Raw genomic sequence first — 114,402 nt, forward strand, 5'->3', positions numbered from 1 at the left:
GCCGTCAGCGTGTTGGTGACGGTACGGTTGAGCGTCTTGTTCAAGGCATTGCTGTGGCGGGTCTGGAAGCCCGGCGTATCGACGTAGACGTATTGCGTATCGCCGATGGTCTGGATGCCGGTGATGCGGTGGCGCGTGGTCTGCGCCTTGCGCGAGGTAATGCTGACCTTGGCGCCCACCAGGACGTTCATCAAGGTCGATTTGCCGACGTTGGGACGGCCCACGATGGCGATATAGCCACAGCGGTAATCGCCCGGCGTCGATGCCGGCTCGCTGCCGGCCATTGGAGAATCTGTCATGCTGTCCTGGATTGCGTGGCAGCCGGGGCTGCCGATAGGGGTTCTGCCGGTGCCGCTTCGCTGCGGTCGCCTTTGTTGCCGGCCTGGTTGCGGACTTCCTTCGCGGCTTTTTCCTGCTTGTCAGTTTTGTCGGTCTTGTCGGCCTTTTCAACCGTCTTGTCGGCTTTTTCAGCCTTTTCCGCGCGGCCGCCCTTGGCGACTGCCGGTTCAGGGGCATCCGGCTGGATGGTGGCGATGCCGGCCAGTTTCAGTTGGGTCGTGCGCGTGCGCGGCTTGCGGGCGGCCGACGGCGTCTTGGCCAGCGCCAGCTGCACCGCTTCCAGCGCCAGCTTGGCCGCGGCCTGCTCGCCGGCACGACGGCTGCCGCCGGTGCCGAAGACCTGGATATCCAGCTTGGGCACCAGGCATTCGATTTCGAATTCCTGGTTGTGGGCGGCGCCGTGGGTGGCGATGACGTTGTATTGCGGCAGCGGGATTTTCTTCCCCTGCAGGAACTCCTGCAGCAGGGTCTTGGCGTCCTTGCCCAGCGTGCGCGGATCGACGTGGTCCAGTATCGGCAGGTACAGCGCGCGGATCACCGCGCGCGCCGCTTCGAAACCGGAATCGAGGAAGATCGCGCCGAACAGCGCTTCCAGCGTGTCGGCCAAGATCGACGGGCGGCGGAAACCACCCGACTTCAGTTCGCCCTCGCCCAGGCGCAGGAACTGCGACAGTTCGAGCCGCTGGGCGATTTCATAGAGGGATTGCTGCTTGACCAGGTTGGCGCGCAGGCGCGAGAGGTCGCCTTCATCGATCTTGTCGTAGCGGTCGAACAGCAGCGAAGCCACCACGCAGTTCAGCACCGAATCGCCAAGGAACTCCAGCCGCTCATTATGCAAGGCGCTATGGCTACGGTGCGTCAAGGCCTGCTGCAGCAAAGAAGCGTCCTTGAAGTTGTGGCCTAGCCGATGTTGCAAGAGTTGAGGATCCATTTTCTCATCCGTCATTCAGGCCGTCGACCGAGCGGCGCGCAAGGCGCTGCGCACATCGGCCCGGCCTGATCAGTCAGCGGGATCGGTTCAAAGCAAAGCTGAAACTGCTCCGGTCTGCCTCCACAATGCAAAAAATGCTCAATGGAAACTGCTTACCAGGATGCGGCCGCTGTTACTTGAAGCTGCCGATCCGCTTCAAATCGCCCAGGTTCATCCAGACGAAGAATGCTTTTCCGACAATGTTGCGGTCGGGGACAAAGCCCCAGTAACGGCTGTCCAGGCTGTTGTCGCGGTTGTCGCCCATCATGAAGTACTCGCCCTGCGGTACCGTGCAGGCAAAACCCTCGGCGTTATAGGTGCACAGCTCGTGATGCGGGAAGGCATCGGGGTTGGGCACGAAGTTGGGAGCGCGCTCATCCGTCAGGATCCTGTGCTCCACGCCGGTCAGTTTTTCCTGCCATTGCTTATAGTACGTCAGATTTTCCTCGTCCAGATAATCCGGCAGCGCTTTATAAGAAATTTCTTCACCATTGACGGTTAAGCGCTTGTTTTTATAGACTATTTTATCACCGGGCACGCCAACAACACGCTTGATGTAGTCGACCGTCATATCCTTCGGATACTTGAAGACCATGACATCGCCGCGTTGCGGATCGTTCACTTCGATGATCTTCTTGTTAATGATCGGCAGGCGGATGCCGTAGGTGTATTTGTTCACCAGGATCAGGTCGCCCACCAGCAGCGTCGGCACCATCGAGCTGGATGGAATCTTGAACGGTTCGAACAGGAAGGAACGCAGGAAGAACACCAGCGCGATCACCGGGAAGAAGCTGCCGGAATATTCGATCCATGCCGGCTGCTTGAGCAGCTTGGACTGCAGCTCGGCGCGGCTGCCGGCCACATTGCCTTCGCGCTTGATGCCTTCGGCGCTGTCGCGCGCCACGCGGGCATCGAACTCGGCCAGCGCGGCATCGGCGCGGGCGCGGCGCTGCTTGGCGAGGACGAACACATCGACAAACCAGACCACGCCGGTCACCACCATCAAGACGAACAGAATCAGTGCGAAGTTGCCCAACAATGCCTGCATGTTTATTTCTCTTCCACTTGTAAGATTGCCAGGAACGCTTCCTGCGGGATTTCCACCGATCCGACCTGCTTCATGCGCTTCTTGCCGGCCTTCTGCTTTTCCAGCAGCTTGCGTTTGCGCGAGATGTCGCCGCCGTAGCACTTGGCCAGCACGTTCTTGCGCATCGCCTTGACGTTCTCGCGCGAGATGATGGTGGCGCCGATGGCCGCCTGGATCGCCACGTCGAACATCTGGCGCGGAATCAGCTCGCGCATCTTGGCCGCCACCTGGCGGCCGCGGTGCTGGGCCGCGGCGCGGTGCACGATGATGGCCAGCGCGTCGACCTTCTCGCTGTTGATCAGCATGTCGACCTTGACCACGTCGGCGGCGCGGTATTCCTTGAACTCGTAGTCCATCGAGGCGTAGCCGCGCGAAGTCGATTTCAGGCGGTCGAAGAAGTCCAGCACGATCTCGGCCATCGGCATTTCATAGGTCAGCTGCACCTGCTTGCCGTGGTAGCTCATGTTCATCTGGATGCCGCGCTTTTGCGTGCACAGGGTGATGACAGAGCCGACGTATTCCTGCGGCATGTACAGGTTGACGGTGACGATGGGCTCGCGGATCTCGTCGATCTTGGAGACTTCCGGCATCTTCGACGGGTTGTCCACCATCAGCAGGGTGCCGTCGCGCTGCTGCACCTCGTACACCACGGTCGGCGCGGTGGTGATCAGGTCCATGTCGAACTCGCGCTCCAGGCGCTCCTGCACGATTTCCATGTGCAAGAGGCCGAGGAAGCCGCAGCGGAAGCCGAAGCCCAGCGCCTGCGAGACTTCCGGCTCGTACATCAGCGCGGCGTCGTTGAGCTTGAGCTTTTCCAGCGAGTCGCGCAGCGCGTCGTACTGGTTGGCCTCGACCGGGAACAGGCCGGCGAACACCTGCGGCTGCACTTCCTTGAAGCCGGGCAGCGGCGCCGGCGCGGGATTGCCCGCCAGGGTCACGGTATCGCCCACCTTGGCCGACTTCAGTTCCTTGATGCCGGCGATGACGAAGCCCACCTGGCCGGCGGTCAGCGCTTCGCGCGATTGCGACTTGGGCGTGAACACGCCGATGCTTTCGGTCAGGTGCTGGGCGCCGGTGGCCATGAACAGGATCTTTTCCTTGGGACGCAGGGTACCGTTGACGATACGCACCAGCATCACCACGCCGACGTAGTTGTCGAACCAGGAATCGATGATCAAGGCCTGCAGCGGCGCATCCGGATCGCCCTTCGGCGGCGGTACCTTGGCGACGATGGCTTCGAGCACATCCTCCACGCCCAGGCCGGTCTTGGCCGAGCATGGCGTGGCGTCGGAGGCGTCGATGCCGATGACTTCCTCGATCTCGCTCTTGGCGTTGTCCGGGTCGGCCGACGGCAGGTCGATCTTGTTGAGCACCGGCACCACTTCCACGCCGAGGTCCAGCGCGGTGTAGCAGTTGGCGACCGTCTGCGCTTCCACGCCCTGCGAGGCGTCCACCACCAGCAGCGCGCCTTCGCAGGCGGACAGCGAGCGGCTGACTTCATAGCTGAAGTCGACGTGGCCCGGGGTGTCGATCAGGTTGAGGTTGTAGACCTGGCCATCCTTCGCCTTGTATTGCAGGGCCGCGGTCTGCGCCTTGATGGTGATGCCGCGCTCGCGCTCGATGTCCATCGAGTCCAGCACCTGGGCTTCCATTTCGCGGTTGGAGAGGCCGCCGCACAACTGGATAATGCGATCGGCCAGCGTGGATTTGCCGTGGTCGATGTGGGCGATGATCGAGAAATTACGAATATTGTTCATTAACAGACGGGAAACGATGAAAAAAGGCGCTCAGTAGCGGGAGCAGTCCCGGCCGAGCGCCTTTGCAACAGCTTGTTCGACCCGGCATTTTACCGGATTTCAGAGGGAGAAGCCCGCTTTTCCGGCGTCGCGGTCTGCCTGCGGCCTTGCGCCATCCTCCTGAAAACTTTTCATTGCGACAATTTTTTGCCTGCGGCGAGCCTTGGACGGGTTTCAGGCGCGCCGCCCGCCGGCTCAGGCGCCGGAATCCCCGCCGGCAAGAAACGTCGCCAACCGCTGCGCATCGAGGTGATAGTGGCAAAGCCTGACCGCCGGCGCGCCGTTTCGGCTGGCGAGCAAGACCGGCACCAGCTCGTCGTATTGCTCGACCAGCGCCGCGTCGGCATCCACATCCACCATCTCTACCCCGGCCGGGATATCCCCCAGTGCCGCTATTAGGGCATCCCGCATGTCATCGCACAAATGGCAGTAGCTGCGGGAATAGATGACGAAATGCAGCGCATCGGCTTCCTTGGGCATGTCAGCATCCTTGGTACAGATCAATGTAAAAAGGCTGCGCCCCATGCGGAGCGCAGCCTTGCGCAGCCCCTACTCCAGGCCCACGGCGGTCAATTGCCGCCGTTGCCCGGGCGCAGCGGCACGAATTGCGAGGAGTCCCCGCGGCGGATCAATACCGCCGCGCGCTTCTTCGGATCGAGCTTGGCCACCAGCTGGTTGAATTGCTTGGCGTCCTTGATATCGACGTCGTTCAGGCGCTGCACCACATCGCCGGGGCGGATGCCGGCCGCCGCCGCGGCGCCGGTGGCGGACTCGACCAGCACGCCATTATCGGCCTTGAGCTCCTTCTTCTGCGCCTCGGAGAGGTTGCTGACGATCAGGCCCAGCGCGTTCGGGGTATTGTCCGGCTTGGCCTTCTTCTCGTCGGCCGGCTTGGCCTGCTTGTCGGCCTCCAGCTCGACGACGGTCACGGTGACGTCGCGCGCACTGCCCTTGCGCCAGATGTTCACGGTCGACCTGGCGCCCGGCTTGGTGGCGCCCACTAGGCGCGGCAGGTCGCTCGGGCGCTCAATGGCGGCGCCGTTGTACTTCAGGATGATGTCGCCCGCTTCCAGGCCGGCCTTGGCGGCCGGGCCGTCCGGCTCGACCCGCTGCACCAGCGCGCCTTGCGCACGCGCCAGGCCGAGCGACTCGGCCACGTCCTTGGTGACTTCGCCGATCTGCACGCCGATGCGTCCGCGCGTCACGCGGCCGCTGGCCTTCAGTTGGTCGGCCACGCGCAGCGCCTCATCGATAGGCACCGCGAACGAGATGCCCATGAAACCACCCGAGCGGCTGTAGATCTGGGAGTTGATGCCGATCACCTCGCCCTTGAGGTTGATCAGCGGGCCGCCCGAGTTGCCGGGGTTGACCGCCACGTCGGTCTGGATCAGCGGCAGGTAGTCGCCGGTGTCGCGCGCCTTGGCCGACACGATGCCGGCGGTCACGGTATTTTCCAGGCCGAACGGCGAACCGATCGCCAGCACCCATTCGCCGGCCCGGATCTTGTCGGAATCGCCCATGACCAGGCGCGGCAGGTTGCTGCCGTCGATCTTCAGCACGGCGACGTCGGTGCGGGTATCGGAACCGACGACCTTGGCCTTGAATTCACGCTTGTCGGTCAGCGTCACATAGACGTCGCTGGCGCCATCCACCACATGGGCATTGGTCAGGATGAAGCCGTCGGCGGAAATGATGAAGCCCGAACCCACGCCGCGCGGCACTTCTTCCGGCTGGTTCTGGCTGCCCTGCTTGCCGTTGCCGCGGGGCGTGCCCGGCTGCGGCTGCTGGCGCGGAATCGGAATGCCGAAGAAGCGGCGGAAAAACTCCTGCATCTCAGGGTCGTCTATGCCGCCCTGGGCCTGGCTGTTGTTGCGCACGCGCTCGGTGGTGCGGATGTTGACCACGCCGGGGCCGGTACGGTCGACAATATCGGCAAAATCGGGCAATGCCGCCACGCTGGGCGCGGCAACGGCGGGCGCCGCCGACACTGCCGTAACGGCTGCAAAAACGGATGCCGCCAGCAGCGAGCAGCCGGCGATGGTTTTCTTCAGTGAAGTCATTGCAACGTTCTCTCGTTTTCTTTTTACCTGGTTTTAAGCTCAATCGAATTCGAAACCTGGCGAATCGCGGCGGCTGGCACTTCCCCCACCACGGTCAGCCAGTAATCGCCCTGGCGCCGGCCGATGATATTCAACGCCCCTTGCTGGATTGCCCCCTCATTATGGTTCTGGCCGCCCGATTCGATGAATACGGAAATGGCAGCCAGCCCATCGGAAAACACGATCTGCGAAACCTCGCGCTCGGCCTGGTTCCGGGACGACGGCGCCCCCGCGCCTGCGGAATCGGAAATCAGCCTGCGCACTTCCTGGATCTTGCGAAACCCCGGCGGCGGCGCCACGCTCCAGGCGGACAGGTCGACCGGGCTCATCGCCGCCTTCTCGATCCGCCAGCCATGCGTATCGGGGTAGCTGGGGCGTATCCGGGCACGGTCGATCGGGCCGATCTCAATCTGGGTAAAGGAAATCTGCTCGACGACCTCGCCCTTGCCGTCCAGCGTCTGCGCCCGCAACAGCAGTCCGGAACCCTTGTCGGCCCAGAAACGGTAACCATACCGCAGCTTGTCCTTCGGCTCCAGCACAATCGCCTGGCAATCCCGGCCGGCCACCCGCTCCTCGCCGCCCATGCTCAGATTGTAATGGCCCGCGAGGTCTTCCGGATCGGCGCCCAGGATGGCGGGAAAAACGTCGCGCGTGACGCGCTTTTCGACCAATACCGTCTTGGCGTCCGGGATGTAGCAGGCGACATCGTCGTTGTTGCGGAGATATTCGCGCGGCTTGCCGTCCAGGACTTCGAGCTTTTCCAGCTCGTTCTTGCCGGCCAGGATGTGCGTGATGCGCGAAGAACGCATCTGGCTGCCCTGCTGGTAGACGAAAGTGCCCGAATAGCTGAGGCGCTGCGCCGCGGACTGGATTTTCTTCAGTTGCGCCTGGGCCGCTGCGGAAGACGCCGGCGGCACCTGCGCCGTGGCCGGTGGTGGTGGCGTACTATCCGCCGCCCGGGCGGATAGTACGAATAAAGCGGAGAGGAATGGGAGTAGCCTGAGCCAATGCCCTGTTTGCCGCATATTTGTTATTTGTCTGCGTTGACGGAGAAAGCGGCAGAACGCGCGTATTGCGCCGAGTTGTACGACGGCGAGAAGCGCTGGTGGGCGAACAGGTAATCGTCGATGCGCGGATCGCGCTTGACTTCCCCTTGCTGGGCCAGGGTACTCAACTGGGTAACGTTTTGGGCGCCATCCACCGCAGCACCGCTGGCCGACACCGTGGAAATGGCCGAGGGCACCACGATCGGCGCCGAGGCGACCTGCACCGGAGCGGCGCCCGAATCGGCGGTCACCACGGCTTGCTGCGGCATCGCCACGAATACCGCGGCCACCACCGCTGCGGCCGCGGCGGCGCCCGGCAGGAGAAAGCGGTGACGGCTGCGCGGACGGAGCGCCCGATGGTCGCCGTTGGCGGCAGGCTGCGCGGCAGTTTCAGCCGCGGGCGGCTCCGCCATGGCGACCTGGGGCGCCACGATCGCCGGTTCGGCGTCGAGCAAGGCGCTCATCCTGGCCGAAAAACCGGCGCTCAAGGAGATTCCCATGTCTTCGGAACGCAGGACATCCCCGATCTGGTGGTAAACCTCCCAGGCTTCACAGCCGTCTTGCGACGAACGCAAAGCCGCGAGGGCAATAGTCATCTCTTCGGAGCTCAGCTCGCCATCGGCAAGCGTAGAGATCCGTTCTCTGGTTGTTACTTTGGCATCCATAAGCAGTCACCCTGCAAAAATCTTAGTTCCATACCCGCTTTATTATTTTGCTTTTCATCAACAACATCGCCTGCCTTGTCACCAGCGCTTGTCCGCTGCCGTATCCAGCAACGGGCGCAACTTCTCGGCAATGGCCTCGCGCGCGCGGAAAATACGGCTGCGGACCGTGCCGATCGGACAATTCATCGCATCCGCGATCTCGTCGTAGCTCAACCCCTCGATCTCGCGCAACGTGATGGCGGTGCGTAATTCTTCCGGCAATGCCTCCATCGCCACGTTGACCGTCTGCGCAATCTGCTTGGTGGCCAACATCGACTCTGGAGTATTGATGTCCCTTAGGTGGTCCCCGTCGTCAAAAGTTTCCGCTTCTTCAGCGTCCGCTTCAGTAGAAGTTGGAGCTCGCCTTCCCAAAGTAACGAGGTAATTTTTTGCGGTATTGATGCCGATACGATAAAGCCAAGTATAGAAGGCCGAATCGCCGCGAAACTGCGGCAGCGCGCGGTAGGCCTTGATAAAGGCTTCCTGCACCACATCCTCGGCCTCGGCCTGGTCGCGCACAAGCCGCGACACCAGCCGCATCAGCTTGCGTTGATACTTGACCACCAATAGCTCGAACGCCTTCTTGTCGCCACGCTGGACGCGTTCAACAAGTAGCTGGTCTATTTCGCGTTCTGTCGTCAAACCGGATTCCTTGTTCTTTTATCGCCTTGTTTTTATGTGGCCATTGCCCACGATCAGATGATTCCGAATTGGCAATTTTCAAGCCCTGCAGCCCTATTTTTCCAGCATTTGCGCTTTGGCCGTATTGTGACTGATCAACCAGCGGCATGCCACGGACAGGGCCCTGAATGTGTCTTCGGAGACGGAGTCCGAAAGAATGGTGATGGTGCGGGTCTTGCCGTTTTCCAGGCGCAGGCGCAAAAACAGCATGCCGGGCCAGATGGTGGTGCCGGCCAGCAGTTGCGCCAGTCCGGCCTTCATCACCTGAGGCTTGGCCCGGGCGCTGCTACTGCTGATGAGATGTTCCACGACACGGATCTGGCCCGTGGCGGATATGTGCAGCCAGATGGTCTTGCGCGCGCGCAAGACGAGAAACAACGCGGTGGCGGCGGCGATGAAACAGGCTGCCGCCGAAGTGGCGCGCAGCGACCAGGAAAGCTGTCCCGGCATCGACAGGCAAACCGCGACCCCGGCCACAACCACGCACAGGCAGGCGCAAGCCATGACCAGCAGAAGCAGACGGGAAGGTTTGATATCCGCAGAGACCGCTATCGTCGACATAAGCACCTGTTCAAAGTCCCGCCGGGGCCGTCCCGATGTCCTTTCAGGCAGTCTGCGGCGTTGCAAAAGCCTGTCAGGCCATCGGCCCGGCTGCGTTTTACGCCTTGCATCCCACCGTCAATGACATTTGCCGGCTTCCGGCAACGCATCAAACAGGTTCAGACGCCATCAAAACGACAAACCCGGCTTTCGCCTGAAAGCCGGGCATAGCATTTTACATCTTGCCGATCACCAGGGTACCGTTGGTGCCGCCGAAACCGAAGGAGTTCTTCACGGCAACATCGATCTTCAGATCACGCGCCTGGTTCGCGCAGTAATCGAGATCGCATTCCGGATCCTGATTGAAGATGTTCATCGTCGGCGGGGAGACCTGGTGATGCACGGCCAGAACCGTCAGCACCGTTTCGAGACCGCCGGCGCCGCCCAGCAGGTGGCCGGTCATCGACTTGGTCGAGTTGACCACCATCTTGTAGGCGTGGTCGCCGAAAGCCGCCTTGATGGCGTCGGTCTCGTTCTTGTCGCCCAGCGGGGTCGAGGTGCCGTGCGCATTCAGGTACTGCACCTGATCCGGATTGACGCCGGCGTCGCGCAGTGCGTTGAGCACGCAGCGGCGCGGGCCGTCCAGGTTAGGCGCGGTCATGTGGTAGGCGTCGCCGCTCATGCCGAAGCCCAGCAACTCGGCATAGATCGTCGCGCCGCGGGCCTTGGCGTGCTCGTACTCTTCGAGCACCATCACGCCGGCGCCCTCGCCCAGCACGAAGCCGTCACGGTCCTTGTCCCACGGACGGGACGCGGTGGCCGGATCGTCGTTGCGGGTCGACAGCGCGCGCGCCGATGCGAAACCGCCGATGCCCAGCGGCGAAACGCTGGACTCGGCGCCGCCGGCGATCATCACGTCGGCGTCGCCGTACATGATCATGCGCGCGGATGCGCCGATGCAATGCAAACCGGTAGTGCAAGCCGTCACGATGGCCAGGTTGGGGCCCTTCATGCCGTACTTGATCGACAGGTTGCCGGAGATCATGTTGATGATCGAGGCCGGGATGAAGAACGGGCTGATGCGGCGCGGGCCGCGGTTGGTCAGCTCCGCATGGGTTTCTTCGATCAGCGGCAGGCCGCCGATGCCGGAGCCGATCATGACGCCGATGCGTTCGGCATTTTCATCCGTTACCTTCAGGCCACTATCTTCAATGGCCTGGATACCCGCGGCCATCCCGTAGTGGATGAAGGTATCCATGTGACGCGCTTCCTTGGCGGGGATGTAATCCTCGATATTGAAGCCCTTCACCTCACCGGCAAAATGCGTGGTGAATGGCGAAGCGTCAAACTTGGTGATGGTGGCGATGCCGGATTTGCCTTCCTTGATGGCAGCCCACGTGTCGGCAATATTGTTGCCGACAGGCGAGATGCATCCGAGGCCGGTAATGACTACACGACGTTCACGAGTGCGGCTCAAGCAATTCTCCTACAAACTGGGTACAAAGCCCGTATCAGGCCTTGACTTGCGACTTGGCGTAGTCGATCGCCTGTTGCACGGTGGTGATCTTCTCAGCCTGCTCGTCGGGGATTTCCATTTCGAACTCATCTTCCAGAGCCATGACCAGCTCGACGGTGTCGAGGGAGTCGGCGCCCAGGTCGTCAACGAACGACGATTCGTTCTTGATGTCGGCTTCGGCGACGCCCAGTTGCTCAGCGACGATCTTCTTAACGCGTTGTTCGATATCGGACATATTGTTCCTCCAGAGGGGTAGATAGGTTACAAAAGTGCGCGCATTTTAGCAGGTTTGCGCGGGGAAAATTTACTTTTAACTGTTCTTGGCAAGATTGCGCCAAGTCCGGCTTAACTTCAAACAAAATACGCCAAAAGGACTTAAATCAATCCCTTGACTAGGGTCAACCCATGTACATGCCGCCGTTGACGTTGAGCGTGCTGCCGGTGATGTAGCCGGCTTGCGGCGACGCCAGGAAGGCCACCGCCGCCGCCACTTCCTCCGCGGCGCCCAGGCGACCCAGCGGGATCTGCTGCAGGATCGCCGCAGCTTGCTGTTCATTCAACGCCTTGGTCATGTCGGTATCGATGAAACCGGGGGCCACGCAGTTGACGGTAATATTGCGGCTGCCGATCTCGCGCGCCAGCGCGCGGCTCATGCCCGCGACGCCGGCCTTGGCGGCGGCGTAGTTCATCTGGCCGGGATTGCCGGCCTCGCCCACCACCGAAGTGATGCTGATGATGCGGCCATGCTTGGCCTTCATCATACCGCGCAGCACCGCGCGCGACAGGCGGCCCACGGCGGTCAGGTTGGTGGCGATGACATTGTCCCACTCCTCGTCCTTCATGCGCATGGCCAGCTGGTCCTGCGTGATGCCGGCATTGTTGACCAGGATCGACAGCGAACCGTATTCCTTCTGCACCTGTTCGACAATGGCGGTGCAAGCCGCTGCATCGTTGACGTTGAGCACCAGCCCTTTACCGCACTCAGGCTGCAGGGCATTGAGATATTCGCTAATGGCCGCGGCGCCGGCCTCCGAAGTGGCGGTACCTACCACTTGGGCGCCCTGCTTCGCCAGTTCTACCGCGATGGCGCGGCCGATGCCGCGCGTTGCGCCGGTGACCAGCGCGACTTGTCCTTGCAGATTCTGTGCACTCACTTGAGCAGCTCCAATACTTTGTCCAGGGAAGCCTGGTCGACGATGGCTTCGCCGATCAGTTCGCCGTTGATACGCTTGGTCAGGCCGGTGAGCACCTTGCCCGGACCGCATTCGATGACATGGGTGACGCCTTCGGCGCCCATCTTCTGGACGGTCTCGACCCAGCGCACCGCGCTGGCCGCCTGGCGCACCAGCGCATCCTTGATGGCGGCGGGGTCGCTGACCAGCGCCACGTCGACGTTGTTGATGACCGGGATTTGCGGCGCCGCGAACGCCACGTTGGCCAGATAGGCCTGCAGGCGGTCGGAGGCCGGCTTGAGCAGCGACGAGTGGAACGGCGCCGACACCGGCAACGGCAGCGCGCGCTTGGCGCCACGCGCCTTGGCCGCTTCGCAGGCGCGTTCGACCGCCCCCTTGTGGCCGGCGATCACGACTTGCGCCGGGGCGTTGAAGTTGACGGCCTCGACCACTTCCGACTGCGCCGCTTCCGCGCAGGCGGCGCGCACGTCGTCGTCGGACAAGCCGAGGATGGCCGCCATGCCGCCCTGCCCGACCGGCACGGCTTCCTGCATGGCCTGGGCGCGGAAGCGCACCAGCGGCACCGCATCCTTGAACTGGATCACGCCGGCAGCCACCAGCGCCGAGTATTCGCCCAGGCTATGGCCGGCCACCAGCGCGGGAGCCTTGCCGCCAGCCGCCAGCCAGGCACGGTAGAACGCGACGGCGGCAGTCAGCATGACCGGCTGGGTGTTGGTGGTCAGGTCGAGGTCTTCCTTTGGGCCTTCGGCGATCAGCTTGCCCAGATCGAACTGCAGCGCGTCGGACGCTTCGGCGACGGTCTGGCGGACGACTTCATTGTCGGCGAAACCGTTGAGCATCCCGATCGCCTGCGAACCTTGGCCCGGGAAAACAAAAGCAAATTTTGTCATGCTTGGATTGGATTGAAATTGGATGAAACGGAAAACGAAACGCTGCCAATACGGCCGTCACTCGCATGACGGCCATCCCGGCAGCGCTCCAGCCTTACATGCGGGCCAGCACCGCGCCCCAGGTGAAACCGCCGCCCACGCCTTCCATCATGATGGTGTGGCCGGGCTTGATGCGGCCGTCGCGCACCGCCTGGTCCAGCGCCAGCGGAATCGACGCGGCGGAAGTATTGCCGTGGTCGCCCACGGTGACCACCATCTTTTCCAGCGGCAGGCCCAGCTTCTTGGCGGTACCCTGCATGATGCGGATATTGGCCTGGTGCGGAATCAGCCAGTCGATCTCGGAAGCGTCGACGGCCGCGGCCGCCAGCGCTTCGCGCGCAACCTTGTCCAGCACCGACACGGCCAGCTTGAACACCGCCGGGCCGTCCATATACAAGTATGCGCTGCCGGCCACCGCGCCGTTGTCGACGCTGCCCGGCACGCACAGGATATGGCCATGGCTGCCATCGGCGTGCAGCTTGGTCGCCAGCACGCCCGGCTCGTTCGAGGCGCTCATCACGATGGCGCCGGCGCCGTCGCCGAACAGGACACAGGTGGTGCGGTCCTTGAAATCGAGGATGCGCGAAAACACTTCCGCGCCGATCACCAGCACGTTCTTGTGCGCGCCGGTCTTGATGAAGCTGTCAGCCACCGACATCGCATAGACGAAGCCGCTGCACACCGCCTGCACATCCATCGCCGGCGCGCCGTTGGTGATGCCGAGCTTGCGCTGCACCACGCAGGCCGTGCTGGGGAAGCCGCCCAGGTGGTCCGGCGTCGATGTCGCCAGGATGATCAGGTCGATGTCGTTGGCCTGCATGCCGGCCGCTTCCAGCGCGCGCTGCGCGGCTGCCAGCGCGAGGTCGCTGGAGAGCTGCTCCGGTTCCGCGTAGTGGCGCGCGGAAATGCCGCTGCGCGTAACGATCCATTCGTCCGAAGTCTCGATGCCCTGCTCCGCCAGTTGCGCCGCCAGTTCGTTGTTGGTCACGCGCTTGGCGGGCAGGTAACTGCCGGTGCCGACGATTTTGCTATAAGTGGTCATACCGTTTTTGCTCTATTAGTTCGGTTGTTGCTGCGCGGCTTGCGCCAACGCAGGTTCCTCGGCCGCCCGCCCCTGTCCCTGGGGCATCAATTCCGCCATGCTCGCGCCGATGCGCGAGAGCACGTCGTACTTGGCGGCATCATACGCGCGGCGGATGGCCCATTCAAAGGCATACACATCGGCGCCGCCGTGGCTCTTGAATACCAGCCCCTTCAATCCCAGCAGGCTGGCGCCATTGTAACGGGAAGGATTGAGGCGGCGCGACAGCGCCTTGATCGCGCCATACGCGATGAGCGCGCCGAGCTTGTTGACCAGGCCCTTCTTGAATTCGGAAGTCAGCACGGTCTTGACGAAACGCCCCAGGCCTTCCGAGGCTTTCAAGGTCACATTGCCGACGAAGCCGTCGCAGACGACGAGGTCGGTGGTGCCTTCGAAAATGTCATTGCCTTCCACGTTGCCGTAGAAGTTGAGGATACCCTTCTCGTGGTCGGCCCGCAGCAATCCGGCGGTTTGCTTGACCAGCTCGTTGCCCTTGATGTCTTCCTCGCCGACATTGAGCAAGCCGACCGTCGGCCTGGACTTGCCCTCCATCACCGAGACCAGGGCCGAACCCATCAATGCAAATTGATGTAAATGCTGTGGCTCGCAATCGACGTTGGCGCCCAGGTCAAGCATATAAGTGGGGCCGTCCTTCTGGTTCGGCAGGATGGTGCAGATGGCCGGGCGATCCACGCCCGGCAGGGTCTTGAGCACATAACGGGAAACCGCCATCAGCGCCCCGGTATTGCCGGCCGACACCGCGGCCTGCACCTGGCCTTCCTTGACCAGGTTGACCGCCACGCGCATGGAAGAATCTTTCTTGCGGCGCAACGCCACCTCGATCGGGTCTTCCATCGTGACCACTTCGGAAGCATTGTGGATTTGCACGCGCGGCTCGCCGGCCAGCTTGTATTTCTTCAGCAGCGGCTGCAGCACGGCTTCCTGGCCGACCAGGACCAGTTCCGCATCGGATTGGCGGCGGAGAAAGGAGGCAGCGGCTGGGAGAGTGACTGACGGGCCGTGGTCGCCACCCATGCAGTCGATTGAAATTTTGATGGTCATCGATTTGATTCTGAGCCTTGCCAGCCCACATTATGCGGCAGATTGGGCACCATTCAAAATGACGCGCCCAGGCAGGGGCGCGATTGACGCGCCGACAAGCAGGCAGGCGTACCCGCAAATACGAATATCGCGGGCATAAAAAAGCGGCGCAAAATGAACCTCCGGGAAGGGAAGCTCATTGCGCCGCTTTTCTCCAAAAACAGCAAGCTCAATAAGAGATTACTCGTCGTTCTTGGTCTTCAGCACTTTGCGACCACGGTAGAAACCGTTGGGGCTGATGTGGTGACGCAGGTGGGTTTCACCAGTCGTCGGCTCGACAGCCAGCGGGGGTGCAGTCAGAAAGTCGTGTGCACGATGCATACCGCGCTTCGACGGGGTCTTTTTGTTCTGTTGAACGGCCATGATTACTCCTAAACCTTAAGATTGAAAATTTTAACACACCGGGTTCAGGTTTCCATCAACCCGGATGCTGCTGCCCGGCACCTGCCAGACATCCCCAAACAATTACTGCTTCAACTTCTTCAGCACCGCAAACGGGGAGGCCCGCTCAGTACCTTTGGCTTCAGCCGCCACGCCATTCCCGGGACAGGTTTCGTGCTTGGGCGCCACCGGCAGGGCCAGCAACGCTTCGTCCTCGATCAGGTTGGTCACGTCGAAAGCTGCCGAACCGACGATGACATCGATCTCGTCATCATCGAGCAGTTCCTCGATCGCATCGGCCTGCGCCTCATCTTTTGCCAGTACCAGCAGCGACTTCGAATCAATCTCGAAATGCAATGCCGTCAGGCAACGCTGACAGATCAGATTAACCGCACCCGACACTGCCAGACTAAGTTGAGCATGCCCCAGCTTGTCGATATCGCCGGCCAGAGCCCACTTTATCGTGCCGGAACGGTCAACCGTCTCTTGCGCCAGACGACCTAATTCAGCAACCGGAATCTCGCCCTGGGCCTGCTGTTTAAGCCGGCAAAACTCGAACGCGTCGATCACAAGTGCATTCATATCCAAAGCTGCCATCCGGAAAACCTGCGATAATAACAGAAAATTTCCTTACCAGTCAAAGCGTTAGCGCGCTTTCTGCGAATTTGTCGCCAAGCTGTCGCCGCGCAACGTCTTTTCCGCCGGATTTGGGCCGCAATCTTGCCGTTTCGGCCACACCGATACCCGCACAAACACATCGCCGCCATGCCGCAAGACAACACGACCACCCTGCCCACTCGCCTGATCCTCGGCTCCAGCTCAGCCTACCGCAAGGAATTGCTCGGCCGCCTCGGCCTGCCTTTCGAGACCATGGTGCCGGATATCGACGAAACCCCGCATCCCGGGGAAACGCCCGACGCCACCGCCCTGCGCCTGGCGCGCAAAAAGGCCGCGGCGGTCGCCGCCAGGGCCGGCGCGGCGCTGGTGATCGGCTCGGACCAGGTCGCCACGCTGGACGGTGAACAGATCGGCAAGCCCGGCAACCACGCCAATGCATTGAAACAATTGCAGAAAATGCGCGGCCGCCAGGTGATCTTCCATACCGCGCTGTGCCTGTGGGACGGCCGCAGGCCCGACGCCGCCTCCGCGGCCCAAGTCCGCAACGTGCAGACCCTGGTAACCTTCCGCGACCTGCCGGACGCCGAACTCGACGCCTACCTGCGCATCGAGCAGCCCTACGACTGCGCCGGCAGCGCCAAAAACGAGGGCCTGGGCATTGCCATCCTGCAAAGCATACAAAGCGACGACCCGACCGCCCTCACCGGGCTGCCGCTGATCGTGCTGTGCGATATGCTGCGCCAGGCCGGCGTCGGCTTTTTCGGCCGGCCCGCGGCGCAGCCGCGCTGAAAAACTGCCGTCTCAGTAGTTGCGGCGCGGATATCCCTGCGCCAGGATGCGCTGCCACACCACTTCACGCTCCGCCGGGTTCATGAAAACCCACTGCGCCACCTCATCGACCGTGCGGCCGCAACCGCGGCATACGTCGTCGAACGTGGTGGAGCAGACGGCCACGCAAGGCGTATCGGGCCGTTCGGGGAGGGGCGAAGGTGTCTGGGACATTGGCTGCGAGTCTGAAACGGAAAACAAAGGGCGCCGCCTGCCGGCGAGCAACCGCCATCTTACCAAGAAGCTCCTCCACCCCGCTGGCATCGCGCGATCGCTCACCGGTGCGCAAGGCAAAAAAAAAGCCCGCGAACCTGTCGGCTGCGGGCTGAATCCAATTTCTTAAGGAGGAGATTGGAGGAGACAGGTGCAACTATAGCGATCCGGCGCAACGGAGTCTGCTTTATTGTGGCAATAGCAGATATTCACCTTTCCAATAACTCGTGCCGGGCAAGCATTTCCAGCCACCCCCTCCCTAACGCAGCGCGAACGCGACCTGTCCCGATGTCATCGGCCTGGGAGGATTGCCGCCCTTGCGTTCGCAGGCGGACAGCAACAGCATCATGGCGATAGCGACAGCCAAAGCACTCGTCCTCATCTCAGCTCCTTTACCCCCGTTCCGCTCCCGTTCCCCTCTGAAAATATCGCGCCGGCAACAGCACGCCGCAGAAAATACCTGCGGGCAGAATCGCCCTCCCCGACCGCCCTGTCAAGCTGCGCCGCGCAAGCCGCCGGCGGGCGCGCCACGCGCGGCCGCCAGGTTCTTCTCATACAGCGCGGCGATCATGTCCGACTGGGTCAGCATGCCGGCCAGCTTGCCCTCGGCATCGAGCACGGGGATCTGGTGCAGCCCCTCCGCCATGCGCGGCACCAGCTCCAGCAGCGGCGTGTCGACGCCGGCGGAAATGACGGGCGCGCTCATGATCTGGCCGACCACCTCGGGCTTGTCCGAATGCATGAACGGCACCCGGTGCAGCAGCTTGCGCAATTGCCCGGCCAGGCCGGTATGCACTTCCGCGCCGGCATGCTCGAGAAAATCGCTGCGGCTGACGATGCCGATCACATGGCGCGCCCGGCTCACCACCGGCAAGGCGCGCAGGCGATGCCGCTGCAACAGCCCCCAGGCCTCGTCCAGGCTGGTGGCGAATTCCACCGCCACCACATCGCGCGACATCACCGTCTCGCAGCGCGTTTCGCCGAAACGGCGGTGGTAGGCGCGCATTTCGGTCTGGAGAAAAATTTCTTCCAGGTCGTCGCGGCCGATGTCGATCACCTGGTTATAGCTTTTCAACACCTCGTCCAGGTCTTCATGCGAAAAACCCAGCCGCGTGATCGGCAATTCGTCCCTGGTCTGGTGCGGATGCGGCGCAGCGCTCTGCTGGGCATGCGGATAGCGACGCCCGCTGGCGTTATTGAAAAACAAGGCCGCCAGCAACAGCAACACCGAGTTGAGGCCGACCGGCGACAGCACGAACCGATAGCCCATCTCATGCACGACCGGCCCGCCCAGCACCGCGGTCAAGGCCACCGCGCCGCTGGGCGGATGCAGGCAGCGCAGGAAAAACATCGCGCCGATCGCCAGCGAAATGGCCAGCGCCGCCGCCAATGCCGGCTCCTCGACCAGCCTGGCGCAGGTAATGCCGATCAGCGCGGCGCTGAGGTTGCCGCCGATGATGGACCACGGCTGCGCCAGCGGGCTGGACGGCACCGCGAACAGCAGCACCGCCGAAGCTCCCATGGGAGCGATCAGCCAAATCGTCTTGGCTTCATGCGGCAGGATGGCATAGCTGACCAGCCCTACCAGCAGGATGCCGAACAGGCTTCCGGCGCAGGAGCGCATGCGCTCGAAGCGGTCGACGTTGTTTTTTGGAGGGATGAAACTTTTAAACCACTGCGAGATAGAATCGGGCATATCTGTTTTTGACGTCTTTTTATTACATTGGGCCGCCACGCCGGCAAAGCGTGCGGCCAAACCGTAATTACATCATAAGATGATATTCATGTCCGATTCCACCCACTGCGCAGCAGACTGCATGCCCAGCCGTCATGGGCGCGGCCGATGAAAAACGCATCCCGCCTGCAAAAGGAAGACTTCGAAGCGCTCTCCGACTTCCGCTACCAGTTGCGCCGCTTCCTGCGCTTTTCCGAAGACGCCGCCCAAAGCGAAGGCCTGACGCCGCTGCAATACCTGCTGCTGCTGCACATCAAGGGCTTTCCCGGCCGCGAATGGGCCAGCATCAGCGAACTGGCGGAGCGGCTGCAGGCCCAGCACCACGGGGTTGTCGCGCTGGTGACCCGCTGCGTGAAAGCCGGCCTGGTCACGCGCACGCCCGACGACCGCGACAAGCGCCTGGTGCAGGTGCGCCTGACCGACCTGGGCGAGCAATACCTGCACCGGCTGGCACAGCTGCACCGCAATGAACTGCAATCCCTGTCGGGCGTATTCCAGGTGTCGCACATCTCGGCCTTCAACGACCGCGACTGAAACCGGCGGCAACCTGCGGTTTTCCGCAACTGCCACCGGCAAGCCGTACTGGTATGCTTGGCGTCCGGGCCAGCCATCGAATCCAGCCAATGAAAAGAAAACCGAATACCGAGACCGCAGCCGCCGCTCCGGCGCGCGCCGTCACCAAGGAAGACGTCGCCCGCGCCGCCGGCGTGTCGCACATCACGGTGTCGCGCGTGATCAATACGCCGGAAAAGGTATCCCCGGAAACCCGCGCCAGGGTGGAATCCTTCATCGCCAGCATGGGCTACATCCCCAACATGCTGGCCGGCGGCCTGGCCTCGCGCCGCACCCGCATCGTCGCCGCCATCGTCCCCACCATCAGCCATTCGATCTTCGCCGAAACCGTGCGCGGGCTGTCGGAGAAGCTCAGCGAACAGGGCTACCAGTTGCTGCTGGGCCAAACCAATTATTCCGAAATGGAGGAAACGGCGCTGGTGGAAGCCTTCATCGGCCGCCGCGTCGACGGCCTGGTGCTGACCGGCGTGCAGCATACGGCGCGCACGCGCCAGCGCCTGAAGGCGGCCGGCATTCCGGTCGTGGAAACCTGGGACCTGACCGACACCCCCATCGACATGCTGGTCGGCTTCGACAACCACGCCGCCGGGCGCGCCATGGGCGACTACCTCATCGGCAAGGGATACCGCCGCCTGGCCTTCATCGGCGGCGAAGATCCGCGCGGCATCGCGCGCTTCACCGGGATGCGCGACGCCGTGCTGGCGCATGGCGCGCGGGAGCCGGTACACATCAAGATCCCGCTGGGCTCCTTCCTCCGCTCGGGGCGCGACGCGATCGGCTCGCTGCTGCGGGACCACCCCGAGGTCGACGCCGTCTTCTTCAGCAACGACGTCATTGCCGCCGGCGCCGCGCTGGAATGCATCCGGCGCGAGATCCGGGTGCCCGAGCAGATCGCGCTGGCCGGCTTCGCCAACCTCGAGCTGGCCCCCGAAGTCACGCCGGCGCTGACCACGGTGCAGATCAGCGGCCACCAGATCGGGCTGAACACGGCGGAAATGCTGCTGGCGCGCTTCAACGGCCAGCATGTGGCGCAACCGGTATGCGACCTGGGCTACTCGATCATCGAACGCGAAAGCACCTGAGTCCGCCGCACTCCCCAAACGAAAACGGCCGGTGTCTTCAACACCGGCCGTTTTCGTTCATGCCGCTAGCCCGCATCCGCATCCCGGATTCACCGTTCCGCGCTCACCTCGACCCGGTTGCGGCCATGCTCCTTGGCCGCATACAGCGCGGTATCGGCCAGCTTGATCAGTTGCTCCAGGTTATGCCCGTCGCGCAATACTGCCACGCCAAAACTGGCGCTGACCCTGATGCGCCGGCCGTCATCGGCGTCGAACTCCTTCTGCTCCAATGCCATGCGCAGCTTCTGCGCCACCGCTTCGGCCTTGCCGAGGTCGGACTCTTGCAGCAGCACGATGAACTCTTCGCCGCCATAGCGCCCCAGCACATCCTCCTTGCGCAGCAATTGCGATGCGGTCTGGGCTACGCCGCGCAGGATGGCGTCGCCGGACAAATGGCCGTAGCTGTCGTTGATGCGCTTGAAATGATCGATGTCGAACAGCACCACCGACAGGTCGCGCCGATAGCGCTGGGCCGCGCTCACCTGCTGCTCGGCATGGGCGAAAAAGGCGCGCCGGTTCAAGATGCCGGTCAGGAAGTCGGTATTGGAAGATGTCTGCAATTGGCCGATCAGGGCCTCGCGTTCGCGCGCCAGGCTGTTGCGCTCGAGAATCCGCGCCTTGAGCACGCACAAGGCCCGCATCATGCCGCCGACCTCGTCGTCGTACCTGGCAGCGGGAATCTCCCTGTCGAGCTTGCCGTCTGCCAGCCCCACCACCAGGTCGGTGGCATTGACCAGCGGACGCACCACACGTTTGCGGATCATGTACATCAGCAATTGGAAGAACAGGCAGGCGACGATGGTCAGGCCGATGACCAGGACCAGGACATTGCGCGCCTGCTGGTTGCGGCGCTCGACGCGCTCCATCAGGTCGTCGAGGATAATGTCGCGCAAATCGAGGATAACCTTCATCCGCGGCACGTAGCGCGCCCGCAGCTCGGCCGGCGTCATGCCGTAATCGCCGGACTTCAGGCCGGTCTGCAGCAGATAGTCGATGAACTCGAAACCGTCTTCGAAATATTGCTTGTCCAGTTCGGCCAGACCCTGCGCGAACTCCGGCTGCGACACATAAGAAGCAAGCTGACCCTTCAACAGCGAACGCAACAGTTCAATACGGCCGTAGAGTTTGCCGATTTCGATGACTTCATTCTGGTCGAGCCTGCGGTGCATGATCAATGGCGCCGTGAAACGCGAGCCGACCTGCCCGGCATATTCGCGCAAGCTGGCCGCGGCCCGCGCTCCGGACAGGCCCTCGCGCAAATCCGGATCGGCCAGGTCAATGGAAGCCATCAGCTCGCCCGTCACCCGCACCAGCATCGGAATCACATCGATCATGCCGTCGACTGCGGAAACGATATAGAGATGGTTGCGCTGGTCCTGAGCCTGCCAGCCGATGCGGTCAACCGCCGCGCGGGCGGGCCCCATGGCCTGCTGCACGATCCGGATCCGCTCGAGAATGCCGGCATTGCGCTGCGACGGGTCTTTTTCCACCTCGGCGTACAGATCGGCCAACGCCGCGTCACTGACGGCCCTGGCCTCTTGCAGGTGCTGGTAAAAGGCGTCGCGCTCGTCGTCCCGCGCGCCCATGAAAGCATTGGCCGGCCCGCGCTCGATGGACACCAGTTCCATTGCGACCAACCCCTGGCGAAATGTCTTCAGGGCCGGAACGGTGCTGGTGCTGCTCCGGTAGATGTTCCACTCAATCCATACCAGCGATACCGCCAATGCCAGGAACAGCATCAGCAATGCGCTGGAAATCAGCCGGAACAGTCGATTCAGGGACATTTCTTTGGGCCGCCTCTAATGCTTGCTATTTTCAGGAATACGACAAGGCCGATCCAACCGACAAATGAACAGATGATCGCAAGGGGGATGCCAATAAAAACCGCGCATGAAGTTCCAATGCATGGAACCCGATTTGAGACGTCTCCAGGCCGGAGATGATTCTGTGACAGCCTGCACCGCCGCCCCTTCCCCTCATAGAGCCGCGATACCGACGCATTTGATGCCTTCGCGCCGGCCATCCATGAAGAAACCGGCGAACATAAAAATAAAGCCCTGAGGATATCAGGGCCTTACTTTTGCTTTCTAACCTACAAGCCAACTGGCGGAGAGGGTGGGATTCGAACCCACGGTACGCTCACACGTACGCCTGATTTCGAGTCAGGTACATTCGACCACTCTGCCACCTCTCCGGTCAACTTCGGTCGATTTGCTGCGTGGAGCAGCAAAGTCCGAAACTATAGCAGAAGTTTTTTAATAAAGGAACATCCTTCCGAAATTATTTCCTTTTTTCCTGAATCATCAGTTTGGGGCTGCCTGCTCCCGGCATGCAGGACCGGGAAGCGCCACAAAAACCGGTATCTGTTTGTTTCATGCAAAAACGTCCATCTTGCGCCGCCATATCATCGTCTTGTCATAAATCGCTTCTAGCATCCGTAAATTATTTTCCGTTCTTGGCAACAATTTCATACCTGGACCTGCCAAATGGCGCCCCTTTCCAATGCCCCGCTCCTGTTCGACGCAGAAGCTGCCGACCTGATCGCCCGCGCCGCCGGCGGCGCGCCGCCAGACGCCGACGGCCAGATGTTGTCGCTGCTGCATGAAATCATCGCCCAGCGCAAACTGACGGCCTTGTTCCAGCCTATCGTGCGCATGCGCAACGGCGAGATCCTCGGCTACGAAGGCCTCATCCGGGGGCCCTCCAATACCCCGCTGCATTCCCCGCTGGCCCTGTTCAAGGTGGCGCGCGCGCACAACCTTTCGGTGCAGATGGAATACCTGTGCCGGCACATCGTGCTGGCCCGCTTCGCGCAATCCGGCCTGCCCGGCAACCTGTTCCTCAACGTCACGCCGGGGGCGCTGATGCAGCCCGAGGCGATCCAGGGCGAAACCCTGCGCTACCTGGAGAACCTGGGCGTCAACCCGCAGCGCATCATCATCGAACTGACCGAGAACGAGCCGACCTACGACTACGCCCTGCTGCGCAATGCCGCCATGCATTACCGCGACATGGGCTTCCAGATCGCCATCGACGACCTCGGCGAAGGCTTCTCCAGCCTGCGCCTGTGGTCCGAGCTGCAGCCGGAATACGTCAAGATCGACATGCACTTCGTGCAGGGCATCAACCATGACCCGATGAAGCTGCAGTTCGTGCGCTCGATCCAGGAGATCGCCGAGAAATCCGGCTCCATCGTGATCGCCGAAGGCATCGAGTCGCAGGCCGAACTGCTGGCCATCCGCGACCTCGGGATCGCCTGCGGCCAGGGCTACCATATCGCCCGGCCGATGGCCGAACCGCCGGTACGGATCTCGGAAGATGTCACCAAGACCCTGCGCCGCGACAAGGTGCCGCTGGCCGCCAACAAGTACGGCCCCGGCAAGCGCAACGCCACCGTCTTCAAGCTGCTGCGCGAAACGCAGTACGTGGCGCCGGAAGTCACCAACGACCATGTCTACGACATGTTCGTCAACGATCCGCAGTTGCAGGCGCTGCCGGTGGTCAGCAACGGCTTGCCGATCGGCCTGATCAACCGCTACAGCATGGTCGAGCGCTTCGCCCGCCTGTACGGGCGCGAGCTCTATGGCAAGAAGTCCTGCGCCTTCTTCATGGATCCCAATCCCATCCTGACCGAACAGGACACCAGCCTGCAGGACCTCTCCAACCTGCTGGTGCAGGCCGAGTCGCACCACCTCTCCAACGGTTTCATCATCACCGACCGCGGCCAGTACGTGGGCCTGGGCACCGGCCACGACCTGCTGCGCGAAATCACCCAGATGCAGATCGATGCCGCGCGCCACGCCAACCCGCTGACCCAGCTGCCGGGCAACGTACCGATCAACGACCACATCGAATACCTGCTGCAAAGCGGGGTCGAGTTCTGCATCTGCTATTGCGACCTGGACCACTTCAAGCCCTTCAACGACGTCTACGGCTATCGCAAGGGCGACGACATGATCCAGCTCACCGGCCGCATCCTGCAGCAAGGCTGCGACCCGCAGCACGACTTCATCGGCCATATCGGCGGCGACGATTTCCTGATCATGTTCCAGAGCGAGGACTGGGAAAAGCGCTGCCGCACCATGCTGGACAACTTCACCGCCGAATCGGCGGCCTTCTATTACGACGAAGACCGCGAACGCGGCGGCTATTTCAGCGAAGACCGCCAGGGCAACCGCGTCCAGCATCCGCTGGTCAGCATTTCCCTGGGGGCGGTGAAGATCGAGCCATCGCAATATTCCTCCCCGCACCAGATCGCCTCGGCGGCGACCAAGGCCAAGAAGCAGGCCAAGAAGACGCCGGGCAACAGCCTGTTCATCGAACGCCGCGTGCCGACGGCGTTCTCCTGGGCACTCAAGGACGGCTGACAGTTGCGACGCTTGTAAAAACGTTTTCACCCATGCCGCGCCTGCCATGGCGGCCATGCCAAAACAAAAACGGCCGACCCATCGCGGGCCGGCCGTTTCTCATTGGAGCCTTGCGCTTGCCGCTCAGGCGCCAGGAACCAGCTTGGTGATGCCGCCCATGTAAGGCTGCAGCACTTCGGGGATATCCACGCTGCCGTCGGCCTGCTGGTAGTTCTCCAGCACCGCCACCAGGGTGCGGCCGACCGCCAGGCCGGAACCGTTCAGGGTGTGCAGCAGCTCGGGCTTGCCCTGGGCATTGCGGAAGCGCGCCTGCATGCGGCGCGCCTGGAAGGCTTCGCAGTTCGACACCGACGAGATCTCGCGGTAGGTGTTCTGCGCCGGCAGCCAGACTTCGATGTCATAGGTCTTGGCCGCGCCGAAGCCCATGTCGCCGGTGCACAGCGTGATCACGCGGTACGGCAGGCCGAGCTTCTTGAGGATGGCTTCGGCGTGGCCGAGCATCTCTTCCAGTGCCTCGTACGACTTCTCCGGATGCACGACCTGCACCATTTCCACCTTGTCGAACTGGTGCTGGCGGATCATGCCGCGGGTGTCGCGGCCGTAGGAGCCGGCTTCCGAGCGGAAGCATGGCGAATGCGCGGTGAACTTCAGCGGCAGCGCGTCGCCGGCGACGATCTCGTCGCGCACGAAGTTGGTCAGCGGCACTTCAGCGGTCGGGATCAGGTACAGCGCGGCGTTCTCGGCCTCGCCTTCCTGGCCGCCCTTCTTGGCGGCGAACAGGTCGGCCTCGAACTTGGGCAACTGGCCGGTGCCGCGCAGCGAATCGGCGTTGACGATATAGGGCGTATAGCACTCGGTATAGCCGTGCTCGCCGGTATGGGTGTTCAGCATGAACTGCGCCAGCGCGCGGTGCAGGCGGGCGATGCCGCCCTTCATCACCGAGAAGCGCGAACCGGTCAGCTTGGTGGCGGTATCGAAATCCAGGCCTAGCGGGGCGCCGACGTCGACGTGGTCCTTGACCTCGAAATCGAAGGCGCGCGGGGCACCGACCTTGCGCACTTCCACGTTGCCGGATTCGTCGTTGCCCACCGGCACCGACTCGTGCGGCAGGTTGGGCACGGCCTGCAGGAAGGCGTTCATCTGCTGCTGCACTTCTTCCAGGCGCGCCGCCGATGCCTTCAGCTCATCGCCGATGCCGTTGACTTCCGCCATCACCGCCGAGGCGTCTTCGCCCTTGCCCTTCAACATGCCGATCTGCTTGGACAGGCTGTTGCGCTTGCCCTGCAGTTCTTCGGTGCGGGTCTGGATCTGCTTGCGCTCAGCCTCCAGCGCGTTGAAGCCGGCGACATCGAGGACGAACTTGCGGGCGGCCAGGCGCGCCGCCACGTTGTCGATGTCTTTGCGGAGAAGTTGGATGTCGATCATGGGAACAAATAAACGGAGAAAGGTTGATACTCAAAAGTGGGATTGTACCAAGCCGGACGGCCTTACCGGGACTTGCGGGGCGTTTCCGGCAATAAATACGCATGTTCCACATGGCGCGCGGCGGCCGGGACGGGTTACCATTCGGCCCACTTCCCGCATATTCCCAGCCACTTTTGCCGATGCCGCCCATGCCCGACGCCGACGACGCCCCGAAAACCACGCCCCTGCCGCTGTCCCTGCTCGGCCTGGTGGCCGCCTTCGCCCTGGCCCTGTGGGCCGGCATCCATTACATGACGCATGACGCCAGCCTGTTCTATGGCCTGGTGGCCGGCCTGTCGTTCGGCGCCGCCTTCGCTTTCGGCCAGCAGATCAAGAACCGCTTCGTGCCGCCGAAACAGCGCAAGACCGACTGGAAGGTGCAGGCGCCGGGCGCGGCCGAACTGAGCCCGGCCAAACAGGCCGCCCGCCAGGCGCGCAAGATCGCCGTGGAATTCGACGACGAGGAAATCCGCACCACCGTCAACGGCCTCAAGCGCGAAGGCGTGGCCTGGAACGCGGTCAACCGGGTCGATATCGTCATCAGCGATGAATTCCTGCCGCTGCCGCAATGGATGATCGGCGGCGACGGCGCGCAAGGCGCCAAAGGCATCATCGTCCCCAACGACGCCGACGGGCTGGATGCCTTGATGGACGCCATGAAGGAGCGCCTGCCCGGCTACGACAACGACGCCACCTACCAGGCCGTCATTTCTGCCATGGCGGCGATGGAAGGCCATTTCCCGGTTTGGCAGCGCAACCCGGCTTGAATCCTCGATACTGAACAGAAATGGGGTTCAATTGAATCGAACCGGCGATGAGCTGGTGAACGCGAAGCATTGGGATTAGCATTGGCCATCACCCAGCACGGAGCGAAACCGATCCATGATGACTCCCAGACCTTTCCTGATGTTCCAGGGCGGCGTTGCCCAGGCGGCGATGGAGTTGTACGTCGCCACCTTCCCCGACTCCCGCATCGTGCGCGCCGAGCGTTACGTCGAAGGCGAATCCGGGCCGGCCGGCGCCATCAAGGTGGCGACCTTTAGCCTTTGCGGCCGCGAATTCATGTGTTCCGACAGCCCGATCCCGCACCATTTCACGTTCACGCCATCGAGTTCGACTTTCGTGGAATGCGACTCCGCGGAAGAGCTGGAGCGAGTGTTCGGCGTTCTCGCCGAAGGCGGGAAAGTCCATATGCCGCTGGGTGACTATGGCTTCAGCCGGCGCTTCGGTTGGGTCGATGACCGGTTCGGGGTCTCGTGGCAGTTGAATCTTGCGCACTGACGGGACGGGACCTGATCGGGCGCTATCCGCTCAGCTTTCGCCGGCTTCCTCGTCCCACTTCCTCAGCAGCGCCAGTTTCTCGGCGATCTTGATCTCCAGGCCCTGCGGCACCGGCTGGTACCAGCGGGGTTCCCGTATGCCCTCAGGGAGATAGGTTTCGCCGGCCGCATAGGCGTTGGGCTCATCGTGGGCATAACGGTACTCATGCCCATAGCCGAGTTCCTTCACAGGCAACCGCGAGAAAGAGAAACTAGCAAATTCCACCTCTTCCAGGATCCAGAAATAGAAAAGCATCCTACGGGGTGCTTTCTTCTTTGCGCTAGTCAAATTCATATGAATTTAACTGACTTAAGGAGTTGCTACCCGGCCACCATGCCAACCTAGATTTCCTGTATGGCAATGAGACTGGATGGGATAGACTGAGCAACAGTCTGTTGCATGTCCTATCACATATCGGGGGTTATGTATGAGGGGAGCGAACTAATGATCAATCAGATCGACATTGCCAGCTTTGGCAGCTTCAATGGCCTGAACTGGAAGAAGAGCATTCGTGACGGCGGCAACAATGTTCAGGACTTCAAACGCCTGAACATCCTTTATGGGCGCAACTATTCTGGGAAAACTACTCTTTCCCGAATCTTCCGTGCGCTGGAGACGGGGCGCATCCCGCTGAACTACGTGGGATCAACCTTCACCGTTCATGGCGACAAAGGGGATGTGACCCAAGCTGCCATTGCTGGTCATGGCTATGACGTCCGGGTCTACAACCGCGATTTCGTCAGTGAAAATCTCAGCTTCCTGATCAATCAGGCAATTGGTGGGGAAATCAAAACCTTTGCCATCGTCGGGGAGAAGAACAAGGAGATCGAGGATGAAATTGCTGCCACCCAAGCGAAGCTCGGCAGCATTGAATCCAAGGCCGGTCTTCGGCACGATCTAGATACCAAGAAGAAGGAAAGAGATCGGACCAAGAACAATCATAAGAATGCCTTTGATGGTCTAGAGGGCAAGCTTCGCTCTCATGCCAACGACAAGATCAAACAAAATCGCACCTACGGCCCTGCGGTGTACAACATAGAAAGCATCAAGAAGGACATCAACGCAGTTAAGAAAGCGGGCTTCACGCCCTTGACGACTGAAGAACAAGCGACCAAGGTCAACCTCCTGAAGCAAGAGGCGCTTCCTGACATCACCGATACCGTCTCGATCAGCCTGAAGATTGATTCGATCAAGACGACGGCCCAGGAACTTCTTTCCAGATCAATCAAGCCGACACAGGCTATTCAAGAGCTATTGAACGAGACTGCCCTTCAAGCGTGGGTGAAGCAAGGCATTCCACTGCACAAGGACAAACGCGATACATGCGCCTTCTGCCGTCAGAATCTGCCCCATGACATATGGCAGGTTCTGGACTCTCACTTCAGCAAAGAGTCTTCAGATCTGGAGTCATCCATCGATTCATGTCTGACATCGGTCAACAGCGAAATTCAGGCCATTGCTGGCTTCCTGACTTTGACCGGCGATAAGTTCTATGCCGAAGAAAAAGTCTCATTTGAAGCGAACAAGAAGTCTCTTGCCGACTGCCTGAAGGTCTACAAACAGGACTTGGAGGCACTGAAGACTGCACTGGATTCAAGGAAGAGATCTCTATTTCAGCCCGTTGCAATGCCGGCCCCCAAGCACGATGCAGCGGCAATACAGAAGTGCGCGGACGACATCAACGATCTGATCACCAAGAGCAATGGCCGCACCAGCTCATTGGAGAAGGACAAGGACTCCGCACGTGAAGCACTGCGACTCACCGATGTGGCCTCCTTCATCGGTGACATCACCTACGATACCGAATTGACCCGCATAGCTGGCCTTAAGACGGACGCCGACACTGCCAACACGACCTATACCGACGCCGAAGCCGAGATCGTCAAGCTGGAAGCTGATGTCACCCGCCTGCAAGGCCAACAGAAGGATGAACGCAAAGGCGCGGAGCGAGTCAATTCCTTGCTCAACCACTTCTTCGGTCACGATGGCATCAAGCTTGAAGCCAAGGACAACGCGGAGAAAAGCGCCGTCAAGTTTGAAATCACGCGGGATGGCAAATCGGCCTACAACTTGAGTGAAGGCGAATGCAGCCTTATTGCCTTCTGCTACTTCATAGCCAAGCTTGAAGAGCCTGACAGCAAGGGCAAGGATCTGATCATCTACATCGACGATCCAATCTCCAGCCTGGATGGAAACCACATCTTCTTCATGTTCAGCCTGATCGAGAGCCTGATCGCCAAGCCGTTCAAAAACCTGGATGGCTCCAACGGCTATCGCTACAGTCAACTTTTCATCTCCACCCACAACCTGGACTTCTTGAAGTATCTGAAGCGGTTGTCCATCCCCAAGAAGAAGGTGCCAGCCGGGGAAGGCAAGACCAAGAGCGTGGATGACAACGAGCACTTCATGGTGGAGCGGAACGGCCCCACAAGCAACATCATGCTAATGCCGTCCTACCTGAAGGACTACATCACTGAGTTCAACTACCTCTTCCACCAGATCTACAAGTGCAGGAACCAGGACGCCGCGCAGGGCGCACATGAGCCGTTCTATGGCTTCGGGAACAACCTTCGCAAGTTCCTAGAAGCCTTCTTGTTCTTCAAGTTCCCGTACCACGACGACAAGAACGATGCCTTTGAACGGATCAAGAAGTTCTTTGGCGATGAAGATGCAACGGCAATCGCACTGGTGAACCGGCTCAACAATGAATTTTCTCACCTTGAGTCAATCCCAGATCGCGGATTCAAGCCTGTAGAAATTCCAGAGATCGCCAAGGTGGCGAACTTCGTCTTGGACAAGATCTATGCGTCAGACCCTCATCAATACAACGCCTTGTTAAAGAGCATTGGAGAGCCCGCGAGGACACAATAGAAAAAGGGGCGCAAAGCCCCTTTCTTCATTTGGCACCCCTGTTGTTCACGAGCGGCCACTTCGGCGGCCATTTCGAACCAGATGCTCTAGAAACGGAGAAATTTTCTCCATCATGAACCCGGTGAACTCAGCCGCCTTCTCCTTGGGAATGACCTCGTTTTCTTTTATGCCAAGCTGCTTGGCAGCATGGTCAAAGCCTTCTTTAACGGATCGCTCCAAGGATCGGCTAGTGCTTCGATTCAGAATGATCGGAAGTGCATAATCCGCTGCTGCCTTGTGCTTTTCCTGATCAAACCCTTCTCCATTCATCAGCGATGAAAACTCGTCTTCGCTGATCTGTGAGTTCACCTTGACGGTAACCCGCTCACCGTCTACCGGATCGATGGTGTAGATCTCATTTCTGAATGGGCCAGCATACCGCTCACTCAAGAGAACAACGATCCTGAAGAGCCCGAAGTATTCAATGTAAGACCAAAGCCGCTTCCTCTTCGGGTCACCATGCAAGGACACGCAATGAAAGATTCGGTCCTTGGGTCTGACTTCAACAAGATCGGAAAGATATGCGAAGCCAAACGGAATGGCTTCAGCTTCAGGATTCAGCAGGTATTCAAGAGCCTTCTCGCACTGGGCATGCGGCACACCACATTCCGATGCAAATGCAAAGGCGGTCTTGACTAGAGATCGCCCAGCATTGGGGCCACCCAAGGAAAGGCTGACATGAAGCGGCGATTCCAGGTAGTTGGTTGTTACCTCCAACTCGCTGAGAGCCTTTTCAACATCAAACTTCGGATACTTTCTGGCGATACCTTTCAACCGCTGCTTGGCTTCTTCAATGGTCTTGGCCGTCAGGTTGATCTTGATCTTCCCACCAAGATCTTCTTCTGAATAAGACGATTTCTCTGGCGTGAAGGACCCATCATTGAGCAGCCAATACTTATCACCCTCGATTGTCTGCACAATCTGCTTAGGAGACTCACCCCGTTCTCTGCTGATTCCGACAGCCAAAGAGAACCAGTTCAGTTGCTTCGCAAGATCGGCGTCCCAGTCCTCGCCCAACTTGTTGTTGCAATCGTTGCAGATGAACCCCGTGGTCTTCTTTCTGCCACCAATCGCATTGGGGATGATGTGCTCTTTTGTCTTGTTCTTGGCCGACAACGTATCAGGGCACAGCGCACATTTTCTAGAAGCAGTCATCTTCCTCTCGCTGGGTCAGATTGACGTCACATGAAGTTGAGCATGAGACGACCAATGGAGTTGGTCAGGTCACGAGCAAAAAGAGCAAGCCACCTTTGAGAGTCGCCACCGAAGTGCGACTCACTGAAACCGTTCCTTGAGTTCGCAATCGCCTTGGTCAAGGTCGGCATGGCATTGACGATCTCAACAGGAAACGGCCCTTGGGCTTGAAGCTTCTTGCTGATGTCGTCCTTCACCACTTTGCACAGCGGCATGAGGTCTGTCAGCCCAGCCTGGTCGGGAACATGCTTGCGGACATATGCCTTGTAGAGCCCTTCAAGGCACGTGTAGCTCAGTGTCGTTGCCCGGTTGTAGTGGTGGGCATCGATGGCTTGGTCAATGTCCTTGAGGCTCTTGTTCAACTTCTCCGAGTTCCAAAGATCAACAGGAACGACCGTGACAGGTACGGCCCGCCCACCGCCAAACACGAGGGCGCGAATAGCATCCACCTCATCCTTGGCATGGGGCTCAAGTTCATCGATGAACAGTCTGAACAACTGGAACCGCTGTTGCTCAGGCAGGGCAAGAATCGTGTCCCAGTAGAAGGATTTGCGAGAAGTGCTTTTGCCTTGCTGATTCCGCAGCGGTATCAACTGCTCATAGCTGGGCGAGCCAGGATCAACCTGCTGCACCATGCGCAAGAAGCTCGGTCCACTGTAGTAAGTAGGTGTCCCGTTCCTGTCTAACAGAACGAAGAGCCGGTTGTAAGCGGCTATCCAATTCACGGTTGAATTCATACTTCCCCAGATCCTGATTAGGTTGAGCAGCGAGTATTTTCAGACTTCAAGATGCCGTGATAAAGCAGGAAGTCCCACTGGAGGTAGATGAACTCAGTCCCGTTCGGAAGGGTCTTGATGCCGAATTTATCTTGGTGGTAGCTGTTCTTGAAAATCCCCTTGTTATCCATGTCTTGTGCAACCGCGAACAGAGCCTCAGTCTCGATGACGGCGCACGAGAGCAGGTTGCCACCAGCTTGATCAAGGTAGGCTTGCACCGTGAAGTGCGGGAACAGATGCCCCTTGTCCTTGTTCTGGATGGAGGTCAACCGCTTGGCAAACTCTGTTGGCTGACCTGAAGGCAGCCGGTAGCGAATGCTGAAGGTGTCATACCTGCCACCCCACTGAACACGACTGGCAAGGCCACGCATCATTGGGATGCCTCTATCAACCTGCCATGCATCGATGCCAGCGAGTAGGTCAAGATCGTCCTTGAAGTCGGCTGTCGCCACCGCTTCAACTGGTCGCAGCATCCCACCGCCAACCAAGGGGAACTGGCTTACGACAGGCCATACAACGTTTTGAAAGTCGGCGGCACTCTGGGACAAGACCTGAAGCAACGGGTTGTTCATCGCACGTTCTTTTTCTATTTGAAGTCCGAGAAGTCCAAGCTGACTATGACCTTCTCCAGACCGACCTTCTTTTGCTTCAGAAAGTCCATGAACTCCCAGGTGAATTCATAGCTCTTGGCCTTGAGGACAGTGGCAATGCGCCAGGTAGCACTTTCACTATGCTCATCTGGCTCTTGGAACCAACACAAGTCAGCCCCCATCAACAGCCGTAGTTCGCCGTCCATGTCTGGGAAGCTACAGACTCGCGTCAAGTAGTCGGCATTGATGAATTTGCTTGTCTCATGCCACTCCCCACGATCAAGAAGGAAGGCATAGAACTGCCGTGAAATCCTCGGAAGCCCTTTCAGCTTCTTAATGAATTTCTTGAAGTCTTTTTCAACATCCTCTTCGCTGACATCGTACGATGTTCAGGATATCTTTGACAAAATCCTCAAGGTAGCGATTCAGATCAAAGAGCTGAAGCCCTGCCCGGCTCTTGACCTGTTGGGAAACCGCCGTCAGTTCATCGATGATCTGACCAATGAAATAGCCTCTTGTAATCATTCTTTTCCAGCTTCCTCATCCCATTTTTTTAACATGGCGAGCTTCTCGCCTATCTTGATCTCCAAGCCCCTTGGCACTGGCTGATACCAGCTAGGTTCTGCAATGCCTTCAGGCAGGTAGGTTTCACCAGCAGCGTAAGCATTGGGTTCGTCATGGGCATATCGGTATTCATGCCCGTAGCCGAGTTCCTTCATGAGCTTGGTTGGAGCATTGCGGAGATGGACAGGAACCTCACGGCTCTTGTCCTCCTTCACGAAGGCGCGAGCAGAGTTGTAGGCGTTGTAACCCGCATTGCTCTTGGCGGCGACAGCCAGATAGATCACCGCCTGGCCAAGTGCCAGTTCACCTTCAGGACTGCCGAGCCGTTCAAAGGTCAGAGCCGCGTCATTGGCGATCTGCATGGCCCTGGGGTCGGCAAGACCGATGTCCTCCCAAGCCATGCGAACAATGCGCCGTGCCAGATACCGGGGATCGGCACCGCCGTCCAACATGCGGGTCAACCAGTAGAGGGCCGCATCGGGATGCGAGCCACGAACCGACTTGTGCAAGGCTGAAATCTGGTCATAGAAGTTGTCTCCTCCCTTGTCAAAACGCCTGCTGTTCAAGGTCAGGGCGTTCTGCACAAAGTCAGCATCGATGCGAGGGACGCCAGCAGCGCCGGCAGCCGTTTGACACTGCTCCAGCAGGTTCAGGAACCGTCGTGCATCACCGTCTGCATAGCCAATGATGGTGTCCCGCGCCAGGTCATCAAACTCCAGCCCGCCGAGCGCCTTCTCTTGGGCCCGTTGCAGCAATTGCTTCAGTTCTTCGTCCGTCAGCGACTTCAGCACATAGACCTGGGCCCGCGACAGCAACGCCGAATTCACTTCGAAGGACGGGTTCTCGGTGGTGGCGCCGATGAACGTGACCAGGCCGCTTTCCGCGTAGGGAAGCAACGCATCCTGCTGGGACTTGTTGAACCTGTGGATTTCGTCGACAAACAGGATGGTGTGCTTGCCCATGGACAGGTTCTGCTGCGCCTGCTCCATCGCGGCCCGGATATCCTTGACGCCGGAGAACACCGCCGACAAAGCGATGAACTCGCACTTGAAGGCCGACGCCGTCAGCCGCGCCAAAGTGGTCTTGCCAACGCCGGGCGGCCCCCAGAAGATCATCGAATGCGGCTTGCCCGACTGGAAGGCCAGCCGCAACGGCTTGCCCTCGCCCAGCAAGTGCGACTGCCCGATGACCTCGTCCAGGGTCTTGGGGCGCAGGGCTTCGGCCAGCGGCGCGGCTGGCTCCTGTGCGAACAGGTCAGACATGGCTAGCTCCCGGCAAGGCCGCATGCCGCGGGCACATCATGTCGTCGAAGGATTGCGGCCGCATGCGCTCGGCCAGGGGTATCAGGTTCATCTTGGAATCAGTCGGTGCCGGTGGCAGATGCGCCTGCCGCCAAAGGCAGTAGTCTAACGCACAGCAGGGCTTGCACGGGATGCGGCATGCACTACACTGTCGCAGCGACCTGCTGCTACTTTTACCGGCCATATGAGGAGACGACCATGCAATATCAAGGCAGTTGCCACTGCGGCGACATCAGTTTCACCGCGGAAGGCGAAATCGGGCAAGTGATGGAATGCAATTGCAGCTACTGCAGCCGCAAGGGCCACCTGATGTGGTTCGTCCCGCAGGACAAGCTCAACTATACGGTCAAGGGCACAATGTCGACTTACCGTTTCAACAAGCACGTCATCGACCACCAGTTCTGCGCGCGCTGCGGCATCGGCGTCTTCGGCATGGCTACCGGCCCCGACGGCAAGCCGATGGCCGCGATCAATGCGCGTTGCCTGGAAGGCGTCGATCTCGATGCATTCAAACGCGTCCATTACGACGGCCGCAGCGTCTGAGTCCCGGCAGCGGTTAAAATACCGGCTCGCCGCGCGGCCTGCCCGTGCCAATTGCCCCTATTCGCTCCAGCATCCCATGCCATTTGTCGTCACAGATTCCTGTATCCAGTGCAAATACACCGACTGCGTCAGCGTCTGTCCGATGGATTGTTTCGTCGAGGGGCCGAACTTCCTGGCCATCGATCCTGATGGTTGCATCGACTGCTCGATGTGCGTGCCGGAATGCCCGGTCGATGCCATCTACAACGCCACCGACCTGCCGGCGGCGCTGGCGCATTTCGAAGACCTCAATGCCAGGCTGGCCAAGCATCCCGGCTGGAAACCGATCACCAAGGCGCAGCCGCCGATGGCCGACCATGCGCAGTGGAAGGATGTGAAGGACAAGCTGCCGATGCTGAAAATGAGCGCCGGCGAATAAATTCCGGCCCGGCCGGAAACGACAAAGCCCCGCAAGTGCAAACTTGCGGGGCTTTGTCATTGGCGCTCAGCGAGGGCTCAATTGTTGAATACGTCCGCGCCCTTGGGAACCGTGAAGCTGAAGCTGTTGCTCTTCAACTGGGGGTTCTTCTCGAAGCTGTCGAAGCTCAGCACCGAGACCTGGCCGAAGGAGTCATGCAGCTCCATCGCCACCGGCATGCCGTTCTTCAAACCGATGCCGATACGGTCGAACGTCGTGTCGCGGCTCTTGGGCACCGCTTCCAGCCATTCCACGCCCTCCTTGACGCCCGATTCCTTGAGGGTGAAATTCTTTTCCAGGTCGTTGCTGCCGAACAGGATCGCCGCCGGCGAAGAGCCCAGCGCATTGCCCAGCTTCTTGGTGGTGACCTGGTTCAGGTCCTTGTCATAGATGAACAGCTTTTCGCCGTCGGCCTGGATCACCTGCTCATACGGCTTCTGGTAGGTCCAGATGAATTTGCCGGGACGCGAGAACACGAAAATGCCGCTGGACGTATTCACCACTTTGGCCGTGCCATTGTCGTTGCGCACCAGGCGCTGGGTGAAATTACCCTTGGCCGACTGGGTGCCGGCGACGAATTGCTTGAACTGTTCCAGCGCCGCCGCCGAGGCGCGGCTTGGTGTCAGTGCGGTGAAGACGATGGTGCCGGCCACCGCCAGCGGCGCCGTGATGAAGATGCGGCGCAGGTTGAGGGCGCGCGATTTTGCCTGGCCGCGGCGTTCGATGCCGCCAAACAGGGGATGCCTGGGTTGATTCATGTCGTTTCCGTTTTTACAGTTGGGCAACAGGGCCGAGTCCGTCTTTGCCCTGTTTTATTCGGCATCGCCGCCGGCCGGCACCAGGATTTCGCGGTTGCCGTTCGACTGCATCGTCGACACCACGCCGCTCTGCTCCATCTGCTCCAGCAGGCGCGCGGCGCGGTTGTACCCGATGCGCAGGTGGCGCTGCACCAGGGAGATCGAGGCGCGGCGATTCTTCAGCACCACGGCCACCGCCTGGTCGTACAGTTCGTCGCTCTCGCCGCCACCGGCGCCCGCTCCTGCGCCGCTGCCGCCCTCGGCGTCTTCCAGCACGCCGCCTTCTAGGATGCCTTCGATGTAATTCGGTTCCCCCTGGGACTTGAGGTGTTCCACCACGCGATGGACTTCATCGTCGGAGACGAACGCCCCGTGCACGCGCACCGGCAAACCGGTGCCGGGCGGCATGTACAGCATGTCGCCCATGCCCAGCAGGGTCTCCGCGCCCATCTGGTCGAGGATGGTGCGCGAGTCGATCTTGGACGACACCTGGAAGGCGATGCGGGTCGGCACGTTGGCCTTGATCAGGCCGGTGATCACGTCCACCGACGGGCGCTGGGTGGCGAGGATCAGGTGGATGCCGGCCGCGCGCGCCTTCTGCGCGATACGGGCGATCAGTTCTTCCACCTTCTTGCCCACCACCATCATCAGGTCGGCCAGTTCGTCGATGATGATGACGATGGTTTCCAGCTGCTCCAGCGGTTCCGGCGCGTCCGGCGTCAGGCTGAACGGATTGGGGATCTTCTCGCCGCGCTTGTCGGCGTCGATGATCTTCTGGTTGTAGCCGGCCAGGTTGCGCACGCCCAGCTTGGACATCTTCTTGTAGCGGCGCTCCATCTCTTCCACCGCCCAGTTCAGCGCGTGGCCGGCCTGGCGCATGTCGGTCACCACCGGCGCCAGCAGGTGCGGAATGCCTTCGTAGATCGACAGTTCCAGCATCTTCGGATCGATCAGGATCAGGCGCACCTGCTTGGGCGTGGACTTGTACAGCAGCGACAGGATGGTGGCGTTGATGCCCACCGACTTGCCCGAACCGGTGGTGCCGGCCACCAGCAGGTGCGGCATCTTGGCGAGGTCGGCCACCACCGGGTTGCCGGCGATGTCCTTGCCCAGCGCCACGGTCAGGCTGGAATGGCTGTCGTTGTAGACCTTGGAGCCGAGGATTTCGGTCAGGCGCACGATCTGGCGCTTGGGATTGGGCAGCTCCAGGCCCATGAAATTCTTGCCCTGGATGACTTCCACCACGCGAATCGAGGTCAACGACAGCGAACGCGCCAGGTCGCGCGCCAGGTTGACGATCTGGCTGCCCTTGACGCCGGTGGCCGGTTCGATCTCGTAACGGGTGATCACGGGGCCGGGATAGGCGGCCACCACCTTGACCTCGACGCCGAAGTCGGACAGCTTCTTCTCGATCAGGCGGCTGGTGAATTCCAGCGTCTCGACCGACACCGTCTGCTGCGCCGGCGGCGCTTCATCCAGCAGCGACAGCGGCGGCAGGTCGGTATTGCTGTCGTCGAACAGGCTGGTCTGCTTTTCCTTCTGCACGCGGTCGGATTTCTGGACTTCGACGATCTGCGGTTCGATACGGATCGGCGGCGCCTCGACGATCTTGGCGCGCTCCTGCACCACCACTTCCTCGCGCTTGACCGCGGCTTCGGCGCCGGCCTTGCGGTCGGCGCGCGCGGCGAAGAAATTGCGCACCCACAGCAAGCCGTCCTCGATGGCGCCGCCGATGCGCTCCACCGCCGCCAGCCACGACACATGGAAGAACAGGGAGAAGCCCAGTCCAAACAGCAACAGCAGCAGCAAGGTAGCGCCGGTGAAGCCGAAGGTAGGCTGCACCGCCGTGCCGATCATCTCGCCCAGCACGCCGCCGGAAGAATGCGGCAGCTTGGGCGCCAGGCGGTGCATGCGGGTGAATTCAATGCCGAGACTGCCGGTCAGCATAAAGACGAAGCCGACGGCGCGGATCAAGGGTTCCTGCCGGTGTTCCGGCTCGGTTTCCTTTTCCATCAGGAAGCGGGTGGACAGGCGGCGGTAGCCATTCCAGACCGAGCGCCCCAGCAGCACGCACCACCACCAGGCCGACATGCCGAAGATGTACAGCATCAGGTCCGCCATCCAGGCGCCGACGCGGCCGCCCCAGTTGGCGACGCGCGGCACCGAACTGGCCACCGACCAGCCCGGGTCGGTCTTGGAATAAGTCAGCAGGATCAAGACCAGGTAGACCAGCAGCGCGGTCAGCGCCAGCCAGCGCGCTTCGGAAATCAGCCGCACCAGGCGGCCGGGCATCGGCGGGGCCGGCGCTTTGGTGTTGCGGATATGGGCTTGACTCGTCTTCGACATAACTTCCGTGCAAAAAAAGCGTAATCGCCATTGTATAACGGCATTGGATTTGGCTTGCCCGGGATTTCCGGCGCGACATCATTGCCAGCTCGACAATTCCAGGCGCGGCATGCAGCCCATGCGGCCTATCGGATGGATAGCGTAATTCCATCAATTGGACAGTAGCCTTCGTCTATAATCTTACCCGTTTTGCAGCGCAATATTGGCTGCCCCCAGCCCCGAATTGAAATCCCGGGATTCGCCTCCAGCTAAGCTGGGCCGCGCAATTCCACCCAACAGACGAAGAGTAACTTTATGAGCACGCCCAAACATGCCAAGGTCCTGATCCTCGGTTCCGGCCCCGCCGGCTACAGCGCCGCCGTGTACGCCGCGCGCGCCAACCTCAACCCGGTACTGATCACCGGCGTCGAGCAAGGCGGCCAGCTGATGACCACCACCGATGTCGAAAACTGGCCGGGCGATCCGCTGGGCGTGCAAGGCCCGGAGCTGATGCAGCGCCTGCTGCAGCACGCGGAACGTTTCAATACGGAAATCATCTTCGACCATATCCACACCACCAAGCTGTCGGAACGGCCGTTCCGCCTGATCGGCGACTCCGGCGAATACACCTGCGACTCGCTCATCATCGCCACCGGCGCCTCGGCACAGTACCTGGGCTTGCCGACCGAACAGGCGTTCATGGGCAAGGGCGTTTCCGCCTGCGCCACCTGCGACGGTTTCTTCTACCGCGGCAAGGAAGTGGCCGTGGTCGGCGGCGGCAATACCGCGGTCGAGGAAGCGCTGTACCTGTCCAACATCGCCAGCAAGGTCACCATCATCCACCGCCGCGACAAGTTCCGCGCCGAGCCGATCCTGATCGACCGCCTGTTGCACAAGGTCACCGAAGGCAAGATCGCCATCCAGTGGCACCACACGCTCGATGAAGTGGTCGGCGACGACAGCGGCGTGACCGGCATCAAGATCAAGTCGACCCAGGACGGCGCCATCACCGACATCCCGGTGCACGGCCTGTTCATCGCCATCGGCCACAAACCCAACACCAGCATCTTCGAAGGCCAGTTGGAGATGCATAACGGCTACCTGAAGACCCGCACCGGCACCGAAGGTTTCGCCACCGCCACCAGCGTCGAAGGCGTATTCGCCGCCGGCGACGTGCAGGACCACATCTACCGCCAGGCGATCACCAGCGCCGGCACCGGCTGCATGGCAGCGCTCGATGCCCAGCGTTATCTCGAAGGCCTGGAATAAGCAGCATAAGCCAGCCGTTGCGCGCCGGATGAACTAGCGGCGCGGCTGCGCATCAAAAAGCCGGTGGAAGGCAAGCGCTTCCACCGGCTTTGTTTTTCATTTCTCCGGAGTTGCGCCATGACCACTTCCCGCCTCGCCCTGCTTCCGGCTCTTGCCGCGATCATCCTGCTGGCCGCCTGCAACACCTCCCAGGAAACGAAACCCCATGAAGCCGACAGCAGCGCCGGTTGCGACGCCAGCAAGGTCGACTACCTGATCGGCCAGAATGTCAGCGGCTATATCGAGCGCAAGGCCATGAAGGAATCGGGCTCCTCCGATGTCCGCACGCTGCTTCCGGACAGCGTGGCCACCATGGAATACAACCCCAGGCGCCTGAACATCCACACCGATGCCGGCAAGGTCATCATCCAGCTGACCTGCGGCTGAACTACGGCCGGGGTTCTGATAAAGTAGTCCGTTGGGATGTTTCACCGGGCCGCATCATGGCGACAATCAAGGATTTTTCCGCACTCAAGGGGCTGCGCAAGCAATTGCAGGCCGAAGAACAGGCGCGCGCCGAGGCGCAGGCCGAACGCCTGCGCAACGAGGCCAAACTCAGGGAAGAGACCGATATCTTCCGCAACAGCATCGGCCAGGTGGCGCCGCTGCGCACCAAGGCCACCGACAAGGCGCACCACTTGCCGGACTTGCCGCCGCCCATTCCGCGCCAGCATCTCGCCGACGAACAGGCGGCGCTGCTGGAATCGCTGTCCGACGAATTCACCGTCGACACCCTGATGGACAGCGACGAGAACCTCAGCTTCGCCCGCCCCGGCGTGGGCCCCGACGTGCTGAGCAAGCTGCGGCGCGGCAACTGGGTGATCCAGGCCCAGCTCGACCTGCACGGCTACCGGCGCGACCAGGCGCGCGAAGCGCTGGGCGAATTCCTGCGCCAGTCCAGGAGGCGCGGCCTGCGCTGCGTGCGCGTGATCCACGGCAAGGGCCTGGGTTCGGTCAACAAGGAGCCGGTGCTGAAGCACAAGGTGCGCAACTGGCTGGCGCAAAAGGATGAAGTGATGGCCTTCTGCCAGGCCCGCGCGGCCGATGGCGGCGCCGGAGCGCTGGTGGTGTTGCTTAAATCGAGCGAACGCGTTTCGGGCTGATCCCTTCCCTGATGCCGTCGAGCGTACGCTCGATATGATCGAAGCCCGGACGTGCTTCCGGCTCGGGCGACAGGCAGGCATCGCGCAGCGCAGCCAATTGCACCGCCCCCTCTCCCGGCGCGCAATGCGCCAGCAATTCTTCCAGCAAGCAACCGAAGGCGCGCACTTCCATCGCCTGCAACGCTGCGGCGTACGGCGCCTCCGGGCCATACATCGAAGCCGCGCCGAAATCCCCCAGCAAGGCCAATCCCGGTGCGCGATGCAGGATGTTGTGGGCGTACAGGTCGCCGTGCATGATGCCGCGACGGTGCAGATGGGCGGCAGCGGTGGCGATATCGTGGGCGATGCCCAGCGCGTGCGGCCACGTGAAGGCGGCATCGGCGGTGTAGACGTCGCGGGTGCAGGACTGCAGGCTGGGCGGTCCGGCCAGATTGGCGAAGGCCGGATCGATCAACGGCATCACCAGGCCGTGAATGTCATCTGGATGGCCGGCCAATCGTCCCAGCACCGGAATCAATCCTTCATGGCTGCCGGCAGCGATGCAAGCGGCCATCTCGCGTTCCGGCAAGCCGTCGCTGGTGACCGCACCCTTGAATAATTTGACCGCCACCGCGCGCTCCCCATCCGCGCCGCGCCAGCGCGCTTCGTGGATCACACCGGAAGCGCCCTCACCCAGCTTGCGCACCAAAGACAATTCATGCCATGCAATCACCGGAACCGCAACTTCGCGGTCGGCCTGTACTTCATGCGCATGGCAGAACGGGTTTCCCGCAAAGGCCAGCCAACTCAGCCGCGGCAATGCCACCAGCCATGCAGGGAATACTTCCAGCGCGTTGGCCGCCAGCCGCAACAGTTCCAGGTTGCGGCAATGCGCCAGCTCCGGCGGCAGTGAACGCAAGCGGTTCCCGGCCAGCATCAGCTTTTGCAGCGGCGCGCAGCGGCCTATCGATGCCGGCAGGTGTTCGATGCGGTTGTCGGTCAGCACCAGCCAGCGCAATGTGGCGGGCAAGGATTCTTCAGGCACGCGCGCGATGCGGTTGGCCTTGAACCCGATCATTTCCAGCTTCGCGCAACGGCCCAGCACGGCCGGCAATTCGGTGAAGGCATTGTCGGAGCAGAACACGATGCGCAGCCGCTGCAGTCGCGGCAGGTCGTCCGGCAACGCGCTCAGTTGATTGCCGCTCAAGTCGAGGATTTCCAGCGTGTCGGCCAGCGTGAAAATCTCGCGCGGGAATTCGCGCAGGCCGCAGGACAGCGATAGGCGGGTAACACCGGCCAGTTGGCCGCTGCGCAATTGTTCCAGGGTATGCATGCAAATGTCGGGAAACGCAAAGCGCGCAGTGTAACAGCAGCGCCTCCCGCATCCCCTGGCATTGCCTGCGCTTCAGAACAGGTCGAGCTGCCCGACATTGTTCCTGGCCTGCTGCCGTGCCGTCGGCGCCACCAGCGGCCGCCGGAACTGGCTGGCGTCGAGCGTGCCGAAGGCGCGGTTCCTGTGCGTAATGCCCAGTCGCCGGCTGGCCTTTTCGAAGCGCTGCCGCAGCAAGTCGGCCCAGGCGCCGGTGCCGCGCATGCGGGTGGCGAAATCGGCGTCGTAGTCCTTGCCGCCGCGCATGTCCTGGATGCGGTTCATCACGCGCGCGGCGCGATCCGGGAAGTGCGCCTGCAGCCATTGCCGGAACAGCGGGCTCACTTCCCACGGCAGGCGCAGCACGATGTAGCCGGCCTGCCCCGCCCCGGCCTCGATGGCGGCTTCCATCACACGCTCCAGGTCCGGTTCGGTGATGAACGGGATCACCGGCGCGATGGAGACGCTGACCGGAATCCCCGCCTCGGCCAGCGTCCTGATCACCCGCAGGCGCCGCATGGGACTGGCCGCCCGCGGCTCCAGCGTGCGCGCGATGGCCGGGTCCAGCGTGGTAATGGTGACGGCGGCGATCGCCTGGCGCCTGGCCGCCATCGCAGCCAGCAGGTCGATGTCGCGCTCGATCAGCGATGACTTGGTGATCAGCGCCACCGGATTGCCGCAGTCATGCAGCACCTGCAGCACGCGCCGCGTCAATTGCAGTTCCCGCTCGATCGGCTGGTAGGCGTCGGTATTGATGCCTACCGTGATGGTGTCGGGCACGTAGGAGGGGCGCGCCAGCTCGCGCAGCAGCAGTTCCGGCGCGTTGGTCTTGGCGAACAGGCGGCTTTCGAAATCCAGCCCCGGCGACAGGCCGAGATAGCTGTGCGACGGCCGCGCGAAACAATAGATGCAACCGTGTTCGCAACCGCGATAAGGATTGAGCGACAGGCTGAACGGCAGGTCGGGTGAACTGTTGCGGCTGAGGATGGACTTCGCCGTTTCTTCGGTGACGATGGTTTTCAGGGGAGGCGCTTCATCCTCGTCATCGTCCGGATCGACCGGCATCATCGCTTGCCAGCCGTCGTCGAACGCTTCCCGGCTGACCGACTCGTAGCGCCCGCGCAGGTTGGTCACCGCCCCGCGCCCCTTGCGGGCGACCTGGGCAGGATGGAGGTAGGACTCCGGCGTCAGGGTCGGGTCATCGTCGGCAGGCGGTTTGGGCTGCGCCGGGAACGGTGCGGCAATGCCTTCCGGAAATTTGGGGAATCTGGACATGGTAAGAACACAAAATACCGTCTATCTATCGATATTGATTCAGCTCGACCGATGCTATCGTGGGATTCCGTTTTCAAGGAAAAACGGGATGCCATCCGGCCCGGGAGGGGGGCCGATGCTCATTTCTCCCGCACAATCCGCCTCCTTTTTCTGGAGAGTTCTCATGCGCCTGTTACGCTCTGCCTCGCTGGCCGCCCTTGCGCTGGCCGCGACGACGACCGCCTATGCCAAGTCCGAGGTTTGCCATGCCGCTTCCGAGAAGCAGATCGCATCCCTGTTCGACCGCTGGAACGCATCGCTGCAAACGGGCGATCCGAAAAAGGTCGTCGCCAACTATGCGAAAAAATCGGTCCTGCTGCCCACGGTTTCCAACAAGCCGCGCCTGACCGCGGAAGCGAAGGAAGACTATTTCGAGCACTTCCTCGAGCGTAAGCCCGTGGGAAGCATCGACAGCCGCTCCATCGAAATCGACTGCAATAGCGCAATCGACGTCGGCCTGTACACGTTCAAGTTCGCGGACGGTTCGGAAGTGAAGGCACGCTACACCTTCACCTACAAATGGAATGGCAGGCAGTGGCTGATCTCCAGCCACCACTCATCGGCCATGCCGGAAAAGAACTGAGATCCAGGGCACATCCCTGATCTTTGCATCTCCCACGGCAAAATACTGTATTTATATACAGTATTTTGCCGTTTGCTTCGCCCTCATGCAAGCCTTGTTTCAATTTTCCTTGCAGCAAGCCGGCCATGGGCCGCAATGGCCGGAATTGACTCGTTGATATACAACGCGCCCTCCCCGCCCCTCCCTGATTTTCCCGCCTGCAAATCCTGTTTCAATTCTCCTTTTCCGGTACGGCAATATCGCCGCGCAAGAGCAAGACTGGCGCCGATTAATCGGTTATGCTCGGACCACCTTGCTTCTGAAATTACAAAAAAAATCAAACAAGGGGGGAAAGAAAAAACTTGCGCCCCAAAGGAGACAACGATGCAACACTTGGCAGGCCGGCCGGATGCCGGCATGGGCAATGCGCCTGCGCTTCAATCCGAAGCCGACAGCAGGCTGCTCGACCTGCAGGCCATCGAACGTTCGCACCAGCGCAGTTCTTCCTATGGCATCACCCGTCGGCAGCGCCCCGACCTGGATACGCTCTCGCACCCCGACCTGGCGCTGACGCTGGAGTCCAACCATGCGCTGTTCGGCCATGCGCGGCCGGTGATGGAAACGCTCTACGACCAGATCCGCAACACCCACAGCATGGTGATCCTGTCGGACGCCAGCGGCACCATCCTGCATACGCTGGGCGACAACGACTTCCTGGCCAAGGCCGACCGTGTGGCGCTGGGCGCCGGCGGCTGCTGGTCGGAACAGTTGCGCGGCACCAATGCCATCGGCACCGCCCTGTTCGAACAGAAGCCGACCACCGTGCATGCGCAGGAACACTATCTCGACGCCAATCGTTTCCTGACCTGCTCGGCCGCGCCCATCTTCGACCATCTGGGCAAGGTGCTGGGCGTGCTGGACGTTTCCGGCGAATGCGGCAGCTTCCACAAGCACACCATGGCGCTGGTGCGGATGTCGGCGCAGATGATAGAGAACCACCTGCAGGCCGGCAGCTTCCCCGATGGCATCACCCTGCACTTCCACAGCCGGCCGGAATTCGTCGGCACGCTGGTCGAGGGTATCGTCAACTTCACGCCGGGCGGGCGCTTCCTGGCCGCCAATCGCAGCGCACTGTTCCAGCTCGGCCTGCCGCTGGGCGCATTGCAATCGCATACCTTCAGTTCGCTGTTCGGCGTGCCGGTGTCGATGCTGTTCGACCACTACCGCAAGGCAGCGCCGGGGCTGATGGCCTTGTACCTGCACAGCGGCATCCAGATCCATGCGCGCGCCGAGTTGCGGCTGCGCGAACAGCACTTCCAAAACACGCGCGAGGCGGCCATCGATGCGCCCGCCTCCGTACCGGCAACACCTGCCGGCCGCGGCACGGCCCTCCCGGCCCTCCCCGACTTGCAGATGCTCGATACCGGGGACGAAAGGATGGCGGCCGTCATCGCCAAGCTGCGCAAGGTAATCGACCGCGACATCCCCATCCTGATCACCGGCGAGACCGGCACCGGCAAGGAATGGCTGGCACAGGCCATCCATCGGGAAAGCGTGCGCGGCGCGACGGCGCCCTTCGTCGCGCTGAACTGTTCCGCGATTCCGGAAAACCTGATCGAAGCCGAACTGTTCGGCTATGAAGACGGCGCCTTCACCGGCGCGCGGCGCAAGGGCGCGCTGGGCAAGATCGCCCAAGCGCATGGCGGCACGCTGTTCCTGGATGAAATCGGCGACATGCCGCTGGCATTGCAGGCGCGCCTGCTGCGCGTGCTGCAGGAACGCGCGGTCGCGCCGCTGGGCGGCAGCCGCGTGGTTCCGGTGAACTTCGCACTGGTATGCGCCACCCACCAGCCGCTGCGCGAGATGGTGGCGCGCCATGCGTTCCGCGAGGATCTCTACTACCGCATCAACGGCTTGCAGGTGAAGCTGCCGCCATTGCGCGAACGCAGCGACCTGGCGCAACTGGCGGAAATGATCCTGCGGCATGAAGGCGGCCCGCAGGCGCCCCGCTTCGACGAACAGGTGCGCAGCCGGCTGCTGTCCAATCGCTGGCCCGGCAACCTGCGCCAGTTGGCCAACCTGATCCGCACCGCGCTGGCCATGGCGGCCGGAGAAGAACGCATAGGCTTGCGCCATCTGCCGGATGATTTTCTGGATGAGGATGACGCCGCCGGCACGGCGTTGCCCTTGCCGGACAAGCCCTGCGCGTCGCTGTCGATGCAAGACAGCGAATGGGACGCCATCGAACGCGCGCTGCGCGCACATGGCGGCAATGTCAGCGCCGCCTCGAAGGCGCTGGGCATTTCACGCAATACCATCTACCGCCGTCTCAAGGCACACGGCGACTAGAAGGCATTTCAGCCTGGTTCGTTGCGGCCAGCCCGCTTCCCGGCATGGGAAGCGCTTGGCATGCGCTTTCTTCTTAATCGTTTCCCAATAAGAAATTCCTGCTGCCATCCAGCCCTTCGCTCTCGCCCACCGTCTCATCCTTCAGCGCCACCCCCGACAATCCGCGCCGATGCGCCTCTGCCATCAGGTAGTGCAGCTTGTAGGCCGCCTCGGCATACGACAAGCCTGCCGGGCGCACATTGGAGATGCAGTTGCGGCTGGCATCGGTCAATCCCCGCGCGGGCATCCAGGTCAGGTACAACCCCATGCTGTCAGGAGAGCTCAGGCCCGGCCGCTCGCCAATCAGGATCACCACCAGCTTCGCGCCCAGCAATTCGCCCACTTCATCGGCGACCGCCACCCGCCCCTGGTGCACGATGACCGGCGGCGCCAGCTTCCATCCTTCCGGCGCGATGCGGCGTTTCAATTCGGCCAGGAAAGGCGCCGCGTTCCTGGCGATGGCCAGCGACGACAGGCCGTCGGCGATCACCAGCGCCACGTCGTAAGCGCGCCCGGCTGCCGTATCGAAACGTTCCTGCAGATACTGCCGCGACTGCCCGGACAGCTGGCGCCCCAGGTCGGGACGTTGCAGATAGAGCAGCCGGTTCGAGGCGGCGCTGTGCACCTCCTGCACCTCGTCGGCCCGGCAGATGTCGCAAGCCTCCAGCTGCGTCCTGAGCTCCTGCGCATCAAGGGCTAGGTGCACTGCATCGCGCGCCTGCGCATGCGCCAGCTGAAAAGCCAGTTGAGGCTGCGTGGGCAGGCTGACGCCGGCGCGCCCCAGCGCGATGCGGGCCTCGGTGAAACGGCGCAGCGCATCCCAGGGATTGTTGGTGACCGGTTCGTCGTGCTTGTCGATCTCTTCCATGGATTAATGCAGGCGCAGCAAGGTGTCGTGAAAGCCGGGCGGCATGTCTCTATGCAGGCGAAATGCCACGTCGCCGCCGGGCTGGTTGAAAATCTGCATCCGATGCAGCCAATCCTCGAATTCCGGCGCCGGGCGCGAACCCAGCACACGGCGCGCATACAGCGCATCGTGGAAGGAGGTGGTCTGGTAGTTCAGCATGATGTCGTCGGAACCGGGGATACCCATCACGAAGGTGCAGCCGGCCACGCCCAGCAGCGTGAGCAGCACATCCATGTCGTTCTGGTCGGCCTCCGCATGGTTGGTATAGCAGACGTCGCAGCCCATGGGCAGGCCCAGCAGCTTGGCGCAAAAATGGTCTTCCAGTCCGGCCCGGATGATCTGCTTGCCATCGTAAAGATATTCCGGCCCGATGAAACCGACCACCGTATTCACCAGCAAGGGCTTGAACTGCCGCGCTACCGCGTAGGCGCGCACCTCGCAGGTTTGCTGGTCGATGCCGTGGTGGGCATTGGCCGAAAGCGCGCTGCCCTGGCCGGTTTCGAAGTACATGACATTGTCGCCCACCGTGCCGCGCTTGAGCGACAACGCCGCCTCGCGCGCCTCGCCCAGGATGGCCAGGTCGATGCCGAAGCCCCGGTTGGCGCTCTCGGTGCCGGCGATGGACTGGAACACCAGATCCACCGGTGCGCCGCGCTCGATCGCCGCAATCGTGTTGGTGACGTGCGTCAATACGCAGGACTGCGTGGGAATCTCGTAGCGGGCAATGACATCGGCCATCATGCCGACCAGCTTCATCACCTGCGGCACGTTGTCGGTGGCGGGGTTGATGCCGATCACGGCATCCCCGCTCCCATACAGCAGGCCGTCGAGCATGCTGGCGGCAATGCCGCTGGCATTGTCGGTCGGATGGTTGGGCTGCAGGCGCGTGGACAGGCGGCCGGGCAAGCCGATGGTGTTGCGAAACGCGCTGACCACGCGGCATTTCTTGCCGACAAGGATCAGATCCTGGTTGCGCATGATTTTCGACACCGCCGCTGCCATCTCCGGCGTAATGCCGGGCGCCGCGGCGGCTAGAACGGCACTATCGGTATCGTCGGCCAGCAGCCAGTTGCGGAAGTCGCCCACGGTCAGGTGCGAGATCGGCGCAAAGGCGGCGCGGTCGTGCGTGTCGATGATCAGGCGCGTGATCTCGTCCTCCTCGTACGGCACCAGCGCTTCTTCCAGGAAGATCTTCAGCGGCAGTTCGGCCAACGCCATCTGGGCCATCGCGCGCTCCTCGGCGCTGGTGGCCGCAACCCCGGCCAGCATGTCGCCGGAACGCGCCGGCGACGCCTTGGCCATCAGTTCCTTCAAGTCGCAAAAACTGTAGCTGACGCCGCCAACGCTATGCTTGAACCGGTATTGCGGCATGCTCGTCTCCTTCTCAACTGGTCAGCAGCTGCGGCGCGGTCTTGCCATACTTGATGCTGGTCTCGACCGGCAGCCAGTTGCCGGTCGACTCCTGGCGCCCTTGCAACAGAAAGCGCGGCTTGACCGACGCCATCTGGTCGGCCGCCAGTTTCGACAACTCGCCGATCTTGCCGTTCTTCATGCGATTGACGATCAGCCCATATTGCGTCTCCGAAAAATCGCGCAGCATGTCGTAATCGCCATCGCTGTCGCCGGCGACGAACAGCGGGCCGTAGCCTTTCTTCGTCACCAACTCTTTCTTGATCGCCACCGTCTTGCCGGGGCCCCAGGTCAGCGGCCAGTCCTTCAGGTAGGCATTGCGATAGCGCTCGCCGTTGCGTTCCAGGCGCAAGCCGATGATGTTCTCGCGCGGCACGTTGTAGCCGTACTTGGGATGCGTGGCAAACACCGCCACCACATCTTCCAGCGAAGCGGTGCAGACATAGACATCGATACCGTTGCTGCGCAAGGCATCCATCATCGTGCCGATCTCGGTACAGAGCCGGATACCGTGGAAGTGGCTGACGCTGACCACACCCGCCTTGCCCGGACGGTCGGCCGGACTGGTGTACTTGACCTTGGTCAGCGACGCGCCCAGGGCGGCGTCATTGGATGCCTCGGCCAGCGCGCTGACTTCGGCCACGCTCATGTTGGCGAAGAAATAGATCACCCAGGGATAACCGACGTTGACGCCATGGGTATCGTTGACCGCTTCATACAGGTAGTACAGCTTGGCGCGGAAGTCCTGGAACTCGGTCGTGGCCGTGATTTCCTCCAGCGGCTTGCTGCCGGCCATGCCTTTGTAGTTGGCATGCAGGAAAGCGTAGTCGGCATCCAGGTCGGCGCAGATCGAGTCGAGATCCACCACGTTGCCGGCGGCATTCTTGAAGTCCTTGCTGAAGGGGCCGGGCGGCACGTTCTGGCGGATGATCGCGGCGAACTCGGCCGGCGTGAGCTTGAAGGAAAGCGTGTTGATCTGGTACATCAGGAGCGCTTCCTCGCAGTCGTTCATGATGCTGGTGTTGTCCCAGTCGAACACCGCATAGGGGCGCTTGCCGGATTGGTAGCCGGGCGCCATGCTGCCGTGCTCGGCCAGCATCCGCGCCATCAGCGCATGGTTGCGCGGCGACCACTTGGCGCGGTCCAGGTTAACGCCGGCCTCCTTCGCAGCGGCATGGCCGGGTACGGCGACGCCGGCCAGGCCGGTGCCGGCAGCCGCCAGCAAGCCGCCCAGGAAACCGCGACGCGCGATCCCTCGCGTACCGGTAGCGGAAATGTCGTGCATTTGCGGCGCGTGCTTCATCTTGTCGTTCATGTTCATGATATTTTCGTCATCGAAGAGTTGGACAGTAACAACAGGAAAAACATAAAAACGTTTACGTTCAATGGCCGGGCGCTGTCTCTGCAGGCGTAACTGCGTTCCCGGCGCGCTGGCGCGCGGTTGCCATGAACCAGGCATAACCCAGCACCAGCAAGGCCACGAAAATGCCGAAGATCAGCGGGTTGTAGTAGATCATCGTGGCCATGCACACCAAGGCGCCGAACAGCGCGAACGCCGGGAAATACGGGTACATCGGCGCACGGAACGGGCGTGCCAGGCCGGCTTCGATACGGCGCAGTTTGAACAGGCTCAACATCGACAGGATGTACATCAGGATGGCGCCGAACACCGACATGGTGACGATGTTGGCCGTCAGCGTCTGGCCGCCGATGGTGATCAGCTCATCGCTATAGATGGCGGCGATGCCCACCACGCCGCCGGCGATAATGGCGCGGTGCGGCGTCTTGAAGCGCGGATGCACACGGGCGAAATAAGCCGGCAGGTAGTTTTCGCGGGCCAGTGCGAAGATCTGCCGCGAGTAGCCGAGGATGATCCCATGAAAGGAGGCCACCAGGCCGAACAGGCCCAGCCACACCAGCATATGCAGCCAGTTGCTGTTGTCGCCCACGATCAGCCTCATGGCCTGCGGCAGCGGGTCGTTGATGTTGGCCAGCTTGGTCCAGTCGCCCGCGCCGCCGGCGAACAGCATCACGCCGATGGCCAGCACCACCAGCGTCAGGATGCCGGTGATGTAGGCGATGGGAATGGAGCGCTTCGGGTCCTTGGCTTCTTCAGCCGCCATCGCCACGCCCTCGATGGCCAGGAAAAACCAGATCGCGAACGGGATCGCCGCGAACATGCCCGGTATCGCCGCCAGGCTGAAGGCGTCGCTGCCCGCCCATCCGCCCTTGGTGAAATTGGACAGTGAAAAGCCCGGCGAAACCACGCCCATGAACACCAGCAATTCGAAAATCGCCAGCAGCGTCACGCACAGCTCGAAGGTAGCGGCGATCTGCACGCCGACGATATTGAGCGCCATGAACACCAGGTAGGCGTACAACGCAGCCTGCTTGGGATCGAGGGAAGGAAACTGCACGTTGAGGTAGGCGCCGATGGCCAGGGCAATCGCCGGCGGCGCAAACACGAACTCGATCAGCGTGGCGGCGCCGGCGAGATAGCCGCCCACCGGGCCGAAGGCGCGCTTGCTGTAGGCGAACGGGCCGCCGGCATGGGGAATGGACGTGGTCAGTTCGGTAAAGCTGAAGATAAAGGTGGCATACATCGCCGCGATAAACAACGCAGTGATGGTGAAGCCCAATGTACCGGCGCTGGCCCAGCCATAGCTCCAGCCGAAGTATTCGCCCGAGATCACCAGACCGACGGCGATCCCCCACAATTGCAGGGTGCTTAAGACCGGCTTGAGGACATGGCCCTGGCCGGATGAGCTTGCATTCATCGATTTCTCCTATTGGCGCGCTATATGTTCTTGGTGCTGAAAACGACAAAAATTGGCGGGCATAAAATTTGCTCAAAAAAAGCTGTCCCGTTGCCTGAAAATATAGCAACGGCAATTTGGACGGCGTTATCGAAATTCGGCAAACTTGCTGCGGCCACGCCAGCCACCTCACATCACCGGGAGCCACAGGCATGCCAGAGAATCAATTTTCCCAGGCGGAAACTCATCCCATCGCCTTGGCGCCGCACGCAAAACAGGCGTTGCGCACCGTCCATGCGCGCGACGTCGACGAACATGCCGGCAACCTGACCAATTGGGAGCAGCGCTACGACCAGATCACTTGCGGCGCCTTCGAAGGCGTACTCAACGAATGGCACAGCACCGGCCTGCAGATCTTCCATGAAGGCGCCAGCCGCGCCATCCGCCAATCGTGCCGGGTATGGTCGGACGCATTCTGGTTCGGCCTGGAAACGCGCCCGGCAGGCATGCGCATCAATGGCCGCCAGGTCGGCGCCGACATCATGATGGTGCGTCCGGGTGGTTGCGAATTCGAGCTGGTCACCCCGGACCTGCACGATATCTACGGCATCGTCCTGCAGCGCGATGTACTGCAGACCATGGCCGCGCGCCTGGGATGCGAAACCGACTGGAACCGGATTGGCAATGCCGAGATGCTCAATGTCGAGCACGATGCGCTGGATAATTGCCGCAAGCAGATCGCTGCACTTCTGCGGCTGGCCGGCGACGCCCACGGAAGCACCGCAAACGCCGCGCTGCAGCTGCGCCAGGAGGCGGTACTGGTATCGCTGCTGGCCCTGCTGGACGTCAGCCAGGTCGAAGCCGAGGCCGGCGCCAGCTTCTTGCGCCGGCGCCGCATCGTCAACGACGCGCGCGCGTACGCGATGGCGCAGCAGGAAACCCCGGTCACCATCCCCATGCTGTGCGAAGCGGTGCATGTCAGCCGGCGCACGCTGCAATACTGTTTCGAGGATGTGTTGGGCATCAGCCCCATGGCCTATCTGCGCTCGCTGCGCCTGAACGGCGTACGGCGCGCACTCTGCGAAGGGAATGGGAAACAAGCTATCGGCGATATCGCGGCAGCCTGGGGCTTTGCCAACTTCAGCCAATTCTCGTGCGACTACAAGAAACTGTTCGGTACGACGCCATCGGCCTCGTTGCAAAGCAAGACCAGGCATTGAGATAGCCCGCCTGCTATCTGGAGATCAGTGCTGCTGCAAGGCCTGGTATTCGTCGTCGGTAAACAGCCGCGAACGTGTCAGGAAACGCTTTCCGCTGCCGTTCTCCAGCGAGAACATGCCGCCGTTGCCGTCGACCACGTCGATGATCAATTGCGTATGCTTCCAGTATTCATACTGTTCAGCGCCGATATAGAACGGCACGCCATCGAGTTCCCCCAGATGCACATCGGTATCGCCGAGCGTGAATTCGCCGGCCGGGTAGCACATCGGCGCACTGCCGTCGCAGCAGCCGCCGGACTGGAAAAAGATCAATTCGCCATGACGCGCTTTCAACTGCCGCAGCAGCGCCAGCGTCGCCTCGGTGGCAATCACCCGTTGCAGTGCCTTCATCGCTGTCTCCACTAGAGAAAAACGGCACCGTCCGCCCTGCGGCGAGCCGGTGCCGATAGTGCCTGAGGGACGATCAGAAGAAGCCGAGCGCCTTCGGGCTATAGCTCACCAGCAGGTTCTTGGTTTGCTGGTAATGGTCGAGCATCATCTTGTGGTTCTCGCGGCCGATGCCGGACTGCTTGTAGCCGCCGAACGCGGCATGCGCCGGATACAGGTGGTAGCAGTTGGTCCACACGCGGCCGGCCTGGATCTCGCGTCCCATGCGGAAAGCGCGGGTGCCGTCGCGCGTCCACAGGCCGGCGCCCAGGCCGTAGAGCGTGTCGTTGGCGATCGCCAGCGCCTCTTCTTCGTCCTTGAAGGTGGTCACCGAAACCACCGGGCCGAAGATCTCTTCCTGGAAGATGCGCATCTTGTTGTTGCCCTCGAACACGGTCGGCTTGACGTAATAGCCCGCGCCCAGATCGCCGCCCAGCGCTTCGCGCCCGCCGCCGGCCAGCACCTTGGCGCCCTCCTGCTTGCCGATGTCGATGTAGGACAGGATCTTTTCCAGCTGTTCCTGCGACGCCTGCGCGCCGATCATGGTGCTCTTGTCGAGCGGATTGCCCTGCTTGATGGCCGCCACCCGCTTCAGGGCCCGTTCGATGAAACGCTCATAGATCGATTCCTGCACCAGCACGCGCGAGGGGCAGGTGCAGACCTCACCCTGGTTCAGCGCGAACATGGCAAAGCCTTCCAGCGCCTTGTCGAAGAACTCGTCATCCTTGTCCAGCACATCGGCGAAGAAGATATTGGGCGACTTGCCGCCCAGCTCCAGGGTCACCGGGATCAGGTTTTGCGACGCGTATTGCATGATCAGGCGGCCGGTGGTGGTTTCGCCGGTGAAGGCGATCTTGGCGATGCGCTTGCTGGAGGCCAGCGGCTTGCCGGCTTCCAGGCCGAAGCCCTGCACCACGTTGAGCACGCCCGGGGGAATCAGGTCCTGTATCAGTTCCAGCAGCACCATGATCGAGGCCGGGGTCTGTTCGGCAGGCTTGAGCACCACGCAGTTGCCCGCCGCCAGCGCCGGCGCCAGCTTCCACACCGCCATCAGGATCGGGAAATTCCAGGGAATGATCTGCCCCACCACGCCCAGCGGCTCATGGAAGTGGTAGGCATAGGTGTCGTTGTCGATCGTCGAGATGCCGCCTTCCTGGGTGCGGACGGCGGCCGCGAAGTAGCGGAAATGGTCGATCGCCAGCGGGATGTCCGCGGCCATGGTTTCACGGATGGGCTTGCCGTTGTCGATCGTCTCGGCCGTGGCCAGCAATTCCAGGTTGGCCTCCATGCGGTCGGCGATCTTCAACAGCATGTTGGCGCGCTCGGCGGGCGATGTCTTGCCCCAGGCCTTCTTGGCCGCATGCGCGGCGTCCAGCGCCAGTTCGACGTCTTCCGCGCTGGAGCGCGCCACTTCGCAGAAGGCGCGTCCGATCACGGGGCTGATGTTCTCGAAGTATTCGCCCTTGATCGGCGGCACGAATTTGCCGCCGATGAAGTTGTCGTAACGTTGCTTGAAGGGGTCGCGTACGCCGAGCTTGCTGATGTCTGCCAGATTCATGTCGTCTCCATGGGTTTAGTCGGAATGGAAACCCGGATGGAATCGCTTGCAGCGTTTGGATCAGGTACATCGGGTATCGCCGGCAAGTGTCCCAACCTGGGGTTCAACCGGAGATGGGGCAAACCGCGTGCCAGCACACCGGGCCGGTGCCCACAGCAGGCTGCCGCCGGCAAAACCCGTTCGCATCGGGCCTGCCCGCTGCCGAGGTGCGGCATGACATGAACCGTGTGTCGCAAGCCTGTTCCACTCCTGTGTCAATCTGGGACATGTCGCTGCAACACCGGAGATGGAGCTCAAATCGACAGGCAAGAAAAAACCGGCCAGCGGCCGGTTTTTGTCAGACGGCGTCGGCGCCGGTTTCGCCAGTTCGGATCCGGATCACCTGCTCGACTTCCTGTACGAAAATCTTGCCGTCGCCGATCTTTCCGGTACGCGCCGCCTTGATGATGGCATCCACGGCCTGCTCGACCACGCCGTCGTCGACCACCACTTCGATCTTCACCTTGGGCAGGAAGTCCACCACGTACTCCGCGCCGCGGTACAGCTCGGTATGGCCCTTCTGGCGGCCGAAGCCCTTGACTTCGGTGACCGTCAATCCCGTGACGCCCACTTCAGCCAGGGACTCACGCACTTCGTCCAGCTTGAACGGTTTAATAACAGCGGTCACTTGCTTCATGGCAACTTCCTCTCTGGAGATGTCTAAAAAATCGATTGTGAACTTAAAAATTATAAATGTTGCACCGCATGGCCGCTACCGATGTCAGGCCTCGGCGTCCGGTATCTGCGCCAGGCCATCCATCCAGACCGTGGCCTCGGAATCGCTGGGGGCGCGCCAGTCGCCGCGCGGCGAGAGCGAGCCGCCGCTGCCGACCTTGGGCGCGTTGGGCACGCAGGAGCGCTTGAACTGGCTGGTCTTGAAGAAACGGAACAGGAAGATGCCAAGGTTCTTCTTGATCTGCGCCAGCGTGTATTCGTTGTGCGCGCCGTGCAGGCCGTCGGGCCAGTGCCCCGCCTCGCGGTCCTTCCAGGCAGTATGCGCCAGGAAGGCGACCTTGGCCGGAGTGAAGCCGTAACGCAGGATGTAGTAGAGGTTGAAGTCCTGCAGCTCATAGGGGCCGATGAAGTCCTGGGTGCGCTGGCCGGGTTCGCCGGCCGAGGCGCCGGGCACCAGTTCGGGACTGATCTCGGTCTCCAGGATCTGCATCAGCACTTCAGGATGCTTCAGGTCCAGCGCCGCCGACTCAGCCACCCAGCGCACCAGGTGGGTGATCAGGGTCTTGGGCACGCTGGCGTTGACGTTGTAGTGCGACATGTGGTCGCCCACGCCATAGGTGCACCAGCCCAGCGCCAGCTCGGACAAGTCACCGGTGCCGATCACGATGGCGCCGTTGTGGTTGGCCAGGCGGAACAGGTGGTTGGTGCGCTCCCCCGCCTGCACGTTTTCGAAGGTGATGTCGTACACCGGCTCGCCGCGCGAATACGGATGGTCCAGGTCCTTGAGCATCTGTTCGCAGCTGGGGCGGATATCGATTTCCTGCGCCGTGCAGCCGACCTGCTCCATCAGCTTGTGCGCCTGCACCAGCGTGCGGCTGCTGGTGGCGAAGCCGGGCATGGTATAGGCCAGGATATGGGTGCGCGGCAGGCCCAGCTTGTCCATCGCCTTGGCGCACACCAGCAGCGCGTGGGTCGAGTCGAGCCCGCCGGAAACGCCGATCACCACCTTCTTGATGTTGCTGGAAGACAGCCGCTGCACCAGCGCCTGCACCTGGATGCTGTAGACCTCGCGGCAGCGCTCGTCGCGCTGCGCATGGCTGGCCGGCACATAGGGGAAACGCGCCACGCGGCGCTTGAGCGGCAGCGATTTCTGCTGCGGCACTTGAATCTCGAAGCCGACCACCTCGAACTTGCGCACCTCGTCCGCATGGCGGCGCACCGACTGGCCAAAGGTGGTCTGGTGGAAGCGCTCGCGCGACAGGCGTTCCAGGTCGATGTCGGCGTAGATCACATGGGCCTGCTCGGAGAAACGCTCCGACTCGGCCTGCAGCTCGCCGTTCTCATAGATCAGCGCCTGGCCGTCCCAGGCCAGGTCGGTGGTCGATTCGCCGTTGCCGGCCGAGGAATACAGGTAGGCCGCCATGCAGCGCGCCGATTGCTGCGAGACCAGTTGGTAGCGATAGCCGGACTTACCGACGACGATGTTCGACGCCGACAGGTTCACCAGCACCGTCGCCCCTGCCAGCGCGGCGAAGGAAGACGGCGGGATCGGCACCCAGACGTCTTCGCAGATTTCGATATGGAAGCGGAAGTCGGGGATATTGCGAATGTCGAACAGCAACTGGCTGCCGAACGCGACGTCCTGCCCCAGCAGGTGCACGCGGCGGGTCACGGCGCAGTCGGCGCTGCTGAACTGGCGCGCTTCGTAGAATTCGCTGTAATTGGGCAGGTAGCTCTTGGGCACCACGCCCTGGATGCGGCCGGCGGCCAGCACCACGGCGCAGTTGTACAACTGGTGGTCGACCTTCAGCGGCATGCCGACAATCAGCACGGCCGGCACCCGCAGCGACGCTTCCAGCACCGTTTGCAGGGCCTGCAGCGAAGCGTCCAGCAAGGCGCGCTGCTGGAACAGGTCTTCGCAGCTATAGGCCGACAGCCCCAGTTCCGGGAAGGTGACCAGCACCGCCCCTTCGGCGGCGGCCTGCCCGGCCAGCTCGATGGTGCGCGCGGCGTTGTAGCCGGGATCGGCCACCTTGCACTGGGGCACCGCCACCGCGACGCGGGCGAAGCCGTGGCTGTACAGATTGAAGAATTCGCTTTGCATGTCGTTTTTTCCGCTACCGTGCGCTATCTTGCGGCATCCGATCGCCGCGCTTGCGACGCGTTTTGCCATTTTGCGTAGAATGCCTGTTCGTGTCTTGCCACGGCAAACGCCCATGGCAACCGAAGCAACAGGCAACGCTACCTGAATTGCAGTCAATGGATTATCGCACGCGAATCGTTTCTTCTCTGGCCGAGATCGGCCAGCCGGCATGGGATGGCCTGGTCGCCGTCCAGGATGAAGCCACTCCCTTCCTGTCCTACGCTTTCCTGCACGCGCTGCATGAGAGCGGCTCGGCCTGCGCCGAAACCGGCTGGCAGCCGCATTACCTGACCGTCTGGCAGGATGAACAACTGGCCGCCGCCCTGCCGCTGTACCTGAAATCGCATTCCTACGGCGAATACGTGTTCGACTGGGCCTGGGCCGAGGCCTACCAGCGCCATGGCGTGGCGTACTATCCCAAGCTGCTGGCGGCCATCCCGTTCACCCCGGTGCGCGGCAGCCGCCTGCTGGCGCGCGACGAGGCGGCGCGCTCGGCGCTACTGGCGGCGCTGCAAGCCTTGCAGCAGGACGAAGAACGCTCGTCCACCCACATCCTCTACCCGCCGCCGGAACAGGCCCAGGCACTGGCCGATGCCGGCTTCCTGCTGCGCAGCGGGGTGCAGTTCCACTGGCACAACGAAGGCTACGCCAACTTTGACGAGTTCGCCGCCACGCTGGACCGCAAGAAACGCAAGAACATCCTGGCCGAGCGGCGCAAGGTGGCCGAGCAAGGCGTGCGCTTTCTCACCCTGCGCGGCAAGGAAATCGAGGAAACCCACTGGCGCTTCTTCAACCGCTGCTACCGCCACACCTACGCCGCGCATTACTCCACGCCCTACCTCAACCTCGACTTCTTCCTGCGCATCGGTCAGGCCATGCCGGATAACCTGCTCCTGACCGTGGCCCAGCGGGACGGCCAGCCGATCGCCTCCTCGCTCACCGTGTACGACAGCACCACGCTGTACGGCCGCTACTGGGGCGCGCTGGAGCATGTGCCCTGCCTGCATTTCGAAACGGCCTATTACCAGCCGCTGGAGTTTTGCATCGAGCAAAAGATCGCCTGGTTCGAAGGCGGCGCCCAGGGCGAACACAAGATGGCGCGCGGCTTCCTGCCGCAAAAGACCTGGTCGGCGCACTGGCTGGCGCATCCCGGCTTCTACGATGCGGTGGAACACTTCCTGCAGCGCGAAAGCGGCGGCATCGACGACTACATGAACGAACTGAACGACCGCAATCCGTTCCGCGCCGCGTAACGCCAGCCCAAAAAAGAAGGCCGGCTAATGCCGGCCTTCCTCATGGTGTCAGATGTTGCTGGAGATTACTTGTAGCCGACGCGATCCAGCATCTGCAATACCTTCTGCTGGTTGGCGCCGACCGCGCCGACATTGATCACTTCCGCCTTGAACGTGCCCATCTTCAACAAAGCCGGATTCTCGGTCTTGACGCTCTTGACCGCCGGCCATTCGTTGTTGCCTTCGGCGAAATAGCGCTGCGCCTTGTCGCTGGACAGGTATTCCAGGAACTGCACCGCCTCGGCCTTGTGCGGCGCATGCTTGGCCACGCCGCCGCCGGCGATGTTCACATGGGCGCCATAGCTCTTCTGGTTGGGCCAGACGATGCCGACCTTCTCCATCAGCGCCACGTCTTCCGGCTTGGTCGAACGCAGCAGGCGCGCCACGTAATAGGAGTTGGAAATGGCCACGCCGCATTCGCCCGAGCCGACCGCCTTGATCTGGTCGGTATCGCCGCCCACCGGCTGGCGCGCCTGGTTGGCGACCATGCCCTTGAGGATTTCCTCGGTCTTGACGGCGCCGTTATGTTCCAGCAAGGCGCCGAACAACGAGACGTTGTACGGGTGCGAACCGCTGCGGGTGCACAGCTTGCCCTTGTTCTTCGGATCGGCCAGCGACTCGTAGGTGTCCACATCTTCCGGCTTGACGCCGGCCTTGTTATAGACGATCACACGGGCGCGGGTCGAGAAGCCGAACCACTGGGCGCCGTCGTTGCCTTCCTTGCTGTGCAGGTTGGCCGGGATGCGTTCGTCCAGCACCTTGGACTTGACCGGCTGGAACAGGCCGTCGCTTTGCGCCTTCCACAGGCGCGCCGCATCCACCAGCAAGATCACGTCGGCCGGGCTGGAAGCGCCTTCGCTCTTGAGGCGGGCGAGGATGCCGGCGTCGTCGCCGTCGATGCGGTTGATCTTGATGCCGGTCGCCTTGGTGAAGTCGGCGTAGAGCGCTTCGTCAGTCTGATAGTGGCGCGCCGAATAGAGGTTGAGCACCTTCTCCTGGGCGACGGAAGACAGCGCGGCGCTGGCCAGCAAGGCGCCGACCACGAGTTGACGAGAAAACATGGACCATCCTTTTGCAAAAAATTGATCGAATGCCGCGGCGTATCCGGGCTTCATTTTGGCGTGGGAGGCAATCCGCGAATGGCATCGTGCGATGCCTGGTTATTGGTATATGGGCTTTGATGCGGCGCTTGCGCCATCCCGCATCGGAAACCGAAGGCGACTATAACACAAATAAGAACCATTACTATTTAAATCAGGATGCTGGCGCAATGTTCTAAAACATTCAATCGCCCTTCCCCCAAAAAAATCCCCCTGCCGTCGTGAGCCGGCAGGGGGATTTTGTTCAAGGCGGAATGCCGCTCTCTCGGCTCAGGCCAATACCTTCAGCGAGAAATCGACGCCGATGCCGGCCCACCACTCCTGTTCCTTCTGGATCCAGAAGGAGATGTTGGGATGATCCTTGACATAGTCGCGCCGGATTTCCAGGTCGATCCGGTTCTTGAACTTGACCTTCACCTTGTCCAGGTCGAGCGTGATATGCGAATGCCGGAACATCACCGCCAGCCGCAGCGCCAGCACCGATTTGGCGAAATCGACATCGGACAGCATCTCGCTGATCTTCTTCAGGTTGCCCTTCTGCCCCAGGATCAGCGCGCTCATCAGCCGCTGCTCGCGCGTGGTGAAGCCCGGCAGGTCGGCGTTGGCGATCAGGTAGGACGAATGCTTGTGGTAACCGGTAGGCGACACCACCAGGCCGGCCTCGTGCAGCAAGGCGCTCCAGTACAGGTAGCGCGCATAGGAGTCGGTGGCCGGCTTGAGCAACTGGAAAAAGCCCAGCGCGGTATCGGCCACGCCGTGGGCGCGCGCCGCGTCGACATGGAAACGGCGCGAGAAATCGTCCACCGACATGTCACGCCGGTCGGCCTTGGTGGCGCGCAACTGCAGGTCCCACATCACGCCCATGCGCAACCCGGCTTCCACCGGCGTGACGACTTCGATGCCGAACTCCTGCATGAAGCCGATCAGCACCGCCAGCCCGCCCATGATGACGCCGGCGCGGTCGGGTTTCATGCCGTCGAGTTCGATGCGGCTCACATGGCCGAAATCGATCAGGCGCTGCATCAGGTCTTCCAGGCCATCCAGAGTGACGCGGCCGTCGCCCATGCCGTTGCGCGCGATGGTGTCGGCGATCGCCCGCATGGTGCCCGACGAGCCGTAGACATTGACGCCGCCATCGAAATCGAACAGGTGCACCGCGTCCTCGACATGGGAACGCGCGGAGATGATGGCGCGCTCGAAGGCCGCCGCGGTGATCGCACCGTCGGGGAAGAAGGCCAGGCTCTGGTTGACGGTGCCGATGCCGAACGATTCGACATGGCGGATATGCCCGCCCAGGCCGCGGATGACTTCGGTCGAGCCGCCGCCGATATCGATCACCATGCGTTCTTCTTCGGGCTCGGCCAGCACGCCGGTCACGCCCATGTAGATCAGGCGCCCCTCTTCCTCGCCGGAAATGATTTCGACCGGATAGCCGATGGCGCGCTCCAGCTCGGGCAGCAGCGCATGCGCATTTTTGGCGATGCGCAGGGTATTGGTCGCCACCACGCGCACCGCATCCAGCGGATAGTCGCGCAGGATGGCTCGGAAACGGGTCAGCGAATCGATCGCCGTTCTACAGGCCTGTTCGGTCAGGTTGCCGTTCTTGTCGATGCCGGCCGCCAGGCGGATAGGATCGCGCGCGCTCTTGATGACGCGGATGCCGCCGTCTTCATATTTGCCGATATGCAGACGAAAGCTGTTGGAACCGAGATCTACCGCTGCAAACATTCATTCCCTTCCAGACAGACCCATATAGGTCAAAAAATACTTAAAACGATTTCACGCTTTCATGCAGCCCGACCGGACAAGATAATCGGCTTGCGTGACAGTTTGATGACACCCTGGCGCAACCGAAGCGCCGCACGACGCGACGTCCTGGCCATCTTTCCCGGACGGTCGCCCGAAAAGCCGCATGCAGCCTGTAGAATGTCGTCCTGCGCGCCGCATCGCGGCGCTCGTATTATTTTATACAATTTATTCAATTTCCTCCGATGCCGGGCATTCTTTATCTGATTCCCAACACTCTCGGCCCGACCGAAGCACCCGCCGAAGACGGCGCGCCGCACCCGCTGGATGCCATCATCCCGCGCGAGGTGCAGGCTGTCGCCGCGCGCCTGGATTACTTCGTCGCCGAAAACGCCAAGACCACGCGCGCCTTCCTGAAACTGCTGGGCAGCAGCCGGCCTTTGTCCAAACCGATCCAGGAAATCGGCATCGCCGAGCTCAACGTCAACACCGACGCCGCCGCCCTGCCCGCGCTGCTGGCGCCGTTGCTGGAGGGGCGCGACGGCGGCCTGATCTCCGAAGCCGGCGTGCCGGCGGTGGCCGACCCCGGCGCCAACCTGGTGCGCCTGGCCCACCAGCGCGGCATCCAGGTGCGCCCGCTGGTCGGTCCTTCTTCGCTCTTGCTGGCGGTGATGGCCAGCGGCCTGAACGGCCAGAGCTTCGCCTTCAACGGCTACCTGCCCACCGATGCCGATGCCCGCGGCAAGCGTATCCGCCAGCTGGAAGACCGCTCGCGCAAGGAGAAGCAGACGCAACTGCTGATCGAAACGCCCTACCGCAATGCCGCCATGCTGGAAGCGCTGTCCACCCATTGCCAGGGCAATACCCTGGTGTGCGTGGCGACCGATCTGAGCTTGCCGACGGAATCGGTGCGCACGCAAACGGCCGGGCAATGGAAGGCTGCGCTGGCGGCCGGCAAGGGGCCGGATTTCCATAAGAAGCCGACGGTGTTTTTGCTCTTGGCGGAATGAAATAACCGAGTGAGTTAAACAAAAAGGCCGGCTGCATAACAGCCGGCCTTCTTTTTTCCGCTTGTCGCGTTCAGCGCAACGAAGGCAGCGAGGAAGACATCAGCGTCTTGGCGACACCGGCGCCGAACGCCACGCCGAACTTCTTCAGCACGCGCTCGGAGAGGTTCTCGGTCTGGGTGTAGTCCACCACATCCTCGGCCTTGATCACGTCGCGCGCCACACTGTCGACCGTGCCGTAGCCATCGGCCAGGCCCAGTTCAACCGCCTTGGAGCCGGTCCAGACCAGCCCCGAGAAGGTCTCGGGCGTTTCCTTCAGGCGCGTGCCGCGGCCCTGGCGCACCACTTCGATGAACTGCTGGTGGATCTCGTTCAGCATGGCCTGCGCATATTCACGCTGCTTGGCGCTTTGCGGGCTGAACGGATCGAGGAAGCTCTTGTTCTCGCCGGCGGTCAGCAGGCGACGCTCGACGCCCAGCTTGTCCATCAGGCCGGTAAAACCGAACCCGTCCATCAGCACGCCGACCGAACCGATCAGGCTGGCCTTGTTGACGTAAATGCTGTCGGCCGCGGCGGCGATGTAATAGCCGCCCGAGGCGCACATTTCCTCGACCACCACGTAGATCGGCTTCTTCGGGTACTCCTTGCGCAGGCGGGTAATCTCGTCATTGATCATGCCGGCCTGCACCGGGCTGCCGCCGGGGCTGTTGATCTTGAGGATCACGCCGACCGAGTCGGTCGCGGCGAATGCCTTGTCCAGCGCCGGGATCACCACGCCGGCCGAGCCCTGGCCCTCGGAATCGATGGTGCCCTTGATTTCCACCAGCGCGGTATGCGTGCCCACCGGTTCGCTCTCGGTCTTGCCGTAGGTGAAGGCCATCCAGACGCCGAACACGATCGCCATCAGGATCACGATGCGGAAGAAGATACTCCAGCGGCGCCGCGCGCGCTGCTCCTTGACCGCGAACAGCGCCAGCTTCTCCAGCACATCGCGTTCCCAGCCGCCGTGTTTCTTGTCGTCGCGCGCCGCCTTGGGCGCGGCGCCCGGCGCCGGCTCGGCGGAGGACGGGGGGGTGGCGCCGGCCTGCGGCGGCGATTGGGGGGACTTCTCGAATTCGTTATCGCTCATATGCTCACTCAAAACGAAAGGCGCTTATGGCGCCCTCGTGGATTCGCCAAGGCTCATGCCTCGGCAGCCTTGACCAGCTCGTCCGGGCGCCAGTAAATCCGGCCATCCCGTTCCACCGTCATGATCTTACGCAAATGCGCGCCGGTACAAGGGCCGCCTTCGCATTTTCCGGTATCGGGCGCGTAAACCGCGCCATGTGTTGCGCACATGAGATACAAACCGCTGGATTCAAAGAATTCGCCTTCGAACCAGTCCAGTTCCACCGGCACATGCGCGCAACGGTTGAGGTAGCCGTACACCTGCCCGCCGTAGCGCACCACGAAGCCGCTGGTGTCGTCGCCATGCACCATGACCGGAAAGCGCTTCCCCTTGCCGCCCTCCTCGATTTCGGAAGAGGCGCAAATGTCGATTTCGGTCTGGCTGCTCATGGCGTTGGCAATGTCCTTGCGCTGAAAAAGCCGGCGGCACTATGCCGCCAGGATGGGAAGGTCGGGCCTCAGGCGTTGTCGGTGAGCCATTGGTGCAGCTCACGGATGGACTTGGCAGAGAACAGCGGATTGAGCTCTTGCAGCTGCGCCACCGGATGCGCGCCGAATTCTACCGCAACGCCTTTGGCGCCGGCATTGATGGCCATCTGCAGGTCGTGGGTGGTGTCGCCGATCATCAGCGTGCGGCCCATGTCCTGGCCCAGCTCGCGCGTCAGCTCCTGCAGCATGGCCGGATGCGGCTTGGAAAAGGTCTCGTCGGCGCAGCGGGTGGCGTCGAACACCGACAGCAGGCCGGTGGTATTCATCGCCCGGTTCAGCCCGACCCGGCTCTTGCCGGTGGCCACCGCCAGGAAATACCCCTGTTGCGACAGGTCGGCCAGCATCTCGGGCACGCCGTCGAACAGCGTCAGGTCCTTGTCCTGCCCCAGGTAATGGTGGCGGTAGCGCTCGACGATGCGCGGATAGTATTTGGGATCGACATCGGGAATGGCCGCCTGCATGGCATCCTGCAGACCCAGCCCGATCACGTAGGAAGCCGCGCTCTTGTCCGGAATCGGCAGCCCCAGGTCGCGCGCGGCCGCCTGGATGCAGCGCACGATGGTCGAGGTGCTGTCCATCAGGGTACCGTCCCAGTCGAAGACGATCAGGTCGAATTGCTTTCTTGCCATGTCTTGTATTCACTCTCTGCCGTCCATCGGCATCGTTGCCGGATGGACATGCAACATTGTTAATTCCGGCCAGAAAGTATCACATCCGGCACTACGCGGCATCCTCGCCCGACGCGCCCGGCCATTTTGCCTCCTCCCCCGCCGCCTGCAGGCTGCGCAGGAAATTCTCGCATTCGGCCGGCAACGCGGCTTTCAGGGTCACGGTCTCGCCGCTGTCCGGATGGGTGAAGCTGATCTGCCAGGCGTGCAGGAACATGCGCTTCAAGGCGATGCGTTTACCGTCGGCCTTCTGCAACGCCTTGTTCAGCGCGAAATCGCCGTACTTGTCGTCGCCCACGATCGGAAAACCGCTGGACGACAGGTGCACCCGGATCTGGTGCGTGCGGCCGGTCTTGAGTTCCGCCTCCAGCAAGGCGAAGTCGCCGAAACGTTGCAGCAGGGAAAACACCGTGTGCGAAGGCTGGCCATCGGCCTGCACCCGCACCCGTCGCTCGCCGTCCGGCGTGCTGTATTTAAATAACGGCAACTTGATGTGCTGGCGGGCGTTCTTCCAGTCGCCCTGTACCAAGGTCAGGTAGCGCTTGTCGGTCACGCCGTCGCGCATCTGGTCGTGCAGGTTGGTCAGGGCCGAACGCTTCTTGGCGATCAGCAGCACGCCCGAGGTGTCGCGGTCGAGCCGGTGCACCAGTTCCAGGAACTTGGCTTGCGGACGCGCCGCCCGCAACTGCTCGATCACGCCGTAGCTCACGCCCGAACCGCCATGCACGGCCACGCCGGCGGGCTTGTCGATCACCAGCATGTGGCTGTCTTCCAGCAGGATGCGGAATTCGGCGCCGGGCACCACCGATTCTTGCTTTTCTGCAACTCGTATTGGCGGCACGCGCACCACGTCGCCCTCGGCCAGGCGGTAGGTCTGGTCGATGCGGCCCTTGTTGACGCGCACCTCGCCCGAACGCAGGACACGGTAGATATGGCTCTTGGGAACGCCTTTGCAGACCCGCAGCAGGAAATTGTCGATCCGCTGCCCCGCCTCTTCCTCGGAAATGGTCAGCAACTGCACTTGAGGGACGCTGTGCGAGGCTGTTGCGCTCCGGGGAGCCGCCGCTGTTTTGGCGGTTTCAGAAGCCCCCCTAGAAAATCTCGCTAAGTCCTTCATTTTGAATATATAATCGATCGACGCTGGTCAAAAAACCGCGTCAGTAGAATAAAAAGGAACATTCTACACAAGAGGAGACTTCGTCAGCCTCGCGAATAGCAAAATTGACGAAGGGGGCCCCGAAAATGACGACGTGCGGCACTGCAGATGCCCAAAACGGCGCTGCGATGGCTGAAAAACAGCCTGAAAATGCCGCCCGACTGATTCCAAGGCTCCGAAACGAGTACGCACCTTCCCTGCGCGAGTCCAGTTTGCACCGCAGTTGCAATCGGATAACGCACTTGGAAGTGGAACAGAATTGTTTGGATCATCAGGATAAAAGTCTGGCAAGACTCGCATCCGGCGAACCGGCCTCTGGACCGCAGCGCACAGCCCGCTGGCAACAAGCCGCGCAGACTGGCCTTCATGGCCGGCCGCGGTTTGCAGCGCCCGGGCCGGGCCGCGAACCAGAACCGGATCACCGCGAAGCTTGCCGGTTGATGTGTTGAACCCGATCGCCGTCGCCAACCCTATATACATGAATCGTTTGGCTTCACAGACCAGCTTACCGTCCGCAGCAGCCTGCGCGACCGCCTATGGCGGAGCGCGCGGCGCGGATACGGCGCTGCCCGGCGTTCCCGTCCAGCGCATCCGCGCCCCGTTGTGCTTGAGTGCTTTATAAACTGCACTCCACACAGTAAGGCAATTCCCTCCCCCGATCACTTCCGTTCTCGCGTACATCCCCTGTACTTTTGGCGCCGCTTCCGCATCGGACGGCGCCATTTGAAGGATCTTCGGATCCCGGAGTGAAAACATGAAACGTATGTTGTTCAACGCTACGCAGCAGGAAGAACTGCGCGTAGCCATCGTTGACGGCCAGAAACTGATCGACATCGATATCGAAACGACCGGACGCGAACAGCGCAAGTCCAATATCTACAAGGGTGTCATCACCCGCATCGAACCCTCGCTGGAAGCCTGCTTCGTCAACTACGGCGAAGAGCGCCACGGCTTCCTGCCGTTCAAGGAAGTGGCCCGCACCTACTTCAAGGAAGGCATCGATGTGCGCAACGCCACCATCAAGGAAGCGCTGCGCGAAGGCCAGGAAATCATCGTCCAGGTCGAAAAGGAAGAACGCGGCAACAAGGGCGCCGCCCTGACCTCGTTCATCTCGCTGGCCGGCCGCTACCTGGTGCTGATGCCCAACAATCCGCGCGGCGGCGGCGTGTCGCGCCGGGTCGAAGGCGAAGACCGCCAGGAACTGCGCGAAACCATGGACAAGCTGGACCTGCCCAACGGCATGTCCGTCATCGCCCGCACCGCAGGCATCGGCCGCAACGTCGACGAACTGCAGTGGGACCTGAACTACCTGATGCAACTGTGGCGCGCCATCGAAGGCGCCGGCCAGTCGGCCTCGGGCGCCTTCCTGATCTACCAGGAATCCTCGCTGGTCATCCGCGCCATCCGCGACTACTTCCAGCCCGACATCGGCGAAATCCTGATCGACACCGACGACATCCACGACCAGGCCCAGCAGTTCATGGCCCACGTGATGCCGGACATGGTCCATCGCGTCAAGCGCTACCGCGACGACGTGCCGCTGTTCTCGCGCTTCCAGATCGAACACCAGATCGAGACCGCCTACTCGCGTACCGTGCCGCTGCCTTCCGGCGGCGCCATCGTGATCGACCACACCGAAGCGCTGGTCTCGGTCGACGTCAACTCGGCGCGCGCCACCCGCGGCAGCGACATCGAAACCACCGCGTTCCATACCAACCTTGAAGCGGCCGACGAAGTGGCCCGCCAGTTGCGCCTGCGCGACCTGGGCGGCCTGATCGTGATCGACTTCATCGACATGGAGAACAGCAAGAACCAGCGCGAAGTCGAAGGCCGCCTGAAAGACGCCCTGCACCATGACCGCGCCCGCGTCCAGATGGGCAAGATCTCGCGCTTCGGCCTGATGGAACTGTCGCGCCAGCGCCTGCGCCCGTCGCTGTCCGAAGGCAGCCACGTGACCTGCCCGCGCTGCAACGGCACCGGCCACATCCGCGATACCGAATCCTCCGCCCTGCAGGTGCTGCGCATCATCCAGGAAGAGGCGATGAAGGAAAACTCCGCCGCCATCCACGTGCAGGCGCCGGTCGATGTAGCCGCCTTCCTGTTGAACGAGAAGCGCGGCGAAATCCTGAAGATCGAAACGCGCCATCGCGTCACGGTCATCATGATCCCCAACAAGCACCTGGAAACCCCGCACTACAAGATGGAACGGATCAAGCACGACGATCCGCGCCTGGACGACGCCCAAGCCAGCTACGCCATGGCCGAGCAGGCCGATACCGACATCGGCTACAGCAAGCGCCAGAAGGAAGACGTGCGTCCGCGCCAGGAAGCCGTGGTCAAGGGCATCACCCCGGACCAGCCGGCCCCGATCGTCGAACGCAAGGCTCCCGAATCGGTGCCCGTGCCACCGCCGACCCTGGCGCCGGAATCGGGCCTGCTGGGCAAGATCTTCAGCTTCTTCCGCAAGAAGCCTGTCGCCCCCGTTGCCGCGCCGGCCCCGGTCGAAGCCAAGGCCCCGGCCAAGCGCGATGGCGACCGCAATGGCCGCGACCGCAACGGCCGTAACCGCAACCGCAACGAACGCGGCGGCGAGCGCGGCAACGACCGCAATGCGCGCAACCGCGACGGCAGCCAGGCCGCACCGGAACTGAAGGCCGGCGATACCGCCGAAGGCAAGCAGCAACGCGCGCCGCGCCAGCCGCGCGAAGGCCGTGAGGGCCGCGAACCGCGCGAAGCGCGTGATGTGCAAGCCCGCGAAGGCCAGGAAAACAAGGAAGGCCGCCGCAACGAGCCGCGTGAAAACCGTGAGCCGCGCGAAGCCCGCGAGGGCCGTGAACAGCGCGAACCGCGCCAGCCGCGTGAACCGCGCGCACCGCGCGGCGAACGCAGCAAGGAAGCCAAGCCAGAGGAAGGCCTGCCGCTGGAAGCCGCACTGGCAGCCGGCGCCGCAACCGCCGGCGTGGCTGTCGCCGCCGGTACGGCGGTGATCGCTGCCGATGAGCAGGCGGTTCAGGTGGAAGGCGCGCAAGTCGAAGCCGGCGAAGGCGCGGAAGCGTCCGAAGGCGGTACCGAACCGCGTCGCCGTCGCCGTCGCGGCGGCCGCAATCGTCATCGCCGCGAGCGCGACGAGAACGGCAACGTGATCGAAAACGCTGAAAACGCCGAAGGCGCGGAAGCTGCCGAGGGCGCCGAAAGCGCCGAGGGCATCGAAGCCGCTCCGGCCGAAGCTGCCCAGGCCGCCGTCGCACAGGCCTCCTTCGCCGCCTCCCCGGTGCCGCAGGAAAGCGCCCCGGCGCCGGCCGCTGTGGCGGTAGAGACCGCCGCCACCGTCGAAAGCGGTGTGAACGCGGTGGAAGCCGTGGCCGCCGCCGCGACCGAGACCGTGGCAAATGTGGAACCCGTGGCAGCATCGATCGATGCCGGCTTCGTCCCCGCTCCGGCCTTTGAGCCGGTGCAGGCTCCCGCAGAAGCGCCTGCTGCAGCATCGGCAGCGCCGCAGCAGATCAGCCTGCTGGATGCAGTCGCCGAAGCCGCTCCCGCGCCCCAGGTTGCCGCAGCCGCTCCCGCCCCGGCGCCGGCCGCGGGCAGCAACGTGCAGTGGGACTCGCTGAACCAGATGCTGTCGCAAGCCGGCCTGACCCTGGCCACGACCGATCCGGTCAAGCTGCAGGCCGCACAGGAAGCCGCCGCCAGCATCGTGACGCCGCCGCGCGTACCGCGTGAACGCAAGCCGCTGCCGCCGCAATCAACCGAACCGCTGGTTCAGGTTGAAACGCGCCGCTGATCCGCTTGAGCGGTCATGGAAAAGGGAGCTTCGGCTCCCTTTTTCTTTGCCCGAAAACGGGACAGTTGGGGCCCCGGACGATGGATACAGTACCCTCGCCCACGCTTGGCGCAGCCTGCCCCGGTTCCCCGCAACGTCCCTTGCAGTGCGGATTTACAGCCTGTCCATACAGGCAGACAATAGCGAATATGCACAACTGTGCATCTACCTCGTATTGCCAGCCGTGCTATCGTTACTACACATCTGTTTCCGCCAGCCCGTATGAACAAGCGCGTCATTCCCATCGTTGACTATCGGCAAGCCATGCCACCGGGTATGGATGCGGGCATGTTGCCGGCGCCTGCGGAGCCGACCGGTTTCCTGGGCGACGCCTTGGGACGCCCCCTGCACGACCTGCGCATCTCCGTCACGGACCGCTGCAACTTCCGTTGCGTGTATTGCATGCCCAAGGACGTGTTCGACAAGCAATACCAGTTCCTGCCGCATTCGGCCCTGCTCACCTTCGAGGAAATCACCCGCGTGGCGCGCCAGTTCGTGGCCCATGGCGTGCACAAGATCCGCCTGACCGGCGGCGAGCCGCTGCTGCGCAAGAACATCGAACGCCTGGTCGAGATGCTGGCCGCGCTGCGTACGCCCGACGGCCGCGAAGTCGACCTCACCCTGACCACCAACGGCACCCTGCTCAAGCAAAAGGCCCAGGCCTTGAAAGAAGCCGGCCTGAAGCGCGTGACCGTCTCGCTGGACTCGCTGGACGACCAGAATTTCCGCCGCATGAACGACGTCGACTTCCCGGTGGCGCGCGTGCTGGAAGGCATCGAGGCCGCGCATGCCGCCGGCCTCGGCCCGATCAAGATCAACATGGTGGTCAAGCAAGGCCTGAACGACCACGAGATCCTGCCGATGGCGCGCCGCTTCAAGGGCACGCCCTATATCCTGCGCTTCATCGAATACATGGACGTGGGCAGCTCCAACGGCTGGCGCATGGACCAGGTGGTGCCGTCGCGCGAGGTGGTGCGCCGCATCGCGGCTGAATTGCCGCTGGTCGAAGCCGATCCCAACTACACCGGCGAAACCGCCGAACGCTGGCGCTATGCCGACGGCAGCGGCGAGATCGGCGTGATCTCCAGCGTCACCCACGCCTTCTGCCAGGATTGCTCGCGCGCGCGCCTGTCCACCGAGGGTCGCGTCTACACCTGCCTGTTCGCCAGCGAAGGCCACGACCTGCGAGGCATCGTGCGCAACGGCGGCAGCGATGCCGAACTGGCCGGCGCCATTGCCCGGCTGTGGAACCAGCGCGGCGACCGCTATTCGGAATTGCGCAGCGAGCAGCAAAATGCGCGCGCGCTGCGCAAGGTCGAGATGTCCTACATCGGCGGCTAAGGCGCAGGCCCCTCCTCTTTCACCGCATCGCATCATGTCCGCCGTACTCGCCATCGCCGCCAGCCACATTACCGGCCTCGTGCTGGCCGGCGGACGCGGCACGCGCATGGGCGGCGTCGACAAGGGCCTGCAGGAACTGCACGGCAAGCCGCTCGCCCAGCACGTGCTGGAACGGCTGGCGCCGCAGGTCTGCACGCTGGCGGTCAACGCCAACCGCTCCCAACTGCGCTACGCCGCATTCGGCTACCCGATCTGGCACGACCTGTCCCCCGATTTCCCCGGCCCCCTGGCCGGCCTGCAATGCGGGCTTACGCATTGCGCCACGCCGTTCCTGGCGACCGCCCCCTGCGATACGCCGCTGATTCCCTTCGACCTGGTGGCCCGGCTGGCCGACGAACTGATCGCCAGCGGCGCCGACGCCGCCTTCGCCGTCACCGGCCAGGAAGACAACCGGCGGCGCCATCCGGTATGCTCGCTGCTGCGCAAATCGACACTGCCCTCGCTCAACAGCTTCCTCGCCGGCGGCGAGCGCAAGATGGAATTCTGGTTCGCCACGCTGCAATGCGTGGAAGTCGATTTCCCCGACGAGCGTGCCTTCTGCAATATCAACACCGGACTGGAGCTGCTCCAGTTCGAACAAGAACGATGACCCAGACTTCCCGGCAATCCCTCAACGACATCGTCAGTTGCATCAGCGGCTACGATCCCAACGCCATGACGGTGGCGCAAGCCCAGCGCGTCATCCATGACTTCATCCGCCCCATCGAGACGCGGGAAAAAGTCGCCATCCGCAGCGCGCTGGGCCGCGTCCTGGCGCAAGACATCGTTTCCCGCATCGACGTGCCGGCGCATGACAATTCGGCCATGGACGGCTACGCCCTGCGCGGCGAAGACATCGCCGCCGGCCATGAGGTGCGCCTGGCGATCGCCGGCTCGGTGCATGCCGGCGCCAGCTTCGCGGGCGAGGTGCAGCGCGACCAATGCGTACGCATCATGACCGGCGCCCCGATGCCGGCCGGTTGCGATACCGTGATCCCGCAGGAATTGACGGCCGATGCCGACCCGCATGGCGTCACCATCCCCGCCGGCCGCGTGCGCCCCGGCGACAACCGCCGCCTGCGCGGCGAAGATCTGGCGGCCGGCACCGTGGCGCTGCCGCGCGGCCGGCAATTGCGCCCTTCCGACATCGGCCTGCTGGCCTCGCTGGGCATTGCCGAAGTGCCGGTCCAGCGCCGCCTGCGCGTGGCCTTCTTCTCCACCGGCGATGAATTGCGCTCGGTGGGCGAACCGCTCGATCCGGGTTGCGTCTACGACTCCAACCGCTACACCCTGCATGGCATGCTCACCCGCCTGGGCTGCGACATCATCGACATGGGCGTGGTGGGCGACGACCCGGCCGCGCTGGAAGCCGCCTTCCGCGGCGCCTGCGAAGAGGCTGATGCCGTCATCACCTCCGGCGGCGTCTCGGTCGGCGCCGCCGACTACACCAAGCAGACCATGGCCAGCCTGGGCGAGATGCTGTTCTGGAAGATCGGCATGCGCCCCGGCCGCCCGCTGGCCTTCGGCCGCATCGCATCGAATGGCCGCGACGCCTACCTGTTCGGCCTGCCCGGCAATCCGGTGGCGGTGACGGTCAGTTTCTATTTCTTCGTGCGCGACGCCCTGTTGCGCCTGGCCGGCGCCGAAGCGTCGCCGCTGCCGCGCCTGCGCGTGAAAGCGGCCGGCGCCATCCGCAAGAAGGCCGGCCGCACCGAATACCAGCGCGGCATCCTGGCGCCGGATGGGCAAGGCGCGTGGTCGGTACGGCTCACCGGCATGCAGGGTTCGGGCATGTTGCGCTCGATGTCGGATGCCAACTGCATCATTGAGCTTGAACATGAACGCGGCGATGTGGCCGCAGGCGAGGATGTTTCCATCGTCGTGTTCGATGGCCTGGTATAAGCCTCTTTGCGCGCAAGAAAAAAGGGATGGCAAGCCATCCCTTTTCTTTTTCGATTGACACCGGCGCCTCAGGAATCCTCATCCGGTCCGGCCAGATCCAGCTCTCCCGTCCCCAGCAGCTTCTGCGCATTCTCCGACGGCAGCGCTTCCACCGACTTCAGCTTGCGCGTCATCTGGCGTGTGCGGGTCTCGGCCTGGTCGATGTTCTTGGCCACCCGCTCCAGCGCGCTCTTGGTCGACGCCAGCACCTCGCCGAACTTGCCGAACTCGGTCTTCACCGCGCCCAGCACTTGCCACACTTCCGACGAACGCTTTTCCAGCGCCAGCGTGCGGAAGCCCATCTGCAGGCTGTTGAGCAAGGCCAGCAAGGTCGACGGCCCGGCTATGGTGACACGGTGGGTGCGCTGCAAGTCGTCCGACAGGCCGGGACGGCGCATCACTTCCGCATACAGGCCTTCGGTCGGCAGGAACAGGATGGCGAAATCGGTGGTCAGCGGCGGCGACAGGTATTTCTCGGCGATGGTCTTGGCCTCGTCGCGCACCGCGCGTTCCAGAGCCTTGCCGGCGGCCGCGACGCCTTCGGCATCGGCGCGCTCGGCGGCATCCACCAGGCGTTCGTATTGTTCCTTGGGGAACTTGGCGTCGACCGGCATCCACACCGGCGTCGCGTCGTCCTTGGCGCCCGGCAGGCGGATGGCGAATTCGACGCGTTCGCCGCTGGCGGGCACGGTCTCGACGTTCTTGGCGTACTGTTCGGGCGTGAGCATCTGCTCCAGCAAGATGCCCAACTGCACTTCACCCCAGGTGCCGCGCGTCTTGACGTTGGTCAGCACACGCTTGAGGTCGCCCACGCCGGTAGCCAGTTGCTGCATCTCGCCCAGGCCCTGGTGCACCTTGTCCAGGCGGTCTGAGACCAGCTTGAACGATTCGCCCAGGCGCTGCTCCAGCGTCGCGTGCAGTTTTTCATCGACGGTCTTGCGCATCTCTTCCAGCTTTTGCGCATTGTCGTTTTGCAGGTCCTTGATCTTGGCCTCCAGCGTGGCGCGCACTTCGGCCATGCGCTGCGAGTTGGACTCTGTCAGCGCCGCCAGTTGCTGGTTCAGGGTATCGCCAAAGCGTTTCAGCGACACCGCCTGCTCCTCGCGGCTGGCCTGCGCCTGCAGCGTCATCGACTGGCGCATGCCGTCGAGCTGCAGGGCATTGGTTTCGTTGAGCTTGACCAGTTGCTGGGCGAAGCTGTCGATCTGGTTGTTCTGCAGCGTCGCCACGCTGGACATCTGGGTCGCCAGCGTCTGCTGCAGCTGGGCGAAATTGCCGCCCAGTTCCTGGCGCGTGCTTTGCGCGCTGGCCTGCACCTGGGTGCGCAGTTCGCGTTCGATGCGTTCGCCGGTGTCTTGCTGGTGGCGCTGCAGGTCCAGCTTCAATTGCTGCAGCGCGGCTTCGGCGCCGCCGTCGTCCTTGCGGCCTGAACGCAGCAGGATCACGATCTGCAGCACGATGCCGAGCACAACCAGGCCGGCGAGTATCAATTCAAAGGAGGTCATGGAGAGAAAAAAAGAGAGGCCTTATTCCGTTATTCCGGCTTGTTACGCATCCAGTCGGCGGTCTGGTAGAACGATGCCAGCAAACGTTTTTGCAGGTTTTCGGACAAACCCACATCCTGCATCGCCCACGCCATGCAGCGCAGCCACTGGTCGCGCTCGGAAATGCCGATCGGGAACGGCAGGTGGCGCGCGCGCAGGCGCGGATGGCCGAACTGTTCGATATACAGGTTGGGGCCGCCAGTCCAGCCGGAGAGGAACATGTAGGTCTTCTCGCGCGAACCGTCCAGAGATGCCGGGTGCAGCGCGCGGATGCCGGCGAACTCCGGCTCCAGGTCCATCAGGTCGTAGAAGCGGTCGACCATCTCGCGCAGCTTTTCCGCGCCGCCGATCAGTTCGAACGTGGTGGGTTGGTTAGGGTCTTCGATTTGCATAGCCAGCATGATACAAGATCACGCCTCCCTCAAGGTCTGCAACGGCGGGCGGCCCAGCACGTGGCGCAAGCCGGCCCAGCCGCCGATGGCCGAGCAGCCGGCGCCGATGGCCATGCCGGCCAGCCATACCAGCGGACTCAGCGCCCAGTCGAAATTGAAGACGTAATGCGCCAGCGCCCAGCCGATGGCGGCCGCGCCGCTGGCCGCCAGCAAGCCGGCCACCGCGCCCACCAGCAGCACCTCGATGCGTTGCGCCCGGGAAAGCTCGGCCCGCGTCGCGCCCAGCGCCCGCAACAGCCCTGCCTCGCGCACCCGCTCGTCCTGCGAACCGGCCAGCGCCGCGTACAGCACCAGCACGCCGGAACACAGCGTGAACAGGAACAGGAACTCGACAGCGGAAATCACCTGTCCCACGACGTCCTGGATCTGGCGCAGCACGCTGCCGATATCGACCACGGTCAGGTTGGGAAAGTCGCGCGTGAGCGTATTGCCCAGGCTTTCCTGCGCCGGCGTCAGGTGGAAGGCCGTGATCCAGCTCTGCGGCGTGTCGCGCATCGCCGTCGGGTTGATGATCACGAAGAAGTTGACCCGCAGCGAGCCCCACTCCAGCTTGCGCAGGCTGGTCACCGGCACTTCCATCAGTTGCCCGGCGATGTCGAACTGCAGCCTGTCGCCCAGCTTGATCCCCAGCGTCTGCGCCAGGCCGCGCTCGACCGAGGCCTCCGGCTTGCTGTCGTCGTACCAACGTCCGGCCACGATGCCGTTGCCGGGCGGGATATCCTTCATCGTCGACAGGTTGAACTCGCGGTCGACCAGGCGCTTGGCGCGATCTTCCTTGTAGTCGGCCGCGCTGATCTGGCGGCCGTTGACCTGCACCAGGCGGCCGCGGATCATCGGGTAAAGCTGCGGCCGGGCGACGCCGCCCTGCTCCAGCGCGCCGGTCACCGCCGCGCGCTGGTCGGGCTGGATGTTGATCACGAAACGGTTGGGCGCATCCGGTGGCGTCGATTGCCGCCAGGCGCCGACCAGGTCGCCGCGGATCACGGTCAGCAGCAGCAAGGCCATCAATCCCAAGCCCAATGCCACTACCTGCATCACTGCCGCCGCCGGGCGGCGCTGCAGGCCGTCGATGGCGAAGCGCCAGCTCTGGCTGTCAAACCAGCCGCGCAATGAGCGCAAGGCGCGCAGGCACAGCCACGCCACCAGCGCGAACAGGCCGAAGCCGCCGAGGAAACCGGCCACCGTCAGCAACCCCAGCTTGATATCCCCCGCCTGCCACAGCAGCAGGCCGGAAAACACTAGCATGCCCAGCACATAGGTCAGCAACGTCAGCGCCTGCGGCGCGCCCTGCTCGCGGCGGATCACGCGATTGTGCGGCACGTTGCGCAATTGCAGGATCGGCGGCAGCGCAAAGCCCACCAGCAACAGCAGGCCGGTCGCCACGCCCTGCAGCGCAGGCTGCCAGCCTGCCGTCGGCAATGCGGTCGGCATGAAACTGCCCAGCCATTGCAGCAGCGCCAGATGCGCCACATAGCCGAGCGCCACACCGATGGCGCTGGCGGCCAGGCCGACCAGCACGAATTCGATCAGGTACAGCGCCGTCACCTGGTTTTGCGTCATGCCGAAACAACGCAGCATGGCGCAGGCGTCCAGGTGGCGCATCATGAAGCGGCGCGCCGCCATCGCTACCGCCAAGGCCGCCAGCATGGCCGACAACAGCCCCACCAGCGACAGGAACTGCTCGGCGCGGTCCAGCGTGGCGCGCATTTCAGGGCGGCCGTTTTCCAGCGATTCGATGCGCACGGCGCGCAATTGCTGCGCCTCGATCTGGCGCTCCACTTCCTGCTGGAAGGCCTTGACCGGCTGCGGCGCGCCGGCCAGCAGCAAGCGGTAGGTCACGCGCGAACCCACCTGCACCAGCCTGGTGGCGGCCAGGTCGCTGTCGGCCAGCATCACGCGCGGCGCGAAATTGACGAACGCGCTGCCGCGGTCGGGCTCCATCGAGATCACATCGGCGATGCGAAAGGCCTTGTCGCCCAGCTTCAGCGCATCGCCCACGCGCACATCCAGCGCCGACAATATCTGCGGATCGACCCAGACCGCACCTGCTGGCGGAATGCCGCCGGCGGCACGGTCGGCGCCGTTTGCGCCTTGCAGCTTCAACTGCCCGCGCAGCGGATAACCCGGCGTGACCGCCTTGATCGACGCCAGCACCGAGCGCGCACGATCGCCCTCGCCGGTTTGCGCCATGCTGGGGAACACTGTGGTCTGCGCCTGCAGCAGGCCTTGCGCTTGCGCCTGCTGCAGCCACTGCGCCGGCAATGGCTGATCGGCGGCGATCAACAGGTCGGCGCCCAGAAGTTGGTGAGCGTCGCGCGTCATGCCCGCACGCATGCGGTCGACGAAGAAGCCGACGGAAGACAATGCCGCCACCGCGACGATCAATGCGATCAACAGGAAGCGCAACTCGCCGGTACGCCAGTCGCGCCGGGTCATGCGCAATGCTTGTTCAAACATCCGAAGCCGATTCCCAATCAAGGTTTGGATACACGATAACGAAACGGCCTGCCGCCGCAAGGCTGGCAGGCCGCTCCTACTTTGCTTGCCGCGCTCAGGCCGCCAGCGACGACATGTCGATCACGAAGCGGTACTTCACATCGCTCTTGAGCATGCGCTCGTAAGCCTGGTTGATGTCCTGGATCTTGATGATCTCGATGTCGGAATGGATGCCGTGCTCGGCGCAGAAGTCCAGCATCTCCTGCGTCTCCTGGATGCCGCCGATCAGCGAACCGGCCAGGTGGCGGCGCTTGAAGATGAAGTTGGCCACCGAGGGCGACGGATGCGGATGCTCCGGCAAACCGACCAGCGTCATGGTGCCTTCGCGCTTGAGCAACGCCATGAAGGGGTCCAGGTTGTGCTGGGCCGCCACGGTGTTCAGGATGAAGTCGAAGCTGTTGGCGTGCTCGGCCATCCGGTCCGCGTCCTTGGACACCACCACTTCATCGGCGCCCAGGCGCAATGCGTCTTCGCGCTTGTCCGGCGAAGTGGTGAACAGCACCACGTGCGCGCCCATCGCATGCGCCAGCTTGACGCCCATGTGGCCCAGCCCGCCCAGGCCGACGATGCCGACCTTCTGGCCGGGGCCGACCTTCCAGTGGCGCAGCGGCGACCAGGTGGTGATGCCGGCACACAGGAGCGGCGCGGCGCCGGCCGGGTCCAGCTTGTCGGACACCGTCAGCACGAACTTCTCGTTGACCACGATGTTGTTGGAATAGCCGCCGTAGGTATAGCCGCCGCTGACCTTGTCGGGCGAGCTGTAGGTGCCGGTGAAGCCGTTCTCGCAGTATTGCTCCAGCCCTTCGCCGCAGCTCGAGCAAGTCTGGCAGGAGTCCACCATGCAGCCGACGCCGGCGATCTGGCCGACCTTGAATTTGGTGACGTGCGCGCCGACCTTGGCGACGCGGCCGACAATCTCGTGGCCCGGCACCACCGGGAAGGCGGTTCCCTTCCACTCGTCGCGCGCCATGTGCAGGTCGGAGTGGCACACGCCGCAGAACAGGATGTCGATCTGCACGTCATGCGGACCGACCTCGCGCCGCTCGAAACTGAACGGCGCCAATGGGGATGCCGCATTTTGTGCAGCGTAACCTTGCGATTTGAGCATGGTAAGGTCCTTTCGAAAACGTAAGGGGAAGATGGCCGGCGCAGCCGGTCGAAAACCCGGCTATGGTAATCCTGCGCCGCCGATCCTGCTGGCGGCGCCAACGTTCAGCGCAGCCACAAGGCCGCCAATCCCGCCGCCAGCAGCACGCAAAACGCCATCAGCAGCCGCATGCGCCGGCGCTGCGCATCGAGGGCGGCCACCAGTTGGGCATTCTGCTCGGCCAGCGTATTGATCAGCTTGCTCGCCTCCAATTGTTCGGCTTCCAGTTGTTCGATGCGCGCGGCCAGTTGCGCCATGTCTCCCGGCGCCAGAACGGCGCCTTCATGCGTTTCGGCTTCCGACTTGGCGCGGCGTGTGCGCGACCACAGGTCGCGGGCGCCGCGCACGATGCCGGGCGTGGCTTGCACCACATCTCCCCAGGGAATCAGTTTGAGGGCGGACATCCAGCTCAGTCCCATTGGCGGCACTCCTTTCAAGAATCGGAAACGGCTTGTTGCAATTGGCAGAGAACCTCGGCCTTGCGCCTTCTTCTAAGACAAGCACAATCCGATTTTATCCCGTTGGACGCACATGTTCCCGGCAATACCGGCCGCATGATGCGCCCCGCCCTTCCGGAGAGACCATATCCATGACACCACCGATCCGCTTCGTCTTGCTGCTGGCCCTGTGCGGCGCCAGCGCCGGGGCTGGCGCACTGGATTGCGGCAAGGCCGCGACCCAGGCCGACATGAACGAATGTACCGCCCGGGATCTCAGCCAGGCCGACGCCGAACTCAACCAGGCCTACCTCGCTTACCGCGCCAAGCTGCGCCCGGCCCAGCAAAACCAGATCCGCGACGTGCAGCTTGCCTGGCTCAAATACCGCGACCTCTCCTGCCGCTTCGAAAGCTCCAGCGTTGCAGGCGGTTCCGCTGCCGGCGTGGCGCTGCAGAATTGCCTGGCCGACAAGACGCGCCAGCGCGCCCGGGAGCTGCAGGAGTTGTCCGGCTGCCAGGAAGGCGATATCGCCTGCGTGCGTTGAGCGATTGTCCGGCCGGCGCTAGTCAGATGCAGGCTTTCGTGCTGTAATGCCTGCGTCTGCGGATCACCGTCGCGCAGGCCCGAATCCACACTGTCCAGGGAGTTTCTAATGAAAAAAATGCTGATCGCTATCACTTCTTTCGCACTGGCCACCCCGCTGCTGCTCGCCGCCCCCGCCATGGCCGAGAATGCGCAACAGACCAAGATGGCCGCCTGTAACAAGGATGCCGCCGGCAAAAAGGGCGACGAACGCAAGGCCTTCATGAAAGATTGCCTGTCCAGCAAGCCGGAAAAGCCGATGACGCAGCAAGACAAGATGAAGCAGTGCAATGCCGATGCCGCCGGCAAGAAAGGCGACGAGCGCAAGGCCTTCATGTCTTCCTGCCTGAAGAAAGACAAGTAAGCATCAGCCGGCTATCGAGGCCGGCGATGCCACAAACGACAAGCCCCGGCATGCCGGGGCTTGTTGCTTGATGGGCGTACGCTTATGTACTCAGTGCGCCGAGCGCTTGAAGAAGAACAGGCCGGCGCCGACCAGCATCAGCACGCCGCCGAAAAAGCGGTTCTGCGCCTTCATGGCCCGTTGATTGCGAAAGAAGCGCTGCAAGCGGCTGGCCGCGAACGCATAGCCATGCATCACCACCAGATCGACCGCCACCATCGTCACCGCCAGCACCAGCAGTTGCAGCCACAGCGGACGGTCGTTGTCGATGAATTGCGGCAGCACCGCCACCATGAAGACGATGCCTTTGGGATTGGTGACGTTGGTCAGGAAACCGGTCATGCAGCGCTGCCACCAGGCTTGGCCGCGTACCGTCGCGGCCCTGGAAGCGCCCTGCGTCGCATCGACATCCTGTTGCACCGTCACCGGTGCGCGCCACTGCGAGAAGCCGAGATAGATCAGGTAGACGGCGCCCAGCACCTTGATGGTGTTGAAGGCGGCCTCGGATGCCAGCAGCAGCGAACCCACGCCGGCCCCGGCGATGAGCAGGATCACCACCAGCGCGATCTCCAGCCCGAGGATGGTGGCGCTGGTGCGGCGCACGCCGTAGTTGAGGCCATGGCTCATCGATAACACTGCGCCCGAGCCCGGTGAAACGGCGATCACGCAAGCGGCGACAAAGAATGCGAACCAGGTTTGATAAGCCATGTGAGAAATCCCGATAGTGCGGCAAGGAAAGTCCATCATTATAAAGACTCCTCCGATCTTCTGTTTTCCCGCCCCGGCAGTCGCGCCCGTCCAAGAACTTCACCGGTATCCGGACATCTCACTTTCATCCCGACACCTGCGGAGAAACAATATGAACATCCACCTTTCCTTCGGCCCGCTGGCCGCACTGATCGCCGGCATCCTGATCCTGCTGGCGCCGCGCCTGCTCAACTTCATTGTCGCCATCTACCTGATCGCCATCGGCGTGCTTGGCCTGGTGGGCTACGGCAAATTCATCTGAATGTTTTCTGCTTCCCTCACAGCCCCGGGAAAACCCATCGGATGAGCGCGAAATGCGCGGCAACGATTGCTTACATTTCCGCGATGAAATGAAACACTTTCGTGTCGTCGTCCGGTTCGGCAGTTCGTTATTGGGAGTAAGGCGCCGCGATCATCACGGCAAACGCGAAATCAGACGCCGAGCGTAACCTCCACATTCAAAAGGAACTGCCATGAAAACCAAATCCGTCATCGTCGCCTCCCTGCTGACCGCCCTGGCCCTGCCGGTGTTCGCACAGACCGGCACCGCCGCCGCTCCGGCCGCAGCGCCCGCAGCTCCTGCGGCTGCCACGACCGATGCCGCCCCCAAGGCAAAGACCTCGCATGCCAAGCACAAGGTTGCAAAGAAGGCTGAAAAGAAGGCCGAAAAAAAGGATGAGAAGAAGGACGCCGCAGGCGCCGAAGCCAAGCCGGCAACCGACGCCGCCAAGGCCAAGTAATTTCGCAGCATAGCCGGAGCGCGGCGCAACTCACGGAAGACGCGCCGCGACGACAACACCGCAGCACCTGACTATTTATTACAGACACATCGCGGATCACACACCCGGATCTTGAAAGGACTACACCATGAAAACCAAAGCCATCATCGTCGCTTCCCTGCTGTCGGCCCTGACCCTGCCGGTATTCGCTCAGACCGGTACCCCGGCCGCCGCTCCCGCAGCCCCTGCCGCTACCGCTGCCGCCCCGGCTGCCGCACCTGCTGCCAAGGCTGAAACCGCCACCAAGGCCAAGGCGCATCACGTCAAGAAGGTCAGCAAGAAGAGCGCCAAGAAGGCCACCGAAAAGGTTGACGGCGCCACCGACGTCAAGCCGGCCGCCGACAGCGCCAAGAAGTAAGCAGTAACGCAAAGAGCATCACCGGAGCGCCTTCACGCGCTCCATCCATGTCAGGGATGACAGGGGGTGCCGCATCATCGCCGCAAGGCATGATGCGGCATTTTTTCGCCTGGAGTTTTTATCGTCGGCGCGCGCCGCTCAATCGGCCTGCCAGCCGATGACGATGCGCTCGCCAGCGAAAGAGAAATGCGCGCAATCCATGCCGATGCCGGCGGCGAACAGCAGTTCATCGCCGGCGAACAGCAACGGCAGATACGGACGTTCCCACGCCGGCACGTCGGCGCTCTGGAAGTGCTGCTTCAGGCTGCGCGCCGGACGGTTGGCGGCCAGCTTCACGCGCTCCCCGCCGTCGCGGCCGCGCACCGCCAATGGCTGCCGCGCCAGCCATGCCGCATCGATGCCGGGGCGCGCATCGCCGGCCCCGATGCTTTCGAACCGCAGCCAGCCGTAGTAGGCATCGACACGCAATTGCTCCTGCCCGCTCCATGCCAACCGGACGACCTCGCCTTCAGCCGGCGGCGTGCGGCGCGGCGCCAGGAATACGCGGTCGCGGTAGCGATGCACCTCGCCATCCGGATGCGACACGCACAGTTGCGCCTCCGCGCCCGCCTGCAGCAATTGCGCGCGCATCTCCTGCATCCATGCCGCCGACGGCATGCGCATGCCGCGCAAGGCGAACCAATGGCGCATCAGGTTGAAGAATCGCTGCTCGCTCAATTGCCGCAGGGCCGGCATCAACAGATGGTCTTCATGGCGGCATTGCGCCAGATCCTGCGCGGCGACTTCGTTCAACAATTCCTGCGCGCCCTGCGCGTGTCCGGCGGCGCGCGCCAGGCGTTGCTGGAATCCCGGGAAGGCGCTGCCGAGCGCCGGCATCACGCCATGCCGCAGGGCGTTGCGCGCATAGCGCACATCGGCGTTGGACTCGTCCTCGATATGCGCGATCTTGCGCGCTGCCGCGTATTGCTCCAGTTGCGCGCGCGTCATGCCCAGCAGCGGGCGGGCGATCAGGGTGGCATCGTCGCCCAGCAAACCGGGGGCGGCATTGCAGGCATCCATGCCCGACATGCCGGCCAGTCCGCTGCCGCGCAGCAGTTGCAGCAGTACCGTTTCCGCCTGGTCGTCCAGATGGTGCGCCGTCAACAGGATGCCGGCGCCATGTTCACGGCACATGCGGCCCAGCGCGGCGTAGCGCGCCACGCGCGCGGCCTCTTCCACGCCGCTGTCGGCAACGCCGGCCAGGCTGACGCGCTCGGCGAAAAACGGCACCCCAAGTTCATCGCAGCGCGCCTCGCAATGCCGCAGCCATTGGTCGGCGTGCGGGCTCAATCCGTGGTGCACATGCAGCGCCAGCAAGCGCAGGCCATGCGCGGCGGCGAACGCCGCGGCGGCATCCAGCAGCACCGAGGAATCGAGGCCGCCGCTGTACGCCACGGCCAATCCGGCCGGACGCTCGCCGGCCGGCACCGCCGCCAGCAACGCGCCTAGCGCCTGCTGCACCGCCTGCGCTGCTTTGGGCGCGGAACGCGGATGGTCGGGTGGGTTGGCGAAATCGGACATGGCCTTGGAGATGGGAAGATCGGTAATCAAGCGGAGCGGCCGATGAAACGGCCCCGCAGAAACGACAAACGCCAGCGACCGGGATCGCTGGCGCTCGATAGTGGAGCCTGTTCAAGGCCTCGCCGGAAATTACTCGGCCGAGTTCAGTTCCTTGAATTTGCCGTAGGCCATCAGCTTTTCGTGGCGGGCTGCCAGCAGTTCCTTGGTCTTCATGCCCTGGAACTGGCGCAGCGTGTCCGACAGCGCGCGCTTCAACAGCGAAGCCATCTGCTTCGGATCGCGGTGGGCGCCGCCGAGCGGTTCGTTGACGATCTTGTCGACCAGGCCGATCGCCTTCAGGCGGTGCGCGGTCAGGCCCAGCGCTTCGGCGGCATCGGCGGCGCGGTCGGCGGTCTTCCACAGGATGGAAGCGCAGCCTTCCGGCGAGATCACCGAGTAGGTCGCATATTGCAGCATCAGCACCGAGTCGCCCACGGCGATAGCCAGCGCGCCGCCGGAGCCGCCTTCACCGATGATGGTGGCGATCAGCGGCACCTTCAGTTCGGCCATCACGTACAGGTTGTGGCCGATGGCTTCGGACTGGCCGCGCTCTTCGGCATCGATGCCGGGGAATGCGCCCGGGGTATCGACGAAGGTGAAGATGGGCAGGTTGAATTTCTCGGCCACCTTCATCAGGCGCATCGCCTTGCGATAGCCTTCCGGCTTGGGCATGCCGAAGTTGCGCATGGCGCGTTCCTTGGTGTCGCGCCCCTTCTGGTGGCCGATCACCATGCAGGCCTGGCCGTTGAAACGGGCGAGGCCGCCGACGATGGACTGGTCGTCCGCGAAGGTGCGGTCGCCGTGCAGTTCGTGGAAGTCGGTGAAGATTTCGCGCACGTAGTCCATGGTGTACGGACGTTGCGGGTGGCGCGCGATCTGGGAAACCTGCCAGGGCGTGAGCTTGGCGTAGATGTCCTTGGTCAGTTGCTGGCTTTTCTTGACCAGGCGTTCGATCTCTTCGGAGATGTCGACGGCCGAGTCGTCTTGTACAAAACGCAACTCTTCGATCTTGGCATCCAGCTCGGCGATGGCCTGCTCGAAGCCCAGAAAAGTCGTTGTCGATTTAGTCATTGTGTTCCTTTGTTCAACAAGTCCGACGGCGCCCGCATGCGCGCTCCGTATGGAGTTGCGGCTGCCTTGGCGCTACGCGATCGGTTTGCCTTCTATCCTGCGAGGAGCGGAGTATACACCAGCGGCTTATCCAAACTGCGCAACCCGCGCTCCCTTTTGTATCCTTCAATAGTCCGACGGCAACGGGTCGAGGCTGCGCCAGAGATACCACGTGGCAACAGTGCGCCACGGTTCCCAGTTGGCGGCGACTTCCCGCGCATCGCTGCGCGACACCGGCTCGCCCGAGAAATAGCTGATGCTGATACCCTTGAGCAAGCCCAGGTCGTCCAGCGGCAGCACGTTCGGCCGCAGCAGATTAAATATCAAAAACATCTCGGCTGTCCAGCGGCCGATCCCGCGGATCTGGACCATCTCGGCGATGACGTCCTCGTCCTCCATCTCCATCCACTTGTCGGGATGCACGGTCTTGGCCTTGAAATGGTTGGCCAGGTCGAGGATGTATTCGGCCTTGCGCTTGGACAAGCCGCACTCCCCCAACCCTTCCAGGCCGGTGCGAATCACCTGGGCCGGCGTACATTTGGGGCACGCCTCGAGGAAACGCAGCCACACCGCATTGGCGGCCTTGGTCGAAATCTGCTGGCCGATCACCGAGCGCGCCAGCGTGGTGAAAGCGTCACCGCGCACCGTCAGCTGCAGGTCGCCGAACTGGGGGATGATCTTGCGCATGATGCGGTCGCGCTTCATCAATTCGGCCTTGGCTTCTTCCCAGTATCCGGGGACGATCAGCGTCGGATCGGCCGGACTCGTTTTTCTGATGGTATTCAACTCAAGCTCTCCGCCATTCGGTCAGCCCGCCCGGTTTGTCTTCCAGAATGATGCCGGCCGCAGTGAGCTCCGCGCGGATGCGGTCTGCTTCGGCAAAGTTTTTGCCCTGCTTGGCCGCCTTGCGGGCGGCGATCAATGCTTCGATCTGAGTTTCATCCAGACCGCCTTCCTGGGCGCCGCTGCGGCCCTTCAGGAATTCGTCCGGCGCACGTTCCAGCAGCCCCAGCACGCCGGCCAGCGCCTTCAGCTGGCGCGCATGCTGCGGCGAACGGCTGCGGTTGACCTCGTTGGCCAGCTCGAACAGCACCGCAATCGCCACCGGGGTATTGAAATCGTCGTTGAGCGCCTCGGCGAAACGCAGCGCATGCGCCTCGCCCTCGTCCACGCCGCCGGCCTCCACCGGCACATCCTTGAGCGCGGTATACAGGCGGGTCAAGGCGCCGCGCGCATCGTCGAGGTGGGCGTCGGAATAGTTCAGCGGGCTGCGGTAATGCGCGCGCAGGATGAAGAAGCGTACCACTTCCGGATCGTACTTCTGCAGCACTTCGCGGATGGTGAAGAAATTGCCGAGCGACTTCGACATCTTCTCGTTGTCGACGCGCACGAAGCCGTTGTGCATCCAGTAATTGACGAAGGTGTGGCGGTGCGCGCCTTCGGACTGGGCGATCTCGTTCTCGTGGTGGGGGAACTGCAGGTCCTGCCCGCCGCCATGGATGTCGAAATGGTCGCCCAGCAGGTCGCTGGACATGGCCGAGCATTCGATATGCCAGCCGGGACGGCCACAGCCCCATGGCGAATCCCACTTGGCTTCGTCCGGTTCGCCGGCCTTGGCGGCTTTCCAGAGCACGAAGTCGAGCGGATCGCGCTTGCCGGTGTTGACGTCCACCCGTTCGCCGGCGCGCAGGTCGTCCAGCGACTTGCCTGAGAGCCTGCCGTAGCCAGGGAAATCTCGCACGGAATAATTGACGTCGCCGTCGGTCGCCTTGTAGGCCAGGCCGTTCTGCTCCAGCTTGCCGATCAGCTCCAGCATCTGCGGCACGTATTGGGTGGCGCGCGGCTCATGGTCGGGGCGCTGCACGCCCAGGGCGTCGGCATCCTCGTTCATCGCGGTGATGAAGCGCTCGGTCAACTGGTAGATCGACTCCCCGTTTTCCTGCGCGCGTTTGATGATTTTGTCTTCGATATCGGTGATGTTGCGCACATAAGTCACGTCGTAGCCGGACTTGCGCAGCCAGCGCTGCACCATGTCGAACACCACCATCACGCGCGCGTGGCCGAGATGGCAATAGTCGTATACGGTCATGCCGCACACGTACAGGCGCACCTTGCCGGGTTCGATCGGGGAAAAGACCTGCTTATCACGCGCCAGCGTGTTGTAAATTTTGAGCTTGCTCATGGGACGGGAATTCTTGGTTTGGCGATACCGGAGACAGTGCCGCGGTCATGCTGCGCGATGCGGGCTGCGCGCCGGGAAGAGTGCTTCCGGACGGGCGCTCGCCCCCTCGATTACGGTTCTAGCGACACTTGCGACATGAACGCGACACGATAGCCAAACCTCTTTTTGTAGTGCCTGTTTGATATAAAATGCCTGCTTTCGTCCGAGTATAGCATTGATAAACCATGCCCCCAGAATCACAAGAACAGACATCTATTCATGGTTTGCGCGGTTTGATCAATAGAACTGCCCACAAGACGGCGCTGTTGTCCGGCCTGGTGGCCGCCCTCTTCGCCGCCCCCGCGCACGCCAACGAGATGTCCGACATCAACAAGCTGATGCGGTCCGGCCAATACGCCGAGGCGCTCACGAAGACCGATGCCGTACTCGCGAAACACCCGCGCGACGCCCAGATGCGTTTCACGAAAGGCCTGATCTTAGCAGAACAAAATCGTTCTGCGGAGGCCATCGCGGTGTTCTCCAAACTGACCGAGGACTTCCCCGACCTGCCCGAGCCGTACAACAACCTGGCCGTGCTGTATGCCGCCAACGGGCAATACGACAAGGCGCGCGCATCGCTGGACATGGCCATGCGCACCAACCCGACCTATGCCACCGCGCTGGAGAACCTGGGCGACGTCTACGCCAAGCTGGCCAGCCAGGCATATGACAAGGCCTTGCAGATCGATCCGGGCAGCAATGTCCCGCAGCCCAAGCTGACCCTGTTGCGCTCGCTCAACGGCAACGCCACCGGCGGCACCGTGCCGCGCCTGGCCAGCGCCGCCCCCGGCCAGGCCGCGCAGGCGCAGCGCGACGCCAAGGCCAAGGCCGACGCCGCCGCGGCCGAACAGCAGGAACGCGCACGCGCGCTGGCGACCGAAAAGGCCGCCCAGCAGGCCGCGGCCGACAAGGCGGCGGCGGAAAAGGCCGCCATCGCCAAGGCCTCGGCCGACAAGGCCGCAGCGGACAAGGCTGCCGCCGAGAAGGCGGCGGCGGACAAGGCGGCTGCCGACAAGGCCGCCGCTGAAAAGGCCGCCGCGGAGAAAGCCGCCGCCGACAGGAAGAAGGCCGACAAGGCAGCCGCCGAACAGAAGCAGAAAGACAAGGAACAGAAGGAACAAGCCGAACGTCTGGAGAAGGAAAAGGCCGACAAGGCCGCCAGGGCCGAGAAGGAAAAAGCCGCCCAGGCCGAGAAGCAGGCGGCCGCCGAGAAGGCCGCCCAGGCCAAGGCGGCGGCGGATAAGGCCAAGGCGGCGGCCGACGCCGACCAGGACAAGAACGCCGTGCTGGCCTCGCTCAACAATTGGGCCAAGGCCTGGAGCGACAAGGACGTCAGGAGCTACCTGGCCCACTACGCCAGCGATTTCGAGACGCCCAAGGGCGCCACCCGCAAGGAGTGGGCCGAAGAGCGCCGCGCCCGTATCGAGGACAAGGGCCACATCACCGTGAAGGTCAGCAACGCCCAGGTCGTCATCAAAGGCAATACCGCGACCGTGCGCTACCGCCAGATATATAATTCCAACCGGCTGACGGTGGACAGCCGCAAGACCCTGGTCTTCGTGAAACAGGGCAACAAGTGGCTGATCAAACAGGAACGATCGGGAGGGTAAGCGGTGGCTCAAGCTTTACAAGGGCGTCCGGCGCGCATGCTGGGGCGCCTGCTGATGTTGTGTCTGGCAGGCTTGCCGACGACCGGCAGCATCGCCTCCTCGTCTTCCATCCCACCGCAAAGCGCCGGCCCTGCCGCGCCGGCCAAGCCCGATCCCGAGGCCTTGCTGATCGACGTCTACAAGGACCTCGGCGCCAACCGCCTGCGCGAAGCCCAGGCCAAGGCCGACGCCCTGGTGGCGGCCTATCCGACCTTCCGCCTGGGGCACCTGGTGCAGGGCGACCTGCTGCTGATGCATGCGCGCCCGGTGCGCAATTTCGGCGCCATGGCCGACGCCCCGCAGGACAAGCTCAAGGAACTGCGCGACGAAGCCATGGTGCGCATCCGCTCGCTGCAGGAAAAACCCGATCCCAAGCTGATCCCCAAGGCCATCCTGCAGGTCGGCGACGACCAGAAGAACGTGTTCGTGGTCGACACCTCGCGCTCGCGCATGTACGTCTATGAAAACCAGGGCGGCGAGCTGAAATACCAGAGCGACTATTACATCTCGCAAGGCCGCTTCGGCGCCAACAAGTCCAAGGAAGGCGACCAGCGCACCCCGATCGGCGTGTACTACGTCAACAACCGCATCCCCGGCCCCAAGCTGCCCGACTTCTACGGCACCGGCGCGCTGCCGTTGTCCTACCCCAACGAATGGGACAAGCGCAACGGCCGCAGCGGCTACGGCATCTGGCTGCACGGCACGCCGTCCGACAATTTCAGCCGCCCGCCGCTGTCTTCCGACGGCTGCGTGGTGCTGGCCAATCCGGACCTGCAAAACCTGTACTCGACCGCCGAGGTCGGCAAGACCGTGGTGGTGATCAGCCAGGGCGTGCAATTCGTCAACAAGGGCGAATGGAATAAGCAGCGCGAGGCCGCGACCGCCATGCTGGAACAATGGCAGCAGTCGCTGGAAAGCCCCGACAGCGAGAAGACCCTGTCCTACTACTCGCGCGACTTCCGCTCGGCGCTGGGCGAAAGCCTGGCGACCTGGTTCACGCGCCAGCAAAAGAGCATGAACGGCGCGCGCTTCACCAGCGTCAAGCTGCGCGATGTCAGCCTGTTCCGCTATCCGGGCCCGGAAAACATGATCGTCAGCACTTTCACCCAGGAAAGCGCCGTCGGCAAGAGCAAGAACGCGATCCGCAAACGCCAGTACTGGGTCAAGGAAGGATCGGATTGGAAAATTATTTACGAAGGTAATGCATGATGATGTTTCGCCGTAGCCTGCTGTGCGCACTGGCCGCCCTGTCCCTGACCGCCGCCCTGCCGGCCCCGGCCTTCGCCGCTGCCGCCGCGCCGCGCGTGCTGCTCAAGACCAGCATGGGCGACATCGTGGTCGAGCTCAATCCCGAAAAGGCCCCCGTCACCGTCGAGAATTTCCTCAACTACGTCAAGAAGGGCCAGTACAACGGCACCCTGTTCCACCGCGTGATCAGCGGCTTCATGATCCAGGGCGGCGGCTTCGACAAGAACATGCGCCAAAAGCCGACCGACGCGCCGATCCGGAACGAGGCCAAAAACGGTTTGAAGAACGAGGTTTATACTATCGCCATGGCGCGCACCTCGCTTCCGCATTCGGCTACGGCCCAGTTCTTCATCAACGTCGCCAACAATGCCCCGCTGGATTATCCGAGCCGTGACGGCTGGGGTTACGCGGTATTCGGCAAGGTGGTCCAGGGCACCGATGTGGTCGACAAGATCAAGCAGGTGCCGACCGGCTACGACGATGTCCCGGCTACCCAGGTCGTGATCGAGTCGGCGACGCTGGTCAAGTAGGTTCTTTTAATACCGCCCCAGGGACAGGCGGGCCGCGATGCCCGCCTCGTTTTCCCTCCCTTATTTTCACCATTTTCACTGTTAAGCAAAGGATTCATCATGGCAGTTCTGCTCACCACCAACCACGGCAACATCAAGATCGAACTGGATGCCGAAAAAGCGCCCAAGACCGTCGAGAACTTCCTGGCTTACGTGAACTCCGGCCACTACAACGGCACCATTTTCCATCGCGTGATCGACGGCTTCATGATCCAGGGCGGCGGCTTCGAACCCGGCATGAAGCAGAAGGAAACCAACGAGCCGATCGAAAACGAAGCCAAGAACGGCCTCAAGAACGAGCCCTACACCCTGGCCATGGCCCGTACCGCCGCGCCGCACTCGGCATCGGCGCAGTTCTTCATCAACGTCAAGAACAACAGCTTCCTGGACTTCCCGGGCCAGGACGGCTGGGGCTACTGCGTGTTCGGCAAGGTGGTCGAAGGTACTGAAGTGGTCGACAAGATCAAGGGCGTCAAGACCACCCGCGCCGGCATGTTCGCCGACGTCCCGGCCGAAGACGTCATCATCGAAAAGGCCGAAGTGGTCTGAAGCCGCTTTCGCACCGAAACGGCAAACGATGACGATCTTCACGTCCTCGCAAAAAGCGCAGCCCACGGTTGCGCTTTTTGTTTCCGACCTCCACTTGCAGGCTTCGCTGCCGCGCACCACCGCGGCCTTCCTCGAATTCCTGCAAACCCATGCGGCGCAGACGCAGCGGCTCTACCTGCTGGGCGACATCTTCGAATACTGGGCCGGCGACGACGACCTCGCCACGCCCTACAACCAGGCCATCGCCGATGCCCTGAAGGCGGTGGCGCAGCAAGGCGTGCAAGTATTCTGGATCGCCGGCAACCGCGACTTCCTGGTCGGCCCCGGCTTTGCCGCGGCGGCCGGCCTGACGCTGCTGGACGACCCGCATGTGATCCGCCTGGCCGGGCGCGACATCGCACTGGCCCACGGCGACGCGCAATGCACCGACGACGTCGCCTACATGGCCTTCCGCGCCCAGGTGCGCCAACCGGCCTACCAGCAGCAGTTCCTGGCCATGCCGCTGGCGCAGCGCAAGGCCATCATCGAAGGCATGCGCAAGAACAGCCAGGACGCCAACCAGAGCAAGTCCTACGAGATCATGGACGTCAATGCCGGCGCCATCGACCAGTTGTTCGCCCAGGCCGGCACCCGCGTACTGATCCACGGCCATACGCACCGCCCCGCCCTGCATGTGCTGGGCAGCGGCGACGAACAGCGCCTGCGGTATGTGTTGCCGGATTGGGAATACGATGTTCAGACGCCGCGCGGCGGATGGATCGGCCTGACGGCGGATGGAGTGCTGCATCGCTTCGATGCGGCGGGCAGTGAAATTAATTAATTGATTGATTGGCCTGCCGTCAAAACGCCACTGGGTCCCGGCCTTCGTCAGGACCCAGTGGCGTTCAGTTACCAGTAACATCCGGCATCAGCCTCAATCCACCAGCCTGTTCAACTGCTCGGCATCGAAGCGGCTCACTTCCTCGAAGCGCTGACAGCCTATCCCCGCTCCCTTCAACGCCGCCAGCATCACCTCGATCTGCTGCTCCTGCGCCGCCACCTGGTTGATCAGGCCATGCAATGCCTTCGACAGCGGGTCGTCGCCGTTGGGCATGACGCCGTAGGCGGCGAACATGCGCGCGGCGGCCTGCTCGCGCGGGTCCTGCGGCTGCGCCCGCTGCACGATGCGCGCCGGGTTGCCCACCGCCGTGGCGCCGGCCGGCACCTCCTTGGTGACCACGGCATTGGAGCCGACCTTGGCGCCGTCCCCCACCGTGAATCCGCCCAGCACTTTGGCCCCGGCGCCGATGATCGCGCCGCGCCCCAGCGTGGGATGGCGCTTGGCGCCCTTGGCCAGCGAAGTGCCGCCCAGGGTCACGCCCTGGTAGATGGTACAGTCGTCGCCGATCACCGCGGTCTCGCCGATCACCACGCCAATGCCATGGTCGATGAATACGCGGCGGCCGATGGTGGCGCCCGGATGGATCTCGATGCCGGTCAGCCAGCGCGCGATATGCGAGATGAAACGCCCCAGCCACTTGAGGTCGGCCGCCCAGCAGGCGTTGGCCCAGCGGTGCATGACCACCGCATGCAGACCGGGATAACAGGTCAGCACCTCCCAATTGCTGCGCGCGGCGGGATCGCGCTCGCGAATGCTGGCGATGTCTTCACGGAGTCGGCTGAACATGATGGATTTCCTGAAACGGGAGATGCGGAACTGCAAAAAAATCGCCGGACATATAGTCCGGCGACATTGTCATTGCGAGATGACCGGACTTACTTGGGCAAGCGCTGGCGTCGCGCCTCGTACAGACAGACGCCGGAAGCGACCGACACGTTCAGGCTCTCGACCGAGCCGAACATCGGGATGTTGACCAGGATGTCGCAGGTTTCGCGCGTCAGGCGGCGCATGCCTTCGCCTTCCGAGCCCATCACCAGCGCGGTCGGGCCGGTGAAGTCGCCTTCGTACAAACCCTTCTCGGCGTCGTCGGAAGTGCCGATGATCCACACGCCGCGCTCCTTCAGGTCGCGCATGGTGCGCGCCAGGTTGGTGACGGTGATGTAGGGCACGGTATCGGAAGCGCCGCTGGAAACCTTCATGGCGGTGGCGTTCAAGCCGACTGCCCTATCCTTGGGAGCGATCACCGCATGCGCGCCGGCGCCGTCGGCCACGCGCAGGCAGGCGCCCAGGTTATGCGGGTCGGTGATGCCGTCCAGGATCAGCAGCAGCGGCGGGCCCTGCACCGCGTCCAGCAGTTCATCCAGGGTGCGCGCCAGCGACAGCGCGGCGGCCTTGGCCACCACGCCCTGGTGGCGGCGCGTGCCGACCATCGCCGACAGGCGCTGGTCGTCGGCCTGGATGATGCGCACGTTGGCTTCCTTGGCCGCGTGCAGCATGTCCAGCATGCGGCGGTCGCGCCGCTCGGCGTCCACATAGATTTCATCCACCGAGGAAGCCTCGTGGCGAATGCGGGACGTGACGGCATGGAAGCCGAAAATCATTTTGCTCTTCATAAATCCTGCTGGTTTCTTCTCTTGCTGTAAATCCGTTATCGGGGGCGGAAGCGATCAGCGCTTCTTCTTGCCGCCCTTGTTGAAGCCCTTGGCCGAGGCGCGCTTGCGGTCGGCTTCGCCGGGGCGCCCGCGCGCCGCGCTGCCGCCGCTTCCCTTGGCCTTGGCGGCGGCCTTGGCCGGCTTGGGCGGGGCCGCTTTCCTGGCCTTCGCGGCCGGCTGCTTGGCGGCGCCGGCCGGCTTGCCGCGCGCGGCGCTTTCGGCGCGCTTGGCCTCGTTCTTGATCAGCGTGCGGATGCCCGGCTCGTTGACCAGCGACAGGTCGATCTTGCGCGCATCCAGGTCGACCCGGCTGACCTGCACGGTGACGCGGTCGGTCAACTGGTAGCGGATGCCGGTGCGCTCGCCGCGCAGCTCGTGGCGCGCCTCGTCGTACTGGAAGTAGTCGGCGCCCAGTTCGGTGACGTGCACCAGGCCTTCGATGTACAGCGCGTCGAGCTGCACGAAGATGCCGAAGGTGGCCACGCCGGAAATGGTGCCGGTGAATTCCTCGCCCAGCTTGTCGCGGATGAAGTAGCACTTCAGCCAGGCCTCGACGTCGCGCGAAGCCTCGTCGGCGCGGCGCTCGTTGGCCGAGCAGTGCAGGCCCAGCGCTTCCCAGATGCCCTGGCTGCCTTCGTTGCGCGCATTGTGCGTCTTCTTGCCGGCGGCCTTGTCGGCCGCGCGCTGTTGCTGCTGCATCTTGCGCGCCGCCGGCGAGATCGAGGTGTTCAGCGCGCTGCTGTCGATGCCCTTGGGCTCATAGCGCTTGCCCTGCAGCACGGCCTTGATGGCGCGGTGCGTGAGCAGGTCGGGATAGCGGCGGATCGGGCTGGTGAAGTGCGCGTAGGATTCGTAGGACAGGCCGAAGTGGCCGATGTTGTCCGGGCTGTAGACCGCCTGCTGCATCGAGCGCAGCAGCATGGTCTGGATCAGCACCGCATCCGGGCGCGCCTTGATCTTGGGCATCAGCTCGGCGTAGTCGGCGGCACTGGGCGTGTCGCCGCCGCCCAGGTTCAGGCCCACCTGCTTCAGGAACGTGCGCAGCTGCGTCAGCTTTTCCTTGGTGGGACCGGCGTGGATGCGGTACAGCGCCGGATGGTCGTGGCGCTTCAACAGGTCGGCGGCGCAGACGTTGGCCGCCAGCATGCATTCTTCGATCAGGCGGTGCGCGTCGTTGCGGGTGCGCGGCAGGATCTTCTCGATCTTGCCGGCGGCGTTGCAGACGATATAGGTCTCGGTGGTCTCGAAGTCGATCGCGCCGCGCGCCTGGCGCGCCTGCAGCAGGGCCTGGAACACTTCGTACAGATGCGTCAGGTGCGGCACCAGGCCGATGCGGCGCGCCGCCTCCGGTCCCTTGGTATTGGCCAGGATGGAGGCCACTTCGGTATAGGTCAGGCGCGCGGCCGAATGGATCACGGCCGGGTAGAACTGGTAGGCCTTGATCTCGCCCTTGGCGGTGATCACGGCGTCGCACACCAGCGTCAGGCGGTCGACGTCCGGGTTCAGCGAGCACAGGCCGTTGGACAGCTTTTCCGGCAGCATCGGGATCACCCGGCGCGGGAAGTAGACCGAGGTGCTGCGCTCCAGCGCATCCACGTCCAGCGCATCGTTGGGCTTGACGTAGTGACTGACGTCGGCGATCGCCACGATCAGGCGGTAGCCCTTGGCGCGGCCGATCTTGACCGGTTCGCAATAGACCGCATCGTCGAAGTCGCGCGCATCTTCGCCGTCGATGGTGACCAGCGGCACATCGCGCAGGTCGACGCGGTCCTTCAGGTCGGCCGCGCGCACTTCGCTGGGCAGCTTGGCCGACAGCTTCTTGGCGGCATCCGAGAATTCATGCGGCACGCCGTATTTGCGCACCGCGATTTCGATTTCCATGCCGGGGTCGTCGATATCGCCCAGGATCTCGACGATCTTGCCCACCGGCTGGGTGTAGCGCGACGGCTGCTCGGTCAACTCCACGCTGACCACCTGCCCCGCCTTGGCCTTGCCCGGCGATCCCGCCAGCAGCACGTCGTGGCCGATGCGCTTGTCTTCGGGCGCCACCACCCATACGCCGTTCTCATTGAGGAGGCGGCCGATCACATGGGTATTGGCGCGCTCCACCACTTCCACGATGGTGCCTTCCGGACGGCCGCGGCGGTCGGTGCCGACGATGCGCGCCTGGACGCGGTCGCCGTGCATGACCTTCTGCATTTCCTTCTCGGGCAGGAACAGGTCGTCGCTGCCGTCGTCCGGCAACAGGAAGCCGAACCCGTCGCGATGGCTGGACACCCGCCCTTCGATGAAATTGGGCGAATGGGTCAGCTTGTAGTTGCCGGCGCGATCGGGCTTGATCTGGCCGTCGCGTTCCATGGCGTTGAGCCGGCGCGTCAGGCCGTCCATCTCATCGGGCTTGACGCCGAGCGCCGCCGCCAGGCTGGGCGCGCTTTGCGCCGTGGGCGAAGTACGCAGGATGCCGAGGATTTCTTCCCGGCTGGGAATGGAGTAAGGGAATTGGCTCAAAAGTGTCGTTCGCGCAATTGTTATTGATGAAACCGGCGCCGGTGCGCCGATACGGACGAATAAGCCCTAGTGTAACGGAGTTGCGGCTATTTACCTAACCGCAATACGGCTTGTCCGGCACCGGCCCGTTCTGCCCCTTCGGAAGAAATTGCAAATTTCTCCGCACAAAGGTATTGACACGGGCCTCATATCGTATATAATCGCATTCTTTCGCTTTACAGCGTTAAAGCCCACGTGGCGGAATTGGTAGACGCGCATGGTTCAGGTCCATGTGCCGCGAGGTGTGGGGGTTCGAGTCCCTCCGTGGGCACCAAAACATAAAAGGTCGATTGATGAAAATCAATCGGCCTTTTGCGTTTCCGGGGGCCGAAAAAACGCCCCGGCACTTCCGCCACGCAATCAAGGCGAAGTCCTGGCGCCTTCCGTACTACACTAGCCGGACTCCGATCATCCCCAAGCACCGAATTCTCCATCGATGCCGCCCTCCCATTTCGACACGTCCCTGGTCTGGTTCCGCCGCGACCTGCGCGATACCGACCATGCGGCGCTCTACTACGCGCTCTCGCGCAGCAAGAGAGTCTACTGCGCCTTCGTATTCGATACCGATATTCTCGCGCCCCTGCTGCGCAACGGCATACGCCAGGACCGGCGCATCGAGTTCATCCGGGACAGCCTGGCCGAACTCGACCGCTCCCTGCGCCGCGACGGCGGCGGCCTGATCGTGCTGCACGACAGCGCCGCGCGCGCCATCCCGCCATTGGCCGCGCGCCTGGGCGCACAGGCCGTCTTTGCCAATACCGACTACGAACCCGGCGCCGTGGCGCGCGACGAAAAGGTGGCCGAGTCGCTCCAGCGCGACGGCATCCTGTTCTTCAGCAGCAAGGATCAGGCGATCTTCGACAAGGACGAAGTGCTGTCGCAAGCCGGCAAGCCGTTCTCCGTCTTCACGCCCTACAAGAACGCCTGGATGGCGCGCCTGGCCGGGGCCGGCGGCGATTTCTTCCTGCGAGCCTATCCGGTTGAGAAATACCGTGCCGCGCTGGCCGCGCCACCGGCCGACGCGGCGTATGCCCTGCCCTCGCTGGAAAGCCTGGGCTTCGCGCCGAGCAATCTGCATGAGCTGAAGATCCCCACCGGCATGTCCGGCGCCGATACGCTGTTCGAAGATTTCCTTGGCCGCATCGGCGCCTATGGCACGGCGCGCGACTATCCCGCGGTCAAGGGTCCGTCTTACCTGTCGGTACACCTGCGCTTCGGCACGATCTCCATCCGCACCCTGGCGCGTACGGCGCTGCAGGCAATGCATGCCGGCCACGGCGGCACAGGCGCGGCGACCTGGCTGTCCGAGCTGGCCTGGCGCGATTTCTACTTCATGATCCTGCACCACCACCCGCGTGTGGCCACCCGGGCGTTCAAACCCGAATATGACGCCATCGAATGGGAAAACGGCCGCCAGGCGCAAGATGATTTCGCCGCCTGGCGCGAAGGCCGCACCGGCTATCCGCTGGTAGACGCGGCCATGCTGCAGATCAATCGGACCGGCTATATGCACAACCGCCTGCGCATGGTGGTCGCCAGCTTCCTGAGCAAGGACCTGGGCCTGGACTGGCGCTGGGGCGAACAGTACTTCGCCGCCCACCTGAACGACTTCGACCTCGCCGCCAACAACGGCGGCTGGCAATGGGCCTCCTCATCCGGCTGCGATGCCCAGCCCTACTTCCGCATCTTCAACCCGGTGACGCAATCCGAAAAGTTCGATCCCGAAGGAAAATTCATCCGGCGCTACCTGCCGCAACTGGCCGGCCTGCCGGACAAGCGCATCCATGCGCCGTGGACAGCCACACCCGACGAACTGCGCCAGGCCGGCCTGGCACTGGGCAAGGATTATCCATTGCCCATCGTCGACCATGCCCTGGCGCGCGAACGCACGCTGCAACGCTACGCTGTCGTCAAGCAGGCCGGCAAGGCACCGCAAGAAGCCGCCTGAAGCCCCGGAAGAGTCGGGAAAGGCCTACTCCGACATCACCGGCTCGACCTTGTCCTCGCTGCCGAACTTGATCGGCGGCACCCGCCGCACCATCCACAAACCGGCCAGGCCAGCCACGATGGCAATGGCGATGCCCATATGGATCGCCCCCACCAGCGCATCGCGCGCGGCATCGAGCAGCGCCGAGCCGTTATGCCCGGCCTTCATCAATTGCGCCAGCAACACCGACTGGATGTCATGGTTGACCAGCACCTCCGGGTCGCTGAACTCCTTGAGCCATTGCGCCGCATGGTCGCCCTCCAGCGCCTTCTGCACGCCGTTGCCGTACATCTGGCTGACCAGCGTGCCGGTCACGGCGGTGCCCAGCATGCCGCCGATCATGCGCAGCGACTGCAGCAAGGCGGTGGCGATGCCCAGGTGCTGGCGGCTGGCAGCCTGCTGGGCGAACACGGTCAGGTTCGGCAGGATCAGGCCCAGCCCGAAGCCGCCGGCCAGCATGGTCGCCAGCATGAAACCGTTGCCGGTGCCGCGGTCGCACAGCACCACGCCCAGGCAGGACGCCGCCACCAGCACGAAGCCCACCGTCATCATCATGTTGGGATTGGGGATGCGCATGATGATGCGGCCGTTGACGATGCTGGCCACGGTGATACAGGCCACCAGCGGCGTGATCAGCAAACCGGCCTCGCGCGGGGTCATCCCGAAGCCGCCCTGGAACAGCAGCGGCGCATACATCAGCAGCGAGAACATGGCGAAACCGGCCAGCACCGACAAGATGAACAGGCTAGACAGCGCGCGGTCGCGCATCATCTCGAACGGCAGGATCGGCTGCTCGGCGCACTGCTCCCACTTCCACAGCGCATAGAAAGCCGCCACGCTGAGCACCAGCAGCGCCAGCATGCCGCCGGTGATGCCGCGCTTGGGCAACAATTCGACCAGCAGTTGCAGGCTGCCCAGCGACAGCGAGATCAGCAGCGCGCCCGGCCAGTCCAGGCGCATCTTGCCCTGGTGCTGGATATGGCGGATATGCGGCACGAAGCGCCAGACGAAGAATAGCGAAATCGCCCCGATCGGCAAGTTGCAGTAGAACACCCAGCGCCAGCCCAGGCCCTGCGTCAGGAAACCGCCCAGCGAAGGGCCGACGGCGGTGGCGATGCCGAACGAGACGGAGAGGATGACCTGCCAGCGCAGGCGCACGCGCGGATCGGGAAACAGGTCGGCGACGGAAGCGAAACAGGTGCCCACCAGCATGCCGCCACCGATGCCCTGCAGGCCGCGCGCCAGTACCAGGAACAGCATGTTGCCGGCCATGCCGCATAGCGCCGAGGCCGCCACGAAAACGATGATGGAGGCGATCACGAACGGCTTGCGGCCGAAATAGTCGCCCAGCCGCCCGAAGATCGGCACGGTGATCACCGATGTCAGCAGGTAGGAAGTGGCCACCCAGGCATAAAGTTCAAACCCCTTGAGTTCGGCCACGATGGTGGGCAGCGCGGTGCCGACGATGGTCTGGTCCAGCGCCACCAGCATGATGACGAAGCAGATGCCCAGGGTGGCCAGCAGGGATTCGCGGAAAGGCAGGACTTGGCCGCTGGAGTGCGCGGCATCGGTATGGAGGGCCATGTTGCGAGGAAGACAATCCGGGAAGAGGCGCCAACGCGCCGATGCGGCATTTTAGCAATTGGCGGCGTTTGTTGCTGGGAGGCAGCGCATGCCTCCGCACCCTCGCAGCCTTCTTGCAACCCTCTCACAGCAACAGCTCATACCGCTGCTCATTGAGCTTGACGCCCCAGCGCGTCCCTATCCGCTCCTCGGTCAGCACGAAGCCATGCTTGCGAAACAGATGGTCGGCAGCCAGCGGGCCTTCAAAGGTCCACAGGTAGATCGAGGGAAAACCGATGTCGCGGCAGAACTGCACGGCATGGCCGATCAGCGCGTCGCCCACGCCCTTGCCGCGCAGTTTTTCGGAAGCGATGAACCAGCGCAGGTGGGCGCCCTGCTCCCACGCATGCTGGCCGTCGATGGCTAGCGAGCCTTCGATGCGGCCATGCACGATGGCGGTCCAGAAGCCGTCGCGCGTCTCGTCGTAGCGGCTCAGGAATGCCGACAGCTCGGTGGCGATCCTGGCTTCGAAATAGACGCCGAAGCTCCAGTTCTCGGTGTAGCAAGCCGCATGCAGTTCCGCGACCCGTCCGATGGCGCCGGGCATGTAGCCCCGCTGGATATGGATGTCGTCCATGGCTTGCCTCCTCGCTCCGCTCAAGCACGCGTCGCAGGCTGCCGCCAGGGCGCGTCGCCGGGATTGGCCGGCGGCGCGGGGGCGGCGTTCAGTCGCCGGCGACGGTCATGCTTTCCAGCAGGATGGAACCGGTCTCCTTGGTGCCGCGCACCAGCGTGTCGTTGCCGATGGCCACGATCTGGCGCAGCATGTCCTTCATGTTGCCGGCGATGGTGATCTCTTCCACCGGATACTGGATCACGCCGTTCTCGACCCAGTAGCCCGAGGCGCCGCGCGAATAATCGCCGGTGACGTAGTTCACGCCCTGCCCCATCAGCTCGGTCACCAACAGGCCCGTGCCCATCTTCTTCAACATGCCCTTGAAGGTGTCGCCCTTGGCGGTCAGGCTCGACGACAGCGTCAGGTTGTGCGAGCCGCCCGAGTTGCCGGTGGTTTTCATGCCCAGCTTGCGGGCCGAATAGGTGGACAGGAAATACCCCTGCACCACACCGTTGCTGACCACTTCGCGCTTGACCGTGCGCACACCCTCCTCATCGAACGGCGAGGAACCGACGGCGCCAAGCACGTGCGGATCTTCCAGGATCTGGATATGCGGCGGGAACACCTGCTGCCCCAGCGAATCGAGCAGGAAGCTCGACTTGCGGTACAGCGCGCCGCCCGACACCGCCTGCACGAAGGCGCCCAGCAAGCCCGCCGCCAACGGCGCCTCGAACAGCACCGGGCACTTGCGGGTGGTCAGCTTGCGCGCGTTCAGGCGCGCCAGGGCGCGCTCGGCGGCATAGCGGCCGATGGCTTCGGGCTTGGCCAGCTTCCGCGGATCGCGGTTGGAGGAATACCAGTCGTCGCGCTGCATGCCGGCGCCCTTGCCGGCGATCGGCGCCACCGAGATGGTGTGGCGCGAGAACGGATAGCCGCCGATGAAGCCCCGCGAATTGGCCGCCACGAAATGCGAATGCTGCGCATACACGCTGGCGCCTTCGCTGTTGGAAATGCGCGGATCGGTCTCCAGCGCCGCCGCCTCGCAACGTTGGGCGATCGCCACGGCTTCTTCCGTGGAAATGTTCCATTGGGAAAACAATTTCAGGTCGCGCGGCGCCATTTCCAGCATGTCGGCATCCGGCAGCCCCGCGCAGTCGTCGACGGACGTGAAGCGGGCGATGTTGTAGGCCGCCTCGACAGTTTCCTTCAGCGCCTGCTGCGAGAAATCCGAGGTGCTGGCATTGCCGCGCCGCACCTGGCGGTCGCCCCCGAGGAAAACCGTCACGCCGATGCCCTTGTCGCGGTTCTGCTCGATCGTCTCGACCCGGCCGCGGCGCACCGCCACCGACAGGCCGCCCCCTTCGCTGATGTCGACCGCGGCATCCGAGGCGCCCTTTTCTTTCGCATAGCGCAACACATCCTGCGCCAACTGCTTCAATTGGTCTTGACTGTAGCTGAATGGGGTATCGCTCATGAGCCTGTTTTCTCTGAAATGCGGGTAAAACGGGTATCATAGCAGCCGTTCAGCAATATTTCCCGAGCTATACCATGCCTAATGCCAACCGCGGCGCCGTCGGATTCCAGTCGAGCGAATTCGAACAGGAATACGACCGCCCCTCCAAGTCCCAACTCAAGCGCGAAATGGAAGCCCTGCAAAAGCTGGGCGAGGCGCTGGTCGCCGAACCGCGCGACCGCGTCAAGCGCGTGCCCATGCCCGAGGACGTGCGCGAGGCCATCCTCGAGTGCCAGCAGATCAAGGACCACGAAGGCCGCCGCCGCCAGATGCAGTACGTGGGCAAGAAAATGCGCTCGCTGGAAGAAGACGAGATCGCCATCATCCAGAAGACCATCGACAGCTGGCGCGGCGCCTCCAAGGCCGAAACCGCCGCCATGCACGCGCTCGAACGCCGCCGCGAGAAGCTACTGGCCGACGACGCCGCGCTGACCAACCTGCTCAACGAATATCCCGAAGTCGACGTGCAGCACATGCGCACGCTGATCCGCAACGCCCGCAAGGAACAGGCCGAGAACAAGCCGCCCAAGGCCTACCGCGAAATCTTCCAGATCCTCAAGCAGTTGCAGATCGCCGCCGCCAAGCAACGCGGCGAGGAAATCGACGAGCAAGAACTCGACGATGAAGAGTGAGCGCGACCATCTGCTGATCGGCTTGGTGTCGGTCTCCGACCGCGCCTCCGGCGGCGTCTATGAAGACCGCGGCATCCCGGCCCTGCAAGAGTGGTTCGGCGCCGCGCTGGCCAGCCCGTGGAAGATGGAAACCCGCCTGATTCCCGACGACCGCGCGACCATCGAAAAGACCCTGATCGAATTGGTGGACGAAATCGGCTGCGACCTGGTGCTGACCACCGGCGGCACCGGCCCCGCGCGCCGCGACGTCACCCCGGAAGCCACGCTGGCCATCGGCACCAGGGAGATGCCCGGCTTTGGCGAGCAGATGCGCCAGATCAGCCTGCAGTTCGTGCCGACCGCGATCCTCTCACGCCAGGTCGCGGTGATCCGCGAAACCCCCGGTCATGCCGCGCTGGTGATGAACCTGCCCGGCCAGCCCAAGTCGATCAAGGAAACCCTGGAAGGTTTGAAGGATGAAGACGGCAAGCAGAAAGTGCCCGGCATCTTCGCCGCCGTCCCCTACTGCATCGACCTGATCGGCGGCCCGTATATCGAAACCAACGAGGCGGTGTGCAAGGCCTTCCGCCCCAAGTCGGCCATCAGGCCCGCCGGCAAATAACTTCCTGCGCGGATGGCGTCACGCCATCCGCCGTCATTTCGGGCAAGCCCCTTCGTCCGCCCCGCCGCACAACGTCGCGCCATTGAGCAGGTCGAGATACTGCTGCAGCCTGGCCGGCGTGATGCGCCAGCCATATTCCTTCAGCTCGTTCTGGGTCGCGGGGCGCCAGCCGAACTGCACCACGAATAAACGTTCCTGCCCCTGGAAAACGGCGATCACGCTGCCCTCGCCATACGGCGCCATGGCGCCCACGCGGTCGCAAAAGCCCCCGCTGACCGAGGTCGGAATACCGTTGGTCACGGTGTTTTTCTGCCCCATCGGCAAGAAGCGCCCCGGACAGTTGCGCTGCGAATTCTGCATGATCTCCTGGACCGCCACTTGGGCCAGCGTCAGGTTGCGCGCCTTGATGTTGTCCAGCAGCGGGCTGTCGGGAAACGTGCGGCGTTGCACGCCCATATACCCTTCGCGCCAGGAATCGTGCGCTTCGTTGGGAGGCAGGAAGTCGACCACATAGTCGCCGTCCGGGCTGCCGTCCATGTACGCCATGCGCCAACCGGGCGGATGCGAAATCATCAGGTTTTCGCCATTGGGCTGGAACAGCGCTCCCTCCACCAATTCGGCGCCGGCGCGCAGCGGCAGCAACGCCGCCAGCGCCATGCCGGCGGCGATGGCCGCGCTCGTCAATTTTTTCAGGCCCATGGGCTTTGCTCCTGGCAAGCGCCGAGATTTTCCCCGGCGTTCATCGTATGATTGGCGTTTTGCCGTCATCACAATCAAAACAGTATTGTGCCTGCGCGCTGCCGCGCGCACAAACCGCACACATCACCAACGCATAACAGGATACCCAACCGCCATGGCCACCCAGCTCGACACCATCCAGATCGAAACCGCCCCCAATCCCAGCGCCGCCGTCATCTGGATGCACGGGCTGGGCGCCGATGGCTCCGACTTCGTTCCCATCGTGCGCGAGCTCGACCTGTCTGGCTGCCCCGCCATCCGCTTCGTGTTCCCGACCGCCGGCACCATGCCGGTCACCATCAACGGCGGTTACGTGATGCGCGCCTGGTACGACATCTTCACGCCCGACCTGGTGCGCCGCGAAGACGAAGAAGGCCTGCGCAATTCGCAGGCGCAGATTGAAGAGCTGATCGCCCAGGAAAAGGCCCGCGGCATCCCCGCCGAACGCATCGTGCTGGCCGGCTTCTCGCAAGGCTGCGCGATGACGCTGCAAACCGGCCTGCGCCATCCGGAAAAGCTGGCCGGCCTGATGTGTCTATCCGGCTACCTGCCGCTGGCAGCCAAGGCCGCCGAAGAACGCAACGCCGCCAACCAGGACACCCCCATCTTCATGGCCCACGGCCGCCTCGACCCGGTGGTGGTGATCGAACGCGCCGAGAAATCGCGTGAACTGTTGAAGCAATTGGGTTACAAGGTCGAATGGCACGAATACCCGATGCAGCATTCGGTGTGCGGCGAGGAAGTCGCGGATATCGGCCGGTGGCTGGCCAGCGTGCTGGCTTGAGCGCATCCATCAACACAGGCCTGGGAACCATCGACGTCAGCGACGACTGGCTCGGCAGCGGCCTTGAAAACAGCGTCAAGACCTCCCCCGGCGCCCGCCCCCTCTACGTGCAGGGCCGCTACGCGTTCTGAACCAGCCGTACACAATAGGAAAGGCAGCCGCTTGGTTGTCTTTTTTATGCCTGCACCGGCGCCCGCCATTGTCCCGATGACAATTCCCGCGCGCACCATTCCCGCTCGAACGCACCATTTCCAAACGCACCCAGTCCGTCCGGTGGCGCCGGCACGCTGATGGCACACTCACTTTCCCGCTGGATGACAACACTGCCATCATCTAGGTCTTGGCACGGAAAATGCATGTTTTCTTTAATGTATACATTGATGTATCCGCCCTTGCCCCCAGGGTGTTCAGCGACTACATTGGGCCAATAGCCCGCCGTAGCGAGTCCTCTGCAGTGAGCCCGGTTGCCGATATGTCCATCTGAACTTTCAAAGGAAAAAGTATGAACCAGCGCGTTCCCCGCCTGCTGTTGTCCGCACTTTCCAGCGCCCTGATGGCCGGCGCCGGCTGGTCGGCCTTGGCCGCCACGCTCCACATTTCGCTGGATGCCGATCCCGGCAAGCTCGACCCGACCCAGTCCTCGATGCTCAATGAGCGTATCGTCTACCAGAGCATCTTCGACAAGCTGGTGGACCTGGACGGCGAAGGCAAGATCATCCCGATGCTGGCCGAGCGCTGGACCATTTCGGACGACCAGAAGACCTACACGCTCTACCTGCGCAAGGGCGTGAAGTTCCAGGACGGCACGCCCTTCGACGCCAAGGCGGTGGAATTCAACCTGCTGCGCGGCCAGGAAAAGACCTCGCTGCGCCGTAACGAACTCAAGTACGTGAGCAAGATCACGGTGGTCGACGAGCACACCGTCAAACTGGAGCTCTCCACGCCCTTCGCGCCCTTCATGTCCATCCTGACCGACCGCGCCGGCATGATGTCCTCGCCGGCCGCGGTGAAGAAATACGGCGACGACTACGTCAACAACCCGGTCGGCACCGGCCCCTTCATCTACAAGGGCCGCCTCAAGGGCGCCACCATCACGCTGGAGAAGAATCCCAACTACTGGCAAGCCGGCCTGCCCAAGGTGGACGGCGTGGTCTACAAGATCATGCCGGACGTGAACGTGGCCTTCAACAACCTGCGCAGCGGCCAGGTCGACATCACCAACCGCTTTCCGTACAAGGAAATCACCAACATCGCCGCCGGCGCCAAGTACACCGTGCTCAACAAGCCCTCGCTGGGCTTTCGCGGCTTCTACATGAACACCGGCAAGCCGCCCTTCGACAAGAAGGAAGTGCGCGAGGCGGTCGATATCCTGATCGACCGCAACGCCATCGCCAAGGTGGTCTACAACAATGCGGTAGCGCCCGGCCATTCGCCGTTCTCCAAGGCGCAGTTCGCCAACGGCCCCAGCGATGCGCCGCCCAAGGTGGATGTGGCGCGCGCCAAGGAATTGCTGAAGGCGGCCGGCAAGGAAGGCGGCTTCAGCTTCAAGCTGACGCTGCCGACCACCGCCGACGAGCTGCAAGCCGGGCAGATGATCCAGGGCATGCTGCGCCCGGCCGGCATCAACGTGACGCTGGAGAAGACCGAGCTGGCCACGCAGATCGAGAACGGCAAGACCGGCAACTTCGAAGGCCTGTTCGTGGGCTGGAGCGGCCGCCCCGACCCGGACCAGAACATCTATGACTTCGTCACCGCCAACGGCTCGCTGAACTACTCGCACTATGGCGCCAAGGAGGTCGACGAGATCCTGCAGAAGGCGCGCGTGGAAGGCGACCAGGCCAAGCGCCGCGCGCTCTACGACCAGGCCATGGCGCTCCTGGTCAAGGATGTGCCCTACATCTACCTGGTGCACGACAACGTGCTGTTCGGCATCGCCAAGTCGGTCAAGGGCTTCCAGTACGTGCCCGACGGCGTAATCCGCACCGCCACGGTATCGAAGTAAGCCCGCCCTCCGCCCGACATGCAAAAGCTGCTCAAGCGCCTCGCCCTCTCCATCCCCACGCTGGTGCTGGTCAGCATCGTGGTGTTCTCGCTGCTGGCGGTGCTGCCGGGCGACCCGGTGGCCGCCATCCTCGGCATGGAAGCCACGCCCGAAGCCGCCGCCGCGCTGCGCGCCAAGCTCGGCCTGGACGATCCGCTGCTGGTGCAGTACGGCCACTGGATCTGGGCCGTTCTGCACGGCGACCTCGGCCGCTCCTTCATCGACAACACGCCGGTGGCCGAGGCATTGTGGCAACGCCTGCCGGTGACCATCGAGCTGGCGCTGGGCAGCTTCGCGGTGGCGGTGCTGATCGCGGTGCCGGCCGGCATCCTCTCTGCGGCGCGGCCGCGTGGCGTGGCCAACGCGCTGGGTACCTTCATCGCCCTGTTCGGGATGTCGGTGCCGCACTTCTGGCTGGGCATGATGTTCATTATCCTGTTCGCGGTGAAGCTGGGCTGGCTGCCGGCCTCGGGCTTCGTGCCGCTGTCGGAGGACTGGCAGGCCAACCTGCTGGCGATGCTCATGCCCATGGTCGTCACCGGCCTGCGCGAGGCGGCGATCCTGATGCGCATGGTGCGCAGCAGCCTGCTCGAAGTGCTCAACGAAGACTACATCCGCACCGCCTTCTCCAAGGGCCTGCGCGACTGGCAGGTGGTGCTCGGCCACGCGCTGCGCAACGCCATGATTCCGGTGGTCACGGCCAGCGGCCTGATGGTCTCGGGCATGCTGGGCGGGCTGGTCATCACCGAGAGCATCTTCGGCATTCCCGGCATGGGCAAGATGATCGTGGACGCCATCTTCCAGCGCGACTACGTCACCGTGCAGGCCGGCGTGCTGGCCGCCACCGTGATGGTGGTGATCGTCAACTTGTGCGTCGACCTGCTCTACAGCGTGATCGATCCGCGCATCGCGCGCTGATCGAGGAACTCATATGACCACCGCAACCAATACGCCCAATCCGCCCCCGCAAGCCGCCCTGCCCGCCGCGCCGCGCTACCGCACGCTGCGCCGCTTCGCCGGCAACCGCCTGGCCACCATCGGCGCGGCCATCATCGCGCTGCTGGTGCTGCTGGCCATCGCCGCGCCGCTGCTGGCCCGCTACGACCCCATCTTCGACCAGGACTATGCCAATATCCTGGCCGGCCCCGGCGGCGCCCACTGGCTGGGCACCGACGACCTCGGGCGCGACATCTACACGCGTATGCTGTACGGCTCGCGCATCTCGCTGCAGGCGGCGCTGATCTCGGTCGGCCTGGCCTTCTCGCTGGGCGTGCCGATCGGCATCGTCAGCGGCTACTACCGCGGTACGGTCGATGCGGTGGTGATGCGCGTGGTGGACGCGCTGCAGGCCTTCCCCTCGCTGATCCTGGCGCTGGCCCTGGCCGCGGCCCTGGGCGGCGGCTTCTACAACGCCATGGTGGCGGTCGGCATCGGCTTCACCTCGTCCTTCGTGCGGCTGGCGCGCGGCCAGGCCATGACCATCCGCAACCTCGACTACGTGATGGCGGCGCGCTCCATCGGCGCCGGCGACCTGCGAATCATGTGGCGCTACGTGCTTCCCAACGCGCTGGCGCCGCTGGTGATCCAGGCCACCTTCGCCATGGGTACGGCGATCATCGCCGAAGCCGGCCTGTCCTACCTCGGCCTGGGCGCGCGTCCGGAGGACCCGAGCTGGGGTTCGATGCTGCACATCGCCCAGGGCTACCTGAACACCGCGCCGATGCTGGCCATGTGGCCGGGCCTGGCGATCTTCCTGGTGGTGCTGGGCTTCAACCTGCTGGGCGACGGCATCCGCGAAGTCTTCGATCCCAAACTGAGCCGCTGAGCGCATCCCATGCTAGAGATCCAGAACCTCAAGGTCGAATTCAAGAGCCACGGCCGCAGTATCGCGCCGGTGGACGGCGTCTCCTTCTCGGTCGGCCATGACCAGACCGTAGGCCTGCTGGGCGAATCGGGCTGCGGCAAGAGCGTGACCGCGCTGTCGGTGCTGCGCCTGTTCCCGATGGCCAGCAAGGCCAGGCTCTCGGGCGCGATCCGCTTCGGCGGGCGTGACCTGCTGCAGGCCGGCGACGCCGAGCTGCGCGGCATCCGCGGCAAGGACATCGCCATGATCTTCCAGGAACCGATGACCTCGCTCAATCCGCTGCACCGCGTGGGCCAACAGCTGGCCGAGATGCTGCGCGTGCATACCGACCTGCCGCGCGCGCAGATCGAGACCAAGGTGGTCGCCATGCTGGAGCGCGTCGGCCTGTCGCGCGCGGCCCAACTGGTGGACGAATACCCGCACAGCCTGTCGGGCGGCATGCGCCAGCGCGTGATGATCGCCATGGCGCTGCTGTGCCGGCCGCAGGTGCTGATCTGCGACGAGCCGACCACGGCGCTGGACGTCACCATCCAGGCGCAGATCCTGGACCTGATGCGCGATTTGAAGCGCGAACAGAAGACCTCGATCCTGATGATCACCCACGACCTCGGCGTGGTGGCCGAGATGTGCGAGCGGGTGGTGGTGATGTACGCCGGCCAGGTGGTCGAGGAAAGCAGCGTGGCCGACCTGTTCGACCGCCCCGCCCATCCCTATACCCATGCGCTCATGCGCGCGCGACCGGCGCTCGATTCCACGCCCGGCGCGCCGCTGACGGCGATCCCCGGCAGCGTGCCGCCGCCCGGCCTGGCCGGCCCCGGCTGCCGCTTCGCCGCGCGCTGCCCGCGCGCCCAGGACATCTGCCGCCAGGAGATGCCGCCGCTGGATGAACTCCATGCCGGCCACGCCGCGCGCTGCTGGTATCCGCATTGAAAGGCCGGACATGAATCCTCCCCTGCTCGAAGTCAACGGCCTGAAGAAGCATTTCGGCGCGCCCGGCGGCGCCGCGGTGAAGGCCGTCGACGACGTTTCCTTCTCCATCGCCGAAGGCCGCACGCTGGGCCTGGTGGGCGAATCCGGCTGCGGCAAGTCCACCACCGGGCGCAGCGTGCTGCGCCTGATCGAACCCAGCGCCGGCAGCGTGCGCTTCATGGGCAAGGAAATCACCCTGCTGCCCGCCGGCCAGTTGCGCGCCATGCGCCGCCACATGCAGATGGTGTTCCAGGACCCCTACGCCTCGCTCAATCCGCGCATGACCATCGGCGAGGTGCTGGAAGAACCGCTGGCCGTGCACAAGCTGCACGACCGCGCCACCCGCCGCCGCATGGTGGCCGAGGCGCTGGACATGGTCGGCCTGAACCCGTCCTACGCGGCGCGCCACCCGCACGAGTTCTCCGGCGGCCAGCGCCAGCGCGTGGGCATCGCCCGCGCCATCATCACCCGTCCCAAGCTGGTGGTAGCCGACGAGGCCGTGTCGGCGCTGGATGTGTCGATCCAGGCGCAGATCCTCAACCTGCTCAAGGACCTGCAACAAGAGCTGGGCCTGACCTATCTCTTCGTCTCGCACGACCTGGCGGTGATCCGCCACGTCAGCGACAGCATCGGCGTGATGTACCTAGGCCGCATGGTGGAACTGGGCACGCGCGAGGAGATCTACGCCAACCCGCTCCATCCCTATACGAAAGCGCTGCTCTCGGCCATCCCGCGCGAGCATCCGAACGAGAAGCGCGAGCGCATCGTGCTGCAGGGAAGCATCCCCAACCCGGCCGCGCCGCCCGCCGGCTGCCATTTCCATCCGCGCTGCCCGTCCTGCATGGAAGTCTGCAAGACCGAAGCGCCCGCCGCGATCAAGGTGAGCGAGGGCCGGACCGTGGCCTGCCACCTGTATCGCGAGAATTCATTTCACCAATAACATCGACCTGCCTGACAGAGAGACGACCATGCCCGCCTTCCCCCGCTTCGACAGCAACCACTATCCCTACATGTCGCGCCGCAGCGCCGTCTACGCGCGGCGCGGCATGGTCGCCACCTCACAGCCGCTGGCGGCGCAGGCCGGCCTTGAAGCGCTGCAGAAAGGCGGCAACGCCATCGACGCCGCCATCGCCGCGGCCGCCGCGCTGACCGTGGTCGAGCCCACCGCCAACGGTATCGGCGGCGACGCCTTCGCGCTGGTCTGGCATGGCGGCAAGCTGCACGGCCTGAACGCCAGCGGCCCGGCGCCGCAATCCATCTCGGCCGAAAAACTGGCCGCCGCCGGCCACCAGGAAATACCCAAGTACGGCGCCCTGCCGGTGACCGTGCCCGGCACGCCCAGCGCCTGGGCCGCCCTGGCCAGGCGCTTCGGCAAGCTGCCGCTGGCGCAATCCATGGCCGGCGCCGTGGCGCTGGCGCAGGACGGCTTCCCGGTCTCGCCGATAGTGGCGCACGCCTGGCAGGTGGCCCACAAGAACTTCAAGCGCGAGTTCAAGGATGCGCACTTCCAGTCCTGGTTCGACACTTTCTCCATCGACGGCCTCGCGCCCAACGCCGGCGAACTGTGGCGCTCGCCCGGCCACGCCGCCACGCTGCAGGCGATCGCCGCCGACAACGCCGAGAGCTTCTACCGCGGCGCGCTGGCAGAGAAGACCGCCGCCTTCATCCGCGAGGCCGGCGGCTACATGCAAGCCACCGACCTGGCCGCCTACCAGCCCGAATGGGTCGATCCCATCGGCGTGAACTACCGCGGCTACGACGTCTGGGAGATCCCGCCCAACGGCCACGGCATGGTGGCCCTGATGGCGCTGAACCTGCTGAAGGCCTACGACTTCTCCGAACGCGACACGCTGGCCACCTACCACCGCCAGATCGAAGCCATCAAGCTGGCCTATGCCGACGGCCTGGCCCACATCGCCGACCCGGCGCACATGAAAGTGAGCGTGCAGCAGCTGCTGTCGGATGCCTACGCCGACGAGCGCCGCAAGCTGATCGGCGCGCGCGCCACGCTGCCGGTAGCGGGCGATCCGTCGCGCGGCGGCACGGTCTACCTGTGCACCGCCGACGCCGAAGGCAACATGGTGTCCTTCATCCAGAGCAACTACATGGGCTTCGGCTCCGGCCTGGTGGTGCCCGGCACCGGCATCGCGCTGCACAACCGCGGCAACAACTTCACGCTGGAAGCCGGCCATCCCAATATCCTCGCCCCCGGCAAGCGCCCCTACCACACCATCATCCCCGGCTTCATGACCAGGGACGGCCAGCCGGTCGGCCCGTTCGGCGTCATGGGCGGCTTCATGCAGCCGCAAGGCCACGTGCAGATGGTGATGAACACGGTGGACTTCGACCTCAACCCGCAGGCCGCGCTGGATGCGCCGCGCTGGGAATGGGAGAAAGGCAACAAGGTCTCCATCGAGCACACCACCGCCGAACACCTGTTCCGCGGCCTGGCGGGCCTGGGCCATGAAGTGTCGTGGTCGGGCAACCAGCTCGGCTTCGGCCGCGGCCAGATCATCTGGCGCAACGACGACGGCGTGCTGTGCGGCGGCACCGAGCCGCGCACCGACGGCAGCATTGCCGCCTGGTGAGGATGCGCCCATCGTGAAAAGCGTCGCCGCTCCCCCGCCTGCCGAAACGCTCCCGGAGTCAGCCGAAGGCGAAGTCCGCAGCGGCTCGTTGCCCGAATATGTCTACGCGCGCCTGCGCCAGGACATCTTCGACATGCGCCTCCTGCCCGGCGACCAGATCACCGAGACCGAGATTGCGGCCTACTTCAAGGTCTCGCGCACGCCGGTGCGCCAGGCCTTGCAGCGCCTGCAGGGCGACGGCCTGATGCAGGGCTATGTGCGCGGCGGCTGGGAAGTGGTGCCGATGGACTTCAAGCGTTTTTCCGAGCTATACGAAATGCGCAAGCTGATCGAGACCCACGTGGTGCAGCGCCTGTGCAGCCGCGATCCCGCGCATCCGGTGGACCTGTCCTGCATCGACGGGTTGCGCCGGATCTGGTGCGTACCCGCATCGGATCGCGAACCTGACGGTTCCAAGGCCTCGCTGCTGGACGAGCAATTCCACCAGACGCTGGTGCGCGCAGCCGGCAACCAGGAAATGGCCGACACCTTCGACCGCCTGACCGACCGCATCCGCATCGTGCGGCGGCTCGACTTCCTCTATGGCGACTGCCTGCACTCGACCTACGAGGAACACGCCGCCATCCTCGACTGCATCGCCGGCGGCAATGCCGAAGAAGCGATGCGCCTGATGGGCGAGCATATCGACGGCAGCCATGCCGAGGTCAACCAGATCACCCTGCACCGCTTGCACGGCGCGCGCGCCACCTCAAGCGCCAAACCGCCGCCGTATGTCGCGGTGCGCGTGCGCCGGCAGTTCTGACCGGCCCGCCTGAAGGCATGCCGGCGCTGTGCTAGGCTTTGCGCTTTGCTACGTTTCCCGGATACACAGGAGAGAGTGATGAAAGTTGCGGTGATGGGCGCAGGCGCGGTAGGTTGTTATTACGGCGGCATGCTGGCGCGCGCCGGCCATGAAGTAGTGCTGGTAGGCCGCCCTCAGCACGTTGAAGCCTTCAACACAACCGGCCTGCGGCTGCAGGCGCAAAGCTTCGACGAAACCATTCCCGTCAAAGCTTCCACCGATGCGGCCATTGCCGCCGGCGCTGACCTGGTGCTGTTCTGCGTCAAATCCACCGATACTGAAACCGCCGGCGTGCAGTTGCGCCCCCACCTGCGTCCCGACACGCTGGTACTGGCTCTGCAGAACGGCACCGACAACGCCGACCGCCTGCGCGGCGTGATCCCGCAGCCGGTGGCGGCCGCCGTGGTGTATGTCGCCACCGAGATGGCCGGCCCCGGCCACGTCAGGCACCATGGCCGCGGCGAACTGGTGATCGAACCGTCGGCGCGCAGCGAGGAAGCCGCGCAGGCGCTGATTGCCGCCGGTGTTCCTACCCAAATCTCCGACAACGTGCGCGGCGCATTGTGGACCAAGCTCATCCTCAATTGCGCCTACAACGCGCTGTCTGCCG

General features: G+C 63.2%; 105 protein-coding genes, 2 tRNA genes and 1 pseudogene (2 of these 108 cut by a window edge). 45 read left to right on the top strand and 63 right to left on the bottom strand.

The features are described 5' to 3' along the window. The 18 genes from era to J7548_RS04770 form a co-directional block, all read right to left on the bottom strand. Positions 1-299, bottom strand: the 5' end (the start) of a protein-coding gene (gene era, locus J7548_RS04685; RefSeq protein ID WP_290970994.1) for a GTPase Era. 628 nt of this gene lie to the left of the window's left edge; 299 of the gene's 927 nt are visible here — the first part of the coding sequence; it begins with the start codon at positions 297-299; its stop codon lies off the left edge, out of view. Beyond that, positions 296-1,270 (bottom strand): ribonuclease III, encoded by a 975-nt coding sequence (rnc, locus tag J7548_RS04690; RefSeq protein ID WP_290970997.1) that lies wholly within the window; start codon positions 1,268-1,270, stop codon positions 296-298. Before rnc ends, era begins: the two co-directional genes overlap by 4 nt. Positions 1,271-1,442: 172 nt before the next feature. Beyond that, positions 1,443-2,357: a signal peptidase I gene (gene lepB, locus J7548_RS04695; protein ID WP_290971000.1), complete on the bottom strand. Its 915-nt coding sequence runs from the start codon at positions 2,355-2,357 to the stop codon at positions 1,443-1,445. A 2-nt stretch (positions 2,358-2,359) separates the two neighbouring features. Beyond that, positions 2,360-4,153, bottom strand: coding sequence for a translation elongation factor 4 (gene lepA / locus J7548_RS04700; protein ID WP_290971002.1), 1,794 nt, complete (start codon positions 4,151-4,153; stop codon positions 2,360-2,362). 234 nt (positions 4,154-4,387) lie between these two features. Then, positions 4,388-4,672: a glutaredoxin family protein gene (locus tag J7548_RS04705; protein ID WP_290971007.1), complete on the bottom strand. Its 285-nt coding sequence runs from the start codon at positions 4,670-4,672 to the stop codon at positions 4,388-4,390. Positions 4,673-4,761: 89 nt separating this feature from the next. Further along, positions 4,762-6,252, bottom strand: coding sequence for a DegQ family serine endoprotease (locus J7548_RS04710; RefSeq protein WP_290971010.1), 1,491 nt, complete (start codon positions 6,250-6,252; stop codon positions 4,762-4,764). 23 nt (positions 6,253-6,275) lie between these two features. Next, on the bottom strand, positions 6,276-7,316 hold the full coding sequence (locus J7548_RS04715; RefSeq protein WP_290971012.1) for a MucB/RseB C-terminal domain-containing protein: 1,041 nt from the start codon (positions 7,314-7,316) through the stop codon (positions 6,276-6,278). A 5-nt stretch (positions 7,317-7,321) separates the two neighbouring features. Further along, entirely contained in the window at positions 7,322-8,002 is a 681-nt protein-coding gene (locus tag J7548_RS04720; RefSeq protein ID WP_290971015.1) for a sigma-E factor negative regulatory protein, read from the bottom strand. Positions 8,003-8,080: 78 nt separating this feature from the next. Beyond that, the gene (gene rpoE / locus J7548_RS04725; protein ID WP_050466386.1) at positions 8,081-8,683 is read right to left on the bottom strand and encodes an RNA polymerase sigma factor RpoE; all 603 of its coding nucleotides are present in this window, start codon (positions 8,681-8,683) and stop codon (positions 8,081-8,083) included. Between the two features lie 93 nt (positions 8,684-8,776). After that, complete coding sequence (locus tag J7548_RS04730) at positions 8,777-9,283, bottom strand: protein YgfX (protein WP_290971022.1); 507 nt, start codon at positions 9,281-9,283, stop codon at positions 8,777-8,779. A gap of 214 nt (positions 9,284-9,497) precedes the next feature. Then, positions 9,498-10,739: a beta-ketoacyl-ACP synthase II gene (gene fabF, locus J7548_RS04735; protein ID WP_290971025.1), complete on the bottom strand. Its 1,242-nt coding sequence runs from the start codon at positions 10,737-10,739 to the stop codon at positions 9,498-9,500. 34 nt (positions 10,740-10,773) lie between these two features. Continuing rightward, positions 10,774-11,013 (bottom strand): acyl carrier protein, encoded by a 240-nt coding sequence (gene acpP / locus J7548_RS04740; RefSeq protein ID WP_006463505.1) that lies wholly within the window; start codon positions 11,011-11,013, stop codon positions 10,774-10,776. Positions 11,014-11,176: 163 nt separating this feature from the next. Next, on the bottom strand, positions 11,177-11,932 hold the full coding sequence (gene fabG / locus J7548_RS04745; RefSeq protein ID WP_290971033.1) for a 3-oxoacyl-ACP reductase FabG: 756 nt from the start codon (positions 11,930-11,932) through the stop codon (positions 11,177-11,179). Continuing rightward, positions 11,929-12,861 (bottom strand): ACP S-malonyltransferase, encoded by a 933-nt coding sequence (gene fabD / locus J7548_RS04750; protein WP_290971036.1) that lies wholly within the window; start codon positions 12,859-12,861, stop codon positions 11,929-11,931. The genes fabG and fabD overlap by 4 nt, the downstream gene beginning before the upstream one ends. Before the next feature lie 94 nt (positions 12,862-12,955). Beyond that, the gene (locus J7548_RS04755) at positions 12,956-13,942 is read right to left on the bottom strand and encodes a beta-ketoacyl-ACP synthase III (RefSeq protein WP_290971039.1); all 987 of its coding nucleotides are present in this window, start codon (positions 13,940-13,942) and stop codon (positions 12,956-12,958) included. A 15-nt stretch (positions 13,943-13,957) separates the two neighbouring features. Further along, a complete protein-coding gene (plsX, locus tag J7548_RS04760; RefSeq protein WP_290971042.1) occupies positions 13,958-15,043 on the bottom strand; it encodes a phosphate acyltransferase PlsX in 1,086 nt (361 codons plus the stop codon). Between the two features lie 219 nt (positions 15,044-15,262). Further along, on the bottom strand, positions 15,263-15,445 hold the full coding sequence (rpmF, locus tag J7548_RS04765; protein ID WP_006463510.1) for a 50S ribosomal protein L32: 183 nt from the start codon (positions 15,443-15,445) through the stop codon (positions 15,263-15,265). Positions 15,446-15,547: 102 nt separating this feature from the next. Next, positions 15,548-16,045 (bottom strand): YceD family protein, encoded by a 498-nt coding sequence (locus J7548_RS04770; RefSeq protein WP_290971620.1) that lies wholly within the window; start codon positions 16,043-16,045, stop codon positions 15,548-15,550. Between the two features lie 183 nt (positions 16,046-16,228). On the opposite strand from J7548_RS04770, the gene J7548_RS04775 reads away from it, so the two are divergent. After that, positions 16,229-16,870: a Maf family nucleotide pyrophosphatase gene (locus J7548_RS04775; protein ID WP_290971059.1), complete on the top strand. Its 642-nt coding sequence runs from the start codon at positions 16,229-16,231 to the stop codon at positions 16,868-16,870. Positions 16,871-16,882: 12 nt separating this feature from the next. Here J7548_RS04775 and J7548_RS04780 read toward each other — a convergent pair whose 3' ends face one another. Continuing rightward, positions 16,883-17,083 (bottom strand): DUF1289 domain-containing protein, encoded by a 201-nt coding sequence (locus J7548_RS04780; RefSeq protein ID WP_290971062.1) that lies wholly within the window; start codon positions 17,081-17,083, stop codon positions 16,883-16,885. 532 nt (positions 17,084-17,615) lie between these two features. Then, positions 17,616-18,818: an HPP family protein gene (locus J7548_RS04785; protein WP_290971065.1), complete on the bottom strand. Its 1,203-nt coding sequence runs from the start codon at positions 18,816-18,818 to the stop codon at positions 17,616-17,618. Between the two features lie 147 nt (positions 18,819-18,965). Here J7548_RS04785 and J7548_RS04790 point away from each other — a divergent pair, with 147 nt between their 5' ends. Together J7548_RS04790 and J7548_RS04795 are read left to right on the top strand one after the other, a co-directional pair. Next, the gene (locus J7548_RS04790) at positions 18,966-19,391 is read left to right on the top strand and encodes a MarR family transcriptional regulator (protein WP_290971068.1); all 426 of its coding nucleotides are present in this window, start codon (positions 18,966-18,968) and stop codon (positions 19,389-19,391) included. 89 nt (positions 19,392-19,480) lie between these two features. Continuing rightward, positions 19,481-20,512 carry a LacI family DNA-binding transcriptional regulator gene (locus J7548_RS04795; protein WP_290971071.1) on the top strand — a complete coding sequence of 344 codons (1,032 nt, stop codon included), beginning with the start codon at positions 19,481-19,483 and terminating at the stop codon, positions 20,510-20,512. 89 nt (positions 20,513-20,601) lie between these two features. Here the strand turns inward: J7548_RS04795 and J7548_RS04800 are convergent, their stop codons facing one another. Both J7548_RS04800 and J7548_RS04805 read right to left on the bottom strand, forming a co-directional pair. Continuing rightward, positions 20,602-22,335 carry a GGDEF domain-containing protein gene (locus J7548_RS04800; RefSeq protein ID WP_290971075.1) on the bottom strand — a complete coding sequence of 578 codons (1,734 nt, stop codon included), beginning with the start codon at positions 22,333-22,335 and terminating at the stop codon, positions 20,602-20,604. A 320-nt stretch (positions 22,336-22,655) separates the two neighbouring features. Next, a tRNA-Ser gene (locus tag J7548_RS04805) sits at positions 22,656-22,745 on the bottom strand. Between the two features lie 292 nt (positions 22,746-23,037). Here J7548_RS04805 and J7548_RS04810 point away from each other — a divergent pair. Continuing rightward, positions 23,038-24,918, top strand: a complete 1,881-nt coding sequence (locus tag J7548_RS04810) for a GGDEF domain-containing protein (protein WP_290971078.1) — start codon at positions 23,038-23,040, stop codon at positions 24,916-24,918. 123 nt (positions 24,919-25,041) lie between these two features. Here the strand turns inward: J7548_RS04810 and serS are convergent, their stop codons facing one another. Next, on the bottom strand, positions 25,042-26,343 hold the full coding sequence (serS, locus tag J7548_RS04815) for a serine--tRNA ligase (protein ID WP_290971081.1): 1,302 nt from the start codon (positions 26,341-26,343) through the stop codon (positions 25,042-25,044). A 188-nt stretch (positions 26,344-26,531) separates the two neighbouring features. On the opposite strand from serS, the gene J7548_RS04820 reads away from it, so the two are divergent. Further along, positions 26,532-27,149, top strand: coding sequence for an anaphase-promoting protein (locus J7548_RS04820; protein WP_290971084.1), 618 nt, complete (start codon positions 26,532-26,534; stop codon positions 27,147-27,149). A gap of 115 nt (positions 27,150-27,264) precedes the next feature. Further along, positions 27,265-27,663, top strand: coding sequence for a VOC family protein (locus J7548_RS04825; protein WP_290971087.1), 399 nt, complete (start codon positions 27,265-27,267; stop codon positions 27,661-27,663). Positions 27,664-27,693: 30 nt separating this feature from the next. Here the strand turns inward: J7548_RS04825 and J7548_RS04830 are convergent. Then, positions 27,694-27,888 (bottom strand): annotated as a pseudogene (locus tag J7548_RS04830) (recombination factor protein RarA); the annotation flags it as partial. A 258-nt stretch (positions 27,889-28,146) separates the two neighbouring features. Here J7548_RS04830 and J7548_RS04835 point away from each other — a divergent pair. After that, positions 28,147-30,573, top strand: coding sequence for an AAA family ATPase (locus tag J7548_RS04835; protein ID WP_290971090.1), 2,427 nt, complete (start codon positions 28,147-28,149; stop codon positions 30,571-30,573). Positions 30,574-30,618: 45 nt separating this feature from the next. Here J7548_RS04835 and J7548_RS04840 read toward each other — a convergent pair whose 3' ends face one another. The 4 genes from J7548_RS04840 to J7548_RS04855 all read right to left on the bottom strand — a co-directional run bounded on the left by J7548_RS04840 (position 30,619) and on the right by J7548_RS04855 (position 34,998). Next, positions 30,619-31,767 carry an HNH endonuclease gene (locus J7548_RS04840; protein WP_290971093.1) on the bottom strand — a complete coding sequence of 383 codons (1,149 nt, stop codon included), beginning with the start codon at positions 31,765-31,767 and terminating at the stop codon, positions 30,619-30,621. A gap of 26 nt (positions 31,768-31,793) precedes the next feature. Beyond that, positions 31,794-32,543: a hypothetical protein gene (locus J7548_RS04845; RefSeq protein ID WP_290971096.1), complete on the bottom strand. Its 750-nt coding sequence runs from the start codon at positions 32,541-32,543 to the stop codon at positions 31,794-31,796. 17 nt (positions 32,544-32,560) lie between these two features. Continuing rightward, complete coding sequence (locus tag J7548_RS04850; protein WP_290971099.1) at positions 32,561-33,154, bottom strand: hypothetical protein; 594 nt, start codon at positions 33,152-33,154, stop codon at positions 32,561-32,563. A 539-nt stretch (positions 33,155-33,693) separates the two neighbouring features. Next, entirely contained in the window at positions 33,694-34,998 is a 1,305-nt protein-coding gene (locus J7548_RS04855; RefSeq protein WP_290971102.1) for a replication-associated recombination protein A, read from the bottom strand. 237 nt (positions 34,999-35,235) lie between these two features. On the opposite strand from J7548_RS04855, the gene J7548_RS04860 reads away from it, so the two are divergent. Beyond that, entirely contained in the window at positions 35,236-35,580 is a 345-nt protein-coding gene (locus J7548_RS04860) for a GFA family protein (protein ID WP_290971104.1), read from the top strand. Between the two features lie 76 nt (positions 35,581-35,656). After that, positions 35,657-35,998 carry a ferredoxin FdxA gene (fdxA, locus tag J7548_RS04865; protein ID WP_290971108.1) on the top strand — a complete coding sequence of 114 codons (342 nt, stop codon included), beginning with the start codon at positions 35,657-35,659 and terminating at the stop codon, positions 35,996-35,998. A gap of 77 nt (positions 35,999-36,075) precedes the next feature. Here the strand turns inward: fdxA and lolA are convergent, their stop codons facing one another. Together lolA and J7548_RS04875 are read right to left on the bottom strand one after the other, a co-directional pair. After that, entirely contained in the window at positions 36,076-36,795 is a 720-nt protein-coding gene (gene lolA / locus J7548_RS04870; RefSeq protein WP_290971110.1) for an outer membrane lipoprotein chaperone LolA, read from the bottom strand. A gap of 54 nt (positions 36,796-36,849) precedes the next feature. Beyond that, entirely contained in the window at positions 36,850-39,180 is a 2,331-nt protein-coding gene (locus J7548_RS04875; protein ID WP_290971113.1) for a DNA translocase FtsK, read from the bottom strand. Positions 39,181-39,474: 294 nt separating this feature from the next. Here J7548_RS04875 and trxB point away from each other — a divergent pair, with 294 nt between their 5' ends. The 3 genes from trxB (at position 39,475) to J7548_RS04890 (ending at position 41,570) form a co-directional block, all read left to right on the top strand. After that, a complete protein-coding gene (trxB, locus tag J7548_RS04880) occupies positions 39,475-40,428 on the top strand; it encodes a thioredoxin-disulfide reductase (protein ID WP_290971116.1) in 954 nt (317 codons plus the stop codon). A 117-nt stretch (positions 40,429-40,545) separates the two neighbouring features. Further along, positions 40,546-40,854 (top strand): I78 family peptidase inhibitor, encoded by a 309-nt coding sequence (locus J7548_RS04885; RefSeq protein WP_290971118.1) that lies wholly within the window; start codon positions 40,546-40,548, stop codon positions 40,852-40,854. A 56-nt stretch (positions 40,855-40,910) separates the two neighbouring features. Then, entirely contained in the window at positions 40,911-41,570 is a 660-nt protein-coding gene (locus J7548_RS04890) for a Smr/MutS family protein (RefSeq protein WP_290971120.1), read from the top strand. Here J7548_RS04890 and J7548_RS04895 read toward each other — a convergent pair. Beyond that, positions 41,542-42,882 (bottom strand): leucine-rich repeat-containing protein kinase family protein, encoded by a 1,341-nt coding sequence (locus J7548_RS04895; RefSeq protein WP_290971123.1) that lies wholly within the window; start codon positions 42,880-42,882, stop codon positions 41,542-41,544. The genes J7548_RS04890 and J7548_RS04895 overlap by 29 nt on opposite strands. A 72-nt stretch (positions 42,883-42,954) precedes the next feature. Further along, complete coding sequence (locus J7548_RS04900; RefSeq protein ID WP_290971126.1) at positions 42,955-44,193, bottom strand: PA0069 family radical SAM protein; 1,239 nt, start codon at positions 44,191-44,193, stop codon at positions 42,955-42,957. A gap of 163 nt (positions 44,194-44,356) precedes the next feature. Between J7548_RS04900 and J7548_RS04905 the strand changes: the two genes are divergently transcribed. Together J7548_RS04905 and J7548_RS04910 are read left to right on the top strand one after the other, a co-directional pair. After that, a complete protein-coding gene (locus J7548_RS04905) occupies positions 44,357-44,815 on the top strand; it encodes an SgcJ/EcaC family oxidoreductase (RefSeq protein WP_290971129.1) in 459 nt (152 codons plus the stop codon). A gap of 363 nt (positions 44,816-45,178) precedes the next feature. Further along, the gene (locus J7548_RS04910; protein ID WP_290971132.1) at positions 45,179-47,143 is read left to right on the top strand and encodes a sigma-54-dependent Fis family transcriptional regulator; all 1,965 of its coding nucleotides are present in this window, start codon (positions 45,179-45,181) and stop codon (positions 47,141-47,143) included. 73 nt (positions 47,144-47,216) lie between these two features. Here the strand turns inward: J7548_RS04910 and eutC are convergent, their stop codons facing one another. The 4 genes from eutC to eat all read right to left on the bottom strand — a co-directional run bounded on the left by eutC (position 47,217) and on the right by eat (position 52,276). After that, positions 47,217-48,050 carry an ethanolamine ammonia-lyase subunit EutC gene (eutC, locus tag J7548_RS04915; protein WP_290971135.1) on the bottom strand — a complete coding sequence of 278 codons (834 nt, stop codon included), beginning with the start codon at positions 48,048-48,050 and terminating at the stop codon, positions 47,217-47,219. A gap of 3 nt (positions 48,051-48,053) precedes the next feature. After that, a complete protein-coding gene (locus J7548_RS04920; protein ID WP_290971138.1) occupies positions 48,054-49,460 on the bottom strand; it encodes an ethanolamine ammonia-lyase subunit EutB in 1,407 nt (468 codons plus the stop codon). A 13-nt stretch (positions 49,461-49,473) separates the two neighbouring features. Continuing rightward, entirely contained in the window at positions 49,474-50,814 is a 1,341-nt protein-coding gene (locus tag J7548_RS04925; RefSeq protein ID WP_290971623.1) for an HAD family hydrolase, read from the bottom strand. Positions 50,815-50,881: 67 nt separating this feature from the next. Beyond that, positions 50,882-52,276: an ethanolamine permease gene (gene eat / locus J7548_RS04930; protein WP_290971141.1), complete on the bottom strand. Its 1,395-nt coding sequence runs from the start codon at positions 52,274-52,276 to the stop codon at positions 50,882-50,884. Between the two features lie 191 nt (positions 52,277-52,467). On the opposite strand from eat, the gene J7548_RS04935 reads away from it, so the two are divergent. Next, a complete protein-coding gene (locus tag J7548_RS04935) occupies positions 52,468-53,475 on the top strand; it encodes a helix-turn-helix domain-containing protein (protein ID WP_290971144.1) in 1,008 nt (335 codons plus the stop codon). Between the two features lie 24 nt (positions 53,476-53,499). Here the strand turns inward: J7548_RS04935 and J7548_RS04940 are convergent, their stop codons facing one another. From J7548_RS04940 to J7548_RS04955, 4 genes are all read right to left on the bottom strand, one after another. After that, the gene (locus J7548_RS04940) at positions 53,500-53,865 is read right to left on the bottom strand and encodes a DUF779 domain-containing protein (RefSeq protein WP_290971147.1); all 366 of its coding nucleotides are present in this window, start codon (positions 53,863-53,865) and stop codon (positions 53,500-53,502) included. A gap of 73 nt (positions 53,866-53,938) precedes the next feature. Beyond that, positions 53,939-55,459 carry an aldehyde dehydrogenase gene (gene adh, locus J7548_RS04945; RefSeq protein WP_290971150.1) on the bottom strand — a complete coding sequence of 507 codons (1,521 nt, stop codon included), beginning with the start codon at positions 55,457-55,459 and terminating at the stop codon, positions 53,939-53,941. A 337-nt stretch (positions 55,460-55,796) separates the two neighbouring features. Further along, on the bottom strand, positions 55,797-56,135 hold the full coding sequence (locus J7548_RS04950) for a P-II family nitrogen regulator (protein ID WP_290971153.1): 339 nt from the start codon (positions 56,133-56,135) through the stop codon (positions 55,797-55,799). Positions 56,136-56,219: 84 nt separating this feature from the next. Further along, the gene (locus J7548_RS04955) at positions 56,220-58,277 is read right to left on the bottom strand and encodes an NAD(+) synthase (protein WP_290971154.1); all 2,058 of its coding nucleotides are present in this window, start codon (positions 58,275-58,277) and stop codon (positions 56,220-56,222) included. Positions 58,278-58,432: 155 nt separating this feature from the next. Here J7548_RS04955 and J7548_RS04960 point away from each other — a divergent pair, with 155 nt between their 5' ends. Continuing rightward, positions 58,433-59,569, top strand: coding sequence for a GNAT family N-acetyltransferase (locus J7548_RS04960; RefSeq protein ID WP_290971157.1), 1,137 nt, complete (start codon positions 58,433-58,435; stop codon positions 59,567-59,569). A 65-nt stretch (positions 59,570-59,634) separates the two neighbouring features. On the opposite strand, the gene J7548_RS04965 is transcribed toward J7548_RS04960, so the two are convergent. Both J7548_RS04965 and J7548_RS04970 read right to left on the bottom strand, forming a co-directional pair. Next, on the bottom strand, positions 59,635-60,669 hold the full coding sequence (locus tag J7548_RS04965) for an extracellular solute-binding protein (protein WP_290971160.1): 1,035 nt from the start codon (positions 60,667-60,669) through the stop codon (positions 59,635-59,637). Positions 60,670-60,978: 309 nt separating this feature from the next. After that, positions 60,979-62,436, bottom strand: a complete 1,458-nt coding sequence (locus J7548_RS04970) for a Ppx/GppA phosphatase family protein (RefSeq protein WP_290971162.1) — start codon at positions 62,434-62,436, stop codon at positions 60,979-60,981. A gap of 263 nt (positions 62,437-62,699) precedes the next feature. Between J7548_RS04970 and J7548_RS04975 the strand changes: the two genes are divergently transcribed. Continuing rightward, positions 62,700-63,464, top strand: a complete 765-nt coding sequence (locus J7548_RS04975) for an SAM-dependent methyltransferase (protein WP_290971164.1) — start codon at positions 62,700-62,702, stop codon at positions 63,462-63,464. A 70-nt stretch (positions 63,465-63,534) separates the two neighbouring features. Here the strand turns inward: J7548_RS04975 and J7548_RS04980 are convergent, their stop codons facing one another. The 4 genes from J7548_RS04980 to rluC all read right to left on the bottom strand — a co-directional run bounded on the left by J7548_RS04980 (position 63,535) and on the right by rluC (position 66,902). Then, positions 63,535-64,590, bottom strand: a complete 1,056-nt coding sequence (locus J7548_RS04980; RefSeq protein WP_290971167.1) for a S49 family peptidase — start codon at positions 64,588-64,590, stop codon at positions 63,535-63,537. Positions 64,591-64,643: 53 nt separating this feature from the next. Then, positions 64,644-65,018 (bottom strand): Rieske (2Fe-2S) protein, encoded by a 375-nt coding sequence (locus J7548_RS04985; protein ID WP_290971168.1) that lies wholly within the window; start codon positions 65,016-65,018, stop codon positions 64,644-64,646. A 68-nt stretch (positions 65,019-65,086) separates the two neighbouring features. Continuing rightward, positions 65,087-65,746 carry an HAD-IIIA family hydrolase gene (locus tag J7548_RS04990; protein WP_290971170.1) on the bottom strand — a complete coding sequence of 220 codons (660 nt, stop codon included), beginning with the start codon at positions 65,744-65,746 and terminating at the stop codon, positions 65,087-65,089. Positions 65,747-65,837: 91 nt separating this feature from the next. Beyond that, the gene (gene rluC, locus J7548_RS04995; RefSeq protein ID WP_290971171.1) at positions 65,838-66,902 is read right to left on the bottom strand and encodes a 23S rRNA pseudouridine(955/2504/2580) synthase RluC; all 1,065 of its coding nucleotides are present in this window, start codon (positions 66,900-66,902) and stop codon (positions 65,838-65,840) included. A gap of 793 nt (positions 66,903-67,695) precedes the next feature. Here rluC and J7548_RS05000 point away from each other — a divergent pair. The 4 genes from J7548_RS05000 to glp all read left to right on the top strand — a co-directional run bounded on the left by J7548_RS05000 (position 67,696) and on the right by glp (position 74,046). After that, positions 67,696-70,725 (top strand): Rne/Rng family ribonuclease, encoded by a 3,030-nt coding sequence (locus tag J7548_RS05000; protein ID WP_290971173.1) that lies wholly within the window; start codon positions 67,696-67,698, stop codon positions 70,723-70,725. A 261-nt stretch (positions 70,726-70,986) separates the two neighbouring features. Continuing rightward, on the top strand, positions 70,987-72,105 hold the full coding sequence (gene moaA, locus J7548_RS05005; RefSeq protein WP_290971175.1) for a GTP 3',8-cyclase MoaA: 1,119 nt from the start codon (positions 70,987-70,989) through the stop codon (positions 72,103-72,105). Positions 72,106-72,139: 34 nt separating this feature from the next. Further along, complete coding sequence (gene mobA, locus J7548_RS05010) at positions 72,140-72,754, top strand: molybdenum cofactor guanylyltransferase MobA (protein WP_290971177.1); 615 nt, start codon at positions 72,140-72,142, stop codon at positions 72,752-72,754. Further along, positions 72,751-74,046 carry a gephyrin-like molybdotransferase Glp gene (gene glp / locus J7548_RS05015; protein WP_290971178.1) on the top strand — a complete coding sequence of 432 codons (1,296 nt, stop codon included), beginning with the start codon at positions 72,751-72,753 and terminating at the stop codon, positions 74,044-74,046. Before mobA ends, glp begins: the two co-directional genes overlap by 4 nt. A gap of 68 nt (positions 74,047-74,114) precedes the next feature. Here glp and rmuC read toward each other — a convergent pair whose 3' ends face one another. From rmuC to J7548_RS05040, 5 genes are all read right to left on the bottom strand, one after another. Then, complete coding sequence (rmuC, locus tag J7548_RS05020; protein WP_290971180.1) at positions 74,115-75,590, bottom strand: DNA recombination protein RmuC; 1,476 nt, start codon at positions 75,588-75,590, stop codon at positions 74,115-74,117. 29 nt (positions 75,591-75,619) lie between these two features. Beyond that, positions 75,620-76,021 (bottom strand): group II truncated hemoglobin, encoded by a 402-nt coding sequence (locus tag J7548_RS05025; protein WP_290971626.1) that lies wholly within the window; start codon positions 76,019-76,021, stop codon positions 75,620-75,622. An 18-nt stretch (positions 76,022-76,039) separates the two neighbouring features. Then, the gene (locus J7548_RS05030; protein WP_290971182.1) at positions 76,040-78,538 is read right to left on the bottom strand and encodes an FtsX-like permease family protein; all 2,499 of its coding nucleotides are present in this window, start codon (positions 78,536-78,538) and stop codon (positions 76,040-76,042) included. 94 nt (positions 78,539-78,632) lie between these two features. Beyond that, a complete protein-coding gene (locus tag J7548_RS05035) occupies positions 78,633-79,685 on the bottom strand; it encodes an NAD(P)-dependent alcohol dehydrogenase (RefSeq protein WP_290971184.1) in 1,053 nt (350 codons plus the stop codon). A 104-nt stretch (positions 79,686-79,789) separates the two neighbouring features. Continuing rightward, complete coding sequence (locus tag J7548_RS05040) at positions 79,790-80,143, bottom strand: hypothetical protein (protein WP_290971186.1); 354 nt, start codon at positions 80,141-80,143, stop codon at positions 79,790-79,792. 170 nt (positions 80,144-80,313) lie between these two features. Between J7548_RS05040 and J7548_RS05045 the strand changes: the two genes are divergently transcribed. Then, positions 80,314-80,706, top strand: coding sequence for a lysozyme inhibitor LprI family protein (locus J7548_RS05045; RefSeq protein WP_290971188.1), 393 nt, complete (start codon positions 80,314-80,316; stop codon positions 80,704-80,706). A 108-nt stretch (positions 80,707-80,814) separates the two neighbouring features. Next, a complete protein-coding gene (locus J7548_RS05050) occupies positions 80,815-81,108 on the top strand; it encodes a PsiF family protein (protein WP_290971190.1) in 294 nt (97 codons plus the stop codon). 90 nt (positions 81,109-81,198) lie between these two features. Here the strand turns inward: J7548_RS05050 and J7548_RS05055 are convergent, their stop codons facing one another. Next, complete coding sequence (locus J7548_RS05055) at positions 81,199-81,855, bottom strand: LysE family transporter (protein ID WP_290971192.1); 657 nt, start codon at positions 81,853-81,855, stop codon at positions 81,199-81,201. 151 nt (positions 81,856-82,006) lie between these two features. On the opposite strand from J7548_RS05055, the gene J7548_RS05060 reads away from it, so the two are divergent. The 3 genes from J7548_RS05060 to J7548_RS05070 all read left to right on the top strand — a co-directional run bounded on the left by J7548_RS05060 (position 82,007) and on the right by J7548_RS05070 (position 83,031). Then, entirely contained in the window at positions 82,007-82,156 is a 150-nt protein-coding gene (locus J7548_RS05060; RefSeq protein ID WP_290971194.1) for a DUF3096 domain-containing protein, read from the top strand. 211 nt (positions 82,157-82,367) lie between these two features. Continuing rightward, positions 82,368-82,634: a hypothetical protein gene (locus J7548_RS05065; protein WP_290971196.1), complete on the top strand. Its 267-nt coding sequence runs from the start codon at positions 82,368-82,370 to the stop codon at positions 82,632-82,634. Between the two features lie 127 nt (positions 82,635-82,761). Next, positions 82,762-83,031, top strand: coding sequence for a hypothetical protein (locus J7548_RS05070; RefSeq protein ID WP_290971198.1), 270 nt, complete (start codon positions 82,762-82,764; stop codon positions 83,029-83,031). A 138-nt stretch (positions 83,032-83,169) separates the two neighbouring features. On the opposite strand, the gene tilS is transcribed toward J7548_RS05070, so the two are convergent. From tilS to cysS, 4 genes are all read right to left on the bottom strand, one after another. Further along, complete coding sequence (gene tilS / locus J7548_RS05075; protein ID WP_290971200.1) at positions 83,170-84,621, bottom strand: tRNA lysidine(34) synthetase TilS; 1,452 nt, start codon at positions 84,619-84,621, stop codon at positions 83,170-83,172. A 99-nt stretch (positions 84,622-84,720) separates the two neighbouring features. Continuing rightward, the gene (locus tag J7548_RS05080) at positions 84,721-85,701 is read right to left on the bottom strand and encodes an acetyl-CoA carboxylase carboxyltransferase subunit alpha (protein WP_290971202.1); all 981 of its coding nucleotides are present in this window, start codon (positions 85,699-85,701) and stop codon (positions 84,721-84,723) included. Between the two features lie 165 nt (positions 85,702-85,866). Further along, positions 85,867-86,526, bottom strand: coding sequence for a DNA-3-methyladenine glycosylase (locus J7548_RS05085; protein WP_290971205.1), 660 nt, complete (start codon positions 86,524-86,526; stop codon positions 85,867-85,869). A 1-nt stretch (position 86,527) separates the two neighbouring features. Continuing rightward, positions 86,528-87,922: a cysteine--tRNA ligase gene (gene cysS, locus J7548_RS05090; RefSeq protein ID WP_290971208.1), complete on the bottom strand. Its 1,395-nt coding sequence runs from the start codon at positions 87,920-87,922 to the stop codon at positions 86,528-86,530. Between the two features lie 224 nt (positions 87,923-88,146). Between cysS and J7548_RS05095 the strand changes: the two genes are divergently transcribed. From J7548_RS05095 to J7548_RS05115, 5 genes are all read left to right on the top strand, one after another. Next, positions 88,147-89,571 (top strand): tetratricopeptide repeat protein, encoded by a 1,425-nt coding sequence (locus tag J7548_RS05095; RefSeq protein WP_290971211.1) that lies wholly within the window; start codon positions 88,147-88,149, stop codon positions 89,569-89,571. A gap of 36 nt (positions 89,572-89,607) precedes the next feature. After that, a complete protein-coding gene (locus tag J7548_RS05100) occupies positions 89,608-90,819 on the top strand; it encodes a L,D-transpeptidase (RefSeq protein ID WP_290971629.1) in 1,212 nt (403 codons plus the stop codon). Continuing rightward, positions 90,816-91,388, top strand: a complete 573-nt coding sequence (locus tag J7548_RS05105; protein WP_290971213.1) for a peptidylprolyl isomerase — start codon at positions 90,816-90,818, stop codon at positions 91,386-91,388. The genes J7548_RS05100 and J7548_RS05105 overlap by 4 nt, the downstream gene beginning before the upstream one ends. Before the next feature lie 99 nt (positions 91,389-91,487). Beyond that, positions 91,488-91,976, top strand: coding sequence for a peptidylprolyl isomerase (locus J7548_RS05110; protein ID WP_290971215.1), 489 nt, complete (start codon positions 91,488-91,490; stop codon positions 91,974-91,976). A 28-nt stretch (positions 91,977-92,004) separates the two neighbouring features. Next, positions 92,005-92,796, top strand: coding sequence for a UDP-2,3-diacylglucosamine diphosphatase (locus tag J7548_RS05115; RefSeq protein ID WP_290971218.1), 792 nt, complete (start codon positions 92,005-92,007; stop codon positions 92,794-92,796). A gap of 93 nt (positions 92,797-92,889) precedes the next feature. On the opposite strand, the gene cysE is transcribed toward J7548_RS05115, so the two are convergent. The 3 genes from cysE to rnr form a co-directional block, all read right to left on the bottom strand. Then, positions 92,890-93,642, bottom strand: coding sequence for a serine O-acetyltransferase (gene cysE / locus J7548_RS05120; RefSeq protein WP_290971221.1), 753 nt, complete (start codon positions 93,640-93,642; stop codon positions 92,890-92,892). Positions 93,643-93,731: 89 nt separating this feature from the next. Then, complete coding sequence (gene rlmB / locus J7548_RS05125; RefSeq protein WP_290971223.1) at positions 93,732-94,469, bottom strand: 23S rRNA (guanosine(2251)-2'-O)-methyltransferase RlmB; 738 nt, start codon at positions 94,467-94,469, stop codon at positions 93,732-93,734. A gap of 54 nt (positions 94,470-94,523) precedes the next feature. Continuing rightward, positions 94,524-97,016: a ribonuclease R gene (gene rnr, locus J7548_RS05130; protein WP_290971226.1), complete on the bottom strand. Its 2,493-nt coding sequence runs from the start codon at positions 97,014-97,016 to the stop codon at positions 94,524-94,526. A gap of 228 nt (positions 97,017-97,244) precedes the next feature. Here rnr and J7548_RS05135 point away from each other — a divergent pair. After that, a tRNA-Leu gene (locus tag J7548_RS05135) sits at positions 97,245-97,329 on the top strand. 162 nt (positions 97,330-97,491) lie between these two features. Continuing rightward, positions 97,492-99,003 (top strand): deoxyribodipyrimidine photo-lyase, encoded by a 1,512-nt coding sequence (locus J7548_RS05140; protein ID WP_290971228.1) that lies wholly within the window; start codon positions 97,492-97,494, stop codon positions 99,001-99,003. Positions 99,004-99,027: 24 nt separating this feature from the next. Here the strand turns inward: J7548_RS05140 and J7548_RS05145 are convergent, their stop codons facing one another. The 3 genes from J7548_RS05145 to pmbA all read right to left on the bottom strand — a co-directional run bounded on the left by J7548_RS05145 (position 99,028) and on the right by pmbA (position 102,695). Beyond that, positions 99,028-100,626 (bottom strand): MDR family MFS transporter, encoded by a 1,599-nt coding sequence (locus tag J7548_RS05145; RefSeq protein WP_290971231.1) that lies wholly within the window; start codon positions 100,624-100,626, stop codon positions 99,028-99,030. Between the two features lie 124 nt (positions 100,627-100,750). Then, a complete protein-coding gene (locus J7548_RS05150) occupies positions 100,751-101,242 on the bottom strand; it encodes a GNAT family N-acetyltransferase (RefSeq protein WP_290971234.1) in 492 nt (163 codons plus the stop codon). Positions 101,243-101,330: 88 nt separating this feature from the next. Next, positions 101,331-102,695 (bottom strand): metalloprotease PmbA, encoded by a 1,365-nt coding sequence (pmbA, locus tag J7548_RS05155; protein WP_290971236.1) that lies wholly within the window; start codon positions 102,693-102,695, stop codon positions 101,331-101,333. A gap of 74 nt (positions 102,696-102,769) precedes the next feature. On the opposite strand from pmbA, the gene yjgA reads away from it, so the two are divergent. Further along, positions 102,770-103,366 carry a ribosome biogenesis factor YjgA gene (gene yjgA, locus J7548_RS05160; protein WP_290971239.1) on the top strand — a complete coding sequence of 199 codons (597 nt, stop codon included), beginning with the start codon at positions 102,770-102,772 and terminating at the stop codon, positions 103,364-103,366. Then, positions 103,356-103,967, top strand: a complete 612-nt coding sequence (gene mog / locus J7548_RS05165) for a molybdopterin adenylyltransferase (protein ID WP_290971241.1) — start codon at positions 103,356-103,358, stop codon at positions 103,965-103,967. The genes yjgA and mog overlap by 11 nt, the downstream gene beginning before the upstream one ends. Positions 103,968-104,000: 33 nt before the next feature. Here the strand turns inward: mog and J7548_RS05170 are convergent, their stop codons facing one another. Continuing rightward, positions 104,001-104,666, bottom strand: a complete 666-nt coding sequence (locus J7548_RS05170) for a hypothetical protein (protein WP_290971242.1) — start codon at positions 104,664-104,666, stop codon at positions 104,001-104,003. A 154-nt stretch (positions 104,667-104,820) separates the two neighbouring features. On the opposite strand from J7548_RS05170, the gene J7548_RS05175 reads away from it, so the two are divergent. The 10 genes from J7548_RS05175 to J7548_RS05220 all read left to right on the top strand — a co-directional run. Continuing rightward, positions 104,821-105,489 carry an alpha/beta hydrolase gene (locus tag J7548_RS05175; protein WP_290971244.1) on the top strand — a complete coding sequence of 223 codons (669 nt, stop codon included), beginning with the start codon at positions 104,821-104,823 and terminating at the stop codon, positions 105,487-105,489. Further along, positions 105,486-105,620 (top strand): hypothetical protein, encoded by a 135-nt coding sequence (locus J7548_RS05180; protein ID WP_290971247.1) that lies wholly within the window; start codon positions 105,486-105,488, stop codon positions 105,618-105,620. The genes J7548_RS05175 and J7548_RS05180 overlap by 4 nt, the downstream gene beginning before the upstream one ends. 371 nt (positions 105,621-105,991) lie before the next feature. Then, positions 105,992-107,491, top strand: coding sequence for an ABC transporter substrate-binding protein (locus J7548_RS05185; RefSeq protein WP_290971250.1), 1,500 nt, complete (start codon positions 105,992-105,994; stop codon positions 107,489-107,491). A gap of 18 nt (positions 107,492-107,509) precedes the next feature. Next, the gene (locus J7548_RS05190) at positions 107,510-108,448 is read left to right on the top strand and encodes an ABC transporter permease (protein WP_290971253.1); all 939 of its coding nucleotides are present in this window, start codon (positions 107,510-107,512) and stop codon (positions 108,446-108,448) included. Positions 108,449-108,461: 13 nt separating this feature from the next. Continuing rightward, positions 108,462-109,355 carry an ABC transporter permease gene (locus J7548_RS05195; protein ID WP_290971256.1) on the top strand — a complete coding sequence of 298 codons (894 nt, stop codon included), beginning with the start codon at positions 108,462-108,464 and terminating at the stop codon, positions 109,353-109,355. 9 nt (positions 109,356-109,364) lie between these two features. Then, the gene (locus tag J7548_RS05200; RefSeq protein ID WP_290971259.1) at positions 109,365-110,324 is read left to right on the top strand and encodes an ABC transporter ATP-binding protein; all 960 of its coding nucleotides are present in this window, start codon (positions 109,365-109,367) and stop codon (positions 110,322-110,324) included. A gap of 10 nt (positions 110,325-110,334) precedes the next feature. After that, on the top strand, positions 110,335-111,303 hold the full coding sequence (locus J7548_RS05205; protein ID WP_290971262.1) for a dipeptide ABC transporter ATP-binding protein: 969 nt from the start codon (positions 110,335-110,337) through the stop codon (positions 111,301-111,303). 28 nt (positions 111,304-111,331) lie between these two features. Further along, complete coding sequence (locus tag J7548_RS05210) at positions 111,332-112,951, top strand: gamma-glutamyltransferase family protein (protein WP_290971264.1); 1,620 nt, start codon at positions 111,332-111,334, stop codon at positions 112,949-112,951. 13 nt (positions 112,952-112,964) lie between these two features. Beyond that, positions 112,965-113,753 (top strand): GntR family transcriptional regulator, encoded by a 789-nt coding sequence (locus J7548_RS05215; RefSeq protein WP_290971265.1) that lies wholly within the window; start codon positions 112,965-112,967, stop codon positions 113,751-113,753. Positions 113,754-113,831: 78 nt separating this feature from the next. Beyond that, positions 113,832-114,402 carry the 5' portion of a 2-dehydropantoate 2-reductase gene (locus tag J7548_RS05220; protein ID WP_290971266.1) on the top strand. It continues 329 nt past the right edge of the window, so 571 of the gene's 900 nt are visible here — the first part of the coding sequence; it begins with the start codon at positions 113,832-113,834; its stop codon lies beyond the right edge, outside the window.

Source organism: Herbaspirillum sp., from assembly GCF_017744395.1.
In the GTDB taxonomy this organism is placed as follows: Bacteria; Pseudomonadota; Gammaproteobacteria; order Burkholderiales; family Burkholderiaceae_D; genus Herbaspirillum.

Excerpts from the sequence above, each read along its gene's own strand:
- J7548_RS05055 (WP_290971192.1), bottom strand. The coding sequence starts at position 81,855 with ATGGCTTATCAAACCTGGTTCGCATTCTTTGTCGCCGCTTGCGTGATC.
- serS (WP_290971081.1), bottom strand. The coding sequence starts at position 26,343 with ATGATCGACATCCAACTTCTCCGCAAAGACATCGACAACGTGGCGGCG.
- J7548_RS05095 (WP_290971211.1), top strand. The coding sequence starts at position 88,147 with ATGCCCCCAGAATCACAAGAACAGACATCTATTCATGGTTTGCGCGGT.
- lepB (WP_290971000.1), bottom strand. The coding sequence starts at position 2,357 with ATGCAGGCATTGTTGGGCAACTTCGCACTGATTCTGTTCGTCTTGATG.
- J7548_RS05030 (WP_290971182.1), bottom strand. The coding sequence starts at position 78,538 with ATGTTTGAACAAGCATTGCGCATGACCCGGCGCGACTGGCGTACCGGC.
- J7548_RS05110 (WP_290971215.1), top strand. The coding sequence starts at position 91,488 with ATGGCAGTTCTGCTCACCACCAACCACGGCAACATCAAGATCGAACTG.
- J7548_RS04955 (WP_290971154.1), bottom strand. The coding sequence starts at position 58,277 with ATGCAAAGCGAATTCTTCAATCTGTACAGCCACGGCTTCGCCCGCGTC.
- J7548_RS05195 (WP_290971256.1), top strand. The coding sequence starts at position 108,462 with ATGACCACCGCAACCAATACGCCCAATCCGCCCCCGCAAGCCGCCCTG.
- fdxA (WP_290971108.1), top strand. The coding sequence starts at position 35,657 with ATGCCATTTGTCGTCACAGATTCCTGTATCCAGTGCAAATACACCGAC.
- J7548_RS04890 (WP_290971120.1), top strand. The coding sequence starts at position 40,911 with ATGGCGACAATCAAGGATTTTTCCGCACTCAAGGGGCTGCGCAAGCAA.
- J7548_RS05140 (WP_290971228.1), top strand. The coding sequence starts at position 97,492 with ATGCCGCCCTCCCATTTCGACACGTCCCTGGTCTGGTTCCGCCGCGAC.
- J7548_RS04755 (WP_290971039.1), bottom strand. The coding sequence starts at position 13,942 with ATGACCACTTATAGCAAAATCGTCGGCACCGGCAGTTACCTGCCCGCC.
- J7548_RS04885 (WP_290971118.1), top strand. The coding sequence starts at position 40,546 with ATGACCACTTCCCGCCTCGCCCTGCTTCCGGCTCTTGCCGCGATCATC.
- J7548_RS04835 (WP_290971090.1), top strand. The coding sequence starts at position 28,147 with ATGATCAATCAGATCGACATTGCCAGCTTTGGCAGCTTCAATGGCCTG.
- J7548_RS05200 (WP_290971259.1), top strand. The coding sequence starts at position 109,365 with ATGCTAGAGATCCAGAACCTCAAGGTCGAATTCAAGAGCCACGGCCGC.
- J7548_RS05185 (WP_290971250.1), top strand. The coding sequence starts at position 105,992 with ATGAACCAGCGCGTTCCCCGCCTGCTGTTGTCCGCACTTTCCAGCGCC.
- J7548_RS04980 (WP_290971167.1), bottom strand. The coding sequence starts at position 64,590 with ATGAGCGATAACGAATTCGAGAAGTCCCCCCAATCGCCGCCGCAGGCC.
- J7548_RS05145 (WP_290971231.1), bottom strand. The coding sequence starts at position 100,626 with ATGGCCCTCCATACCGATGCCGCGCACTCCAGCGGCCAAGTCCTGCCT.
- J7548_RS04845 (WP_290971096.1), bottom strand. The coding sequence starts at position 32,543 with ATGAATTCAACCGTGAATTGGATAGCCGCTTACAACCGGCTCTTCGTT.
- rluC (WP_290971171.1), bottom strand. The coding sequence starts at position 66,902 with ATGAAGGACTTAGCGAGATTTTCTAGGGGGGCTTCTGAAACCGCCAAA.
- adh (WP_290971150.1), bottom strand. The coding sequence starts at position 55,459 with ATGAATCTGGCAGACATCAGCAAGCTCGGCGTACGCGACCCCTTCAAG.
- J7548_RS04780 (WP_290971062.1), bottom strand. The coding sequence starts at position 17,083 with ATGTCCCAGACACCTTCGCCCCTCCCCGAACGGCCCGATACGCCTTGC.
- J7548_RS04790 (WP_290971068.1), top strand. The coding sequence starts at position 18,966 with ATGAAAAACGCATCCCGCCTGCAAAAGGAAGACTTCGAAGCGCTCTCC.
- J7548_RS04795 (WP_290971071.1), top strand. The coding sequence starts at position 19,481 with ATGAAAAGAAAACCGAATACCGAGACCGCAGCCGCCGCTCCGGCGCGC.
- mog (WP_290971241.1), top strand. The coding sequence starts at position 103,356 with ATGAAGAGTGAGCGCGACCATCTGCTGATCGGCTTGGTGTCGGTCTCC.
- J7548_RS05060 (WP_290971194.1), top strand. The coding sequence starts at position 82,007 with ATGAACATCCACCTTTCCTTCGGCCCGCTGGCCGCACTGATCGCCGGC.
- J7548_RS04935 (WP_290971144.1), top strand. The coding sequence starts at position 52,468 with ATGCCAGAGAATCAATTTTCCCAGGCGGAAACTCATCCCATCGCCTTG.
- J7548_RS04825 (WP_290971087.1), top strand. The coding sequence starts at position 27,265 with ATGATGACTCCCAGACCTTTCCTGATGTTCCAGGGCGGCGTTGCCCAG.
- rpmF (WP_006463510.1), bottom strand. The coding sequence starts at position 15,445 with ATGGCCGTTCAACAGAACAAAAAGACCCCGTCGAAGCGCGGTATGCAT.
- J7548_RS05210 (WP_290971264.1), top strand. The coding sequence starts at position 111,332 with ATGCCCGCCTTCCCCCGCTTCGACAGCAACCACTATCCCTACATGTCG.
- pmbA (WP_290971236.1), bottom strand. The coding sequence starts at position 102,695 with ATGAGCGATACCCCATTCAGCTACAGTCAAGACCAATTGAAGCAGTTG.
- J7548_RS04975 (WP_290971164.1), top strand. The coding sequence starts at position 62,700 with ATGCCGGGCATTCTTTATCTGATTCCCAACACTCTCGGCCCGACCGAA.
- J7548_RS04925 (WP_290971623.1), bottom strand. The coding sequence starts at position 50,814 with ATGAACGACAAGATGAAGCACGCGCCGCAAATGCACGACATTTCCGCT.
- J7548_RS05115 (WP_290971218.1), top strand. The coding sequence starts at position 92,005 with ATGACGATCTTCACGTCCTCGCAAAAAGCGCAGCCCACGGTTGCGCTT.
- J7548_RS04970 (WP_290971162.1), bottom strand. The coding sequence starts at position 62,436 with ATGTTTGCAGCGGTAGATCTCGGTTCCAACAGCTTTCGTCTGCATATC.
- glp (WP_290971178.1), top strand. The coding sequence starts at position 72,751 with ATGACCCAGACTTCCCGGCAATCCCTCAACGACATCGTCAGTTGCATC.
- J7548_RS05000 (WP_290971173.1), top strand. The coding sequence starts at position 67,696 with ATGAAACGTATGTTGTTCAACGCTACGCAGCAGGAAGAACTGCGCGTA.
- J7548_RS04985 (WP_290971168.1), bottom strand. The coding sequence starts at position 65,018 with ATGAGCAGCCAGACCGAAATCGACATTTGCGCCTCTTCCGAAATCGAG.
- J7548_RS04855 (WP_290971102.1), bottom strand. The coding sequence starts at position 34,998 with ATGTCTGACCTGTTCGCACAGGAGCCAGCCGCGCCGCTGGCCGAAGCC.
- trxB (WP_290971116.1), top strand. The coding sequence starts at position 39,475 with ATGAGCACGCCCAAACATGCCAAGGTCCTGATCCTCGGTTCCGGCCCC.
- J7548_RS04820 (WP_290971084.1), top strand. The coding sequence starts at position 26,532 with ATGCCCGACGCCGACGACGCCCCGAAAACCACGCCCCTGCCGCTGTCC.
- J7548_RS04910 (WP_290971132.1), top strand. The coding sequence starts at position 45,179 with ATGCAACACTTGGCAGGCCGGCCGGATGCCGGCATGGGCAATGCGCCT.
- J7548_RS05175 (WP_290971244.1), top strand. The coding sequence starts at position 104,821 with ATGGCCACCCAGCTCGACACCATCCAGATCGAAACCGCCCCCAATCCC.
- J7548_RS05150 (WP_290971234.1), bottom strand. The coding sequence starts at position 101,242 with ATGGACGACATCCATATCCAGCGGGGCTACATGCCCGGCGCCATCGGA.
- J7548_RS04770 (WP_290971620.1), bottom strand. The coding sequence starts at position 16,045 with ATGAATGCACTTGTGATCGACGCGTTCGAGTTTTGCCGGCTTAAACAG.
- J7548_RS05105 (WP_290971213.1), top strand. The coding sequence starts at position 90,816 with ATGATGATGTTTCGCCGTAGCCTGCTGTGCGCACTGGCCGCCCTGTCC.
- J7548_RS04800 (WP_290971075.1), bottom strand. The coding sequence starts at position 22,335 with ATGTCCCTGAATCGACTGTTCCGGCTGATTTCCAGCGCATTGCTGATG.
- J7548_RS05170 (WP_290971242.1), bottom strand. The coding sequence starts at position 104,666 with ATGGGCCTGAAAAAATTGACGAGCGCGGCCATCGCCGCCGGCATGGCG.
- J7548_RS04950 (WP_290971153.1), bottom strand. The coding sequence starts at position 56,135 with ATGAAGCAAGTGACCGCTGTTATTAAACCGTTCAAGCTGGACGAAGTG.
- J7548_RS05070 (WP_290971198.1), top strand. The coding sequence starts at position 82,762 with ATGAAAACCAAAGCCATCATCGTCGCTTCCCTGCTGTCGGCCCTGACC.
- J7548_RS04850 (WP_290971099.1), bottom strand. The coding sequence starts at position 33,154 with ATGAACAACCCGTTGCTTCAGGTCTTGTCCCAGAGTGCCGCCGACTTT.
- J7548_RS04715 (WP_290971012.1), bottom strand. The coding sequence starts at position 7,316 with ATGCGGCAAACAGGGCATTGGCTCAGGCTACTCCCATTCCTCTCCGCT.
- rnc (WP_290970997.1), bottom strand. The coding sequence starts at position 1,270 with ATGGATCCTCAACTCTTGCAACATCGGCTAGGCCACAACTTCAAGGAC.
- J7548_RS04875 (WP_290971113.1), bottom strand. The coding sequence starts at position 39,180 with ATGTCGAAGACGAGTCAAGCCCATATCCGCAACACCAAAGCGCCGGCC.
- J7548_RS05100 (WP_290971629.1), top strand. The coding sequence starts at position 89,608 with ATGCTGGGGCGCCTGCTGATGTTGTGTCTGGCAGGCTTGCCGACGACC.
- J7548_RS04940 (WP_290971147.1), bottom strand. The coding sequence starts at position 53,865 with ATGAAGGCACTGCAACGGGTGATTGCCACCGAGGCGACGCTGGCGCTG.
- J7548_RS05025 (WP_290971626.1), bottom strand. The coding sequence starts at position 76,021 with ATGCAAATCGAAGACCCTAACCAACCCACCACGTTCGAACTGATCGGC.
- J7548_RS04960 (WP_290971157.1), top strand. The coding sequence starts at position 58,433 with ATGGATTATCGCACGCGAATCGTTTCTTCTCTGGCCGAGATCGGCCAG.
- J7548_RS05190 (WP_290971253.1), top strand. The coding sequence starts at position 107,510 with ATGCAAAAGCTGCTCAAGCGCCTCGCCCTCTCCATCCCCACGCTGGTG.
- J7548_RS05065 (WP_290971196.1), top strand. The coding sequence starts at position 82,368 with ATGAAAACCAAATCCGTCATCGTCGCCTCCCTGCTGACCGCCCTGGCC.
- J7548_RS04840 (WP_290971093.1), bottom strand. The coding sequence starts at position 31,767 with ATGACTGCTTCTAGAAAATGTGCGCTGTGCCCTGATACGTTGTCGGCC.
- eutC (WP_290971135.1), bottom strand. The coding sequence starts at position 48,050 with ATGGAAGAGATCGACAAGCACGACGAACCGGTCACCAACAATCCCTGG.
- rlmB (WP_290971223.1), bottom strand. The coding sequence starts at position 94,469 with ATGAAGAGCAAAATGATTTTCGGCTTCCATGCCGTCACGTCCCGCATT.
- plsX (WP_290971042.1), bottom strand. The coding sequence starts at position 15,043 with ATGACCATCAAAATTTCAATCGACTGCATGGGTGGCGACCACGGCCCG.
- lepA (WP_290971002.1), bottom strand. The coding sequence starts at position 4,153 with ATGAACAATATTCGTAATTTCTCGATCATCGCCCACATCGACCACGGC.
- J7548_RS04710 (WP_290971010.1), bottom strand. The coding sequence starts at position 6,252 with ATGACTTCACTGAAGAAAACCATCGCCGGCTGCTCGCTGCTGGCGGCA.
- lolA (WP_290971110.1), bottom strand. The coding sequence starts at position 36,795 with ATGAATCAACCCAGGCATCCCCTGTTTGGCGGCATCGAACGCCGCGGC.
- acpP (WP_006463505.1), bottom strand. The coding sequence starts at position 11,013 with ATGTCCGATATCGAACAACGCGTTAAGAAGATCGTCGCTGAGCAACTG.
- J7548_RS05035 (WP_290971184.1), bottom strand. The coding sequence starts at position 79,685 with ATGCTCAAATCGCAAGGTTACGCTGCACAAAATGCGGCATCCCCATTG.
- fabD (WP_290971036.1), bottom strand. The coding sequence starts at position 12,861 with ATGACAAAATTTGCTTTTGTTTTCCCGGGCCAAGGTTCGCAGGCGATC.
- cysS (WP_290971208.1), bottom strand. The coding sequence starts at position 87,922 with ATGAGCAAGCTCAAAATTTACAACACGCTGGCGCGTGATAAGCAGGTC.
- J7548_RS05050 (WP_290971190.1), top strand. The coding sequence starts at position 80,815 with ATGAAAAAAATGCTGATCGCTATCACTTCTTTCGCACTGGCCACCCCG.
- J7548_RS04965 (WP_290971160.1), bottom strand. The coding sequence starts at position 60,669 with ATGTTTTCTCGTCAACTCGTGGTCGGCGCCTTGCTGGCCAGCGCCGCG.
- rmuC (WP_290971180.1), bottom strand. The coding sequence starts at position 75,590 with ATGACCTCCTTTGAATTGATACTCGCCGGCCTGGTTGTGCTCGGCATC.
- J7548_RS04785 (WP_290971065.1), bottom strand. The coding sequence starts at position 18,818 with ATGCCCGATTCTATCTCGCAGTGGTTTAAAAGTTTCATCCCTCCAAAA.
- J7548_RS04900 (WP_290971126.1), bottom strand. The coding sequence starts at position 44,193 with ATGTCCAGATTCCCCAAATTTCCGGAAGGCATTGCCGCACCGTTCCCG.
- J7548_RS05040 (WP_290971186.1), bottom strand. The coding sequence starts at position 80,143 with ATGGGACTGAGCTGGATGTCCGCCCTCAAACTGATTCCCTGGGGAGAT.
- J7548_RS04810 (WP_290971078.1), top strand. The coding sequence starts at position 23,038 with ATGGCGCCCCTTTCCAATGCCCCGCTCCTGTTCGACGCAGAAGCTGCC.
- mobA (WP_290971177.1), top strand. The coding sequence starts at position 72,140 with ATGTCCGCCGTACTCGCCATCGCCGCCAGCCACATTACCGGCCTCGTG.
- J7548_RS05205 (WP_290971262.1), top strand. The coding sequence starts at position 110,335 with ATGAATCCTCCCCTGCTCGAAGTCAACGGCCTGAAGAAGCATTTCGGC.
- J7548_RS04720 (WP_290971015.1), bottom strand. The coding sequence starts at position 8,002 with ATGGATGCCAAAGTAACAACCAGAGAACGGATCTCTACGCTTGCCGAT.
- J7548_RS04905 (WP_290971129.1), top strand. The coding sequence starts at position 44,357 with ATGCGCCTGTTACGCTCTGCCTCGCTGGCCGCCCTTGCGCTGGCCGCG.
- yjgA (WP_290971239.1), top strand. The coding sequence starts at position 102,770 with ATGCCTAATGCCAACCGCGGCGCCGTCGGATTCCAGTCGAGCGAATTC.
- moaA (WP_290971175.1), top strand. The coding sequence starts at position 70,987 with ATGAACAAGCGCGTCATTCCCATCGTTGACTATCGGCAAGCCATGCCA.
- J7548_RS04990 (WP_290971170.1), bottom strand. The coding sequence starts at position 65,746 with ATGGCAAGAAAGCAATTCGACCTGATCGTCTTCGACTGGGACGGTACC.
- J7548_RS04730 (WP_290971022.1), bottom strand. The coding sequence starts at position 9,283 with ATGTCGACGATAGCGGTCTCTGCGGATATCAAACCTTCCCGTCTGCTT.
- cysE (WP_290971221.1), bottom strand. The coding sequence starts at position 93,642 with ATGTTCAGCCGACTCCGTGAAGACATCGCCAGCATTCGCGAGCGCGAT.
- J7548_RS05045 (WP_290971188.1), top strand. The coding sequence starts at position 80,314 with ATGACACCACCGATCCGCTTCGTCTTGCTGCTGGCCCTGTGCGGCGCC.
- J7548_RS04895 (WP_290971123.1), bottom strand. The coding sequence starts at position 42,882 with ATGCATACCCTGGAACAATTGCGCAGCGGCCAACTGGCCGGTGTTACC.
- J7548_RS04705 (WP_290971007.1), bottom strand. The coding sequence starts at position 4,672 with ATGCCCAAGGAAGCCGATGCGCTGCATTTCGTCATCTATTCCCGCAGC.
- eat (WP_290971141.1), bottom strand. The coding sequence starts at position 52,276 with ATGAATGCAAGCTCATCCGGCCAGGGCCATGTCCTCAAGCCGGTCTTA.
- J7548_RS04920 (WP_290971138.1), bottom strand. The coding sequence starts at position 49,460 with ATGCCGCAATACCGGTTCAAGCATAGCGTTGGCGGCGTCAGCTACAGT.
- J7548_RS05080 (WP_290971202.1), bottom strand. The coding sequence starts at position 85,701 with ATGACTAAATCGACAACGACTTTTCTGGGCTTCGAGCAGGCCATCGCC.
- J7548_RS04775 (WP_290971059.1), top strand. The coding sequence starts at position 16,229 with ATGCCGCAAGACAACACGACCACCCTGCCCACTCGCCTGATCCTCGGC.
- J7548_RS04860 (WP_290971104.1), top strand. The coding sequence starts at position 35,236 with ATGCAATATCAAGGCAGTTGCCACTGCGGCGACATCAGTTTCACCGCG.